The sequence below is a fragment of the Olavius algarvensis spirochete endosymbiont genome, assembly GCA_900608495.1.
Classification (GTDB): domain Bacteria; phylum Spirochaetota; class Spirochaetia; order DSM-2461; family DSM-2461; genus UBA2779.
The window spans coordinates 1-96931 of sequence record UWYT01000178.1; the positions used below are offsets into that span (position 1 = coordinate 1).

Annotated in this window: 90 protein-coding genes and 1 tRNA gene; 27 read left to right on the plus strand and 64 right to left on the minus strand. The window is 46.1% G+C overall.

Translation table 11 applies throughout. From position 1 onward, the window contains the following. The 5 genes from S1OALGB6SA_RS04235 to S1OALGB6SA_RS04255 all read right to left on the minus strand — a co-directional run. Positions 1-196 (minus strand): hypothetical protein (locus tag S1OALGB6SA_RS04235; protein WP_148084025.1); only part of this gene is annotated, 196 nt, incomplete at its 3' end. Positions 197-460: 264 nt separating this feature from the next. After that, positions 461-1483 (minus strand): AEC family transporter, encoded by a 1023-nt coding sequence (locus tag S1OALGB6SA_RS04240; protein ID WP_124032668.1) that lies wholly within the window; start codon positions 1481-1483, stop codon positions 461-463. Positions 1484-1525: 42 nt separating this feature from the next. Then, on the minus strand, positions 1526-2059 hold the full coding sequence (cmk, locus tag S1OALGB6SA_RS04245) for a (d)CMP kinase (protein ID WP_124032669.1): 534 nt from the start codon (positions 2057-2059) through the stop codon (positions 1526-1528). Then, on the minus strand, positions 2049-2915 hold the full coding sequence (locus S1OALGB6SA_RS04250; protein ID WP_124032670.1) for a YicC/YloC family endoribonuclease: 867 nt from the start codon (positions 2913-2915) through the stop codon (positions 2049-2051). Before S1OALGB6SA_RS04250 ends, cmk begins: the two co-directional genes overlap by 11 nt. Before the next feature lie 149 nt (positions 2916-3064). Continuing rightward, a complete protein-coding gene (locus S1OALGB6SA_RS04255) occupies positions 3065-4726 on the minus strand; it encodes a UDP-N-acetylmuramate--L-alanine ligase (RefSeq protein ID WP_230204416.1) in 1662 nt (553 codons plus the stop codon). 158 nt (positions 4727-4884) lie between these two features. Between S1OALGB6SA_RS04255 and S1OALGB6SA_RS04260 the strand changes: the two genes are divergently transcribed. Continuing rightward, a complete protein-coding gene (locus S1OALGB6SA_RS04260; protein ID WP_037560458.1) occupies positions 4885-6258 on the plus strand; it encodes an MATE family efflux transporter in 1374 nt (457 codons plus the stop codon). Between the two features lie 195 nt (positions 6259-6453). Here the strand turns inward: S1OALGB6SA_RS04260 and mtaB are convergent, their stop codons facing one another. Further along, the gene (gene mtaB, locus S1OALGB6SA_RS04265) at positions 6454-7920 is read right to left on the minus strand and encodes a tRNA (N(6)-L-threonylcarbamoyladenosine(37)-C(2))-methylthiotransferase MtaB (protein WP_052079638.1); all 1467 of its coding nucleotides are present in this window, start codon (positions 7918-7920) and stop codon (positions 6454-6456) included. After that, positions 7917-9302 (minus strand): MiaB/RimO family radical SAM methylthiotransferase, encoded by a 1386-nt coding sequence (locus S1OALGB6SA_RS04270; protein ID WP_124032672.1) that lies wholly within the window; start codon positions 9300-9302, stop codon positions 7917-7919. The genes mtaB and S1OALGB6SA_RS04270 overlap by 4 nt, the downstream gene beginning before the upstream one ends. An 87-nt stretch (positions 9303-9389) precedes the next feature. Here S1OALGB6SA_RS04270 and lipA point away from each other — a divergent pair, with 87 nt between their 5' ends. Together lipA and S1OALGB6SA_RS04280 are read left to right on the plus strand one after the other, a co-directional pair. Then, on the plus strand, positions 9390-10298 hold the full coding sequence (gene lipA, locus S1OALGB6SA_RS04275; protein ID WP_037560459.1) for a lipoyl synthase: 909 nt from the start codon (positions 9390-9392) through the stop codon (positions 10296-10298). Between the two features lie 160 nt (positions 10299-10458). After that, positions 10459-11727, plus strand: coding sequence for an arginine deiminase (locus tag S1OALGB6SA_RS04280; protein ID WP_037560461.1), 1269 nt, complete (start codon positions 10459-10461; stop codon positions 11725-11727). Between the two features lie 55 nt (positions 11728-11782). Here S1OALGB6SA_RS04280 and S1OALGB6SA_RS04285 read toward each other — a convergent pair whose 3' ends face one another. Both S1OALGB6SA_RS04285 and S1OALGB6SA_RS04290 read right to left on the minus strand, forming a co-directional pair. Then, positions 11783-12463, minus strand: a complete 681-nt coding sequence (locus S1OALGB6SA_RS04285; protein ID WP_037560463.1) for a metal-dependent transcriptional regulator — start codon at positions 12461-12463, stop codon at positions 11783-11785. Positions 12464-12520: 57 nt separating this feature from the next. Then, entirely contained in the window at positions 12521-14356 is a 1836-nt protein-coding gene (locus S1OALGB6SA_RS04290; RefSeq protein ID WP_037560464.1) for an NAD(P)/FAD-dependent oxidoreductase, read from the minus strand. Between the two features lie 45 nt (positions 14357-14401). Between S1OALGB6SA_RS04290 and S1OALGB6SA_RS04295 the strand changes: the two genes are divergently transcribed. Then, on the plus strand, positions 14402-15478 hold the full coding sequence (locus tag S1OALGB6SA_RS04295; RefSeq protein ID WP_037560466.1) for an FAD:protein FMN transferase: 1077 nt from the start codon (positions 14402-14404) through the stop codon (positions 15476-15478). A 169-nt stretch (positions 15479-15647) separates the two neighbouring features. Here S1OALGB6SA_RS04295 and S1OALGB6SA_RS04300 read toward each other — a convergent pair whose 3' ends face one another. From S1OALGB6SA_RS04300 to S1OALGB6SA_RS04315, 4 genes are read right to left on the minus strand one after another with little or no spacing between them, the layout of a single operon-like run. Then, positions 15648-16670 carry a hypothetical protein gene (locus S1OALGB6SA_RS04300; RefSeq protein WP_037560467.1) on the minus strand — a complete coding sequence of 341 codons (1023 nt, stop codon included), beginning with the start codon at positions 16668-16670 and terminating at the stop codon, positions 15648-15650. Next, a complete protein-coding gene (aat, locus tag S1OALGB6SA_RS04305; RefSeq protein ID WP_230204409.1) occupies positions 16657-17442 on the minus strand; it encodes a leucyl/phenylalanyl-tRNA--protein transferase in 786 nt (261 codons plus the stop codon). The genes S1OALGB6SA_RS04300 and aat overlap by 14 nt, the downstream gene beginning before the upstream one ends. After that, the gene (gene clpA, locus S1OALGB6SA_RS04310; protein WP_124032673.1) at positions 17375-19828 is read right to left on the minus strand and encodes an ATP-dependent Clp protease ATP-binding subunit ClpA; all 2454 of its coding nucleotides are present in this window, start codon (positions 19826-19828) and stop codon (positions 17375-17377) included. Before clpA ends, aat begins: the two co-directional genes overlap by 68 nt. A 1-nt stretch (position 19829) precedes the next feature. After that, complete coding sequence (locus tag S1OALGB6SA_RS04315; RefSeq protein ID WP_230204410.1) at positions 19830-20168, minus strand: ATP-dependent Clp protease adaptor ClpS; 339 nt, start codon at positions 20166-20168, stop codon at positions 19830-19832. Between the two features lie 80 nt (positions 20169-20248). Between S1OALGB6SA_RS04315 and S1OALGB6SA_RS04320 the strand changes: the two genes are divergently transcribed. After that, complete coding sequence (locus S1OALGB6SA_RS04320) at positions 20249-20920, plus strand: hypothetical protein (protein ID WP_037562387.1); 672 nt, start codon at positions 20249-20251, stop codon at positions 20918-20920. Positions 20921-20969: 49 nt separating this feature from the next. On the opposite strand, the gene S1OALGB6SA_RS04325 is transcribed toward S1OALGB6SA_RS04320, so the two are convergent. The 14 genes from S1OALGB6SA_RS04325 to S1OALGB6SA_RS04390 form a co-directional block, all read right to left on the minus strand. Next, entirely contained in the window at positions 20970-23042 is a 2073-nt protein-coding gene (locus S1OALGB6SA_RS04325; RefSeq protein ID WP_037562385.1) for a hypothetical protein, read from the minus strand. Beyond that, entirely contained in the window at positions 23020-23706 is a 687-nt protein-coding gene (locus tag S1OALGB6SA_RS04330; RefSeq protein WP_037562384.1) for a tetratricopeptide repeat protein, read from the minus strand. Before S1OALGB6SA_RS04330 ends, S1OALGB6SA_RS04325 begins: the two co-directional genes overlap by 23 nt. A 152-nt stretch (positions 23707-23858) precedes the next feature. Then, positions 23859-24065, minus strand: coding sequence for a 50S ribosomal protein L31 (gene rpmE, locus S1OALGB6SA_RS04335; protein WP_077067572.1), 207 nt, complete (start codon positions 24063-24065; stop codon positions 23859-23861). Positions 24066-24086: 21 nt separating this feature from the next. Next, positions 24087-25808: a transcription termination factor Rho gene (rho, locus tag S1OALGB6SA_RS04340; protein WP_077067571.1), complete on the minus strand. Its 1722-nt coding sequence runs from the start codon at positions 25806-25808 to the stop codon at positions 24087-24089. Between the two features lie 178 nt (positions 25809-25986). Beyond that, positions 25987-26469, minus strand: coding sequence for a CinA family protein (locus S1OALGB6SA_RS04345; RefSeq protein WP_306766985.1), 483 nt, complete (start codon positions 26467-26469; stop codon positions 25987-25989). Beyond that, positions 26459-26866 carry a bactofilin family protein gene (locus tag S1OALGB6SA_RS04350; RefSeq protein WP_037562382.1) on the minus strand — a complete coding sequence of 136 codons (408 nt, stop codon included), beginning with the start codon at positions 26864-26866 and terminating at the stop codon, positions 26459-26461. Before S1OALGB6SA_RS04350 ends, S1OALGB6SA_RS04345 begins: the two co-directional genes overlap by 11 nt. Positions 26867-26869: 3 nt before the next feature. Beyond that, positions 26870-27091, minus strand: a complete 222-nt coding sequence (locus tag S1OALGB6SA_RS04355; protein ID WP_124032674.1) for a hypothetical protein — start codon at positions 27089-27091, stop codon at positions 26870-26872. Beyond that, positions 27088-27819: a response regulator transcription factor gene (locus S1OALGB6SA_RS04360; protein ID WP_037562380.1), complete on the minus strand. Its 732-nt coding sequence runs from the start codon at positions 27817-27819 to the stop codon at positions 27088-27090. Before S1OALGB6SA_RS04360 ends, S1OALGB6SA_RS04355 begins: the two co-directional genes overlap by 4 nt. Positions 27820-27886: 67 nt before the next feature. Further along, positions 27887-28210 (minus strand): HU family DNA-binding protein, encoded by a 324-nt coding sequence (locus tag S1OALGB6SA_RS04365; protein WP_037562379.1) that lies wholly within the window; start codon positions 28208-28210, stop codon positions 27887-27889. Positions 28211-28235: 25 nt separating this feature from the next. After that, entirely contained in the window at positions 28236-28547 is a 312-nt protein-coding gene (gene rpsT, locus S1OALGB6SA_RS04370; RefSeq protein ID WP_230204412.1) for a 30S ribosomal protein S20, read from the minus strand. 361 nt (positions 28548-28908) lie between these two features. Beyond that, positions 28909-29850: a PSP1 domain-containing protein gene (locus S1OALGB6SA_RS04375; protein WP_124032675.1), complete on the minus strand. Its 942-nt coding sequence runs from the start codon at positions 29848-29850 to the stop codon at positions 28909-28911. Next, entirely contained in the window at positions 29847-30296 is a 450-nt protein-coding gene (locus S1OALGB6SA_RS04380; RefSeq protein WP_052080058.1) for a YaaR family protein, read from the minus strand. The genes S1OALGB6SA_RS04375 and S1OALGB6SA_RS04380 overlap by 4 nt, the downstream gene beginning before the upstream one ends. A 50-nt stretch (positions 30297-30346) precedes the next feature. After that, a complete protein-coding gene (locus tag S1OALGB6SA_RS04385) occupies positions 30347-30793 on the minus strand; it encodes a bactofilin family protein (protein ID WP_052080057.1) in 447 nt (148 codons plus the stop codon). Between the two features lie 4 nt (positions 30794-30797). Continuing rightward, positions 30798-31823, minus strand: a complete 1026-nt coding sequence (locus S1OALGB6SA_RS04390) for a M23 family metallopeptidase (protein ID WP_052080056.1) — start codon at positions 31821-31823, stop codon at positions 30798-30800. A 227-nt stretch (positions 31824-32050) separates the two neighbouring features. On the opposite strand from S1OALGB6SA_RS04390, the gene S1OALGB6SA_RS04395 reads away from it, so the two are divergent. Next, positions 32051-32839 (plus strand): TatD family hydrolase, encoded by a 789-nt coding sequence (locus tag S1OALGB6SA_RS04395; RefSeq protein ID WP_037562378.1) that lies wholly within the window; start codon positions 32051-32053, stop codon positions 32837-32839. A 116-nt stretch (positions 32840-32955) separates the two neighbouring features. Here S1OALGB6SA_RS04395 and rlmB read toward each other — a convergent pair whose 3' ends face one another. Next, the gene (rlmB, locus tag S1OALGB6SA_RS04400) at positions 32956-33693 is read right to left on the minus strand and encodes a 23S rRNA (guanosine(2251)-2'-O)-methyltransferase RlmB (RefSeq protein ID WP_037562377.1); all 738 of its coding nucleotides are present in this window, start codon (positions 33691-33693) and stop codon (positions 32956-32958) included. Positions 33694-33786: 93 nt separating this feature from the next. Between rlmB and dtd the strand changes: the two genes are divergently transcribed. Then, positions 33787-34233 (plus strand): D-aminoacyl-tRNA deacylase, encoded by a 447-nt coding sequence (dtd, locus tag S1OALGB6SA_RS04405; protein WP_037562376.1) that lies wholly within the window; start codon positions 33787-33789, stop codon positions 34231-34233. A gap of 63 nt (positions 34234-34296) precedes the next feature. On the opposite strand, the gene gdhA is transcribed toward dtd, so the two are convergent. The 5 genes from gdhA to S1OALGB6SA_RS04430 all read right to left on the minus strand — a co-directional run bounded on the left by gdhA (position 34297) and on the right by S1OALGB6SA_RS04430 (position 42959). Then, on the minus strand, positions 34297-35640 hold the full coding sequence (gene gdhA, locus S1OALGB6SA_RS04410; RefSeq protein WP_052080055.1) for an NADP-specific glutamate dehydrogenase: 1344 nt from the start codon (positions 35638-35640) through the stop codon (positions 34297-34299). Positions 35641-35735: 95 nt separating this feature from the next. After that, complete coding sequence (locus S1OALGB6SA_RS04415) at positions 35736-38756, minus strand: PEP/pyruvate-binding domain-containing protein (RefSeq protein ID WP_052080054.1); 3021 nt, start codon at positions 38754-38756, stop codon at positions 35736-35738. Positions 38757-39247: 491 nt separating this feature from the next. Continuing rightward, positions 39248-40348, minus strand: coding sequence for a molecular chaperone DnaJ (gene dnaJ, locus S1OALGB6SA_RS04420; protein WP_037562375.1), 1101 nt, complete (start codon positions 40346-40348; stop codon positions 39248-39250). 6 nt (positions 40349-40354) lie between these two features. Beyond that, complete coding sequence (dnaK, locus tag S1OALGB6SA_RS04425; protein ID WP_037562374.1) at positions 40355-42283, minus strand: molecular chaperone DnaK; 1929 nt, start codon at positions 42281-42283, stop codon at positions 40355-40357. 64 nt (positions 42284-42347) lie between these two features. Then, complete coding sequence (locus tag S1OALGB6SA_RS04430; protein ID WP_052080053.1) at positions 42348-42959, minus strand: nucleotide exchange factor GrpE; 612 nt, start codon at positions 42957-42959, stop codon at positions 42348-42350. 149 nt (positions 42960-43108) lie between these two features. On the opposite strand from S1OALGB6SA_RS04430, the gene S1OALGB6SA_RS04435 reads away from it, so the two are divergent. From S1OALGB6SA_RS04435 to S1OALGB6SA_RS04450, 4 genes are all read left to right on the plus strand, one after another. After that, positions 43109-43396: a hypothetical protein gene (locus tag S1OALGB6SA_RS04435; RefSeq protein ID WP_124032676.1), complete on the plus strand. Its 288-nt coding sequence runs from the start codon at positions 43109-43111 to the stop codon at positions 43394-43396. Positions 43397-43884: 488 nt separating this feature from the next. Next, on the plus strand, positions 43885-44214 hold the full coding sequence (locus S1OALGB6SA_RS04440; RefSeq protein ID WP_124032677.1) for a YciI family protein: 330 nt from the start codon (positions 43885-43887) through the stop codon (positions 44212-44214). Positions 44215-44258: 44 nt separating this feature from the next. Next, positions 44259-44588 carry a YciI family protein gene (locus S1OALGB6SA_RS04445; protein WP_124032678.1) on the plus strand — a complete coding sequence of 110 codons (330 nt, stop codon included), beginning with the start codon at positions 44259-44261 and terminating at the stop codon, positions 44586-44588. A 20-nt stretch (positions 44589-44608) separates the two neighbouring features. Then, on the plus strand, positions 44609-44908 hold the full coding sequence (locus tag S1OALGB6SA_RS04450) for a hypothetical protein (protein ID WP_037562397.1): 300 nt from the start codon (positions 44609-44611) through the stop codon (positions 44906-44908). A gap of 89 nt (positions 44909-44997) precedes the next feature. On the opposite strand, the gene S1OALGB6SA_RS04455 is transcribed toward S1OALGB6SA_RS04450, so the two are convergent. The 4 genes from S1OALGB6SA_RS04455 to S1OALGB6SA_RS04470 all read right to left on the minus strand — a co-directional run bounded on the left by S1OALGB6SA_RS04455 (position 44998) and on the right by S1OALGB6SA_RS04470 (position 49754). Then, positions 44998-46056, minus strand: coding sequence for a 6-phosphofructokinase (locus S1OALGB6SA_RS04455; protein ID WP_230204413.1), 1059 nt, complete (start codon positions 46054-46056; stop codon positions 44998-45000). Positions 46057-46210: 154 nt separating this feature from the next. After that, complete coding sequence (locus S1OALGB6SA_RS04460) at positions 46211-47623, minus strand: Do family serine endopeptidase (RefSeq protein ID WP_052080052.1); 1413 nt, start codon at positions 47621-47623, stop codon at positions 46211-46213. A 66-nt stretch (positions 47624-47689) separates the two neighbouring features. After that, the gene (locus S1OALGB6SA_RS04465; protein WP_037562370.1) at positions 47690-49093 is read right to left on the minus strand and encodes a sensor histidine kinase; all 1404 of its coding nucleotides are present in this window, start codon (positions 49091-49093) and stop codon (positions 47690-47692) included. After that, positions 49077-49754 (minus strand): winged helix-turn-helix domain-containing protein, encoded by a 678-nt coding sequence (locus tag S1OALGB6SA_RS04470; protein WP_037562369.1) that lies wholly within the window; start codon positions 49752-49754, stop codon positions 49077-49079. The genes S1OALGB6SA_RS04465 and S1OALGB6SA_RS04470 overlap by 17 nt, the downstream gene beginning before the upstream one ends. Positions 49755-49841: 87 nt before the next feature. Here S1OALGB6SA_RS04470 and S1OALGB6SA_RS04475 point away from each other — a divergent pair, with 87 nt between their 5' ends. The 4 genes from S1OALGB6SA_RS04475 to ptsP all read left to right on the plus strand — a co-directional run bounded on the left by S1OALGB6SA_RS04475 (position 49842) and on the right by ptsP (position 54596). Next, a complete protein-coding gene (locus S1OALGB6SA_RS04475) occupies positions 49842-51146 on the plus strand; it encodes an MFS transporter (protein ID WP_124032679.1) in 1305 nt (434 codons plus the stop codon). Between the two features lie 93 nt (positions 51147-51239). Next, positions 51240-51473, plus strand: a complete 234-nt coding sequence (locus S1OALGB6SA_RS04480) for a hypothetical protein (protein ID WP_037562368.1) — start codon at positions 51240-51242, stop codon at positions 51471-51473. A 14-nt stretch (positions 51474-51487) separates the two neighbouring features. After that, complete coding sequence (gene proC / locus S1OALGB6SA_RS04485; RefSeq protein ID WP_037562391.1) at positions 51488-52303, plus strand: pyrroline-5-carboxylate reductase; 816 nt, start codon at positions 51488-51490, stop codon at positions 52301-52303. Next, entirely contained in the window at positions 52296-54596 is a 2301-nt protein-coding gene (ptsP, locus tag S1OALGB6SA_RS04490; protein WP_052080050.1) for a phosphoenolpyruvate--protein phosphotransferase, read from the plus strand. The genes proC and ptsP overlap by 8 nt, the downstream gene beginning before the upstream one ends. 228 nt (positions 54597-54824) lie before the next feature. Here the strand turns inward: ptsP and htpG are convergent, their stop codons facing one another. Then, positions 54825-56663: a molecular chaperone HtpG gene (htpG, locus tag S1OALGB6SA_RS04495; protein ID WP_037562367.1), complete on the minus strand. Its 1839-nt coding sequence runs from the start codon at positions 56661-56663 to the stop codon at positions 54825-54827. A 204-nt stretch (positions 56664-56867) separates the two neighbouring features. On the opposite strand from htpG, the gene S1OALGB6SA_RS04500 reads away from it, so the two are divergent. Further along, positions 56868-58112, plus strand: a complete 1245-nt coding sequence (locus S1OALGB6SA_RS04500; RefSeq protein WP_037562366.1) for a hemolysin family protein — start codon at positions 56868-56870, stop codon at positions 58110-58112. A 141-nt stretch (positions 58113-58253) separates the two neighbouring features. Beyond that, a complete protein-coding gene (locus S1OALGB6SA_RS04505) occupies positions 58254-59123 on the plus strand; it encodes a DUF2156 domain-containing protein (protein WP_037562365.1) in 870 nt (289 codons plus the stop codon). Between the two features lie 179 nt (positions 59124-59302). On the opposite strand, the gene S1OALGB6SA_RS04510 is transcribed toward S1OALGB6SA_RS04505, so the two are convergent. Then, entirely contained in the window at positions 59303-61117 is a 1815-nt protein-coding gene (locus S1OALGB6SA_RS04510) for a heavy metal translocating P-type ATPase (RefSeq protein ID WP_195910300.1), read from the minus strand. 154 nt (positions 61118-61271) lie between these two features. Next, entirely contained in the window at positions 61272-61616 is a 345-nt protein-coding gene (locus S1OALGB6SA_RS04515; RefSeq protein WP_230204414.1) for an ArsR/SmtB family transcription factor, read from the minus strand. A gap of 201 nt (positions 61617-61817) precedes the next feature. On the opposite strand from S1OALGB6SA_RS04515, the gene S1OALGB6SA_RS04520 reads away from it, so the two are divergent. The 3 genes from S1OALGB6SA_RS04520 (at position 61818) to aspS (ending at position 66180) form a co-directional block, all read left to right on the plus strand. Next, a complete protein-coding gene (locus tag S1OALGB6SA_RS04520) occupies positions 61818-62060 on the plus strand; it encodes a FeoA family protein (RefSeq protein WP_037564419.1) in 243 nt (80 codons plus the stop codon). Then, entirely contained in the window at positions 62057-64333 is a 2277-nt protein-coding gene (feoB, locus tag S1OALGB6SA_RS04525) for a Fe(2+) transporter permease subunit FeoB (protein ID WP_037564422.1), read from the plus strand. The genes S1OALGB6SA_RS04520 and feoB overlap by 4 nt, the downstream gene beginning before the upstream one ends. Positions 64334-64410: 77 nt before the next feature. Beyond that, a complete protein-coding gene (gene aspS, locus S1OALGB6SA_RS04530; protein WP_037564425.1) occupies positions 64411-66180 on the plus strand; it encodes an aspartate--tRNA ligase in 1770 nt (589 codons plus the stop codon). On the opposite strand, the gene S1OALGB6SA_RS04535 is transcribed toward aspS, so the two are convergent. Beyond that, positions 66163-67473 (minus strand): cyclic nucleotide-binding domain-containing protein, encoded by a 1311-nt coding sequence (locus S1OALGB6SA_RS04535; RefSeq protein ID WP_124032680.1) that lies wholly within the window; start codon positions 67471-67473, stop codon positions 66163-66165. The genes aspS and S1OALGB6SA_RS04535 overlap by 18 nt on opposite strands. Before the next feature lie 121 nt (positions 67474-67594). Here S1OALGB6SA_RS04535 and S1OALGB6SA_RS04540 point away from each other — a divergent pair, with 121 nt between their 5' ends. The 4 genes from S1OALGB6SA_RS04540 to S1OALGB6SA_RS04555 all read left to right on the plus strand — a co-directional run bounded on the left by S1OALGB6SA_RS04540 (position 67595) and on the right by S1OALGB6SA_RS04555 (position 71727). After that, on the plus strand, positions 67595-68776 hold the full coding sequence (locus tag S1OALGB6SA_RS04540) for a 3-phosphoglycerate dehydrogenase family protein (protein WP_037564430.1): 1182 nt from the start codon (positions 67595-67597) through the stop codon (positions 68774-68776). 55 nt (positions 68777-68831) lie between these two features. After that, positions 68832-69554, plus strand: a complete 723-nt coding sequence (deoD, locus tag S1OALGB6SA_RS04545; protein WP_037564432.1) for a purine-nucleoside phosphorylase — start codon at positions 68832-68834, stop codon at positions 69552-69554. A gap of 117 nt (positions 69555-69671) precedes the next feature. Further along, on the plus strand, positions 69672-70703 hold the full coding sequence (locus S1OALGB6SA_RS10790; protein WP_037564438.1) for a peptidylprolyl isomerase: 1032 nt from the start codon (positions 69672-69674) through the stop codon (positions 70701-70703). A 13-nt stretch (positions 70704-70716) separates the two neighbouring features. Beyond that, the gene (locus tag S1OALGB6SA_RS04555; RefSeq protein ID WP_052080295.1) at positions 70717-71727 is read left to right on the plus strand and encodes a peptidylprolyl isomerase; all 1011 of its coding nucleotides are present in this window, start codon (positions 70717-70719) and stop codon (positions 71725-71727) included. Between the two features lie 17 nt (positions 71728-71744). On the opposite strand, the gene S1OALGB6SA_RS04560 is transcribed toward S1OALGB6SA_RS04555, so the two are convergent. Together S1OALGB6SA_RS04560 and S1OALGB6SA_RS04565 are read right to left on the minus strand one after the other, a co-directional pair. Next, positions 71745-72947: a TraB/GumN family protein gene (locus S1OALGB6SA_RS04560; RefSeq protein ID WP_037564441.1), complete on the minus strand. Its 1203-nt coding sequence runs from the start codon at positions 72945-72947 to the stop codon at positions 71745-71747. Positions 72948-72952: 5 nt separating this feature from the next. Then, entirely contained in the window at positions 72953-74161 is a 1209-nt protein-coding gene (locus S1OALGB6SA_RS04565) for a tetratricopeptide repeat protein (RefSeq protein ID WP_230204415.1), read from the minus strand. A gap of 64 nt (positions 74162-74225) precedes the next feature. On the opposite strand from S1OALGB6SA_RS04565, the gene S1OALGB6SA_RS04570 reads away from it, so the two are divergent. Then, positions 74226-74969, plus strand: coding sequence for a hypothetical protein (locus S1OALGB6SA_RS04570; protein ID WP_195910301.1), 744 nt, complete (start codon positions 74226-74228; stop codon positions 74967-74969). Between the two features lie 294 nt (positions 74970-75263). Here S1OALGB6SA_RS04570 and S1OALGB6SA_RS10180 read toward each other — a convergent pair whose 3' ends face one another. The 12 genes from S1OALGB6SA_RS10180 to lptC form a co-directional block, all read right to left on the minus strand. After that, a complete protein-coding gene (locus tag S1OALGB6SA_RS10180) occupies positions 75264-75413 on the minus strand; it encodes a hypothetical protein (RefSeq protein ID WP_195910302.1) in 150 nt (49 codons plus the stop codon). A gap of 436 nt (positions 75414-75849) precedes the next feature. Then, positions 75850-76818 carry a DNA polymerase III subunit delta gene (holA, locus tag S1OALGB6SA_RS04575; RefSeq protein WP_195910303.1) on the minus strand — a complete coding sequence of 323 codons (969 nt, stop codon included), beginning with the start codon at positions 76816-76818 and terminating at the stop codon, positions 75850-75852. Positions 76819-76976: 158 nt separating this feature from the next. Next, positions 76977-77402 (minus strand): LexA family protein, encoded by a 426-nt coding sequence (locus S1OALGB6SA_RS04580; protein WP_124032683.1) that lies wholly within the window; start codon positions 77400-77402, stop codon positions 76977-76979. Continuing rightward, on the minus strand, positions 77399-78766 hold the full coding sequence (locus S1OALGB6SA_RS04585) for a sigma-54-dependent transcriptional regulator (RefSeq protein ID WP_124032684.1): 1368 nt from the start codon (positions 78764-78766) through the stop codon (positions 77399-77401). Before S1OALGB6SA_RS04585 ends, S1OALGB6SA_RS04580 begins: the two co-directional genes overlap by 4 nt. Then, positions 78763-80511, minus strand: coding sequence for a sensor histidine kinase (locus tag S1OALGB6SA_RS04590; protein WP_124032685.1), 1749 nt, complete (start codon positions 80509-80511; stop codon positions 78763-78765). The genes S1OALGB6SA_RS04585 and S1OALGB6SA_RS04590 overlap by 4 nt, the downstream gene beginning before the upstream one ends. A 47-nt stretch (positions 80512-80558) precedes the next feature. Continuing rightward, a complete protein-coding gene (locus S1OALGB6SA_RS04595) occupies positions 80559-80825 on the minus strand; it encodes an HPr family phosphocarrier protein (RefSeq protein ID WP_124032686.1) in 267 nt (88 codons plus the stop codon). Positions 80826-80827: 2 nt separating this feature from the next. Then, on the minus strand, positions 80828-81820 hold the full coding sequence (gene hprK, locus S1OALGB6SA_RS04600) for an HPr(Ser) kinase/phosphatase (protein ID WP_124032687.1): 993 nt from the start codon (positions 81818-81820) through the stop codon (positions 80828-80830). 44 nt (positions 81821-81864) lie between these two features. After that, positions 81865-82161: a ribosome hibernation-promoting factor, HPF/YfiA family gene (gene hpf / locus S1OALGB6SA_RS04605; RefSeq protein WP_124032688.1), complete on the minus strand. Its 297-nt coding sequence runs from the start codon at positions 82159-82161 to the stop codon at positions 81865-81867. Between the two features lie 26 nt (positions 82162-82187). Next, complete coding sequence (rpoN, locus tag S1OALGB6SA_RS04610; protein WP_195910304.1) at positions 82188-83579, minus strand: RNA polymerase factor sigma-54; 1392 nt, start codon at positions 83577-83579, stop codon at positions 82188-82190. A gap of 66 nt (positions 83580-83645) precedes the next feature. Further along, on the minus strand, positions 83646-84413 hold the full coding sequence (gene lptB / locus S1OALGB6SA_RS04615; RefSeq protein ID WP_124032690.1) for an LPS export ABC transporter ATP-binding protein: 768 nt from the start codon (positions 84411-84413) through the stop codon (positions 83646-83648). Further along, the gene (locus tag S1OALGB6SA_RS04620) at positions 84400-85068 is read right to left on the minus strand and encodes a hypothetical protein (RefSeq protein ID WP_037564621.1); all 669 of its coding nucleotides are present in this window, start codon (positions 85066-85068) and stop codon (positions 84400-84402) included. The genes lptB and S1OALGB6SA_RS04620 overlap by 14 nt, the downstream gene beginning before the upstream one ends. A gap of 23 nt (positions 85069-85091) precedes the next feature. Then, on the minus strand, positions 85092-85625 hold the full coding sequence (gene lptC / locus S1OALGB6SA_RS04625) for an LPS export ABC transporter periplasmic protein LptC (protein WP_124032691.1): 534 nt from the start codon (positions 85623-85625) through the stop codon (positions 85092-85094). 69 nt (positions 85626-85694) lie between these two features. Between lptC and S1OALGB6SA_RS04630 the strand changes: the two genes are divergently transcribed. Continuing rightward, positions 85695-86768, plus strand: a complete 1074-nt coding sequence (locus tag S1OALGB6SA_RS04630; RefSeq protein WP_037564618.1) for a VOC family protein — start codon at positions 85695-85697, stop codon at positions 86766-86768. Here S1OALGB6SA_RS04630 and S1OALGB6SA_RS04635 read toward each other — a convergent pair. The 7 genes from S1OALGB6SA_RS04635 to S1OALGB6SA_RS04665 form a co-directional block, all read right to left on the minus strand. Beyond that, the gene (locus S1OALGB6SA_RS04635) at positions 86765-86959 is read right to left on the minus strand and encodes a hypothetical protein (RefSeq protein WP_037564616.1); all 195 of its coding nucleotides are present in this window, start codon (positions 86957-86959) and stop codon (positions 86765-86767) included. The two genes, S1OALGB6SA_RS04630 and S1OALGB6SA_RS04635, sit on opposite strands and share 4 nt — an antisense overlap. A gap of 21 nt (positions 86960-86980) precedes the next feature. Then, the gene (locus S1OALGB6SA_RS04640; RefSeq protein WP_052080315.1) at positions 86981-88261 is read right to left on the minus strand and encodes an aminotransferase class I/II-fold pyridoxal phosphate-dependent enzyme; all 1281 of its coding nucleotides are present in this window, start codon (positions 88259-88261) and stop codon (positions 86981-86983) included. An 18-nt stretch (positions 88262-88279) separates the two neighbouring features. Next, on the minus strand, positions 88280-89587 hold the full coding sequence (locus tag S1OALGB6SA_RS04645) for a cysteate synthase (RefSeq protein ID WP_306766986.1): 1308 nt from the start codon (positions 89585-89587) through the stop codon (positions 88280-88282). Next, entirely contained in the window at positions 89569-91353 is a 1785-nt protein-coding gene (locus S1OALGB6SA_RS04650; RefSeq protein WP_161786831.1) for a GTP-binding protein, read from the minus strand. Before S1OALGB6SA_RS04650 ends, S1OALGB6SA_RS04645 begins: the two co-directional genes overlap by 19 nt. A gap of 15 nt (positions 91354-91368) precedes the next feature. After that, positions 91369-92250, minus strand: coding sequence for a sulfate adenylyltransferase subunit CysD (cysD, locus tag S1OALGB6SA_RS04655; RefSeq protein ID WP_037564612.1), 882 nt, complete (start codon positions 92248-92250; stop codon positions 91369-91371). A 283-nt stretch (positions 92251-92533) separates the two neighbouring features. Then, on the minus strand, positions 92534-93340 hold the full coding sequence (locus tag S1OALGB6SA_RS04660; protein WP_124032692.1) for an SDR family NAD(P)-dependent oxidoreductase: 807 nt from the start codon (positions 93338-93340) through the stop codon (positions 92534-92536). A gap of 149 nt (positions 93341-93489) precedes the next feature. After that, positions 93490-93948 carry a SoxR reducing system RseC family protein gene (locus S1OALGB6SA_RS04665; RefSeq protein ID WP_037564605.1) on the minus strand — a complete coding sequence of 153 codons (459 nt, stop codon included), beginning with the start codon at positions 93946-93948 and terminating at the stop codon, positions 93490-93492. Between the two features lie 187 nt (positions 93949-94135). On the opposite strand from S1OALGB6SA_RS04665, the gene S1OALGB6SA_RS04670 reads away from it, so the two are divergent. Continuing rightward, positions 94136-94219 (plus strand) — tRNA-Leu (locus tag S1OALGB6SA_RS04670). 340 nt (positions 94220-94559) lie between these two features. Here S1OALGB6SA_RS04670 and S1OALGB6SA_RS04675 read toward each other — a convergent pair. Together S1OALGB6SA_RS04675 and S1OALGB6SA_RS04680 are read right to left on the minus strand one after the other, a co-directional pair. Further along, complete coding sequence (locus S1OALGB6SA_RS04675; RefSeq protein ID WP_124032693.1) at positions 94560-95468, minus strand: dihydrodipicolinate synthase family protein; 909 nt, start codon at positions 95466-95468, stop codon at positions 94560-94562. Between the two features lie 301 nt (positions 95469-95769). Beyond that, positions 95770-96931, minus strand: a 1162-nt coding sequence (locus S1OALGB6SA_RS04680; protein WP_148084026.1) for a TRAP transporter large permease, incomplete at its 5' end; no start/stop codon positions are given.

The window sequence follows — 96931 nt, forward strand, 5'->3', positions numbered from 1 at the left end:
CTTCGGAATCTGTCGGAACAGTTGCACCGCTCCCCCCATTTAAATCGTAGGTAACTGGATATTCTGTACCTTTATTCAGATTTGCGCCTGTATCCAAATCTGTACCTGTATTCAAAGACGGATTTTTGCAAGCGATAATGATAGCCACTGTCGCTAAACCGAAGAGCAGTTTTATAAAAGTTCTCTTAATCTCCATTGCTTCTCCTCAAGGACAACGAATTGCTTGTCAATCAACTTGTTCACAAGAACAAGCTCATAGGCAACAAGGGCAATGTATCAGCTAATGAGTAAGCAAGCGATCACTTTTTCTTTGCACTGGCCACTTTTTTGCATCGAAACGCTTGATGCTAACTGGCAGGTGTTCTCGATTACAGAATTTCGCTATTGGTTTTGGGCAGCGAATTGATACCTGTTTGGATTAGTACTTACAGGATTGCACACGCGAACATATTTCAGGCGTTTAAGCGTATCCCCACAATTTTAACAGTGTCGCTATTATGCCAGCACTGAAGGCAGACCCCACTGTGCTTGCCGTTATAATAGCGGCAGCACGAGATGCTTCGTGCCCAAGAGAGCGCGAAATAACAAAAAAAGATATTGCTGTCGGACATGAAAACCCGATGACTATGGAAGCGGTCCAAGCTCTTTCTAACTGCATGACTCGCGCAATCAAAAAGGCTGCGGCAGGCATTACTATCAACTTGATTACAGCCGCAAACAGGGACTCGCCCCAATTAGCTATTCTGAATTGGAGGCTGCCGCCAATTGCTATTAGGGAAAGTGGAAGGCTCATTTCCCCAAGTATATCAAGTAGGGTTAACGCTAAGTCGGGAATTTTGAACTGTAAAAGATTCAGCAGTATTCCCAGTGCTATTGACATAGTTACCGGATTCGCAATGAAGCTTAACTTACTGGCAAAATACTTAATTCTACTTACCGTAAGCATTCCCCTTGCACTGTTAGAACCATTAACAGATTGTTGTGTCTGGGTGTGTTCGGAACCGGAGTTTGACACAAACCGTAAGGAAGCGTAACTATTCATCGATAGATAGCCAATGAATATATGCACCGGCATCACTAAAGCCGAAAAAATTGCCGCTCTGGCGAGTCCTTCCAGTCCATATAGGGCTTCCCCCAAGGCGTAACCCATAATCGCGACATTGCCCCAGATTGCCCCGGAGACAAAAAACCCCCGCGACTGCCTCCGAGAAACGACAAGGCAGGAAAAACCCCGGGAAATGAAAAAACAGGCAAACAAGGTGCCCCAAACTGTCAGTATCATTCTAAAAGACTGTGTCTTCTGAAAATCAACAAGTATAAGTGATTTTAGAAGCAATGCCGGAAGAAAGATGTTGAATACCAGACGAGTAATCTTCTCCGAGAAAATTTTATCAATCAGGCCCACTTTTCGCAGAATTGTTCCAATTGCAATGATTAGGAAAATCGGACTAACGCTCTTAACACTGTAAACGATATATTCCATGATAAATGGGGCATCATCCGAAAAGGATGCGAGAGGAATCCGCTATTTAAGCTTCCTCACTGCCTCTTCGATTCTATCGACTACTTGAGGTGCATCCAAACCATCGGTGTCGACAATCAAATCGGCCTTTGAGTAGTCGTAATTATCGATGCCATAAAGCCTCCAATACCTTTCGTGATCTCGTTTATCCCTTAGCGCGGTTGTGTTAAGCAAGTCTTCCATCGATCCTCCCTCCCGCTGTTGAATGCGCCTGGCCCGAATTTCCAACGATCCTTTTAGAAACACCTTGATATCGGCCTCGTCCAATAGCCAAATCGCAAGACGTGAACTCAAAACAGATGGCGATTTCCTTGCGAGGATTACCTGGGTTTGATCGACTCGTAAATCGTACTTATCTTCTATTTCAGCGCGTCTGCAAACCTCTTCAAAACTAATGCCATCCTCCGCCGCGATACTTCGAAAAGTGTAGTTGACTAAATACAGGTTCAGGCGTTCTGCAAGAATTCGGCTCACGGTAGAGTTGCCACATCCGCTGCAACCTGAAATCGCGATTTGCAGCCTGTTCTTATACGACATTGCGTAACTGCTCTCGGAGTTTCTCGAGGGCATCCTTCATGTTCACAACTTCCATGGCAATATTGGCTTGCGAGCATTTTGAGCCTATTGTATTTATTTCTCTTCCCATTTCTTGAGCGAGGAAGTCCAATTTCTTACCCTTTGCTCCAGCCAGGCTGATTTCCTTCCTAAACGCAGAGATATGTGCAGTTAAGCGAACTAGTTCCTCATTGATATTCGTTCTTGCAATCCAAGCTGCAACTTCCAGTAAAACACGCTGTTCATCGATGTAGTCTCCCAATATCTTGACAAAACCACGTCTTAATCTTTCTTCAACTTCGCTACGAATTGCAGGCGCTTGAGCGGAAGTATTCTCAATGGACCCTTCGATGGCAAGTAGCTGTTCTTTGATATCCTCGAGGAGCTGCTCACCTTCTTGTTCACGCATATCCGTAACCTGAATGGCGGCCGTGTGAAGCAGTGATTCAAGCATAGTCCAGTAAATTTCCATATCCCGTTCACGTTCCACTTTGAACACCCCATCCTGATTAGCTAGCAAAGCTAGGGGTATCTGCCGGGTATCGCCCAGGAGTCCTGCAAGCTCCTTCAGGGAACTTCTCCATGCAGCCGCAGCAGCCCGATCAACACTAATTGAAAGTTTGTTCTCAGTGTCCTTCATTCGAACGTTTATTTCCAGCTTACCACGTTCAAAGAATTTTAGCTTCTCCCGAATCCTCCCTTCCAGAACGGAGATAGATGAGGGCAGTAAGATTACAATATCAAGATAGCGGGTATTAAAAGACTTGATTTCAACTGCAATCCATACGCCAGAATCCTCTTTTTCGGCGTAGCCAAATCCCGTCATACTGTTTATCATTAATATAGACTCCCTATAGGACTCTTTGAAGATGCTCCGGTTTATGGTTGACAAAACGCTCGCGTTAGCAGTTCATTGCTCCTCAATCCAATGGCGTATCCTGTTTCTGACAGCCTGCCGGCAGATAGCTTAAGACGCACACTGCGGATTTAAGGGGTCAATCCTCCATATTCTCTTGAAACCCGCAAGCCGAGCGAACGGTTATTTCCTGCGCCCAGAGTGACAAACAAATCGCCGGCACGAAGAATAAGTCCTAAAGTGTGAGCAGCTTGGTCTAGGGTTTCGCAGTAGAAAGTTTCACGCTGCTCGTACTTTCCTCCCTTAAGTTTCCCACGCCTGGCGGAAACTCTCTTCCACAGTTCAAAACCGTCGATTGTACCATCGTATTTTTCTCTGGCCGAAGAGTAAACCGGGTGAAGAAGAAGTACATCAACACAATCGAAACAACTAGCAAATTCCTCAATCAACGCTACCGTGCGGCTATAAGTATGTGGCATAAAATCAACTATCAAGCGCCAATCTGGATAGAAGTCTCGCAGTCCATGGAGGAAGCACACAATGGATGTCGGATGATGTGCATAGTCGTCCATCACCAGCAGTCCATTCGTTTTGCTGATAATTTCGCTACGCCGCCTGCTACCTCGAAATTCAACCAGAGCTTTCTTCGCCGCCGCCCAGTCAAAATTCCTCTCAGACTCATCCACACAGAGCGAATGCACAAGCGCCAAAGCAGCAGCAGCATCCAAAATCGAATGTCTGCCGGGGAGTTTGAGTTGAAAATCACAATCAAATGCATCAAGTCGAAACAAATTGCTACCGCTGTCCTTCCCCGCAGTATTCCCAATCTCGACTCGCCACTTTCCCACGGCCTGCGTTCCATAAGGAATCATTCGTATATCGGATCGCTTCAAAGCAATTTGAGTAGCCACATCTCGCGCTCCATCATTGTCAAAGCAGTAGATTAGCCTTCCACCCTCGGGTAAACGACTACAAAACTCCACAAAGGCCAGGCTAATCGAAGCATAATCCGGGAAATAATCCTGGTGATCCGACTCCACACTGCTCAGCACAATCGTATTCGGAAAGAAATGTAAAAAATGACGTCGATACTCACAAGTCTCCGCCACCAGGAAACGATCCCCTCCCCTCCAAACCGAACGATAGGCATTGACATTCGCGTGCGCTTCACAAGTATCAACCTCGTCATCATCGCAGGGAACAGCATCTTGGGATCCGGAAATCACATCCGGGAAATTGCGCAAATTCCTTTCATCTCTCTCCCCAAAGCCTCTAACCGCACTCCCAACCACAACCGTAGCCGGCAATTCGAGCGCCCGAATCAGAATTCCAGCCATTGCTGCAGTGGTAGTCTTGCCGTGCACCCCTGCAACCGCTACCGCTTCATATCTACATGACAGCTCGCCAAGCGCCTCCGGATAACTCAGAATCGGTAAACCACGCCTATATGCTTCCGCCACAACTGCATTGGATTCATCATAAGCAGCCGACCGTATCACAAACTCAACATCGTCCCCCAGCAGGCTCTGTCCGTCAGTCCCAACAGCTGCTGCCCTGCCAGAGCACTTTGTTACGGTGACGTCGTTCGAAGTCTCATCTAAACTTGCATTGAAAACACCAACACTCACCCCTATGTCCGCCAAAATAGCATCTGTGTAAAACTCCTCTTCAACATCCGACCCCGAAACTCGCGCCCCAAGCGCCACAAGCAGTTCTGCGAGTGCGCACATACCCGTTCCCTTCACCCCAACAAAGTGAACATTGAACCCATCGAAGTTTTCCGGCAGCAGCATCACTTAAACATATCCCAATTCCCCTCTCACTAACAAGTTACCTTATCAAATTCCAGTCCAGCCAAATTCTTTCCGGTTGATTTCTTGAGATAAGACTGACGAGTCACTCCTGCTTCATCGCCTACACATCGGTATGAAACTAGGATATAGTCAATTCAATGACTAGTGACGGCGCTGTTTTTCGGCGCCCCAGAATTCAAGACATAATTGCGATTGCGCTTCCAATGGTACTAAGCCAGACTTCGGAAACAGTCAATCTCTTTGTCGATCGACTCTTCTTATCGAAGTTAGGAAAACTGCACATCGCCGGGGCAATGAGCGGCGGGCTTACAGCATTCAATATTATGTCCTTTTTCATCGGAATAATTGGATATGTTAACGCCGTTGTCGCCCAAAACGACGGAGCCGGCATTAGAAGAAACTGCTCGCGTGCAACGGCTCAGTCCATCCGTCTTGCCTTCGTTGGATGGCCGATTCTCATGTTTATGATTCCGCTAGTGAGACTGTTTTTCAACGCTATGGGGCATCTTCCCGAACAAATAATCCTGGAAATGTCTTATTTCCGCATACTTGTATTCGGCTCGATATTCGGTCTTATCAGGCATTCTCTAGCAGGTTTTTTCATAGGTTTAGGACGCACTCGCATGGTAATGATAGCGAATGCACTAGGCATGTTGGTGAATATTCCTGCCAATTGGATACTCATATTTGGGAAATTTGGAATGCCTGCGCTTGGCATTGTCGGTGCGGCATACGGGACTCTACTTGGCTCAATGACAATCATGCTCATCCTGCTGGGAATCTACTTTTCTCCGTTCTATAGAAAGGAATATGGAACCGCAATCGAGTTAGGCTTCGATCGATCACTCATGACGATTCTACTCCGATACGGAATTCCAGCTGGACTCGAAGCCTTCTTCAATATCACAGCGTTCAATTTTTTTGTCCAGTTGTTGCATTCATACAACCCGAACACGGCAGCGGCCGTAACAATAGTGTTTAATTATGACATGTTGGCATTCATTCCAATGCTGGGCCTCGGTTTCGCGGCTACCACCCTGGCGGGGAGATACGTGGGCGCAAGAGATATTGGCGGAGCTGAGCATTCCACACGGCTCACATTGTTAATCACTTGGATATATGCCGCTACCATGATGCTTATATTTATTTTCGGGGCAAAATTACTTGTCGGAGTATTCACCTCGGGTTTGGAAGGAGGAAAAACCGATGTTGCGCCCCTAGCTGTCACGATGCTCCGCCTGGCCGCACTGTACACCCTGGGAGATGCCACACAACTAATCTATGCTGGCGCACTAAGAGGTGCTGGAGATACTAAATTTGTAATGTGGATATCCGTTGGCACTCATTGGGTTTTTGCCGCAATCGCTTGGTTCTCTATCAAGGTATTGCACATATCGGTTATTGTGGTATGGGTGTTTTTTATCTGTTTCGTTTTGATTCTCGGCATAGGAATGCTGTTACGCTACCGCCTTGGGAACTGGAGAAAAATGAGCCTGGTAGTGAGAAGCTGATTTGCTTACAGCACATACACGGAATTAAATTGCGTTTCCACTAAATACAGAAAATGCTTGTGCCGTGAAACTTATCATCCGCAAATTGTTTAAAAACTGTCTTTCATTAAACGGCTTGCAATCGATTGTCCAGCCCCGCGAAACCCTCGCTATATGCTGAAACTACTGCCGCAAAATTTCATATAAGTGTAAATTCTATACCAACTTTCCCAGCAGCGCCGGATTCTCTCCAGTCTCGATATCCACTATTCCAACAGAAAAAAAGCAATTTCTTATTCCTTCACCAGCCCGGGTCCAACGCGCATCGAATTCGGTGTCTCTACCAGCGTTCGAACCGCCCATGCATCGGACGCTTGTATCCACATCGCATTCACACTTGCTTTGCGTCACCCATCTAATCCCAGCCTCATTCTCTGAAACCGCAAAACAAACCGGTACATAGGAACTCGAAAGCCCAGAGGCAATAATTGCGCCGTCAGCTCTCCGCGAAGCTTTTTCCACAAGCACTCTCTGCCTACTACCAATCAGGGAACTCCTGAAAAAACGTTTTGTGTCCACCGAAACTTCTCGAATTCGAGCTGCCCGACGCGCCTTCTCATTTTCCGGAATTTGTCCCTCCATTGATGCCGCAAGAGTGTCATCCCTCACTGAGTATGGAAAAACATGAATATGTCCAAACCTTAAGCGCTCACAGAAATCAAACACATCTTCAAAATCCACCTCAGTTTCACCGGGGAATCCAACGATTACATCAGTCGTGATATTGATGCCCGGTACCTGCCTGCGAAGCAACTCAACAATTCGCTCAAATTCACTCGCCGCATAGCGCCGTCCCATCAATCGAAGAATTCTTTCCGAGCCAGATTGCAAGCACAAATGCAAATGATTCGCCATCTTCGGGTGTGTCATCAGCTCTATGAATCTATCGTCAATTCCATCAGGCTCAATAGAACTCAATCGGAGACGGAAATCCCCTGAACAAGCAAGAGCGGCATCCAATAAATCTGTAAAGGTTTGATTACTCTGCTCCCAACGGCCCATATTTACGCCTGTAAGCACCATTTCCCGAAAACCAGCTTTCACTGCCTCTTCAATAGCAGCGACACAGTCATCAAGCCCTCTGCTAAATCCCGGACCACGCACAAATGGGACAATGCAGAAGCTGCAAAAATTGTCACAACCATCTTGAATTTTAATCAAAGCCCTTGTTCGAGTTGCCCGCTTTGCAACTATCGGTTTGGCATCGATAAACTTGCCTCGAAAATGCGCATCCACAAGCCCCGGAATACGAGCCTTGTTCATATTACCAACTAGGAAGACGTTGCCATCGTTCTGAAAATGCACATCCTCTAGCTTCCGATTCTCAATCGGCTCGGATTTTCTAAAATTGGCATCAATATGGCAGCCAGTGAAAACCAGCAGTGGATGTGGGCGATTATTCGTGGCTATTCGCATTGCTTTGTTCATCTCCGAACGACTTTTTCTGTCGGCATTTCTTGTAACGGTGCAGCTGTTAAACACAATTGCATCAGCTCTCTCGCCAAAATCAACCAAATCCCAACCTCTTGTCAAAAAATCCGCTGCCATTGATTCGGTTTCTGACTGATTCAATTTACAACCTAGGGTTTTAAAAGCTACCTTGCGATTTTGTAGCACACTCATAACACTCTACCTTCAACACTCAAAGATCCGGTTGAAATGATTTGTACCATGGCAAATTCTCCCACTTTTGTTCTATTCCCGATATCTTTGCCAGGTGATTTTGCGGTATCCGTATTCAGACTAAGACGTACTGGAATCCTGCCCTCCGTATAACCAAAAGAATAATCTTTCCGCTCATCCTCACCGCAAAGCAGAACTCTCTGCTTCTTTGCCAGCAATTTTCTGTTCTTACGAGAGGCTGTTTCCCGTAAAACTTCGCTTGCCTCAGTAAAACGCCTCTCCTTTACCTCTCTCCTGATATCATCTCTCCAACGCTCGCTCGTCGCTCCCGGCCTTGGACTGTACTTCGCAATATATGCCATATCGAATCGGAATTCTTTCATTGCCTCCAGGGTTCTTTCAAACTGTGTTTCAGTCTCGCCACAGAATCCCACGATGATATCTGTAAACAGAGTTGCCTCGGGCAAAGTGTGCCGTATTGCATACACCATCCGTCGATAATCCGCCAAGGAATAGTTACGATTCATTCTATAAAGCACCTCATCATCGCCTGATTGAAGAGGAAGATGTATTTGCTTTGCCAGCACATCATATTCTGCTATTACTTCAAGCAATTCCCCACTCATATCTCGCGGATGGGGCGATGTGAAATAGGTCCAAAAATTCTTACCTGTCTCACGGCCAATTTTTCCAATCGATTTCATCAGTTCCACAAAGTTCAGTTCCAAATCCCCCTTGTCAAGACCGTAGGAATTAACATTTTGTCCCAGGAGAGTAATCGAACGATAGTTCTTCCCAATCAGAGAGCGCAGCTCGTCCAGTATACCCGTCGAAAGCCGAGAAACCTCACGGCCTCTTGTGTAAGGAACCGCACAGAAGGTGCAAAATTTGTTACAACCGTTCTGTATCGGGATGAATGCCTCCGCTTTCGATGAATAGACAGGCCGAAGTTCCCAGAAGTTCTCAAGTCTCTCCTTAGTCATCAAATCGCCGCTTGCAGATTTGCCCGAAGGCTTATCAGATAAAACAGCATTCGACATGTCACCAGTTTTTGCACGTATCATTTCAGGTAAGCTTGAAACCATATCTATGGGGAACACCAAGTCAAACAGTTCCTCAAACTTCTCTCCGTCGGCGGGCAGAAAGCAACCTGAAAGGAAGGTTAGAATTTTCCCCTTGGATGCATTCCAATTGCGTATTTTCCCGTATACTCTATCTACTGCCTTTTGCCTTATGGAACAGGCAATTATCCCCTTAATTGCTAAGTCTGGATCGTCCTCGAACTCGCTTTCCTCGAAACCCATAGAGTTCAAAATCGTGCGGATTCTTCCGGTATCAGAACGATTCATCTGGCAGCCGAAAGGCAATACCATATATTTCATCGCCCGATTTTCCTTCTTTCAAGAAATTAAGGCAAGCACCGTGATTTCGCTTGTCAAAGCAAGCAGTCTGAGCTAACTTGAACCAGAGTGATAGAAACACTCAGAAAGCCCGAGTGGTTGAAGATACAACTCAATACCGCAGAGAACACAGGCACAATTAAGCGAAAGCTGCGTGTGAGGAATTTGAACACGGTGTGCAAGGAAGCTCGGTGTCCAAACCTCCACGAATGCTGGAGTGAGTTCCGAACCGCTACTTTTATGATACTCGGATCTATTTGCACTCGAAGCTGCCGATTTTGTGCAGTGGAGGGAGGGAAGTCTCCGGAAGCCCTGGATGAGGACGAGCCGCGACGAGTAGCTTTGACTATAAAAGAACTCGGTATCGAACATGCGGTGATTACCATGGTATCTAGGGACGACTTGGAAGATGGGGGTGCTAATCATCTGGCAGCCACTCGGATGGCCATAGGAGCTATGAATCCTGCGATTACAGTGGAATACCTCTCTTCGGATATGAATAGCCGCAGAGAAAGCATAGCGACACTCGTTGAATCGGCTCCGGATGTAATCGGCCATAATCTTGAAACTGTACGACGCCTCACCCCCCTTGTTCGATCCAACAGTAATTACGACCGTTCCCTGGATTTTTTAGAGACCGCCAAAGAAATGGCCCCCAACATTTTGATTAAAAGCAGCATCATGTTAGGACTCGGCGAAGAAAAATACGAAGTTCTGGAAACCATGTCGGATATCAAAAAAACGGGGTGTGACGCTCTCTACATAGGACAGTATTTGCAACCAACCAGGAACAGGAGACATCTGCCGGTAATGCGCTATTGGGATCCCGATGATTTCCTCAAACTTAAGGAAAATGCTCTCAACATGGGATTTATCTATGTTGAAGCGGGTCCGATGGTTAGATCCAGTTATCACGCCGGAAACCATAAGGAACTGTTCCGGAAATATCGCGCAAAAAGATTGGCTTACACTCGATGAATTCGTTTTCCTCGAGATTCGAACAATGAACCGGGTATCGGGGACGGATTCCGACAGGGTTGCTGTGGCAGGCTCTGGAGTTTAGTCGGGTTTGTATGATTGTTGTATTGCTTAGTCGAAATGTATACAACCGGACGTCGAACTCGATCCAGGACTGTCTGTGAAACCTGGATTGGTTGTATCTTCGGAAGTGGGAGCTCTGCGAAAGGTGCTACTGCACAGACCAGGGAAGGAGGTGGAAACCCTAACTCCCGAGATGCTGGAAAATCTTCTCTTCGAAGACATTCCGTGGTTAAAAAAGCTGCGTGAAGAGCACGATGGATTTGCGGATCTACTCAGAAAACAGGGCTGCGAAGTCTATTACTACTCCGATTTGTTAAGGGAAGTGCTTCATGATACCAATCTTGCAAGGGAAGTCGCCGAGTATTTGGTTCCGACTGGGAGACTTCCGCAGTCGAGTCTGCGAAATGAGGTTCTGGAATTTTTACTGGCTATGAGCGCAGATGCCTTAGTCGAAGTTATGATTGCTGGCCTGAGAAAAGACGAAATTTCGCACGGCAGAAGGAATAGAAGTCTATCATGGTGGATTCAGGAAGACTTCCCTTTTTACATAGACCCACTACCCAATCTCTACTTCACGCGGGATCCTGGGATGATTATCGGAACCGGTATGGTATTGGGTTTGATGCAAACTCAGGCTAGGAGCAGAGAAGTTTACTTACTCAATCTAATTCGCTGCCATCATGAGCTATTCGCTCCTGTTCGAGACAGGCTGTGGTACGGACCGAATAACGATAAGGATTGGCAAAACTACGCGACGCAGTGGCATGGGCCGGGAAATTCTTTGGAGGGGGGAGATATTCTGGTGCTTTCAGATACGGCGGTTGTGATGGGGGTGAGTATGCGCAGTAGTGTCAACGCGGTTGAGACACTGGCGGAACATCTTTTTCGCAGTGATTCTGGTATTCGTGAAATCCTGGTTGTAAAGATACCGGTAGCTCGAGCCTGCATGCATCTGGATACGGTGCTCACCATGGTGGATTGGGATAGCTTCATTCTATTCCCAGGAATAGCCGATTCGATTCAAGTATTTAAGCTAAGCCCAGGGCGTGCTGGTACGCTCAAAATCAAAGAAGCACGTAGTTTGGAGAAGGGGCTGGCCGACGTACTTGGAGTGCATCGGGTGCGACTCATTGCCAGTGGAATCAGAGATGGGAACATCGCGGCAAGAGAGCAGTGGAACAACAGCGCGAATACACTGGCCATCGCACCGGGCAAAATCATCACCTACAATCGTAACAACTCAGCAAATGAGCTGTTCGAAAAGGCTGGCATCGAGGTTTTGGAAATCGATGGCTCGGAACTAACCAGGGGAAGGGGAGGACCCCGCTGTATGAGCATGCCCATCCTCCGTGACAACTCTCCTTAAGAGTCGGGGAATCCCCGCCTCCGAAGCAGTGCCAGTGCACAGCCGCTACTGCAACTCAATCACAGGCCTGCCACCTGATACAGGTTGAAAACCCAATCGGAATCTCCAGATTGCCAGTCCTGGCGATGCAAGCAGTTTCCGTTTCGGATTGCGATACTATCTCAACCTCCATGCCCGGCTCAAGCCCGTTCTCCTGACAGAAAGAAAGCATACCGTCAAGCAGTTCGCCCTCCTCAGTAATTCTGATAATCCTTACCCTCGTCCCCCTCTTAGCCTCTATCAGAGTTGGCGCAGTCAGATATTCTTGCTCTACGCTGGAACCAGGTAGCGGATTTCCATGCGGGCAGGTGCTTGGATAGTCAAACCGCTTCAACAGATAAGCAGTTAACTCATCAGAAAGGGAAGCCTGTAGATTCACTGCCTCAGCGTCCGACTTATCCCAAGGATAACCCAGTGCTCGAACCAACAGATGCTCAAGCAAGAAATGGCGCTTTACGGCTTTCTCTGCCAAAGCACGCCCTTTGGTGGTTAGTTCAATCGTACCATAGCGTTTCTGAGCCACTAAGCCCAATCTTTTCAAACGTCCAACAGCCTGTGACACTGCCGGACGGGATACTCTGAGTCTGGCTGCCAAATCTGAATTCGGGACAACGCCATTATCGCGCTCAATGAAGAAAATCTGAACAAGATATTCGGGCGCAACCGGGAACTGACTTTTTAGCGACTCAAGAGTCAAATCTTATCTCCATGCCTCATCGACATCCCCCCTTATTGACTCCAGAAACAAGCTGTACTATCTCCGCACTTTTTTAATCGTGGGCTCACCGACATAGAGGAAAGTTCTCCGTGCCAGGTATGTGCCGTTCCACCATCTTTTCACGAAGGGAACAATCCAATAATCCAAACCAACTATCCGGCCAGAGCCTCCCATTAAGGCCAATGCAGCAAAAATATACCAAAGAATCGAGGAATCCGCCATCGCTCCCACTATAAGCATTATACCAAAAAGGATGGATGCTGCGGCAGAAAGCCAGGTAAATGCACCTCCAATCAACATCAACCCTATGAGTATTTCGAAAAAAACAATGCCCGTCTGAAAAAAGAAAGGCGCCCGGTTTACAGTCCAATGAGCAATCCAGACATAGAGCTCCCATGGCTTGGCAAGCAATGCTGATCCATACTCAGCAGTTTCGACAGCGTTAGTAGCCGCCGTCACAGCATCCGTCCCGACATTCACCACCGATACAAAATCGTTCGATCTATCCAACCAACCCCCCAGAGCTTTCTCTAACCCTTGAATCAACCACTGTATTCCAACAAACACTCGGAGAGGAAGAAGCCAATATGCGGGAACCTTCCATGCGAAGAAAGATCCAATCAAAGAGCGTCCGTAACGGATATCCAATATCTCATGTTTCAAATACGCCCAGGAGGCATTAAATCCTGCAATAGTAAATAAATAATACAAATTCACCACATGCTTCATAGCCATCGCGAAAAAGCCGGCCATTGTAATTCCACCTGTGTGGGAAACCGCGAATTTACTGCCAATAGAAACCATATATCCATGATACTTGCCGCGGTATCGCCGATAAACGCCCGCTTTTTCACCAAGCATTCTATCGATATCAACAGAGATATTGTAAGCTGCGGTCTTTGCTGTTTGTTCTGCCGCTTCAACTATCTGTGGAACAGGCACTCCATCCTCAAGGAACCAAATACCATCGCCAGCCATATAGGCATTCTCATGGCCGCTACAGCGCATAAAGACATCGACTTCCTTTCGTCCCGCCTTGCCTTCCTTCAAAACAGGATTATCAGTGAAACAATTCCCCTTCACACCGCAAGTCCATACCTTTGTGCCGGCCTTGATAACTTCACCACTCTTCAAATGAAAGGCCGTTGGAGTAGCCTTCGTTACAAGGGAATTAACTCGAATCTCCACACCCTTCTTCTCCATATATGCTTTTGCCTCAGCTCTCAATTTGCCGGGAAGCATCTGAAGTATATCCCCCAGGGCCTCAAGATTTATCAATCTCACATCTTTCGGGGACAGCGCATACTTTTCACATAGAACCGGCAAATATTCCACCAATTCACCGACTAACTCCACTCCCGTAAAACCCCCGCCGGCTACGACTACAGTCATAAGCTCACGGCGTCTTTCCTCATCGCTCTCAAGAGCAGCCTTACGATAAATCGTCTCAAGATGTCTCCGAATCCGCAGCGCATCGTCAATGGACCAGAGTGAAAGTGTATTGTCCTTCACACCCGCGATATTGAAGTCCGTCGGTATTCCGCCGTAGGCAAATAAAATTCTATCCCATTTGTACTCAGCGGTTTTACCAATCGCCCTTTTCCCATCAAAATCCACATCCACAATTTCATCAAAAACTACATCCACATTGGTTCCTGAAAGTATTCTACCGTAGCTCACTTTTACAGACGCCTGCGGCACCCGATCGCCCGCGACTTCGTGGAGTTCCGTCATCAAAGTGTGAAAACGATTTCGATCAACAAGAATAATCTTGACTGTTTTGCGCCTCTTATACTTCCTACTTAGAAACCTGGCCGCGCTCAAACCCGCATAACCGCCGCCAACTATCAGAATCCGCTTCGTTTCGCTCATCAAGAGAACCCTCCATATCTGACCACATTACAATATACTTGCTCTATGACAAAAATTAAATCGCCTGGAAGCAAGATAATTCTTCTTACGCTCGCGCTAGGCCTCACAATCGGATTAACCTTGCGTTCCATAGGCAGAGAAAATAGTAAAACTGATATAATCGAAAATAGCAGGTTTCTTCTCGATACGCTTGTCTCAATCCGAATATACCAGAGCGATAGTCAAGAAATTCCTGACGGCGCTTTTGAGCTTATTGAAGAACTGGAAAATCAGCTGAGCCATTATGAAGCTTCAAGTGAAATCTCACGGATAAATTCCACTCCTGTCGGTACCGCGATTCCAGTTTCGGAGTCTACAAGAAAGTTAATATCGGTTGGTCTGCACTATGCCCGTCTCTCGGGTGGAGCCTTCGATCCCACAATTGGAGCCCTGGTTAACCTGTGGAACATTGGCACCGAGAATGCTCGGCTTCCCACTCTCCATGAAATACAGGCCACGCTACCCTTTGTGGACTATCGGGCCGTCTTAATAGCATCAGAAACCGTAACCCTCAAGCACCAACCGCCAACCTTAACTTCCACCCGAATGACGCTAGATCTTGGCGGAATCGCGAAAGGCTGGATAGCCGATCGCGTTGCGGAATTCCTACACAATAGCGGTGAACAGAACTTCCTCATCAACCTGGGCGGGAACATACTTGTCTCAGGTTCAAAACCAAACGGTGAAGCCTATAGGATAGGCATTCAAGACCCCTTCGACGACCGAGGGAAATATCTAGGCATCATCACTTTGGAAGTCGGGTCTGTGGTAACCTCAGGCATATACGAACGCTTTTTTGAATTAGACGGCAAACGCTATCACCATATCCTGAGTACCAGCAACGGATATCCAATCGACAACGGACTTGCAGGGGTGACCATCTTATCCGAACACTCAGTTGACGGCGACGCCCTATCAACCGCAATCTTTGCACTGGGAATCGAAGAGGGTCTGAAACTTGTACACAGTCTCGAGGGTATTGAAGCCGTGTTAATTGATACAAAGGGCAACATACTGATCACACCCGGCGCGGAAGCGAATTTCGAACCTACCACCCCAAGTTTACAGGTTGAAGTACGGTAGTGGCATTCGCATCGAATTCAAAATTCAAGTTCAACAGTCTACCTCACGCACTAAAAACCCATCCCGAAGGCTTACGCTCCCTGCTCCGAAACTTCCATAGCTTTGTAGCTACTTCGCGGCTACCCCATACTCGAGCAACCTGGTATGGCTGACATCTAAATCAACACTTTCAATATCTAATCCCTCCGAAGAGAGAAGAGGAAAGCATATCCGTCCGCCCACGCGCTACAGCAAGATTCCACCACTCGAAGCGGACGCCAATATACGCATGGTTGAAATACCATGAACCCTCAACTCTGTAATCAATCAAGTCGATTACTTCCCCCCCTGTTGCAGATGAATAGATACGCAATTCTCCCTTAAATACCAGGCGCTCCAGAGAGTCGGCATTGAATAGATGATACAACACCGGATCCTGTACCCAGAAGCCAAAAAAGAAAGCTGAATTATACTCTGTATCAACTTCCTTTACCGTATGAAGTGAAATTCCGAAATCAATTCCAATTTCCAGCCTTGACGAAGAGCTTTCGAGTACAAATCCCCTAAAATTGATTCCTAAGTCCAATGAATTAAACAAATCGCTCGGCTTACCCGGTGGCCAGGAGTATCCACTGCTCCGAAGGTTAAAACCTCCAGCTTTGCCAAGAAATGGCATCCAGTATCTGGCATCTAAACCAAGAGCCGCGAAAACAAACTCATTCCCAGTTAGCCATATATTCTTCAATTCCGATGACTGGGGATCTAGTGCAAACAGCTTCAATGAAATATCTGTCCGAAGGTTGTCCCGAAAATCAGCCGGATCCTTTTCGTTATCCCTTTCCCCTCTATCGATTGTGAATTTAGGATTAGGAGGCGATTCGCCATCGGTTTCGTCATTGGGTAACTCCACCTCAGCCACCTCTCCAGATGCCCAGTGTCTTTGCGCTTCATCTATTGCGGATAGTTCTTGAAAGGAAATTCTATAAGAATGAATCCTGGAATCCGTAGGATCAAGCTTTTCCGCTTCGTCAAGAGCCAGAAATGCCTCCGCCCATAGTCCCTTTCCCGCAAAATCAAGGGCTGCAATGAGTAACTCGTCTAGTTCGGACTCAGGAACCTCCACCGCATAGTCTTCCTGAACTTCACTTTGAGCAAAAACTCGCCCCATCGAACTAAGTAAGTATATGAAAACAAAAAGTCTAATTGACTTCAAAGGAATTCCATAAGGCCGATTTCGGAAATTCCGGAAAGAATTTCTTCCAATTCCCTTTGAATGTCGGCTTCTTCAGCTCTAGAGCAAGCATGCCAAGAAATCTCTTTCGGGGAATATCAACAGCCCCAAATGAAGAAAGGAGTTGAGTGTGTTGCTGACAGTCAATCAATCCAAAATCGGCATCGATCAAGGCACCAACAAGGGCTGCAAACGCCAGCTTCGAAGCTTCAGGCTGCAGGGTGAACATGGACTCGCCATAGAAGCATCCACCCAGAGCCACCCCGTAAAGTCCCCCCGCAAGTTCTTCACCTTTCCACGTCTCCACCGAATGCGCATATCCCAATTCATTGAGCTTCGTATAGGCTTTCACCATATCATTTGTAATCCAAGTGCCCTTCTGAGCTGGTCGCTTAACTTCACGACAATGCCCAATCACCAATGGGAATGCTGCATCCAAAGTGAACCTGTAAGCACTTCTTCTGATATGCCTGCGCAGTTTCTTTGAGAGACGAATTTGTTTGGGGTGAAGTATGAAACGTGGGTTTAAGCTCCACCAGAGTATCGGTTCCCCGTCGGTGAACCAGGGGAATATACCCCTGCGATATGCCGATAGAAGAATCTCTGGGGAAAGTTCGCCGCCAACAGCCACAATCTCCCCATCAGTTTCCGACGGATCTGGTAACATCACACTAACTTCGGGAGAATCACGTGTATCGTTGTCGATTGTCAGCCTCCGTCCTGATATGGATATCGTCTCCCTCGATATCAGCAATCGCAAGACCACCTCTGGAGAGCGATCCAAAAAGAACCTCGTCTACAAAGAAGCTCTTTATTTTATCCTCAACAACGCGAGCCACATTGCGCGCTCCAAACTCGGAAGAATATCCCCTCTTGGCAATCCAGATAATTGCAGCATCGGAAACTTTCAGGCTCACTCCTTTGGGGTTAAGCATGTTTCTAAACTCATCTAGTTCCTTTCTCACAATTTTCATCACAATCTCAATATCCAATCGTTCGAATTTCACAACCTTATCCAGACGATTCCTAAATTCCGGAGAGAAAATTCTCTCGACCGCACTATCAAGAGCGCCGTAGTTGTGCTCACCCGCACCGAAGCCGATTTTCTGTTTCCCAATTTCTCGAGCGCCTGCATTAGACGTCATAATTATTACAACATTTCTAAAATCTGCCTTGCGCCCCATGTTATCCGTTATGGTAGCATAGTCCATCATCTGAAGAAGTACGTTATAGATATCCGGATGTGCCTTTTCTATCTCATCAAGAAGCAACACTGCGCGAGGTGTTTTCCGTATCGCATCGGTTAGAATTCCGCCTTCTTCATAACCCACATAACCCGGAGGTGAACCAATCAAGCGGCTTACCGTATGCTTCTCCTGGTATTCACTCATATCAAAACGGTGTAGTGGAACTCCCAATTCCTTGGCCAGGCTTCGGGCAAGTTCGGTTTTTCCAACCCCAGTTGGGCCAGCAAAGAGAAAACTGGCAACCGGTTTATCGGAATTGCGAAAGCCGGCCCTGGAACGCTTGATTGCCGTTGCCACATCATCAACAGCCCGATCTTGACCAAAAATCATCATTTTAAGTCGATCAGCAAGACTCATAAGCTGATCGGTTTCACTTGTGGAGACAGTTTTTTCTGGAATTCTGGCAATTTTAGCAAGTACCTTTTCTATGTCCGATACTGCAATTCGAGGAAGCAATCCTCCACTTGTCTCGTCGAGCTCCCTGGTTTGCCGCACGAGCTTTTTATTCATGTCCGGAAGTTCGATTTGTCCCGACAATCCTGGCCGAGCTCTCAGCGTTTCAGTTTCCACACCCGCGGCAATCTTCTCATATGACTCATCGTCTTTAGACGGCTCTTCTGGTTTGGGAGAATCCCCCTCCTCGTGCAGTCTTTTCCAGGCTCCTGCCTCATCAATAAGATCAATTGCCTTATCGGGCAGTTTCTTCTCGTTGATAAACTGATCCGATAGTTCTACCGCCGCTTTAAGGGCTTCATTCTCGTAAACCACGCCATGGTGTGATTCATACGCAGCTTTGAGTCCAAGCAATATCTGATATGTCTCGTCCTTCGACGGTTCAAGCACATCGATTCTCTGGAACCGCCTTGCCAAGGCACGATCTTTCTCAAAAAATTTCTTGAAGTCTTCATGAGTGGTGGAGCCAATGCAGCGGAGCCTTCCGGACATTAGCGCCGGCTTCAGTAAATTTGATGCGTCCATACTGCCACCCGAAGTAGCGCCAGCTCCTATGATAGTGTGAATTTCATCGATAAACAGGATAACATTGTCCTTTTTTTCAAGTTCGCTTAACACTCTTTTTATTCGCTCTTCAAAGTCGCCTCGATAACGTGTACCAGCGAGAAGCGATCCCATGTCCAGGGTCCAAATTCTGAATCCCCTGAGAAAACTTGGTACTTCCTCATCTATGATAAGATGGGCCAAACCTTCGGTAATTGCTGTCTTTCCCACTCCGGGATCGCCAACATGTATGGGGTTGTTTTTGAGCCGTCGGCTAAGCACTTGCAAGGTTCGTTCAACAATATCCTCACGTCCAATTAGCGGTTCCAGTTCACCTTTTTCCGCTCTGCTTGTTAAATCGGTTGCAAATTGCTCTAAAGCGCTGTTTTTTCTCTGTTTGACACCGCTTTTTTCCTCCTTATAATTGTCATCTGCACTGTCACTTTTCGCCTCATTTGCCTCATCATCCAAATTAGGCAACATGCCATGAGAAATTATCTCTAGCAGTCTTAGACGTTCAACTCCCGCTTTTCGCAGGTAATATGAAGCAAAAGACTCTCTCAAGTCAAAAAGCGCCATTAAAAGATCTGATGAGGCTATTTCGTCTTTTCCAGCACTAGTCATACGAATCATTGTTTGTTCAATTACATCCTGCCAACCTTCAGTTAAAATTGGCTCCGCATTATCATTCTTCTTTATGTACTTCGCAAAATACGATTCCAGATCTTTGCGCACTTCATCGGGATCGGCATCGCACTTTTCCAGAATCTCACGCGGAGTATCGAACGCCAATGCCGTGTACAATATGTGCTCCGGAGTGATAAATTCATGTCCTGATGCTTTGGCTTCATTGTACGCAACGTTCAATATTCCCTGTACTTCTTCTGTCGGTCTCATATCATGCCTTTTCCAAAATACTTTTTAGGGGGAATTCACGTTGGCGAGCTAAATGAGTCACCTGGGCAATTTTTGTGCGGCCTATATCATAAGGATAGATTCCTACCATCCCCTGTCCTCTATTATGAACATCAAGCATTATTTTCGTAGCTTCAATCGGCGCTTTATGAAACACCGAAACCAACACTTCCACCACAAAATCTCTCGGGGTATAATCGTCGTTGAGAAAAATTACTTTCCACATATCAGGCTCTTTTAAGTTTTCCCTGATATCCTCAAGTAATTCGCCGTCGTTAATCTCTTTAGGATCCATAGACATATGAGAATTTACGACTTTCACACAATACTATCAACGATAAAGTGTATTTGGGAGTTTTACAAAAATAACATTCTAAGATATCATGCGTCTGGAGGCTCGCTATGAAATATATCGTTTCCCTCGTGCTTATTTTCCTGATCGCCGCAATTGCGGCCAGTGCACAGACGAAATTCTATGAGAATATGTCCGATGCGCAACGCTACGATCTTGCCGACGCATACGATCAGGTGGCCGATCGCTTTGAAGAATTGGATGATGCTCCGCGTGCTGAGAAATTGCGAGCCATGGTTAAGCTCATTTTCCCTGATTTCTATCAGACAGAGCGTCCTGCTGAAGTGGTGGATACAGTGGTGCCGACTCCAACCCAGGAGAGTTTGGAGGATAGAGTTGGACGAGAGGCTTCGGAGTATCAGTTCAGCAAACTGCTGCGCGGGATTTTTGACGAGGATACAGCTCTCTCGCTTTCAGTGATCGCGGAGACATTGTACCTTCCTCTCTACGATGAAGGTATCAGGAAGCCCGATTTGGAAACGGAAATGGAACGGTTCTTCTCGAAGTACAATGTTGATTCCTACGAGGCTGAGGATATTTTCCAACTGGAACACATAGAGGTTATCTCGCTTGAGAATGGTTACTGGCGTCTGGATGTTAAAACTTGGCCTCAATTTGCTGGAGCGCTCGAGGAAATGACTTTTTGGTCTGAAAAGATGGGTTTTTACTTCCGTAAATTCCCGCAGGGATGGAGGCTGGCTGCCATCGGGCCGGTGGCCTAAGAGCCATCATCCGACTGAACCGGTGATGGCTGTGAAAAAATCAAGGGGTCTAGCTGAGTGGGGCAAATGTGCCGGATTCATCTCTTCCACTCTTTTTGATGTAGATAACTTCCACCGACACTGGCAGGAATTTTCTGCCGTAAGCAGATGAACTTCTGGTAGACCATGTGATAGTATATCTTCCAACTCCCGTGTTCCTAAGTTCTCCAACTAGGGCGCCACTCCCCTCTGCCTGGAAAATTAATGATGCATGCCCGCCAGTCTGCGTAGCTATGTAATCCAGCTCACTGCTTGTAACGCTTGAATCTCGATAAACTGGGTAGAAGATGATTCCATTGTTTACCATTAATCGGGCGGTTTCGTACAAACCATGGCGATCAAATGCGTTCATCCCGGGAGGGCGGTTTACAAAAGCGATAATCGCTTTGCCGCGCCTTTCGGGGATAAGACGCGCCGCCGCAAGTCTTAGGGATTCGTCCCAGGATATCGGCCTATTTCCAATCGCGGTTCCTACCAGATTGCTAAACGATGGCCTTTCCGGATCGATTTCATGAAGCACCGCATTTTGGCCAGTCCCCACTAAAGAGAATGTATCCCCTTCTCTGAGGGGTCTTGCCAGGTCTTCTACTCCTTCAAGCATTATCTCAACATCTTTGTTTGTTCCCGAGAGATCCGTTATACCCACAATGGATACGGAATTGTCTTCGGAGGAAGCCCAATCGAGATTCGGTGTATCAATGGGGTTTTCTCCATCGAATACACGAAAATTTGAAGCTTTGAGGCCGGAAATAGGTTGTCCCAATCTATCGCGAACTGTCAAATCCACAGCCATTTCAGGGTAGGCATCTCCCCGAACTCTATCCAGGGTAACTTCAAGTCCCCCGTAGAGAGTTGACAAGGGTGTTAACAGTGTTATCCTGTCCGCGTCAAAATCACAAATTGCAAGATTGCCATTGTCATCGGGAATCACTGATGTAATTCGATGTTCACCAGCACCTAGATACGCTTCTTCAACCATTTCGCCCGATAGGAGATTCACTCTGAAAATTCTATTCACATCCGCAATTAGAAGATCGCCTTTGTATATGCAGAGGCCTTCAGGCGCGGTCAGTCCTCGATTAATCAGAACACCAAGGTAATTCCCAGAGGGATCGAAAACCTCCACTGTGCCCTTGAGCGAGTCGGCAACGTACACTCGCCCTTCAAAACCGGCAATGCCCGATGGGCCTTCAAAACCGTCGAAACCGTTTCCGCGTTCCAGGGACAGTATGTGCTGACCATTGAGATTCCATTTCGATACGCGCCGATTCCCCCAGTCGCTTACGTACACAAATTTTTTATCTTGGGAAAGAGCCATGTACTGCGGCCCCAAGAACTGACCCCTATCTCTGCCGCTTTCGCCCCAAATCTCGATTCGACTCCCTCGGTTGTATCCGGTAAGCGAGAGCACTGATATCCTGTCTGATTGAAATTCGCTGACTATGAGGCGATCATCGGGAATGGGAAGTACGTCGAATGGTCTGTCGAAGCCCTCCAGTCCACCTGTGAATCGCTCCACTAAGCTGCCATTCGCATCGATTCTGAGCAAAGTGCCGTCTGCGTAAGAAGTTACAAGAAGCGATCCCGAACCATCGCCGCTTTTTCGTGCAACCGATGGCCGCTCGAAAAAACGTATATCGTCATCGAGTCCGTGAAACGATGTGAGAGATATCCATTCGTCATCCGAAACTTCCAAATTTCCCGACATGCGATGTTGTAGTTGTTCCATCTTATTCTGTAGTGCAATCGAAGCTTGGTTTTCATTCATCAACTGATTCCACAAATCGAGAGCCTCGCGCTCCATCCCCGATCGCCAATATGATTTGCCAAGCCATTCCCGCATATCAGGATCGGTTGGATTCAGTGAGATTGCCCTTTCAAAGGCTAGAAGCGCCTTTCCAAGCTTTCCGTCGTTGTATGAAAGCACCCCCCAACGCCATTCATCCAGTGCACGAGCGGCCTCAAAATTCTGCGCACTACCCGTCTGTGCAACAAGTACTAGCATAAACGACACAAACAGCAGCGATGCAATATTTGCGATTTCTAACGAGTTCTCTCTCCTAGCTTCGTTCCGAGTTTGCATGAGTTTTAACGGTCTCCAGATGTCTTCTTATCGTGCTATCTTCCGGGCAACTTGAATATGCCTCAGTAAGATGGGAAACGGCTTCAGAAGTTTTTCCGGCGCAGAATAACGCCCAGCCCAGCGAATCCCTATATGCCACATTCTTGGGATCGCTCTCTACCGCCTTGCGACATAGTTCAATTGCCCTGTTGGCATCCTTCCCGCTATCTGCCAATATGTAACCAAGCCCATTGACAGCATTTGGATTCTCTTCATCAAGCTTAAGTGCCTCTTTGTAACTTCTCAGGGCTAGTTCGATTTTATCCTGTCTCCATTGGCAGTATGCGAGAATGGACCACGCCTGTGGCGATTCAAAGCCGGCTTCCAAAACCTCCTTCAGCTGCTTCTCAGCCTCCTCTATGCTATCCGTCTCAACCAACAGCCATGAAAGAAGCATGCGAGACTGATATAGCCGAACCAAATCTTTTTCCTCGCTTGAAACTTGTCTCAGCAGTTTTTGTGCCTCGTCGATTTTGCCCATCCGTGCGTAGCAGAGGCTCATTAAATATGCAAGTTCCAAATCCTCAGAGGGCTCTATCTCCGCAGCAGAGAAGGTCTCCAAGGCAGCCAAATAACGCCCTTCTCTATAGAGAAGCTTACCATCCTCTCTAAGATGTGTGTTCATATCACCCTCCCCATCTCATCATATCACAAAGCGACATATTTAACAGCGAGATGGTCGCGATTGGAGAACAGTCCGTGTGCGGAACGAGGTTTTCCGGAGCCTGAACTTGAGACACTTGAAGAATCGGATAGAGTTGATTATATACTGACTCGCTATGTGGAGCTGATGCCGTATTTCCTGTTGAAACGCTCAACCCGCCCAGTGGTATCCACCAACTTCTGTTTGCCGGTGAAGAACGGATGACAACTAGAGCATATCTCGATTTGCATATCGCCGGCAGTCGAAAAAGTTTCAAACGAATTACCACAGGCACAAAAAACAGTCGAGGCAGTATATTCAGGGTGTATATTTTTCTTCACTTACCCATCCCACTTGCAAGATTAAAAGTCCCGTGCCATTCCCGAGGTATTCATTCCCTTGAGAAATGCTTCATTATTCTTGGTTTTGCGCATCTTGTCAACAATCATCTCTGCCGATTCCATGTCATCCATTGGACTTAAAACCTTTCTAAGAATCCACATTTTATTGAGTTCCATATCCGTTAAAAGCAAATCTTCCTTCCTGGTGCTTGATTTTTTAATATTGAATGCGGGATAGACTCTCTTATCCGCTAAACGGCGGTCTAATACCAGCTCCATATTTCCGGTTCCCTTGAATTCCTCGAAAATAACCTCATCCATTCGGCTGCCGGTTTCAATTAGAGCGGTGGCGACGATGGTAAGACTTCCGCCATGCTCAATGTTGCGAGCAGCGCCGAAAAAGCGCTTAGGCTTGTGAAGAGCATTGGAATCTACTCCTCCAGAAAGTATTTTTCCGCTTGTAGGAACTGTCTGATTGTACGCTCGTGCCAATCGCGTTATGGAATCAAGTAAAATGACAACATCTTTCTTGTGTTCAACAAGACGCCTTGCTTTTTCTAGAACCATTTCGGCAACCTGAACATGCCGAGTCGCCGGCTCATCGAAGGTGGAGGATATCACTTCGCCTTGAACACCACGCTGCATATCGGTTACTTCCTCAGGGCGTTCATCAATCAGAAGAACTATCAAATAAACATCGGAATGATTTTCGGTTATGGCATTTGCAATTTTCTGGAGGATTATTGTTTTACCCGATTTCGGCGGTGAAACGATAAGGCCTCTTTGCCCCTTGCCTATTGGACAAAAGAGATTGATGATTCGCGTCGATGGATCTCCAACCCTAGTTTCCGTGTTGAGTCGCATAGTGGGGAAAAGTGGCGTAAGGTTTTCGAAAGACACTCGCGCCTGTGCAATTTCAGGATCGTCGAAATTAACATTGACAACGCGCAGCATCGCGAAAAACCGCTCACCCTCCTTGGGTGATCTAATCTGGCCATACACGGTATCGCCAGTTTTCAAGTTGAACAGCCTTACCTGACTGGGAGAAATATATATGTCATCTGTGCCGGGGAGATAGGAATTTTCGGGCGAGCGAAGAAACCCATATCCATCTGGCAAAATCTCAAGAGAACCGTAAGCATAGATTACTCCGCCGTTGTTGATATGCGCAGTTAATACTTGAAAAATCAACTCCTGTTTTTTCAAAAGCATTAGGTTCTCTTTCTTAAGGCTCAAATCCACGGCCATTTCCCTCAAATCAGGCATCGAAGATTTGGATAAATCGTTAATTAGCAGTTTTGGCGCATCGGGGCTGTGCTGAGGGCCTTTCAACTGCCGATTTTGTCCTTTTTTCCCTCTGCGACGAGCTCTTGATGTATCTAAACTTGCTGCCCCTTCTTCTTCGCGTTCACCCGGTGATTTTGCGCCTTCCTCTGTCTCTTTGTCGCCCTCTCTAGAGCCTGGTTCCGGAATAGTGTCGTTTTTAATATGTCCTTCTCTGTTTTCAGTGCTGCCTCTTCGAACCCTGATTTTTACTGGAGTTGTTCCATTTCCACTTCTGTCAGCCAATTCTTCCATTGCATTAAGCTCCCGACTTCCAAAGTCCGAAAAAGATGTCCCTGACTCATCGTTACCGGCTTTTATAACGATCGTCTTCCTACGAGATGACTTATCAGCTTGATCTCTGTGATTGCCAGGCTGCTCTGAATTCGGCTCGTTTTGCCCCTTGAGCTTATCGGACACTAGTTAATCCCTCACTCGTCAACGGTATCTACGTCCCACACACGATAATCTGTTTTGAATTCTAAACCTGCTTCTGATATGCACACAGGCCTCATATGCTAAGGCAAGCGTGATTCTTCACGAATCATCATGAAAAGGATATAACGACAACTAGAATAGTTGTCAAGAGAAGTACACCCTAGGCATTATCAACCATTTCCAAAAGCACTTTCAAGGTTTCCTCCGTGGCCCACTTCTGCACCAGACTCCTGTCTCCATCGAAATGTTGAAGCCGAACCGAATTATTTCCGCTGGAATCGCAGCATCCCACCCAAATCGTGCCCACCGGTTTTTCGATGCTACCTCCACTGGGGCCGGCAATTCCAGTAACAGCAACTGCCCAATCCGTCTTGCTCCTTCTTTGAATACCGCGAGCCATTGCTATTGCCACTTCAGGTGAAACAGCGCCATTCTTCCCAATTAAGTCTGTCTCAACACCTAAAAGAGTAACCTTGGATTCGTTGGAATAGGAAACAACTCCGCCCCAGAGAACCGCAGAACTCCCTGGCACTGCTGTCAATTGGGCTAGCACCCTGCCACCGGTGCAGGATTCCGCAATTGCCACCCTCTCTCCTCTTTTCAGCAATAAATCTATCAGTTCATATGCACAACTATTCGACACGACTGATCGTTCTTTTTAACATTTCTTTGGACATTGAAAAAACATCTATCCCAATTGGATTTGCCAGCATTTCACAACGCCCCCGGTAGCTGCTGCCTCCAAGCATAACTAAATTGGTGCACCTTATATCGCCTATGATTTCTCCGCCATCGAGAATCTCCAATCTTTCCCCGGCAATCACATCACCTTTAATGAGTCCTCTCACCACTAAAGTGCCGACATTGATATTCGCAACTATTTCGGCACCTTCCTCAACCAGCAAAAATCCCGTAGACTCAATGGTTCCCTTGAATTTGCCATCAATCTCCAGTGAATGCTGAAATCTCAATACACCGTTGAAATCAGTTTCCTCGCCCAGAACTGTCAGCGTTTCCAGTGTTTCGGTTTCATACGGCATCTGTTATTTATTCGTCATCTGGAAAACACCATCCCAACCGTCACCGGGTGGATTCTCCATATAGGCCTTACACCTTGCCCCAAATATCTTCGAGGGTTCATCCTTTGGGTCTAAATCATACGCTGCCTTGAATTTCACCAGTGCCGCCTCAAAATTCCTCTTTCTGTACTGTTCTCTACCCTCGGCAAACAGGCGTAACACTTCCCTCTTCGTGTCGCTAATCATACAGATTCTCCTATATGGTTGTGCAACTCCTTGAAGTGTTCTCGAAATCTTTCCTCAAGCTCTCTTAACGACAATTCAGCTTTCCTCATACTTCCTTCACTTTCCTGAAGCTTCCTCACCGTATCCTCGAGACCGCCGAGGGCCGCAAGTGTCTGTTCCGCTTCAACAACCACCTGTTCCTTAAAGGTTTCCACCGCCTTGGAATCGGATACATCTAGTGCCTTGGATGCCTCAACAAGTCCAAGCACTGGTATCTTCAGATGTTCAGTAAGATATATCAATGATTTGTTCAAAGAATCCGCTAAAGCCAATCGCTTCTCTCTGAGAACTATTTGTCTTGAAAGCTCATGATTGCGCAAGACTGCCCTTATTCGGGCTAGAACTTCCGAGAAATTGAACGGTTTAATTATGTAATCATCAATGCCAAGCTCAAAACCTTCTATTTTGTCCTTAACAGTGTCCATCGCTGAGAACATAATAATTGGAATATCTCTATACTTCAGAAATTCATCTTCCTGCTTGAGCATTTTTGTAAGTTCCCAACCGGACAACTGAGGCATTATATTGTCTAGAATAATAAGATCTGGGGAATTTGCCTTGATTTTCTCAAGTCCCTCACTCCCATCCGAGGCCATAATAACTTCAAAACCAAGGCGGGTTAACATTACATCGAAGAAATCGAGATTGATTTGCTCATCATCAATAATCAGAATCTTCTTTTTATTCATTCCCAAGCTCATTTTCGCATGCCTTTCAAGTTCAATCAAGAATCAGTTCCAGATTGGACACTGCTGATTAGCTTTGACTGCGCAGGTTCCAAGCTATTTCTCTCAACTCTTTGCCTGGCCGGAAAACTGTAACTCCATGGGTTTTCACCGGAACAAGTTCACCGGTTTTGGGGTTGCGCGCCTTCTCACGACCCTTGCGTGTACGTATTTCGAAGGTTCCAAAACCGCGTAGCTCCACAACCCTATCGTCACTCAGTGCGTTTTTAACCTCTTCAAAAAAGGAATCTATTACACAATGAATAGTTCCACGAGTGGCTCCGGATTCCCCGTCATGGATATGCTCTATAATCTCGCCCTTGGTCATTTTCACTTGATAACTGTTCTTGTTCATCGTCTTCTCGTCAAACTTATTTCTTTCACACCTGGGTCAATACAGCAAGTTTCTTGTGGAGTCGAGATTTTTTTCGTGCGGCAGTGTTGCGATGATAAAGGCCATTACCAGCAGCTGTATCAATCAATTTAACAAATTCGGAGAATCGGGCCTCAGCAACAAGTTTCTCCTTTTTGGCAACAGCAGTTTCAAAGGCTTTGATACTCGTTCTAACACGGCTTCTGGTTGAACGATTACGTATGCGTTGTTTTAGATTCTGACGATGCCTCTTTATGGCTGTTTTGGAATTGGGCAATACTACAAACCTCATCTTAAGACTAAGAATACCGTGTGCCATTATAAGCAGATAAATTTTCCATGGTCAAGAACTGCTGGCAATCTCACAGACAATTTAGCACTCGACTTGCAAAATAGATGATTTGCATTCACTGGAAGACAGTTTTCAACTTCTTAATTGAAATCTTTCGGACGTCTCTCTTCACGCTTACATTTTTCACAGTAAGCTAAATGCTTTATGCGTCCATTCGAAAAAATTGAACGCATCTTCACCTCACCACCACATGTACAAGCAAACTTATGCGTCCCCGATATTACTCGAGCGTTTTTACTGGTCCACGCCATTCATGCTCCTTCACCTCAATAGATACTTGCAGTTTGACACTAGCAAAACTGCTATGTCAACATTGAACGGTTTACACTCATTTATTTTCGGCAGTATTCAACCTATCGTTTCGTATTTCCCATCCACCCTCAGGGTTTTGAACAATGTCAGATAAATTTACGTACATGAGGCGTCCTCCAGATGCGGAAAGCTGAATGGTTCGCGAAAGCATATTTATCTCTGCCACCTCGTATATAACTCCCTCATGAGCAATCCTGGTGTCTCTTCTAGGTAGCTGCTTTTTTTCGCCGGCATAGTTCTCAAGTTCGTATGACAAGCAACAAAGCAGCCTGTTACATGGACCCGTCGCTTTCAATAGATTAAGTGGGAGGTTTTGATCTTTGGCCATCTTAATGGAAACAGAAGCGAGCTGATCTGTAATGCTGTGACAGCAGTATAATCGACCGCAAACAGCCGCACCACCAACCATTTTTGTTTCGTCTCTGGCTCCAACATGTCGCAATTCAATACGTTTCTTAAAATGGGCTGTCAACAACTTAGCCAATTCTCGAAAATCGATCCTCTTCTCGGCTGTAAAGAAAAACAAAATCTTTCGCTCGTCCAATGTACAATGAGAGGACACTAATTTCATTGCGAGTTTAAGTTTGGAAATTTTTTCGTGACATTTCTTGAATGCTTCCTTTTCCAGCTTTTCCAAAGAGCTGCGTTTAAAAAAATCCTTTCCCGCTGCAATGCGAATAATCCGTCTAATACTTGCAGTTTCAACCGAATCCAAGCTGGAAACGGGACCCCTCATACACGCTAAATCCATTCCATATCGTGTAATCATTACAACAAAATCACCCCGAGTTATTCCCATATCCACAGGTGGCGAACAGAATTCGAAATCATTAGTCGATACTACCCTTGCCTTCCATAGATTATTGGGCATATCCCGAGAAGTGGATTTTTTGGAAATATCCTTGGCTTGCCGTCTTGGTTTTTTTCGTTTCTTCATATTGGGAGTCAAGTCCCTCATCCGCTTAGATCCACCAGCATCCCGTGTATTTCATTTATGCGTCGTAAGATTTCCAGTTGTCCCGCCTGGTTTTTGATGACATGTGATGCCAAACTTTCGAGTTTTTCGTCAACCACTCGAACAATCAGATACTTCTTCTGTTGCATAGTTTTAGAATTTCTCGAACCCGTAATTTCCTCAACTTCAAGGCTGTATTCAAGGATATATCGTAGAAATCTTCTCACCGCCTTTTTGTATTCACTAAGAGGTCCGAACACTGGATCCTTGATTAATTCATCGCCTGCCTGATGCACATCATCGAGAAGTTCTTCAATCGATTCTGTGCCATCTAGTTCAGGCAACAATCCCACGGATGTTAACCTGCTATCTCTAGTCGCCTTCTCAACAGCGGAGGAAAAGGACCCTTTAGCCGTTTTAGACCTTTCACTGCCCCTTTTCTTTTTCATTCTCGCCTCTAGCGATGAGTCAATTTGACCAAGTTTACTTATATCCACAATCAGTCCAGAGACGCGGGTGTCTTTCGCTGTCGACTTCCCCAATCAATTATGAACTTGGCCTGCTCACTTTGAGGTGCACTCGCCAGGACATCGGCCCTCTTCGAAACAGTACAGTGCCCGTGCAATAAGACGCCTTCTTCAATAATCAGCTCGGGAGTGCTTATATTGCCAATCATAGCGCAAGTGGACAAAAGAACCACCTTTCTTGTTGCTTTGATTTCTCCTTTAACAACTCCGCCAACTACAACAGTCTCAGCATTTAAGATGCACCGTGCCCTGCCTTCCTTGCCCACCAATATGCGACCATTTGTTTCAATACTGCCCTCAAAATCGCCATCTATCCGTAACAACCCCTGCAAAATCAAGTCGCCGCGGAATCTGGTGCCGTTTCCGATAATTGAATTGACGAGAGTCTGATCCTTTAAATAATCTTCTTTATTACGCACGAGTCTATTGATATCGCTGAAGTTTGGATAAAACTTGCTGTGTTGGAGAGTTTGTTTTTGCCATATTCAGAAATTTTATCGGATCCACTAGCTGAGTTCCAATCATCACTTCATAGTGCAGATGCGCTCCTGTAGACTGGCCTGAGTTTCCCATAGTCCCAATCACATCGCCCCGAAGCACAGGCTGGCCCAGTTCGACCAGCTGTCGCTGCAAATGTGCATAACGGGTTTTGAACCCATAATTATGCTGAATATCTATATAGAGACCAAAACCCTGTGGATCGTAGTCTATTTTCACTACCTTGCCGTTGGCGGTGGAAACAATCGGTGTGCCGTAAAGGAAGGCAAGATCGAGACCCCTATGCAAATACCAGTGTTTGCGGATGGGATGAATGGAAGGTCCAAAGACCTGAGTCGTCCAACCATTGACGCCCTTAAGAGGCCAACGGGTAGGTATATCTGATAACAAATCTTTTTGACCTACCAGTATTGAGCTTATATTTTCCAATGCCGAAGTGGAATTCTCCAGAGTCACCCGAAGTGCCTTGAGATCGGTAATCTCGGTAAGTGTACCCTGACCGCTCTGTTTAATTGAGAGTAGTGATGACAAATCACCGCCTTGTGTTGTCGGGTTATTTGCATTTTCATCAAATTCCAATATGCCTATCGCATTATTCACGCTTTCTTTGAACACATCTGCGGACACAACCAACTGTCCAACTTCATCTCTGACCGAATCAAGACTGGCTTCCGTCTTGGATAAATCTCTTGATCGAGAAGCCAGAAGAACCTCTTTATCTGAGAAATCAAGTGAAATCCAAAGGAACCCTGTTAGAAGTGCCAAGAGAATGATTCCAACAAAAAACACTGTGAAAAAAGTAACTTGGAAGTGAATTGTCTGCTTTTCTGAATGAGGGACAAGCATTATCGTATATTTTTGCCTGCCAATATTCCAGAGTGCTCCCAATACACCTCCCTTATTCCCAGGTCGCCAGGCCTTTTTATTCTTTCCGGATCTCAAATTGGGCACTCTATCCCCTAAAAAGTAAGTTAAATCAAAATATTTCTTAGCATTATAACTCACGACTGCAAGAAACTCAAGCTGTCGGAAATGCCAGTTAAATACGATTTATGTTGACATCCCCCCGCAAGCATTGCTAACAATAGACTTAGTCTCCGGCTTGGACTGATTATCTAGCCTTTTTGCCCAGCCAGGCTTCGGAACAACCCAGATTTCCCAAGAAAGTGAGTTTGCTCATGCGGTATTTCGACACCCACGCACATATTGGTTTAATTCACGAAGACCCGATTGAACAATTAATCATCACCCAGGAAGCAAAACAGGTCAACGTACTCAAAATAGTGAGCATAACAAACAACCTGCAGGACTTTAACGAAGTATATCACAATTTATCCACAGCTTCCAATGTGGTATTCAGTATCGGAGTATCCCCGTCAGAAGTTCAGAATCCGGGCATTGATTGGCAACAAAAAATTAGTGATGGTGTACGAAAGGATCGTGTGGTAGCTATCGGAGAAACCGGGTTGGACTATTTTCGAAAATTCGGGGATAAGAGTTCACAAGTGGAGTTGTTTATTGCGCAATTGGAGCTGGCTGAAAGCTACGGCTTGCCGGTAATTATTCACAATCGCAAGGCGGGACACGATATCAAGGAAATACTCAAATCCAATCTTCCCTCCAAAGGAGGAGTGCTTCACTGTTACTCGGAAGACTGGGAATATGCCTCGGAGATGCTTGAAAATCACGCCAATATTTACTTCTCGTTTGCGGGGAATGTAACTTACCGAAACGCTCGAAACCTGCATGAAACAGTTTGCAACCTGCCTATGGATCGCATTGTTATTGAAAGTGAGAGCCCTTTCATGGTACCTGCAGATTATCGTGGCAGACGGAATAAGCCCGTATATCTACCGTCCATATCAGCCTTTATTGCCGCAATAAAGGAGTTAGACGAAACTGAGGTTGCAGAGGCACTCTGGAATAACGCATGTAAGCTTTTTGGTTTCGAAGCCAATCCTCAGTAATCTCAGCAAATGGCGATTATACGGAAAATTCGTGCGATTTGAGATATCAAAAAACTAAACGTCCTGCTCCACGATGATTTCGATTGATGCGTTCGGGAGAAGTTACCGTGCTGGCTCTAGCTCTTTGCATACACATCCTGCTGCCGTCGCACTTCATACATCAATATACCAGCCGCAGTTGCAACATTGAGCGAGTCTAAGTTCCCGCTGACTGGTATCCTAAGTAAACCATCACAATTATCCCTTACAAGCCGGTGCAGTCCCTTACCTTCTCGGCCCATAACGAGCGCTATCCGGCCCACTAAATTGATTTCCCGGATGCTTGTACCCCTCGTGTCCGCACCCCACACCCAAAATCCCATATCCTTTAATTCGCCAAGAGTTCTCGCTATATTTGGCACCTTCAACAGTGGAATCCATTCGATGGCGCCTGCGGAAGTTCGGCTTAAAATGTCCGTATCCTCGCCAGCCGAACGTCTTTTCGGAATTATGACGGCCAAAACGCAAAACTGTTCGGCCGCCCTGATAACTGCTCCCAGATTCCGCGGATCGGTAATCCCATCCAATAATACCACCAAACTATCATTTCCGATCGTTGATTCGATATCTCCAAGCGACCTAATTGCACCGCTCTCCCTTTGCTTGCCGGTTTCTATTGCATACCCGCGGTGTCCCATATTGCGCGTTAGCTTAGTGAGAGTTTTCTCGCTAACCTGGCGTATTGAAACACCGTGTTCATTCGCCAATTTTTCCAACTCATTCGCTCGTCTCGATTTTCTCGAAATAAAAAGAGTTCCACGACCCCGCTTAATTGCTTCGGCCACTCCATTTGCGCCGGTTAAGAAAATTTTCACGAGGCTATGCTATCATCTGGGCGGTCTACAATCAAACGACGGCAATGTTCCACACCGGTGCATTGCTGTATACTTATCCTTGGTGGAGCCTTGATGGTAGCAGTGGTTCAGCTGGTTAGCGAAGCTTCAGTTGAGATTGACAGTGATGAAATTCGCAGCATTGAAACCGGGCTGGTGATATTTCTGGGAGTTGGTTGCGACGATCAACTTGATGATTCATTCTGGCTCGCCCGCAAAATTGCCAATATTCGCATTTTCAAAGATGAAGAAAACAAAATCAATCTATCGACATCAGATGTTGGAGGAGACATGTTGGTTGTGAGTCAGTTTACTTTGCTTGCGGATCTGCGAAAGGGTAATCGCCCCTCACTAAATGCGGCGGCGTCCAATGAGGTGGCAATACCGCTGTATAATGCATTTATATCGGAACTGAAAAGGGTATTTAACGGCAGAGTTCTAAGTGGTGAATTTGGCTCATCAATGAGAGTTTCTCTCGTCAACGTCGGGCCATTTACCCTTATTATCAATAGCAGAAACTAATCCATGGATAAATCCAGCAAGAGAATTCATATCTAGTGTTGCCTGTTTCAATCCGTTGGGTGACTACACCACCCCTTGGTCGATCATCGCATCGGCCACCTTCCGGAAGCCCGCAATATTGGCTCCAGTTACGTAATCATCTCCCACACCCATATCTCTTGCAGCACTAAGGCAACTAGTATGAATATCTTTCATTATGATTTGGAGACGCCTATCTACTTCTTCTCTCGTCCATGAAAGACGCATGCTGTTCTGGCTCATCTCCAAGCTGGATACCGCGACACCGCCCGCATTTGCCGCCTTCCCTGGTCCGAAAAGCACTTTGGCGTCATGAAGCATCTCAACGGCGGTGGGTTCGGTGGGCATATTGGCCCCTTCCACAACGCAGATGCACCCGTTATCAATCAAAGCTCTCGTTTCATCCCTGCCTATTTCGTTTTGAGTGGCGCATGGAATAGCTATTTCAGCCTCCGTCAAACCCCATGGTCGCTTACCTTCGTAGTATTTGGCTCCAAACTCCTTTGAATACTCGCTGATCCTACCACGAAGCTGATTTTTGAGTTCCATCACCCAGCTTAACTTCGCGCGGGTAATCCCATCCGTATCGATGATCGATCCGTTCGAATCGGAGAATGACACTGGCTTCCCACCCAAATCAAGGATTTTTTCGGCAACGAACTGAGCCACATTGCCAGATCCGGAGATAAGCACCCTCTTTCCCTCGATACTATTTTTGTGGGCAGAGAGCATAGCCGAGGCGAAATACACGGTCCCGTATCCAGTGGCCTCCGGTCGAATCAAACTACCGCCCCAACCCAAACCCTTGCCAGTAAGTGTACCTTCAAAGGTGTTTTTCAGTTTCTTATACCGGCCAAATAGATAGCCTATCTCTCTACCTCCCACACCGATATCACCGGCCGGCACATCCGTATTCGGTCCTATATGGCGGTATAACTCATCCATCAGAACTCCACAAAAACGCATCACCTCATTGTCGCTTTTCCCCTTGGGATCGAAATCACTGCCTCCCTTAGCTCCGCCTAGAGACAGGCCGGTTAGACTGTTCTTAAAAATCTGCTCGAAACCAAGGAACTTCAAGATACTCAGGTTAACCGAAGGATGAAACCTCATTCCTCCCTTGTATGGCCCTAGAGCATTATTGAATTCCACCCTGTAGCCACTATTTACCTGAATTCCCCCGTGATCGTCGATCCATGGAATTCTGAATATAATTGTACGCTCGGGTTCAACCAGGCGCTCAAGCACTCGATGCTTTCGATACCTGGGTTCACGTTCCATTAGCGGATTGAGCGATCCCAGCACCTCACTAACCGCTTGCAAGAATTCACGCTCCCACGAATATTTTCCGGACAATTTGTCATAGAGTTCTTTTACATAACCACGCATAATCTGCTTCCCCCGCTGATGCAACTATAGAACTTAAAGCTGTCTAATAGTAGTAGTCAAATCATCCTGTTAAGCTGTCATTTTCGATACTTCTATCATAATGCAGCCCATGTTAATCCGTTTTTACCATCCATTACAATTTCTATTGCTTTTTCAAAACTTGATAAGCATACGGGGCCCACTGTCTTACAGCGTTTGCGCAAGAGCTCCCAATTCACGAAATTATCGAGGTTTGAATAGTTGATGTGTGCGTAGCCCACACCGAGAGATATAAGATTGTAGAAGAAATGTGAGCCCTGGGAGGGTTCAGGATCGCCCGGACCACGATGAATTTCAACAATCAACTTCGCCTGCCGTACCTCAGTCCAATTCACCGGTATCCCCAGAAACCTGTCCTTGCTACCCCATCGACCTGGACCGATTAGTATGGCATAGCGACCTTCTCTCGCCAGTTTCTCTGTGAGCGAGGCGACGTTTATCCTCAAGGATTCGGTATCTCCGGAATCATAGAGCTCAGGGTCAACCCAAACAATGTCTTTGATATTCCCAATCAGTCCATGCCCCAAAGATCTATCCGATCTGAGAATCAACCTCTCGTCGCTTGGTCGCAAAGGCAACCGAAGTATGGTTTCTATGCTGGTAATCAAGGGCCTAACCTGCAGTAACGAAAAAACCGAGCCTTCGGGTATATCGCCATTCCAGTCGACTGAAAACTCAAGTTCCACAGGTATACCCATAGCGCTCCTAGTTATGTGCAGAAGCTGGTCCAGAAGGGGTGAGAGTGGCAACCACTCGTATTCCAGTATATCGCGGAAATCCACTACCCTCACTCCAGGAGTCTTAATCCCATCGACTATCCTGCGCCCCACCGGATCCCAAGTTGAGGCCATGTGCGATAACACCTTCAGATTTTCGGCATCTCGAATTGTAAGGCGCTCCAATGAACCACTTTCACCTCTCTTCAAATCCATCTCGCTTGTAGTTTCTTTGAGCGCCCAAAAATGAGTTTGGCCCTCGCGCCACTTATCTTCCGGTATTCCCCATGGAATCGAAGGGAACGCTGGGCAGAACAAATAGGCTTTCTCACCCTCAACCACAGAACGCCCAAGCCCTATAGCTATTCTTGCAACGCCATCTTCACGGCCCATGGGGGCAATAGGATAGTAATTAAATGATTGCGCCACACCTGAAAGTCGCGGAAACCAGTAACTGCCATGTTTGCTGCCGCTCATTCGTTGGACTACAACAGCCATTTTCTCCTCTTCGCGTCCAACTCCCAACGCATTCCGGTATACTGTGGCATCGGCAGAAAATGTGCTTGCCCATACGAGTTTCACGGCCTGCGCAATCATTTCAACACGTCGCCCTGGCGCACTTATTTCGGGTAGCATGAAAGTGTCATATACACCTGCGCATGGAATCGACTGCGAATCTTCCAGTAAGGTGGATGAACGAATTGCGAGCGGCCCAAACTCAGCAAAGGCGTTAAGAACCGCCATCAACTCTTCTCTAAGCGGTCGCTTGAGGAAGGCCTCTCGAAGCTCCCAATCGTTCAACGTCTTACCACCTTCAAACTCTGGTAACAAACCTGTTTCTTCCAAGAAGCGATCGAATTCACCGGTTGCAATAATCAGGGTACGGGGTATCTCTATGGATAACGGCGCAAAACTGTCACCCCAGGAGGAGTTGTTAAGAAGGGCGTTGAAAAAAGCGAGTCCTCGTCCCTTTCCTCCCAACGAACCACTCCCAAATCGTGCCACAGAACCACTCGCTCCCGGATCATCACAACTGAAATCCACCAAGCGGCCTTTGTGTCGGCTCTCTCTAACTTCTCGAAACGATCGAACCAAGAAATCCCGTAACAATTCCGGAGTCGGGAAATCCGTCGTTTTCACCTCTCTGATACGCCGTGCAACTTGATATTCTCCATGCGCCGCCATCCACCTCGAATAATCTTTCCTGTCAGAATGGTAAAGAAGTGTTTTAGACGGCATACTCTCAACTGCCAACGCAAATTCTCGCAATGTTTGCACTCGACTCAAATACGATCCGTCTGGATTCCGGAAAACAAAATCACCAAATCCCAACTCCTCAAGTATGAAACGCCTAATTTCTCGGTGAAGATTACCGGAGTGCTTGTTTTGAAACCGAGTCCCCTGCCTGCGGGCTTCACCGGCCATGCCTTCATCCGAGGATTGGAACAGCACCGGCACTTCCACTCCGTTTCTTCTGAAACGTTCAATCAGCGCAAAACCCGCGTACTCATCAAGTTTTCCGTCGCGTTCAAACGCGATATCCGAAACAATACCTATCAAACTCGTTCGAAATTTCTCACCCAGGTAAACCGCCTCTTCCCAATCTCTCGCCAACAAAATCTTTGGTCGTGTTCTCATTCTCCAGTACTTATCATTATCGTTCATTTCTTCTGCAATAAGTCGCTGCGTCTGAGTCATTATCTCCCCATAGAGCAACGGCAAATATGCCGAGTAAAACGCAATCGAATTCTCCACCACCAACAGAACACCAACCCGTCCATCCTTGGTATCATCTGATGCATTCCGAAGATCCTCAACATACTTAATCATTGCCAGAAACAGCCGTGAATCACCCGTCCATAGAAATTTAGCATCAAAAGTCATACCCAACGGATTTCTAATACTTCTGCCATTTTTTTGTCTTCCCCTAGCGATATCTTTGCCCATTTCGTCTGCGGTGTATTTCTCTCTCTCCACTATTGCAAGATCACTTCGCGATGAAAGAAGCATCAATATCGCCAAATCGGATTGCAACAACTTGGCTTCATGCGCCAGCTCAATCGGTGAAAGCTCTCCAACCCTTATCCCAATAATCAGCAAATCAAATGACTGCGCAGCCAGCAATTCCAAAGCCTCCCTGCAATTGGGAACTGTCACTAAACGAGGAACCGTAGTAAGATTGAGCTGATGATACTCTCCAACAATTTGGTCTGATAGCTTCGCATCATGCTCCAATATCCAAGCATCATAATGAGGCAGTATCAGCATCACTCGTCGAATTCGCCACATCATCAATTCATGAAAGGCGCTCTCACCGTGTTTAAGTCCATCAAATACAGCATTCAACTTATCTTTTTCCATAAACTCAAGTATCGCCTGAATTCCTCCTTGTCACATACCCAAATCCCACAATTTCAGTCAAAGCTAAATGATTTCCCGGCATTCGTCCTGCAATCTCGCAATCCAAGAGACAGCCGTCGCCTGGTGCACAGGAAACCACAGAATTACAGTGAATATGAATGCGCCTCAATGCTCAAATAGTTGCTTGAAAATGCTTTCTAACACCTTACATAGTGAACGATACAATCATTGAGATGGGATTCTTATACTTGCCCATACCCTTACCGCAGTTCCCATTCCTACGATTGCCCTGAATAATGAAAGATCAACCTATTCAATATAATGGAGATATCCGCTGCGCCAATCATACGCTCGGATAGCAGGAGTTAATTCGGATTATTGAACTGCATAGCAACTGTTATGCTTTATCAAAATCAGAAATACTTCAAAAATACTTAATGATTTGATACATATGGACTGCTGCCAAGCCGCTATGAGACAGGCAGCGACAGCTATAAGTTCTTCAGCGGAACCGGCGTCGGCTCCTCCGATTCCCCATGCTGTGTCGAAAATTGTCTAAGAATATCCTTTTCTTTGCCGGAAAGCCTAGTTGGAATCTCAACCTTGAGCTTCACGTATAAATTGCCTCGCCTGCCTCCAGAGTTCAAAACTGGCACCCCTTCACCTCTAATGCGCAGCAACTTCGAATCCTGTGTACCCGCTGGTACCTTCAGTTTTATTCGCTTTCCGTCCAACGCCCCTACCCAAATATCTGCGCCCAGTGCCGCTTGAGTCATCGAAATTGGAAGCGCACAGTACAAATCGTAATCATGCCGCTCGAAATACTCATGCGGATGTACATGAATGTACACATACAAGTCCCCTGGAGGCGTACCTTTTGAACTATAATTACCCTGTCCCTCAAGCCTAATTCGCCTGTCAGGGTCCATGCCTGGTGGAATACTGACTTTGAGCTTCTGATACGAACGAACCGTCCCGCTGCCCCTGCAATTCCTACAAGGATTATCTATAACAGTCCCTACCCCGGCACAGGAATCACAAGTAGTCGCAACGGAGAAGAATCCCGAACTTCTCCGAACCTGGCCTGCACCACCACAGTGTGAACAGGTTCTAACGCCTTCTCCACCCGCGCCACTACAAACCGAACAATTCTTCAACCGTTCGTATTTTATTTCAATATCCTTACCAAAAACCGCCGATTCAAAATCGCATTCCACATCGTGGCGGATATCACTTCCCCTCGAGCGCCCACGTCTATCAGTTCGAAAGCCGCTTCCAAAGAAAGAATCAAAAATCCCGGAAAAATCCCCAAAAATGTCTTCAAAGCCCCGAAAAGCGCTAGCGTTGAAGGTTGGGCCTCCCATATTCTCCACCCCAGCAAAGCCAAATTGATCGTAGGCCTGGCGTTTCTTCACATCGGAGAGCACCTCGTAAGCCTCCGTGGCTTCCTTGAATCTTCGCTCGGCTTCACGGTTGTTCTGATTACGATCAGGATGGTATTTCACCGCTAGTCTGCGATACGCCTTCTTTATATCATCGTTGGAAACGCCTTTCCCTACGCCCAAAATTTCGTAATAGTCCCGCCTAGACACGAACCCCTACTTATCCTCATCTACAACTTCGTAATCCGCATCCTCAACATCTCCTGCTTGCTTGGAACTTCCATCGGATTCACTGTCGGTGCCTGCTTTCCCCGTATCTCCAGCGTCGGTTCTCGCATCCTCAGTTTGAGTTTTATACATTTTCTCAGCAAGTTTCGCGGAAGCCTTTGTGAGCGTGTCGGTTTTCGATTCTATTTCTTCTCTGTTATCCGATTCCAATGCCTTCTTTAAATCCGCAATGGCAAGTTCAACAGACTTCTTCTCATCGGCCTTTATCTTATCGCCATAATCCTTAATGCCCTTCTCCGATTGATAAACCAGTGAATCAGCCTTATTTCTAAGCTCCGCCATTTCTTTTGTTTTTTTGTCCGCATCGGCATTGGCCTCCGCTTCCTTCACCATTCGGTTAATCTCGTCCTCAGAAAGTCCGCTAGATGATTCAATTCGAATTTTCTGTTCCTTACCAGTACCCATGTCCTTAGCCGATACATGAACAATGCCATTAGCATCGATATCGAAGGTTACCTCTATCTGAGGGACTCCACGAGGCGCTGGAGGAATACCAGTCAACTCGAATCTACCTAAAGTCCTGTTATGAGATGCCATCTCCCGCTCACCCTGAAGAACATGTATCGAAACCGCTGGTTGATTATCGGCCGCAGTGGAAAAAACCTGGCTCTTTTTAGTAGGAATGGTTGTATTCCTCTCGATTAGCTTTGTGAAAACGCCTCCAAGAGTCTCTATACCCAGCGAAAGCGGCGTAACGTCCAGAAGCAAAACATCGTTAACATCTCCACCAAGAACACCCCCCTGAATAGCCGCCCCCATGGCAACCACCTCGTCGGGATTGACACCACGATGAAGCTCCTTACTAAAGAGCTTTTTAACCACCTCTTGAACGGCGGGTATCCTGGTTGAACCGCCAACCAAAATCACTTCGTCGATATCAGAAGGGGAATATCCAGCATCCTTGAGAGCCTGCAAGCAAGGTTCCTTAGTGCGAGCAACTAAACCCGCAGTCATCTGATCGAATTTGGACCTGGTAAGCTTATATTGAAGATGCTTTGGCCCCGAAGCGTCTGCAGTTATAAACGGCAAATTGATATCCGAAGTCTGTGTACCAGAGAGTTCCTTCTTGGCCCTTTCGGCGGTTTCCTTCAGTCTCTGAAGCGCCATTCTATCCTTGGAAAGATCGATGCCCTGATCTTTTTTGAATTCATCTACCAACCAATCGATAATTCTCTTATCGAAATCGTCACCGCCAAGGTGCGTATCCCCGTTAGTGGAACGAACCTCAAAAACGCCATCACCCAAGTCCAGAATTGAGACATCGAAGGTTCCTCCACCAAGATCGTACACTGCGATTTTTTCTTCCTTGTCAGACTTGCCGATACCATATGCCAGCGCGGCTGCGGTTGGCTCATTGATAATGCGCTTAACTTCTAAGCCGGCGATTCTACCCGCGTCCTTGGTTGCCTGGCGCTGGGAATCGTTGAAATAAGCGGGAACCGTAATGATGGCCTCTGTTACCACCTCGCCGAGATAGTCCTCCGCCGTCTTTTTCATCTTCTGGAGAATGGCCGCCGAAATTTCAGGAGGAGTGTACGACTTATTCTTTATCCCAACCTGCACCATCTCTCCAGCGCCCTTGGTAACACTGTATGGCACCATCGACATCTCTTCATTAACCTCGTCAAAGCGCCTACCCATGAACCTTTTAATTGAATAGACTGTATTCTCCGGGCTGGTTACCATCTGATTCTTCGCTGTTTGGCCAACCAATCTGTCATTCTTATCGGTAAAGCCCACCACTGATGGGGTTGTTCGAGCGCCCTCCTCGTTTTGAATCACGATAGATTCACTGCCCTCCATCACTGCTACGCAGGAGTTAGTGGTTCCTAGGTCAATGCCAATAATTTTGCCCATTAGATATCTCCTCTAATTGTTATCCTCAATGTATCGTCCCAATGTATCGTCCCAATGTATCGTCTCAATGTATCGTCTCATTTTTGCCTTCTTCCTCGCTGACCGGTTTCAAAACCACAACTTTTGCAGGACGCAAGACTCGCTCATATAAGCGGTAACCAGACTGTAAAATCTGCTTTACCGTATTCTCCGGCACTTCGGAACTTTCCTCAAGCGACACAGCCTCATGAATGGCCGGATCGTAGATGTCGCCCTCTGATCCTATCCTTTCAAAACCGTAATTCTCGTTTAACAACCCCTTAAACTGCCTCTCAATCATTACAATGCCTTTGTGAAAGGCGTCAAAATCCTTGGAATCAATTGAAGTTTCGATGGCTCGCTCAAAATTGTCGATTACCAAAGCCAAATCTCGAAGTATATCCTGGTGCCGATATCGATACGCATCCTGCTGCTGTTTGACCAGCCTTTTTCGAGTGTTCTGGTTTTCAGCTGCCATTCTGAGGATTTGCTCTTTCAAATCAGTGTTTTCAGCCCTTAAAATATCAAGCTCATCTTCCGATTCATCTGGAATTTGGGTTTCTGCCGTATCTTCAGCCTGGATTTCCTGCTCCTGCTCAGCCTTCTCATTGTCTGCGGCGTCATCCTTTTCTGCATCTTGAAAGTCATCGTGACTCATAAAACCCTCATGAAGCGATCAATAATTCTGTTGTCAATAAAATACTCACGGCTAAGAAATAGGGTCAAGAAAAACCCTAATAAACCTAAATACTCCATCCAAAAAAGCGAAATTAATTGTCGCAATACCATTAACGTAGTAAGATATAGGTGATGATTCAAAAAGTTTATACGGACGGTCAAGTTAGCACGTTCCTCGTATTCGGCGATCGCAACAATGAACCGGGTTTCAATCCGATACTGGAAGCACTTAAAGAACAAGCAGAACACATAGAAAGCCTTGAGAAGCAAAATCGAGAGCTGATGAAACAGGAAAAACTGCTTACATTTCTGGTGGAAGTAACCGCCCAGACCAACGAACTCATGGCTCGTGGTCTCAAAGCCATAGAACGACTGGAAAGTAGCTTGGAGACAGATGAGATATCCAAGTACTCTTAAAAGGCGCGGAGCCGAATTTTCGAATCCTCAAGGCAGACCAGCCGCCCCCTCCCCAACTATTTTCCGCATAGATGCTTTGCCCGAAAGCCATCGTGGCCGGGGGCGGGTTGATTCAAATGCATACCAGTCGAGGGCACAGAGTTTGTGTGAAGTCCTGTTTCATAAGTTATACTCTTATTGTGGCATGTTTTGTGGCATGTTGAAGATTTCACTATCTAAAATCTCAAAGCGCAGTATTGCTTCTTCTCATGAGCAGTATCTGAAACTAGAAAGTTGTGCACGTTGCCTGTTACAATGTAAGGCAAGGGCTATATGAGATAAGAGCGTTTATACGAACCATATTTTCAATATCATACCAATAGATGTCGCATACTATCTTCTTATCCTGCACCCGCCATCACCAACAAGCTTCTCGAAATAATCCTAAGCTGTAATTGACAGTAAAATACTTTTGGTTTAGATTAAAGGATAAAAAGTAGGAGTAGAATATGGCTAAATTTGTTTTTCTATATAGTGGACCTCCTGGCGATATGTCGACTATGAGTGAAGAGGACACTAAGGCAGAGATGGAGGCTTGGGATAAGTGGATAAATGCTAATAAGGAAGTGTTTGTGGATTCCGGAGCTCCATTTGGCGAGTCGGAAGCAGTTGTCGATGATGGCAGCAGCAAAAAACCGCTTGATATTCAAGGCTACTCAATTATCGAAGCGGATGATATGAATGCGGCAAAAAGTCTATCCAGGAACTGTCCGATGCTAAGGGAGAAAACCGGTAAGTATGCGGTTGAAATATTTCAAGTTTTCCCAATGCCGTCCTAACTGGATCACTGAATCCACCTGAACAATCTACATGGAGGAGCCTGGTGGCAAGATTTATGTTTCTATATAATGGCCCGATACCTGACATGTCGAAAATGACAGAGAAAGATTCCAGAACCATGATGGAGGATTGGATGGCCTGGATGAGCAATACGGGAAAGGCTCTGGTTGACCCCGGAGGACCTCTTGGGCCTTGCAATTCCGTGGTGGATAACGGTGCTAGTAAAACGCCTCTGGAAATTGGCACATATTCCATTGTGGAAGCGCCGAATATGGAAGCTGCCAAGAAGTTCTCTGAGAATCATCCCTTTTTGAAGCGAAAAACCGGTGAGTATTCGATAGAAATCTTCAGGTTTACTCCCGTTTCCGGCTAATTAGTTTGCTGTTGGCATTCATGAATTTTGAAAAGTTTTCAGAAGCCTGCAATGGTATGCTGGCTTCTGAAAGTCCGCCGGGCGAGTGGCCGGAGTTGCTTAAATCGCTAGCATTTGATAGAATCGGTGACTGGGATGCCGCCCATCGGATAGCCCAGGATGTCCCCAGTGAACAGGGTAGCGCCGTTCATGCCTACTTACACCGCAAGGAAGGTGTCAAGTGGAACGCCGAATACTGGTATAGACAAGCCCGGCGGTCGCCGTTTAAGGGCTCGTTGGACGAGGAATGGGTTGCGCTCGCAAAGGAATTAGTCCGGTAATCGATAAGACTATTCGCTGCCCCATGCTTTCTCCCCCCCAGGGGGGCAGACCTACGGAACTTACAGAAGCTGATTGAAAAGACAGAGCTTCACAGTGAATCGCCGAAGCAGGTTCCCAACGAGCGGGCATGCAGAATCAGCGTATGCCCTCGGGGAATTGTCTTAGTCTTGCCTGCTACATCCGAGAGAGGAATTCCCACTAGTTTGTACCCCTTGTATGCGGCCATTTTGCCATATTCACCCCTGTGTATCATTTCGGCAGCATAGGCGCCGAATTCTGTCGCCACTATTCTATCCCGCGCTGTTGGACTACCGCCTCTCTGAATATAACCAAGGATTGTTCCGCGGGTTTCCAAACCTGTCCTCTTGAGAATCTGATTAGCGATATATGCACTCACGGGTACATTGCGAGGAGAACCGTTTTTTTTATTTGGCAGTGTAATCCCTTCGGCAACAACGACAATGGAATAGGGCTTGCCTTCCTCGAAGCGTCGAGTCAAATACTCGGCAATCACCTTAGTACTGTATTCTATCTCGGGAATCAGAATTATATCTCCTCCGCCCGCCAAACCCGCATGCAAGGCGAGCCACCCCGCCGTATGTCCCATAACCTCTACCACCATGATTCGCTTATGGGAATTTGCAGTGCTATGCAACCTGTCAATTGCTTCAGCGGCGATACTTACGGCAGAGTCGAATCCAAATGTCAAATCGGTACCCCAGACATCGTTATCTATCGTTTTCGGAATTCCAACTACGTTTAGCCCTAGTTTGCTAAGTCGATAGGCGGTTTTTTGAGTACCGTTTCCGCCAATACATACAAGGCCATCCAAGCTGAGCTTTCTGTAATTCTCCTGTATGATTTCCGGCTTGCTCTTTATGTAATCGTCGTATTCCGTATGCTTAAATGGCTTTTCCCTGGAACTTCCCAGTATCGTTCCTCCAACGGTCAGAATGCCGCTAAGAGCCAATTCATCCAATTGTCTGTATTCTTTTCGAATCAGTCCAAGGAAGCCCGAAGAGAAACCGATAATCTCATGTCCATATTTCAATACAGCCGTTTTACCAACACCTCGAATCGCAGCGTTAAGACCCGGGCAGTCACCCCCGGCTGTGAGAACACCTATTTTCATCCTGGCTCTGCCCATATTGAATAACTCCAACAATTGAAATCATATCATAGATTCACAGCGTCAATTTGGTCAAATAAAAAGGGGCGAACTCAACACATCCGCCCCAACAAGAGAGAAAGGGGAAACCAAAATCAGAAAAAAATAGTCACGAATTCAAACGTGCAGCTTCTTACTTGTTCAGTATAAAATCCAACTCATTTCCCATGCGATTGATTTTTATCTTAATGCGGTTCCCTGAATTCAGAAGCGAATAGAAATGCTTTAAGTTCCGCACATTTTTTCCGTTAAGAGATCTTATAACATCCCCACTGCGAAGTCCCAACGCCGAAGCAGGACTATCGTCTACTACGCCCCCTATAAGCACGTTACCGGTATTACGAGAAATTTTCATCTGTTCACGAAGCTGAGAGGTTATCGGGGCTACCGAAAAACCAGGCCATACATTGACTTCAACTCCATCTCGCTCTATAGTACGTACCGCAAGTGTCAGGTTGAGGCTTAAAATTGTTCCCTCCCTAATCAGGGTAAGCGGAACACTCTCACCAGGTGCCAAAGATGCCACAGTTCTGCTTAAATCAGCAGAGTTCTCGATAGTACGTCCGGCCAGCCTTATTATCAAATCACCAGGAAGAATATCAGCCTTCATTGCTGGAGATTTGCCATAAATGTTGTAAACAAATGCTCCTTTTTTACCTTCCAGGTCCAGCTCAGAAGCTAGAAGCTCACTCAAGTCGCCCATGTTCACACCTAGCCAGGCGTATTCAACGCTTCCCTTTTCAATGAAGTCGTCGATTGCCTTTTGAGCATTGTTAATGGGAATCGCGAAACCAAGTCCGATATTTCCACCATCGGAGGAGGCAATGAAGGTATTGATTCCAATAACCTCTCCATCAAGATTGACAAGTGCCCCTCCAGAGTTGCCCCGATTGATAGAGGCATCTGTTTGTAGATAATCGGTGAAACTCCGATCCGCACCGCTTCTACCCTTAGCACTGATAATACCCGCTGTAACGGTCGATTCAAAACCCAATGGGCTTCCAATGGCTAATACCCAATCGCCAACCCAAACTTCGTCAGAATCACCTAAAACAGCTATTGGCACCTCATCTTGAGTCTCAAAGTAAACTAAGGCTAAATCACGAAGAGGATCGCTGCCAACAAGTTTGCCCTTGAAGGTGCGGCCATCGTGTAAGTTAATCTCGATTTCATCCACACCTTCCACAACATGGTTGTTAGTCAAGACATATACTTTGTTGTCTCGCCTTTCGACAATAACGCCGGAGCCCAGGCCCTCTTGCCTAAATGGTTGCGCCCTGGGTATCTCAAATTGATCTGGTCTGCCAGGAAATCGAAAAAAGAATTCGAAAGGGTTAATCGTACGCCTGTCGATAACACTAACCGTGTTTACCTGAACCACTACTGGTCGAACATTCGAAGAAATTTCCCTAAATGCGTTCTGTAGATCTCCGGCAGTGCGCCGTGACTGAGCCGAAGCGGTCGTAGTGGAGACAAAGGCACCAATTGCTAAAAGGAAACTCAATCTGAATAGTAGGGTATAATGGTTATTTCTGAGGCTTCTCATCAATCACTCCTATTTTGTAAAACTAAAATAACACATGAACCTTGCATAAACATTGCAGGATGCTTACTAAATTGAAATGTTTGCGTTTTTTGGAAGAACAACTTTGAAACAGGCACCCCGCCTCTTAGCGTTTGTCACACTGATCGATCCACCATGCGCTTCCGCCAGAGCCTTTACCATGCTGAGTCCAAGCCCTAATCCACGCGAGGCGCGGCTTCTATCCCCTCTGTAGAACCGTTCGAAAACGCGATGTTTTTCGCCATCTGCAACACCCGGACCATCATCTATCACTTCGACCCAATAATTATCACCTTCCTCACCGCAGAATACGTCAATTTCACTTCCAAGGGGTGCATATTTAACCGCATTATCTACAAGATTCCCAAATATCTGCCTAAGCCTGACAGGATCACCTAGTAATTCCAAGGATTCGGATGCCTCAAAGTGTATGCTCATGTCCTCCTCATCCGCAATAAATTCATACATCTCGCATACCTCGGACACTAGGGCACCCAGGTTGCAAGACACTATATCCAGATGAAGCATCCCCTGCTCCGCCTCAGCAATGTCCATAATGGCGGAGAACAGTGCTACCGCCTGGTCTGTTTGCTCCACTACTACAGCAAGGGCCTCCTCGTACTCACCTGAATTGCCTTTTCTCAGTGCCATCTCCGCATGCCCTCGCAATCTAGTGAGAGGAGTGCGCAATTCGTGGGCAACTGCATCCAAAGTGTCACGCATCCCGCTTATCAACAATTCAACTCTATCAAGCAAGCGATTGTATCTGCTAATTAGTATATCGAATGAATCTCCGGTGCCCGGGCTGTTAAGACGTCTGCTCAACTCTCCGGTAACTATAATTCTATCAATTTCCTCGTTAAGTCCGGCAATAGGCATCAGTAGCCGTTTTGATGAAATAATTCCAACTACGAAACCCGCAAGAATAATAGCTGCAATGGCCCACGGATAATACCTCTGATACATCCTCACTAGGAATTGACGATTTTCGGTGCTTACTCCCACAAGTAATCGCGAACCATCATCGAACGTTGTTCCAGTTGCAAGCAGTGCATAGTGTATTCCCTCACTCCTTAGAGTTGCATACTGCCCAGGAGAGAGCTGACTTAATTCTGAATCCATAAGATCGAAATTTATCCAGGCGCCAGGGATGAGAGCTCCTAGCAATTCCCCTTCCGGACCATTCAGAGTCAATAAGAAAGGGCGCCCGCCATGTTCTTCAACATCCGCCGAGGCCTGGTTAAGTACCGCCTCTGTGCCTCCATACTGCCAGGCCGCCCAATAAGAGAGCAACCTGGAATCCAACTCGGCGCGGTCTCGCTCTCCAAAGCCAATAAAAAGAGCGCCAAGAAGTATCCCGTATACCAGCACCGACGACAGCGCTGCGCCGAGAGTAACTACTAAAGTAAGACGAACATGGATATTGCGAACTGCTTTAATTGGGATTCTCAAATATATATCCTACACCCCGAACGGTTCTTAGCAGTTTCACCGGATAATCATTGTCGATTCGACTCCTGAGTCTGGAGACCAAAACGTCCACAACATTGGTTTGAGGGTCAAAATCGTAGCCCCAAACCTTCTCCAATATCAGCGTTTTTGTTACAACCGTGCCGGCATTCCTCATCAGAAATTCCAGGAGAGCATACTCTCTCGGCTGCAGTTCTATGAGTTTTTCGCCCCTTGTTACACGTCTGGTAAGAGGATCGAGCGACAAATCTGCCACGTGCAGTCCCTGCGCCGCAGTTGCCCGGCTTCCGCGCCTAATCAAAGCTTCAATCCTCACAAGGAGTTCGGCAAAGACAAAAGGTTTCACAAGGTAGTCATCTCCCCCCATTTTCAATCCTCTCACCCTGTCATCCACGTTGCGCCGCGCACTTAGAAACAGAACAGGAGTTTGAATATCCAGGTTTCTAAGCTCAGTAACAATCGCAAACCCATCCTTGCCTGGCAGCATAAGGTCTAATATTATTATTTCATATAAACCGGAACCGGCGAGTCTCAGCCCCAAATCACCATCCATCGCGACATCGACACCGTATCCGGCCTCTTTCAAGCCCTTTGAGATAAATGATGCAATGTCTTTATCGTCTTCTACCAAAAGCACTTTCATAAAATTTCCTATCACCATTCTGCTTTGGCTCAGTTTGTTCGGTCAAGAGAAGCTCTTCAGCGTCCAATTATGCTATACTCAGCCAAAATGAAGAAACTTAGCAAACCTGAAAGATCTTGGATTATGTATGACTGGGCGAATTCAGTTCACTCCACCATTATCTCAACCGCAATTTTCCCGTTGTGGTTCGGACAAGTAGCTAAAACCGGTGGTTTATCGGATACACAAACTTCCTTCTGGCTTGGGACAGCTAATACCATATATGCGGCTTTCATCAGCGCGATTGCCATGGTAATCGGCACACTCTCTGACTTCAAAGGTTATCGGAAAAAGCTTTTTGTCAATTTCTGGCTCGTAGGAATTCTCTCAACAGGCGCGCTGATTCTGGTTGGAATCGATGACTGGAAATCTTTGCTGATACTGTACATCTTCAGCTTCATCGGATTTGGAGGTGCGAATATATTTTATGATGCATTTCTAACCGATATCACTACGCCAAACAGGCTGGATTTAATCTCCTCTTTGGGCTATGGCTATGGCTATATCGGCGGCAGTACGATTCCATTTCTTATCAGCCTGGCAATCATAGCGGTGTTGGCTAACATGGACTTCTCGCAGGGGCTCCCGGCAAGTGGAGTGAAAATCAGTTTCTTGATTACCGCTTTGTGGTGGTTTCTTTTCTCGCTCCCTTTCTTGAACAACGTGAAACAGAGACATGGAATAGACCCAGTACGCTCGCCCAACATTGAGAGTTTCAAGAGACTGGTCAAAACTTTTCTGGAAATTAAGAAGTACAAGAAAGTGTTCCTGTTTCTTATTGCATATTTTTTCTATATCGATGGGGTTAACACCATTATAAAGATGGCAACTAATTTCGCATCAAGTATTGGTGTGGGATTAATGGTATTGCTAGGTGCAATAGTCGGCATACAAATTCTAGCCTTCCCCTTCACCTTGCTCTATGGTAAACTGGCGCAGCGGTTCGGTTCACGCCCTCTTCTGTTCGTTGGGATTGGAGTGTATGCATTGATAACCGCTCTTGGCACAATGATGCCGCTACTGCCCGCAACAAAAGTAATGCCAGTTTTTGTCTTGGTTGCATTTCTAGTATCGACAAGCCAGGGCGGAATACAGGCGCTGAGCCGTTCCTACTATGCATCAATTCTCCCAGACCACAATTCCTCAGGGGAATTTTTTGGCTTCTATAATATGATGGGCAGATTTGCAGCAATACTTGGTCCCTTTCTGATGGGTGCCTTTCCGAGAATCGCCTATCTAGCAGAAGTGGTGGATGAACGAACAGCATATAGCTATGGTGTTGGGGCGGTGTTTATTCTATTTGTAATTGGCGGCAGCTTACTGATAGTGTCAAGTAAAACTGACAACAAATAGCACAAGAGTATATGCTAAACTTAAATTGATGTTTACTTGCTGAATTAGCATATGGCGGAGGACGGGTGTATAAGCGGAAAACCGAAGATTTGTATGCGGAAAGCCGAGGAACTAATCGTTGAGGTATATAGGCAGTTATTGGAAGCCCGGAGCAAAGGACTTGCGCCTAAAAAAGTGGTAATATCTCCTGTGTTTTGGGCTAGCATCGAGAGTTATAGGCGTTCCCTTGGTTCGCTAAGTGGTGCATTGCCAGACTATCTATCTAAGGATGCACTGTTTGGCCTTGAAATATGGTACGGTTATGAGTCTGAAATTCGGGTTGTATGAGGTGGAATAGCATTATGGGCAAGAATAAATCTATTGGTTTCATCGGCGCCGGCAATATGGGCAGAGCTATAATCAAGGGACTGCTTTCCGCCGGTACATATTCTCCTTCGAATTTGATCGTATCTGATTATAGCGAAAGCGTGATTCGAGATTTGAGCACAAGTTTCCCTGGCATTCAAACCAGCTCAAACAATCTGAATCCCACTGCAGCTTCTGTTGTTATACTCGCCATAAAACCCCAGGACTATGAAAATGCAGTGCGAGGTATCAAAGATAGAATTCAACCTGAAACCATTGTGGTTACTATCGCGGCCGGTCTGTCAATTGAAAAAATAGCCAATTGGCTCGATCACGATGCGAAGATAGTAAGGGCTATGCCGAATATGCCAGCATTGGTGCTGGAAGGAATGACAGCTCTTTGCCGCAATAGGCAAGTGAACAATGCGGAATTCCAAACAGTTCGAGAGATATTTGACGCAGTTGGTAAGTGTATAATTCTCTCGGAAAGCTTGATGAATTCTTATACAGCCTTGGCGGGATCCGGCCCAGCCTGGATTTTAGTTCTAATCGAAGCGCTTGCAGATGGAGCGGTGCGGGAAGGAATTTCGAGAACTGTGGCTTACGAGGTTGCCGCGCAAGTGCTTGCCGGGTCGGCAAGATTGGTATCCGAAACGGCCCTGCATCCGGCCGTGCTCAAGGATAAAATCTGCTCTCCAGGCGGCACAACAATTGAAGCGATAGCCTCTCTTGAATCCGCGGGATTCCGCTCTGCTGTTATCCAAGCCGTCTCCGCCTCTACGGCTAGGGCTAGAGAGCTAAGCAATGAGTGATATTCCGACTACTGATGTGGAAATGATATTTTCTGTCAGCGAACTGACAGAACCATTTCTTCATAGTCAAGATATACGCGGCTTCCTCTCACGAGTAGTGCACGTTGTCAGTCATCACATGCAAACCGATGTTTGTTCAATATTTCTCTATAACGAAGAAGAAAACCATCTAGTTCTAGAAGCAACGGAGGGATTAAATCCGCAGATGGTTGGAACTTTGACACTTGCTTGGGGAGAAGGACTGACAGGACTGGCGCTTAAAGAGCTGCGGCCTATAAGTGAAGGCCGAGGTGTCGACAATCCATACTTCAAATTCGTCCCGGAAAGCGGTGAGGGTAAATTCGAATCGTTTCTCGCGGTACCCATAATCCGGGGTATACGTCGTGTGGGAGTTATGGTACTGCAGGATGAGAGAGGTTCGCGATTCAGCAAATCAGATGTTCGAGCACTTCAAGCAATAGCAGCCCAGCTTGCGGCCACTATAGAGGATGCGATGCTTCTGATATCCTTGTCAGAGAAGAAAAAAACACCCAGGGTCACACCACTGCCGAGCAAGCTTATAAGAGGTACACAGGTAGTTGAGGGAGTGGTACTGGGCCGCGCATATCAAGTACAGGAATCAGATTCTGAAAACAACCAGCCTACCGATCAGAGGAATTCCTATGGCAAAACAATAGACGACTTCAACAATGCAATTGCCCAAACTGAGGAACAATTGGAACAACTGCAAAAACGGCTTGAAGAGGAATTGGCCGACGTCGCTTCCCTGATATTCAGTGCACATCTCCTGATGCTCAGAGACGAAGGCTTCTCAGGCGAAATGGCAAATCAAATCGGAAACGGGTTGGACCCAAGTCAAGCCGTGAAGCAGGTAACCGACAACTATACAAGAATTTTCGCATCAAGCAGCAATCCTCGAATGAAAGAAAAGGTTTTGGATATAAAAGATTTAAAACACAGAATACTTGAAAATCTCCTATCCGATAAAAGCGAACATGGGGGAGGGTATCATGGTCAGATAATCATCACAAACGAACTATTACCGTCGGAATTATTGAAACTCGCCACGCAAAATGCCGCAGGGTTAGTTTTATATGGAAGTGGTGTTACGGCTCACGTGAGCGTTCTGGCCAGTTCCCTGCAGATTCCACTCATATGTACCAGCGACGAGAGTGTTCTTCTAATCCCTTCGAATACCTCCCTGATTCTGGATGCGATACAGGGCACATTGATAGTTCAACCGGACAATTCCACCACCAGCCGTGTGAAACAATTCATAGAAGCTTCGAAAGGAATTGGGGAACTTGAGAAATACGTTCAACCTGAAACACAAAGCCTTGACGGTCAACGAATTCATTTAAGAGCCGCGGTGAATTTGCTTTCAGATTTAGACTTATCCAAACGCTTGAAGGCAGAGGGAATAGGGCTCTATAGAAGTGAATTCCCATTCCTGGTTCGTAGCGACTTCCCTTCGGAGGAGGAACAATACCGAATATACAAGAAGGTTGTAGAGGGATTAGACAACCCAGTGGTAACCTTGCGAACGCTAGATGTGGGCGGCGATAAGATTCTAAGCTACATCCCTGATTCCGATGAGGCCAATCCTTTTCTCGGCCTCAGATCAATCCGCTTCCTTCTGGAAAACAAGAAGGTTTTCATTGGCCAATTAAAAGCAATGATTCGGGCAAGCAGGAATAAAAGAATTCGCATTCTATTCCCTTTAATCTCATCAGTTGATGATTTTAAAAATGCGAGAAGGATGGTTTTAAAAAGCTTAAGTTTTCTGAAACGCGATGGTTTCGAAGGCTCTCTACTGCCCAAACTTGGAGCGATGATTGAGCTGCCTTCCGCCGTGGAGATGGCTCCTGAATTGGCAAGGGTAGCCGATTTTCTTTCCCTGGGTACCAACGATTTAGTGCAATACACCTTGGGAGTCGATCGAACCAATGAAAAAGTTGCCGATCTCTTTGATATCAGACATCCAGCAGTCCTTCGAGCGGTCAAACGAGTTAGCGATGCCGCGAAAGAAGCTTCTTGTCCGCTGTCGGTATGTGGCATCATGACCAAAGATCCGCGTACCGTTTATTACATGATAGGCCTTGGTATTAGAGATTTCACGATGGAACCTGCAGCAATTCCGGGCATGCAGAAATCAGTTTCCGAAATGGATACTCGAAAAGCAAGTGAAGATGCAAAAAAAATCTCCAGCCTTGGCACAATCAAAGAAATACACGAATTCACGGACAATCTAAAACTAAATCGCACCGGCCTTGCCGGAGATATCACTATTTAAGATAGGGAAGCGGAGGCAGCTTACTCATCGAAGCTTATCGATCGTGCAGTACGCGTGGTTGCATAGCACGAAATCGAGTGGGAATCGCAATGGTAAGATAGATATCACTCCAACGTTCTCCTATAAGGAAATGGCTTACTCTCGGATCAGCAACGATGAGGATAATCGCTGCATAACAGGCTTATCGGTTTGTCTAGGCAGCAGTCGTGAAACAAGCTTAGTTTTCGCTCAAAACGCCCGGGCCGTAATTCGATTCAAACGAGTGGCGAAGCCTGTTGGGTCCTTGAGAGTCGCTCCTTCAACCAGCAGGGCCTGTTCATATAGAAGACGTGCCACATCATCCACCAGGCTCTTATCGTCGGAGTCAGCTAGCCCCTTAACCACTGGGTGATCGGGGTTTATTTCCAATATGAAGGTAGCCTCGGGGATATCTTTCTGGCCCATAGCTTGTAGCATCTGCCTTAGCTGTGCCGACGGATCGCCTTCGCTCGAAACCAGACAACTCGGAGCATCGGACAGGCGTGTCGAGCCAACAACATCTTTGACAGACTCACCGAGAACCTTCTTTATTTTCTTAAGGACAGGTTCAGCAGTTTTCTCCCTTTTCTTATCATCATCAGTTTTTAAATCGTCAAGCGCTCCGGAGCGGTTTATTGCCTTCATTTCCAATTTCTTATATGGGCCAATCATTGGAGTTATGATTTCATCAATTTCATCCGACATGAAAAGGACTTCAAAACCTTTCTCCTTATATGCCGCTAACAGGGGAGATTTCCGAAGCGTTTCCTCGTTCTCCCCTATCAGGTAATAGATGGTTTTCTGATTTTCAGGCATTCTGTTTCTGTAAGCCTCAAGGCTAGTCCATCCTTCAATCGCAGTAGATTTATACCTAACGAGTTCAAGAAGATCGTCCTTGTGAGCCCAATCCGAGTAGAGCCCTTCTTTTAGAGGGCGATTATACTGCTCAATGAATTCCACGTACTTCTTCTCATTTTCAGAAAGCTTTTTGAATTCAGCCAACAATTTCTTTACCGAAGCCTCTCGAATATTCACCATAATCTTGTTCTGCTGAAGTGTTTCTCTGCTAACATTCAGCGGGAGATCTTCGGAATCAATTACACCACGCACAAATCTCAAATACACAGGGAGAAGTTCTTTATTGTCATCTGTAATGAATACTCGTTTCACATAGAGTTTCACACCGGGTTTATAATCTGCCTGAAACATGTCTATAGGCGCTTTTTGGGGAACGAAGAACAAAGTTGTATATTCCAGGGTTCCCTCTGCCTGTACATGAACGCGAAGCAAAAAATCGTCCGAATCGTGTGAAAACGTCTTGTAAAATTCATTATAGTCTTCAGTCTTCAACTCTGATTTTGGCCTCTTCCACAGTGCACTCGCCGAGTTAACACGTTCATCTTTTTTCTCTTCTTTTTTGTCGACCTTTTCCGTCCAATGGAGATGAATCGGGAAAGCAATGTGGTCTGAGTACTTTTTAATGATCGATTTTACCTTCCACTGCGAATCATACTCCTTGCCTGCTTCATTGAGTTTCAGTGTCACTGTAGTTCCCTGGGTTTCCCTCTCAGTCTCCTCGATGGTAAACCCAGATTCCCCATTACTAGTCCACTTCCATGCCTTATCATCACCGGTCTTCCTTGAAACTACCTCAACAGAGCTGGCCACCATAAAACAAGAATAGAAGCCAACACCAAATTGACCAATCAAATTGGAATCCTTTTTTGCATCGCCGGTTAGTTCTTCCATGAAATTCCTAGTTCCGGAACGAGCGATTGTACCAAGTGAATCAGCCAAATCTGATCCGTTCATGCCAATTCCATTATCTTCAATAACAAGGATTTCCTCTTTCTCACCGATTCGTATGTCAATTCGAGGTTTGAAATCCAATCCTTTCAGAGCGTCATCGGTCAATGTCAAATACTTGAGCCTGTCAAGTGCGTCGGATGAATTTGAAATTAGCTCCCTAAGAAAAATCTCATTATGAGAATAAAGGGAATGTATTAGTAAATTAAGAAGTTGACTAACCTCTGTTTTAAATTTTTTCATGCGGCTTCCTCATAAACAGAATGGGATTGCTACTCAATAAAATACTAAGCAGCTCGTGCTATCGACAAGTAATAGAGTTTCATCCTTTGTAAACAAGCGCACAGCGCTGTTCGGATAAACAGTATCACCCCTTGCCGGTTTGCTGTATTGCGATATGATGGACGATATGAAACAATCGCACTTCCAAATCAGTGATAAAAACTAATGCTACTCTGGTCTGTTTTATCCCTTCCAATACTGTTAATACTATCCGCATACTTCTCGTCGGTGGAAACAGCGTTTACCTCGCTCACCCCTGGTCAGATTAATTCTCTGGCAGAGAACCGCGGTAAACGCGGCCTATTGGTAAAGAAACTTACCGAGCGACACGACATCCTGTTAACTACACTCCTGATTGGAAATAATCTAGCTAACTTAGGTGCGTCCGCGCTGACAACTGCAATGACGATCAGGCTGTTTGGTAAAATCTATGTGGCCGCGGCTACGGGAGTACTAACCCTAACTGTTCTGGTGTTCTGTGAGGTTTCGCCGAAGCAGATTGCGCTGGTAGCCAATGAAACCCTCTGTCTAATAAGTGCTCGCTTGATAAACTTACTATCGATAGTCCTAAGACCCTTTATTTGGATAGTATCCTCCGTTAGTCGAGGCATCACCTTATTATTTGTGGGCAGCAAGCGGAGAGAGATTACACTTGAACAACTCTTGCATCATGTGAAAGTGGCAGAAGGCCAGGGGGTAGTGGAATCCTATGAAGAGGAAATGGTGAGAAACGTGTTTCGTATCAACGACACCCCCGTCAAGGCCATTATGACACACAGAACAGAGTTATTCATGATGAATGAAAACACAACCGTTCAAGATGCAGCCTACCTATTTGTTGACTCGGGACATACGAGAGCACCAGTGTTAAACGGCGATTTAGAACATGTATCCGGGATTGTAACCCTATTCGACTTAGTTAGAGCTCTGAGGAAGCGCCCCCGCGCTTCGATTAAAACGATTTCCAAATCGCCCTATCTGGTTCCTGGAACCATGAAAGCTCACGAACTATACTTTCGCCTGAGGTCTGAACCGATTCAAATGGCAATAGTGCTTGACGAATACGGCGGTCTCGACGGCATTGTAACTCGAGAAGATATCATAGAGGAAATTTTCGGAAAATTTCTTGATGAGAGGGCAAACCCAAGCGCCAATCCGATCAGCGAACAGCCAGACGGCTCCTGGATTATCCAAGGAGACACAGATTTCTACGACCTAAGCGATATACTCGGACTGGAATTGAAACACGACAGCCGGACCAACACAATTGGAGGTTATCTTCTGGAAAAGAGTGGTAACATACCTGTACAGGGTACTGTAATCGAACTTGGGGAGGGACAGTACACTATTTTGAGAACCCGAAATAAGAGAATAGTTTCAGTTCGCTTCAAGCCGATAGATAATGATTAGGCGCATGTCGAAAACCGTGTCACAGAAAGCTAGGCTGGGCAAGAATCAAGCAACACCAGCTATCAAAGTTTAGGCTAACAGCTTCCCTAAAAATTTCCACAGTTGCTTTCCGCCAAGCAAATCATTATCTTACTCCCTACAATGATACAAACACCCCTAACTCTTGAACATCAGGGAATAATCAGCAAAAAACTCGATGCTGTCGAAGTACAGCTTTCCGAATGCTCCTATTCAAACCTCTATCTCTTTCGCGACAGACACGAGTACCATACAGTGGAAACTCCTCATGGCTTCTTCATCTCCGGCGTAACCTACGACGGAAAAAAATATTTAATGCCAATGGCCAGTCCGGATAAAACTAACGAAGACTGTTTCAACGAACTGAAGAATTTACTTTGCACTCGCAACTGGGATTTCCTGTTTCCAATTCCTCAAGCTTGGCTCGAGTGCTTCGACGAAAATGAGTTCATCATAAGCAGCAATCCCGATGACACCGATTATCTTTACACTACCGAAAAATTCAAAACCTACCCGGGTAAGTCAATGCATAAAAAAAAGAATCTACTAAATCAATTTTTGAACAACAACGAATCCCAACTGATTCCCCTGAGCAGTGATATGAAATCACATGCCAAGGAAATCCTCGAACAGTGGCAGAAGGATAGTCCTCAGAAATTCTATCAAAACGACTTTTCTCAGTGCGCGGAAGCCATAGAGAAATATCAAACCCTTAATCTAACCTCTGCCCTGGCTTACGCCAACGGGAAACCCATCGGATTGATCATCGGTGAACCTTTGAACAAAGATACCTTCGTAATCCATTTTGCCAAGGCCAACACCGAAGTCAAAGGTGTCTATCAATACCTGTTCAGTCAATTCGCCCGCGATTTCTGCCCGGATTATCAATACATGAACCTTGAGCAAGACCTCGGCAATGCAAGTCTCAGGAAAACGAAAATTTCATACCGTCCCGATTTGATGGTTCAAAAATTCCGAGTCAGCATCAAATGACCTTATAGCGTCCCAAATAGCGTCCCAAATAGCGTCCCAAATGAAACCGCTCTCCATTCACAGTTTCTAAAACCCCGGGTTAAATCAATGCACTGCCTGAAGCGCGCCGGCCTCCTCACCATCCAATCCAGGCGTCTAAGCCCAGTCCGGCACCAGACTTTGTTTTTTCACAAACTCAGTCAAGTAGTTTTATCGAGCGTAGATTTCGATGCGAGTATCCGGAGCGAATTTAAAACCGCAAGTATTGTAACGCCCACATCGCCAATAACAGCCATCCACATTGGCAATTCAGCAAAGACTCCAAGCGCCATAAAAGCTGATTTCACTATCAATGCAAAGCCAATATTGGCAATCACAACGCGCCTAGTGAAACGCGCCAACTTGATTAGCCGTGGAACCCTTCTCGCATCATCATCCATCAATATCACATCGGCCGCTTTAACTGCCAAATCCGTACTTGAACTACCCATCGCCATTCCCACGTCAGCCCTAAGAATTGAAGGTGCATCGTTCAATCCGTCGCCAACAAATGCCACCTTCATTCCCCTTGGAACCGCTAAAAGCAGTTTCTCTAGAGCCGACATCTTGTCCTTTGGGCTTAGCTCAGCTCGAAAATCTTCGATTCCAACCAATTTCGCCAATCCAGCAACGTTATCCCGGCGATCGCCACTGAAAATAACCACACGTTTCATTCCCAGCCTCCATAGCTCAGCTACTGCGCCGATGCTACTCCCTTTAACCGAGTCGTACAGAATAAGATGGCCCGCATATTCTCCATCAACTGCCACATGAACAACCGTACCATCCTGAGTGGGTTCCGATGCGACAATTCCCCTGCGCTTCAAATGCTCCGCATTCCCGGCAACTATTTTTCTCCCTCCCAGAGTGGCAAGCACCCCATATCCCTTAATCTCTCTGAACGAATCACCACTCATCTCTTCGGTCATAGTCCCGAAATCACAGCCCCAACTCCTGGTATAAGCCTCGGCATTCTTGGCAACCTTCTCCCACGCCACCTTCACCGATCGTGCAATCGGATGATTGGATGCAGAGAGAGTTCTAGCCGATAAGTTCAGGAAATCTCGCTCATCCCAGGCCTTCTCAGTAATCAGCGACTGAAGTCTGAATTTACCCTCCGTCAGGGTTCCGGTCTTATCAAATACTACAGTCCCAATTTTACTAAGTGCGTCCAGCACATCCGCGCCTCGGAGCAAGGACTTATCCCGCGAGGCCCTTCCGATGCCAGCAAAGTACGCCAACGGCACCGAAACAACCAAGGCACAGGGGCAGGAGATAACTAAAAGAATCGTCGCTTTGTAAATAGAATCAGCAAAACTCCAGGTAGAAAGAAGGGGGATGACAATAGCGAGAAGCAATGCCATTCCCACAACAACAGGTGTATAAACCGCCGCGAATTTGCTAAGCAACATTTCTGTTTTCGCTTTCCGAGAGGAGGCCACCTCCAGCAATTTCTCTAACTTATAAATTGCACTCTCCGAAAAAATCCTTGAAACTCTGATTTCCAACCTGGAATCATGATTTATATAACCGGCACTCACTTCCCCACCAACTTCGATTCTGCGCAAAGTTGACTCACCAGTAAGAGTGGAACTATCCATCCAGGATTCACCGTTAATAACCACGCCATCCAGTGGGATAGCATCCCCAGGAAGCACCTCAATAACACTTCCAACCGTCACTTTACTGGGATCAATCTCCCGAATGCCTTCGTTTTCTACAAGCCTGGCAGTATTGACCCGCAAATTCAGGGCATTCTGTATGGAATTTCTGGATTTCGAAACAGCATGTTTTTGTAAGTATTCGCCAACAGAATAGAACAGCATCACCGCGGCAGCTTCCAGGAATTCGCCAATCGCGAAAGCCCCAATAGTTGCCAGAGTCATCAAGAGGAGCTCATTCACAAACTTGCCGCGTCGCATTTTTTGCACAGCTCCGAATACAATCGGATAACCCGCCAACACGTAGGACGTCACGAAAAACATCCGATACACCCAAGGAATCTCAAGTTGCAAATTCTTAGCAAGAATACCCAAAACAAAGCAAAACAAAGAGAAGATTAACCTCACCAGAATCCCACTCTTTCTCTCACCGGGTCTATTCTTGTCACAGCAGTCATTACAAACTGGTCTATTTATTGCGTCCTTCATTTATTTCCTTGCGGTGATCCACCGCCATTGTAATTAACCTCTCAACATGATGATCGTCCAAACAGTAGAAAACATGCCTGCCTTCACGCCTATATGCCACAAACTTCATCACCTTCAGCAATCTAAGATGATGACTAATCGCGGAAAGACTCATGTTTAGAAGCATTGATAACTCGTGAACACAGAGTTCAGATTTCGAAAGCAATTGAAGAATACGGACACGGGTTTCATCGGCCATAATTTTGAAAAGCTCTGATAGTCCTTCAACCTCATGCAGGCAACCACGAAGCTCTTTGAGCTCTTCTTCATGGGATATTTCGATCACAATTTTTCTCCTTAATGTTTTTTAGCACACTTAAGCAATTATTTAATTATGAATCATATTTGTCTTCATGTCAACCCAAATTTCTTTGATTAAAAAGATTGTTGACATAGCATGTATTAACTCTTAAAGTTAATTGGGATTAATTTTATTAACCGGACGAACTTTTATGAAAGTCGTCTAATCCGAATGGAAATGAGGAAAATGGAATTAACAGCAATAGACAAGGGTAAAAAGGCCGTGGTACTAAGAATCGAAGGTGGAAAGAAATACCGTGAAAAGCTGATGAATTTGGGCATCATTCCAGGCGTGCCTGTAAGGGTAATCCGCAGAGCAAGTCGGAATCCCATGCTCCTCACAGTGATGGACCGCCAAGTGATTCTCGGACACGACATTGCGGAAAAAATAATAGTTAACCAACTGCCACGTTGTGAGGTTTTTGCATGAATAGACTTTCCATCGCGTTAGTGGGCAATCCAAACAGCGGCAAAACCACCCTTTTCAACGACTTGACGGGTAGCATACAGCATGTCGGAAATTGGCCCGGGTTAACTGTCGAGAAGAAATCCGGCCTGCTACTGGGAAACAAAACGGTTGAGGTGATTGATCTTCCGGGAATTTACTCGTTAAACACACTTAGCGAAGATGCAGTAGTGGCCAGAAATTTTATCCTTTCAAATGAATCTAACTTCATAATCAATATAGTTGATTCCTCGAATCTGGAAAGAAATCTCTTCCTAACCCTTACCTTGATTGAAATAGGAAAACCTATGCTGCTGGTTCTCAATATGATAGACATTGCGATAAAACACGGGTTCAAAATCGATGTTGATGGCTTATCAGACGAGCTCGGTATTCCTGTTATCGTAGTTAATGCACTTAGAAGTACAGATACAAGAGACCTTCGTAGAGCCATCAAAAAATGCTTGTCGAATCCCAGAATTTCCAATTCGAAACCAGAGTACCCAAGGAGTATTGAAGAAATAATCGGGGAATGGTCTTCGAAACTGGGTAAGAATAGCAGATTCGACTCAATTCGCCTTCTTGAAGAGGATGATGAGACAAGGCAAAGAGTTATATCCAAGGGTTGCCTCAGTTCCGCTGAAATCGAATCAGCGATACGAAATATCAAGAAAACATGCATGGATACCCCGGATACGGTAATTACCAGAAGTAAGCATACTCAAATCTTGAAACTGATTAAGGCCAGAGTTAAGCAAAACCGATCCGGGAAGTCAGTCTCTATGATGATTGATAAATTCGTACTGAATAGCTGGCTGGGCATTCCGGTTTTTTTGGCGATCATCTACTTACTTTTTTGGGTGGTAATTCATGTAGGGGGAGCCTTTATCGATTTTTTCGATATCGTTTTCGGCGCAATATTCGTAGATAGCTCAGGCCTGCTGCTGACACGCTTAGGAGCGCCAGATTGGCTTAAGTTCATTTTGGCAGACGGACTCGGTGGTGGAATTCAAACAGTTGCAACGTTTATACCCATTATCTTTTCCATGTTCTTCATGCTCTCCATATTGGAGGAATCTGGATATATGGCTCGCGCATCTTACGTGATGGACAGATTCATGCGGTCAATCGGTTTGCCCGGGAAATCCTTTGTACCAATGCTAGTGGGATTTGGATGTACCGTGCCTGCCATACTGGCAACCAGGACACTGGAAAACAAGAAAGACCGTTATCTCACCGTATTTATGGCTCCATTCATGTCCTGCAGTGCACGCCTGCCGGTCTATGCACTCTTTGGCATCGCGTTTTTTGGCAAACAGGCTGGACTAATGATTGTAAGCATTTACCTTTTTGGCATTTTATTGGCCGTGATTACCGGTTTCATGCTGAAAAACACCTTGTTCAAGGAACCAGCGGCACCTCTTGCCATGATTTTACCACCTTATCATCTTCCAAAGATAGGAACCATTCTTCATAGAACCAAAATCAGACTGCAGGTTTTCATATTGCGAGCCGGCAAGGTAATTACAATAGCTGTGCTATTCCTTTCCTCCTTAAATTCGATGGGAACAGATGGAAGTTTTGGCAATGAGAATAGTCGTACTTCGGTGCTATCTGTCATTGGTAGGAGTATTACCCCCGTGTTTGCACCTATGGGGCTTGAACAGGAAAACTGGCCTGCCACCGTGGGGCTTTTTGCAGGAATTTTCGCGAAGGAATCCATAGTGGGCACTATAAACAGTCTCTATGAGCAAACCGCCACAGGCGAAGAGAAATCAGCAAGTCTAAGCAACACAAGGGAATTTCTCCAAACCATCGGGGAGGCCTTTAGATCAATTCCCAAGGGTTTATCCATCGCCCTCGGCGCTTTTGACAATCCCCTGGGAACCGAGATACTCAACGAAAGTGAAGAGGCAGTCGCCGAGGAAATCGGATCTTCTACTGGTACATTCTTAGTCTTGCGTCGCTCCTTCGGGAACGACTGGGTTAGAGCCTATTCGTATTTACTCTTTGTACTAATCTATTTCCCCTGTGTTGCCACAATGGGCGCGGCGATAAAGGAAATAGGTATCAAGTTTGGAGTTCTCTCAATCTGTTATCTCACCGTTTTGGCCTGGAGTGTCGCCACATTGTTTTTTCAGATAGCCCGGGGTCACAGTGTGCCAATGATAATTCTGGCACTCGCTCTTGTGCTTATTTTTGTGCCTGTTTTTAATCTAGTCAGAGACCTTCACATACCCCGCCGAAAAGGTAGCTAAGGCAATCTAAGGTATCTCAACGAGTTTGATGATTATGCAGCTTCACTGGATACCCGTCTCGTGATAAATTCCATCATATGTTTGAGTTAAAACGCACCGCAAATTGCGGACAACTTGGCATTGAAGATATGGGACGAACGGTCACCTTAAATGGCTGGGTTCATAGAATACGAAATCATGGCGGCATATATTTCATAAACCTGCGCGATCGCTACGGAAATGTACAGCTGGTTGTCGATGAACAGGCCTCAAGTGAAGTTAGAGCGATTGGCGAAAAACTGAAAATGGAATTTTGCATCGCCGTAAGAGGAACGGTGCGGCCACGACCGCAAAATATGGTGAATAAGGATATGCAAAGCGGTGCGATTGAACTGGCCCCGACAAAATTAAAGGTGCTCAACAGCTGCCCACCGTTACCCTTTGTGCTGGATGGCGAAGATGAGGCGAACGAAAATCTGCGTCTTCAATATCGTTACCTCGATCTTAGAACTCAAGGCATGCAGCAAAGACTCAAACTGCGGCATGAATGCACCTGGGCACTGAGAAAGTATCTTAACGAATGCGCGTTCTGGGAGATAGAAACACCCACTCTGATTAGATCAACTCCTGAAGGTGCCAGAGACTATCTTGTTCCCTCGCGCATCAATCCAGGTCATTTCTATGCCCTGCCCCAATCCCCCCAGCTTTACAAGCAGATATTGATGGCGGGCGGCATCGACCGCTACTATCAATTGGCACGCTGCTATCGAGATGAAGATGCCCGCGGCGATCGCCAGCCGGAATTCACTCAAGTAGACTTGGAAATGAGCTTTGTGGGACGAGATGACGTGCTTACAGTCGCAGAGGGTATGATGGCCAGAATCTTCAAGGAAATACTGGATATCAAGATTCCAATCCCATTCAAACGACTTTCTTGGCAAGAAACAATGGAAAACTATGGAACGGATAAGCCAGATCTTCGCTTCGGCCTGGAATTCACAGATTTCTCCCCCTTTGTAGCATCTTCGAACTTCAGTATGTTCAAGAAGGTTCTGCACTCAGGCGGTACAGTGAAGGCCATATTGGCGCCTGGTGCGGCGATGAGTTATTCACGAAAAAAGATTGCCGAAACTGAGGAAGTTGCCAAATCCCAAGGTGCGGAGGGGTTGGCGTGGATGAGGGTAAGCAATGAGGGTTTGGAGGGTGGGGTGTCAAAATTCTTTACCGGGCAGGCATCGAAGATAATCACAGAGCTTGAGGCTGAGGCCGGTGATCTTATTCTCATCATCGGCGCCGATCGGGAGATTACTCTTAGATCTTTATGTGAAATTCGCAATAGAGTCGGTTCCAATCTCGGATTAATTGAAGCCAATAGTTACAGCTTCTGTTGGATAATCGATTTCCCACTTTTTGAGAAAAATCCAGAGAGCGATACCTGGAAAGCAACTCATCACATTTTCTCCAAACCCCAAGATAAATTCCTCGACAGAATTGAAGATAATCCCGGAGAAGTGATAGGAGACCTATATGACTTAGTACTAAACGGTAACGAAATTGCGTCAGGTTCTGTCAGGATACACGAGGTGGAGTTACAGAAGCGCGTATTGAAATTGCTTGGTTTCCCAGAAGCTCAAGCACGGAAGCGCTTTGGTTTCCTACTTGATGCCCTCAGTTATGGCGCTCCACCACATGCGGGTATAGCCATTGGATTTGACAGATTGATGATGATAATTGCGCAGAAGAACACCATTCGAGAAGTTATCGCCTTCCCCAAAAACACACAGGGAATCAGCCCGATGGATAGAAGCCCCTCGACGATTGATGAGAACCAACTAACTGAACTCTACCTCTCATCGATGCCCCACTGACATCCCGGTAGCTATACTCTCATTGGAACGTACCAGCTTCTGCGCCAAAATCTTCAAGAGGAATACTGAATATTGGGGGTATTCCTTTATCACGTTGACAAAGTTCTTACGCGGAATTTTAATCACTTGCCCGTCGGTTCTTGCCACCACCGTGGCGCTCCTTGTGTTACCAAGAAGAAAGGACATTTCACCCATGAATATATCGGCCGGCGTAATGATTCCCACGGGATTATCCAGATAGTAGACGACATACTCACCGCTAGAGATATAGTAGATACAGTCTCCATATTCACCCGCGTACATCAAGGTGTCACCCTCTTTTACCTTAATCAACTCCTGATCTGAAAATCCAATCGGTGCTGGGTTCTCAATCTTTTCTTTCAAACCGACTTTCAGTGTAACCTGGTTGCCCTTCGTATTATAAACCAGTTTGTTCCCGCCAAGCTGCGCCATCAGAATTCCACGCCCATGCAGGCGTTCATGAGATTCTTGCTTCATTGTTCTATGATAAGCCAATACATCGAAGCCTTCACCTTCATCACTTATCGTGAACTTGCAAGACTTGTCGCCTATTTTCCAATTGAGCAAAACTTTTTTCGCCGCGATTACCGGGTCCTCGCAACGTTTCTCAATTAGCATATCTATGCTTGCGCCAGTTGCAAGCCATTCAGTTTTCTCTTGATAACTAATACCGCAGTTGCCGTGTTCGATAGCATTCAGTAATAATTCGCTTAAGGCCATCTGAACCGTGAAACGATCTTTAGATTCTAACTTGCCATATCTTACGAGGAAATTAGCAAGGATACCTCCGTATATTGGGATTAGCAGATAATCTTCGTTGTCGATTTCGAACTTCCCAACCATTCGATTGACAAGTTTATCAGCAAGAAAACCTTGAAAAATCATCCGACGATTATTATCGAGAATCTCTAGGGATTTGCCCAAATGACTTCTTATTCGACCGAAATCGACCAAGGTCAGCAAATTGATATCCCTGTTTTCGGCAATTATGGTTTCCTCCCTATCAACCTCAATGTTGTATAAGCCGATAATTCCGAAATTATGAAGCCAGGAATCCTGCATAATTGAGTCTCTGATTTTTGTGCTGTCCAGTTCTGAATCTGAAAAATTCACTATGAGCAGTTCCGGAGTTTCAAAATCCAGTATGTCAAGAATTGCCCTGTCAGTCGGTGGAAACCGAAGGGAAAACCTTCCTTTGAAATTTCTCTCTATTACATCCTGAATCTTCTTAACTATTTCTTGATTCGAGCAAGATACGACAATGCTTTCCATAGTGAAATAATGCCCTCGTTAGAAGTCTAACCCCTGATTCGATAAAAGGCAACTTGATTTCTACAACATAATAGCTATTGATAACATACAATATGTACCTATAACCTTGAGAGACGCTGCGATGTTTGATATCAAAATATACGACAACATTTCCCCGCTCGGACTTAGCCAATTTGATTCCGAAAAATACAGGCTGGGTAGAGATCTAAGCGCGCCCAATGCAATTCTCCTTAGAAGCCATAGCCTTTCTCCCATTGCAATTGAATCTAGCGTGCTGGCAATTGCCAGAGCCGGCGCCGGGGTGAATAGTATTCCAGTTGACATTTGCACCGAGCGAGGTATAACTGTTTTCAATACTCCTGGCGCCAATGCAAACAGTGTTAAAGAATTGGTTATCGCGGCCCTGCTTCTTTCTTCAAGACGTATTCATGAAGGAATCAACTGGCTTACATCCCAAATCAATGTTTCGCAGCTTACAGAAGCCATAGAGAAAAAAAAGTACTTGTTTACTGGTTCGGAGATAGCTGGAAAAAAACTTGGGGTGATTGGACTTGGATCTATCGGAGTTCTAGTAGCAAACGCCGCCGAACAACTCGGCATGAAGGTTAGCGGCTACGACCCCTTCATCTCCGTGAGCGCCGCATGGGGCCTGTCAAGCGGGGTAAGACGCTCCGAAAGCCTCAATCAACTAATGGCAAATAGCGATTATATAAGCCTCCATGTACCCTTAACGCAAGATACTGAAAACCTGATAAACGAGAACTCCCTGAAAAAAGCAAAACCTGGCCTTCGCATACTCAATTTTGCGCGTGATGGACTAGTTAATGCCGATGAAGTGAAAGCGGCGCTGAAAACTGGGACTCTATCGTGTTATGTTACGGATTTCCCCGTTCCTGAACTCCTGGGCGAGAAGGGCGTAATTCCCATTCCGCATCTTGGTGCCTCAACGACTGAGGCCGAGGAAAACTGCGCCGTTATGGCCGTGAATCAACTGAAGAATTTTCTGGAAAACGGCAATATCAGGAACTCAGTAAATTTCCCAAACTGTTCCCTGGAATCAACCGGTAGCATACGCCTGATTGTTGTAAATAAAAACGTACCAAATATCCTCAGCCAGATACTCTCGGTATTGGCGCAAGAAGGCTTGAACGTCGAGGACATGGTGAATAGGCATCAAGATCAAATTGCATACAACATAATTGAACTTTCACCTCCCCGTCTCTACCCTGATTCCATGAAACAACTGAATGCTATTGACGGCGTAATAATAACCAGACAAATATGCCGCGACATACTTGCCTAGCACAAACCTAATACTTATCCTAGTCAGATATCAAGCAATGTAAGGGAACAGAGCTATGAGTATTCACATAGAAGCCAGTAAAACCGCAGTTGCACCCAGAGTGCTCCTCCCGGGTGATCCATTGAGAGCCAAATTTATTGCGGAAAACTATCTGAGCGACACTAGACGATATAATGAAGTAAGGGGAATGTACGGGTACACCGGTATCTACAAAGGCAAGCAAATATCGGTTCAGGGCACTGGAATGGGGATGCCATCACATGCAATTTACGTACACGAACTAATCAATTTTTACGACGTAAAAACGCTGATTCGTATCGGCTCTTGTGGTTCGATGCAGCCGAACATCGGGTTAAGGGATATTATACTCGCCATAAGCGCATCAACGAATTCGGCCATAATAAACCGACGCTTCGATGGCATGAATTTCGCGCCCACAGCGAATTGGGAACTTATAACTGTCGCCACTAAGCATGCCCAGAACCTTGGTATCGATATCAAAGCAGGCAATATCTTAAGTTCGGATGTATTCTATGACGAAGATCCAGAATCCTGGAAAAACTGGGCCAAGTACGGAGTTCTCGCCGTAGAAATGGAAGCTGCCGCACTTTACACACTGGCATCACAATTCGGAGTGAGGGCGCTTTGTATTCTCACAGTAAGCGACAGCCTTGTTTCTGGAGAGAAAACCAGCGCTCAGGAAAGGGAAAAGAGCTTTACCCAGATGATGGAACTGGCCCTCGAAACTGCTGTCGAAATTGACACATCCCAGCCCTAGTTTAAATTTTGAGTTTATGCATAACGACACTAAATGCCAAAATTCGAATGCCTTGCTCGACAGTCGAGTGACATCACCTCATATACTGGCTACTTTGATTCCCATGGAGGATTACAAATGCACTTACTGGATTCCCGAGGTCTAGTGCTGTTTCCCACCCTCATCATGTTGACTACTATTGCCACTTCGTGCGCAGAGAACGATATCGAACTTGAAGACGGTCTGTATGCTGAAATTGTCAGCGAAAAAGGCATAATAGTGGTGGAGCTGTTTCCAGACAAAGCGCCCCTTACAGTTATGAACTTCGTTGGACTTGCCGAGGGCGAGCTTGATTTCGCCAACAGCAAGGGTGCTTTCTACAGTGGGCTTACTTTTCATAGAGTAATAGAGGGATTCATGATACAAGGCGGTGATCCTGAGGGTAATGGCACTGGGGGGCCTGGATATACATTTTTAGACGAGACAGATAACAATCTTGTTTTTGACAGTCCAGGAATTCTGGCCATGGCCAATGCAGGTTCTGATACAAATGGGAGCCAATTTTTCATAACACAAGTACCAACCGAGCATCTTAATGGGAGACACACCATTTTTGGAAAAGTTGTGAGGGGCCAGAATATTGTCGACTCGATTGAAGAAAACGACATCATCAAGAAACTTAGGATACGGCGTGTGGGTTCGGAGGCAAATGAATACAAAGCTAGTTCCTCCGCTTTCAGAAAAATGGAAGAGGCACTGATCGTACGACGCAATGCAGCGAGTGAAAAACAGAACAGCGTTGTGATGAACAAGATTGCCAGTCGCTGGCCGAACGCAGTGCGTGATGATAAAACCGGAATTTTTAAGGAGATTAAAACAGAGGGGTCTGGAGTCAAACCTACCGCGGGCATGAAGGTTAGCGTCCACTACATCGGAACCATGATTGACGGCACTCAGTTTGATAGTTCCAGAGATCGAAACGAGGCAATCGAATTCATTGTGGGGGTTGGTCAGATTATCCCAGGATGGGATGTGTCGATAATGAATATGAACAAAGGAGAGCGAAGTACGGTAATAATACCTCCTGAAATGGGTTATGGCTCGCAAAGCATTGGCCCCATACCCCCTAATTCCTGGCTAGTATTCGATATCGAATTACTTCATTTTTAGGATTCTTTGTCTGATGAGAAAGCACTTTGTCGCAATTCTACTAATTATTTCCACTGTCCTTTGGGCTTCCGGCTCAACGGAAAAACTGCCTCCTGGACTCTATGCCCAAATCAACACAAACCGAGGGAAGATGATTTTCATGCTCACCCTGGATGAAACACCTCTAACAGTCGCAAACTTTTGCGGTCTCGCCGAAGGAACCATATCCAATAAGTTATTTGACCCTGGGATACCATATTTTGACGACCTCTCCTTCTATCGAGAAGCTCCGAACTACGCGGTTTTTTCGGGGGATCCTCTGGAAAATGGAACAGGAGGTCCTGGATACAGCATCCCCAGAGAAACGCAAACTCAAATCAGCGCCTCTGAACCTGGAATACTGACAATGGACGGATATATAACCGAATCTGCAGGCAGTCGCTTCTTCATCACACAGCAAGGCGACCGCTTTTTAGATACTAAATACACGGCATTCGGCAAACTGGTTTCAGGGAAAGGGACGTTGATGAGAACGCGCAAGGGTGACCGCATAGAATCGATACGAATATTGAGAATAGAAATACCTGCCATTACTTTCGACGATGTCAAGTTTGCAGAGCTGTATGAGGCGGCCAGATTGGCCGAAATCGAAAATCTCAAAGAAACTAATCCGAATTTGGCGAGAGCAGTTATCGATTTGGGCGATGAGAGGGAAAAAACTCCAACAGGAATATATTTCGCCGTAAAGGAAAAGGGAAGCGGCGAGAAGCCCGTTGCTGGTTCCAGAGTATCTGTGCATTATACTGGAATCTTGCTAGACGGCACTGTTTTCGATAGCACCAGCACACGAGATCAAACCTTTGATTTCACTTTGGGCCAGGACGGAGTAATCCCGGGTTGGTTCGAAATGATAACAGATATGAATCCAGGCGAGATTAGGCAGGTGCTCATTCCGCCATATTTGGCTTACGGCGACAAAGGCTATGGACCCATAGAACCCGATAGTTGGCTACTTTTCGAGATGAAGCTGGTTAGTTTTTTTTGAGAGTAGCAGGTAAAAGGCTAACTCCCGGCAATTGAGGTTAACCAGGGAATCGCTATGAAGGTTCCCACGCTGCTACCAACCGAACTCAAAAGAAACACCATCAGAATGCGAGTAACTCGATTCCTGTACCAGCCTCTTATTCCAAGGATATCTGACTTCAAATTCTCCATATCAGAAACACGCGGCGTGTGAAACATATATTCAAGAAGTCCGGCCACCATGCCGACACCAATCGTAGGATTTAACGAAGTAAGCGGTGCTCCAAGAAAGCTTATCAGAATAGTCAAGGGATGGGCTAACGCCGCCAAAGCTCCCACTGCGGCTAAAACGCCGTTGGTAAAAAACCAGATTTTGCCCATTTCAAGCACCCTTTCGAAATCGGACCGGTAGATACCAAATGCAAAGAGTCCAATAATCAGCGAAGGCAAAATCCATGGTAGGATTTTGCCGTACCATTTTCGCGGCGGAATTATTTCCAACTCCTCTGTCTCAGGACTTCTTTCGCTAGCAACTATTTCACCCATGAGTTTCACTATGCCCGGCGCATGAGCCGCGCCAACAATGGCTAGTGTCTTTATTCCAGGAGAACTGATTATCTTCGACGCCAAATAAAAATCTCTTTCGTCTATCAACACTGTTTTGATAGCAGGAAGATATCTAGCTAATTCACTCATCATATTTTGCATCGCATCAGCTTCTTTGAGTTTCTCAATTTCTGCGGGTTTTGCTCTCTCGCTAGTTAGTACAGAGGCTATGAGGGAGGAAATTAGCTTTAATTTAGACCAAAAACTACTCAATCTCCACGCACGGCCCAAAGTCGTCTGTATCGACCTGTCACAGCAGGAAAAAGATATGTTCCTTTCTCTAGCCGCATCGACAGCTGCCTTCATTTCCATACCAGGCTGAACACCTGTATCCAATCCCATGCGCCGCTGAAAAGACGACAAGGCTAGATTAGCCAGCAACATGAAACCCTGACCCCTCTTCAGGACATTTCCAATATCCGTACCGGACCACTTACCTTCATCATCCATATTTTTCAAGCGGCCCTCGTCCATCTCCACACAGACATGGTCTGGAGTCTCGATAACTATTGATTTCTCGACTTCGGCCAGGCTCTCGGCAGAAATATGAGCGGTTCCAAGTAGAACTATTTCTCTATCGCGGATCCTTATCATTGTCATGGTTTCCGAAATCTTCTCGGTACTAAACACCTTCATTGATTTCACATTCCCTCAAGGGCCGCCCAGGCTAAATCGTACTCCATCTTCCCCGTCCGCATTTTCAAGCGTTCATAAACGGCAATGGCTGCCGAAGTGTTGTTTACAGATTCATATATTGCACCCATATAATACCACAGTCTTTCGCGGAGTGATTCGTCAGTCTCCTTGTTCAGAGTGCTTATTGCATAATAGTCCGATTTTCTTTCGGCACAAAATCTTATAACCTCGTATTCTGTCTTTCCAATCTCAAGGGTTTGCAAAATTTGCTGGAAAAGCTCATCTGCCTCGTTTGTTTTCCCCAAACGAAATTTTGACATTGCAACCATCAACTGCAGGGTGTAGTCCTCAGGGTTTTGCTCCGCTGCCTTTGCAAACCACTTCTCGGACTCCGAATACTCGCCGGCCATCCACTCCAGTTTTCCAAGAGGCATGTAGGCCCAGAAGTATTCTGGACGCTGTTCAATCACTCTAAAATAGTAGTTTCTAGCCTTTGAAAAACGACGCTGCTCATCATGAAGTCCGGCAAGATAAACCAAGGCAAAAAAATTATCCGAATCCAGTCTCTCAACATTCTCTAAATCTGCCAAAGCGCCTTCGTAATCCAAAAAATATCGAAGCCGAATTCTGGCCCTGTCCAAATAATGCCATTGGACATCCGGTTCCAGTTCTATTACCTTATCCAAATCGAGTTCGGCATTTTTGTAGTTCCTTAGAGCCAAATTTATTCTGGATCTGTCCACACGAGCATAGACATATCCAGGATCCAGCTTCACCGCCTTGTCTAGCAGCGTCAAAGCTAAATCCAGTTGTCCAGATTTTGCCTTAATCCAAGCCATTGCGCTTAGCGCTTCGACATATTCGGGGTTAATTTCCAAGGCCCGCTGTAGATATGTCGCGGCTTCTTCCCAATTTGAATTTTCGATAGCCAATGTTCCGCGAAACGTCAATATCTCTACCTTACTATCGTCCAACTCAATCGCCACTTCAATAGCGAAATCTCTCATCTCAGTATTCCCCACGGCGTGTTCCAATAAAGCGAGATTGTACCATGCCATGGAATTCGATCGATTGTTCTCGATTAGCTTATTCAGCTGAATTCTGGACTCGTCATATTGTCCTGCATTGTAAAGGAGTACTGAATAAATCAAACGGGATTCGTCGTCAAGGATATCAATGCCTCTTGCCTCAAAATCAGAGATAAGTGTATCCAAATTATAGGTCCGCTCGGCTGCAGAAGTATCTCGTTCCATTGAAAAACACGAGTAGATGAAGAGCGTGAAGAGACTGGCTGAGAATGATGGGAGTATTGAAGAGAGACGAAACATAGAATCCCCTTGTTCGGAGCCAATGATAGCCGACCTGCGAATATACAAGCAAGCTTGCCGAATAAACTCATCGTTGTTAACATTGGAACCGATGAGTCGGCTACCTCTTGGGAGGATATATTTCCCCTTAGCCTATATATTGCTGGCAATTGGGTTTCTAACAATTCACTATACTAGGGAAAAGCATTTCAGTGCCCTGGTTGACGGAATTGAGATTAGGGGGAAATCCACTGTCGGTACTATATTTTCGTCACCCAAAATTAGAAAACTGACAGTGAATGCTGCCGGTTTGGAATTGTTGTTTAGTAAGTTGAATACAGCCGCCCTTACAACCGAAGACGAAATCCGTCATCGCTTAGTGATAAACGGATGGAGCAAGGATGAAAACTCCGTCAATATAATCCTCAGCGACGACGTAGGCATCAAAATCAGTTCGAACGCGTATGATAGAGCTCTTAATCTAAGTACTATAATCCCCGCAACAATTCCGCCGGTTAAATTTGCCGAATTCCCATTACAGCCTGCCAACAGTGCAGATGTAAAGTTTCTTCAGAACAATACCCTTGCAATTAAACTAGATGACATCGAATATGTGGTAACTCTTCCACCAAATTCTCTTTGGGATCCGAAGCTGCGGCGATTGATTGTAAACGCCGAAATAAATCCCACTCTCGAACTTCCCGATATTCAGTAAGAAGCCAGAATAAGTGCCATCGAGTGATTAAATCAGAACAGCTCTCCTTCGGGAACAATTCTGTAATACTGCCGCCAGCAGGTGAAGCGCCGATGCCCGCAGAAGGTGGAATACTCGCATAATTTCAGGTTCTTGGAACGATGAATTGACGGCTGTCATATTAATCAATGCGCTGCAAACAAGACAACTGCAATCTCAAATTTCGAGTATCGGATTTGTAGTCACGCTGGGGGCCGTTGGACGACACTCGAGTTTCATTATGGGAAGCAACCGTTAGGATAGGAAGAAGCATGTTCAGGCCTTGGAAACAGTCACAAGAAGTATTTCTACCGAATCAAAAGGTAACCAACCCAGTTTCTCATAAATGGATTTATCGCTTAGTTCACTATGCGAACTAAGATTCACATCTGAAGCGCGACTCGCTTCTTGAGCTTGATTAGACAAAATCCCCTCATACATAACTCCAACAAAGAAATCCTAAGGTAGATTAGCTCCAGGAAGCCGTGGACCTATCGCTAGACGACGATAAAAGTAATCCTGAGCTTAGAGGCAGATATTGAAAGAATGTCCCGGATTGACGAAGGTTTGTAGCTATTCAATACAAGATGACCAAGTGAACATAGAGTCGTCTATTTCTGCAACTCGATTACTACTAACCGAATCCGGGTTAAACCAAAGGAATAGACAGTTTCAGTTCGGTATATCCGAACGAAATCAAGTAAATAAACGATCAAGTTTTTGAACGCGGGACTGCGCGGATGTATCATGATGAGCAGCGAAAGATACCCTAAGTTCAGCCACAATGCAGAATGAGAAAGCATCCGGATACTTCACCGTATCCCGCAAAATTCAAATTTCTTAACTCGTGAGGGGAGCTGGACTAATGATGCCCACCGACTACTCTGCAGAGCAAGATTTCCGTCTTGGATTTGCGCAATTCCCTAGGGGCATTACGCAACCAGGATTCAAGGTCGACTAAGCTTCGTATTGCGGAATCCAATTCGGACTTTCGGTAATTGCGGACACCATCCATATAAGTGTTAAGAACCCTTTTCCCACGCCCCAGTCCCAATTCAGTGGCCACATTTTCTGGTGTCAGTCCCCCTGATAGCAATGATGCAAAATCACTCAAGCGGACTATAGAACCAATCAGCATCGAGAAAATTCTATCTCCAGCATTTGAATCCGAACAGTTGTTAAGGGCGTCCAGAACACCGTTCAAGTCTCTTCGGCAAAATCGCTCAAAGAGGCTAAAACCTGTTTCCTTCCTACTGTGTTCCAGAATTTCATCAACATCGGATTCCAGAATAGTTTTTTTGGAATCCATCGAGAATGCCAGCAGTTCACAAGCCTCACGAAGGAAGTCGCTGATACCTTCAGTTATATCAAGTAAAAGATCAATGGCTGCCTCTTCGGCCTTCAAACCCTTTTCATTCAGAAATCTCCTCACCCAACCTCTTTTATCTCGTTCAAACATTTCCCAAAAAACTTCTATTGCTTTTTTGGGCAACACATTCGCTAAGGTTCTGGGGTACCCCCGAGATCCGGGAATCTCATCGCAGGTGAATATAAGAATTACTTCCGGAGACGGGGTATCTATATACTGCTTGAAAGTGCGTACATCATTTTCTCCAAGAGCCTGAGCTTCTGCAACAATCACCAGGCGCCCCATGGAGAAAAGAGAACCGTTTAAGAGATCCGATACAATATCCGAGGCCTGACTATCATACGGGAAATACTCATAAATCTCCGGCGCTTCTCTGTTCCTATCATGAAGAGCCTGTTTAATAGACAGAATTCTATTACGTTTATGTCCAATTTCTGGTCCCGGGAAAAAGTATACAGGCAAAAGTGTCATCATCTAGAGCTGGATTAATATTAACGAATCAGAGTCACCAAAGGCTTCGGTGCACGTGCAGTGTAACAGATAAGCTGGATTTTTGCCCTGAAGAGGCATACATTTTTTCATTCTGTAAAACCGGATGACAGTTTCATCAACCATTATTGTTATCCATTCTCCATTTGAGTCTGATAGTTGGATATCGCAATATCTCTATCCGTAATTCCAGCGTCAGTCATGCTGTCATTCTCATTAACATGCAGGGTAAATATTCGATCCCTATCGACAACCGGATTGGGAAGATGATGAAGCCGTTGTTGTTTTCTTACAGTGGAAAGAGGAACACCGGTCGCAATACTGCTGAATAATAGTATCAACACCTGTTGATCTCGTCGGTTTCGCGCGGTGTTATGAGATTGATTGCTGCCGCAGGATATAAATTCTTCCAACTGCTTTATGTGGCAGTAGACACCTTTGACAGAGATACTGATATCATCGGTAATCTCTTCGGAAGTTAGAGAGTACTCATTGTTTCTGAAAAAAGACTTAATGATATTGAAGGCTTCTGCCTGTCTTCCAGTGGGTGCCTTCATTTCTTAATCTCAATTCTATATTTTTTTATTTTACCATGCAGGTTGCTGGGATATACTCCCATTGCTTGCGCGGTCTTTGCGATGTTGAACCTGTTTTCCTCTAAGCACCGCTCCACCATTCGCTTCTCGAATAGATTCTTCGCCTCACTAAGTTTCATCCCCTCATACTCTTGATACAACGAAGCCTTGGAAGGCTTCGATCTTGCTTCGCCAAGGTAAAAACGGGCCGTTTCCTCTGTCACCTCAGCCTCATCAACCAATATAGTAACCCTTTCAATAAAATTCTTCAGCTCACGGATGTTTCCTGGCCAAGAATACTCCATAAGCAACCTCATCGCTTCATCGGTAAATCTCAGTTTTGGAACATCATTTCCACTCCTCATTTTTTTATGGAAATAATCAATCAAAATGGGTAAATCGTCTTGTCTTTCCCTTAAGGAAGGCACGGAGAGGGGTATCACATTCAATCGAAAGTAGAGATCTTCCCGAAAATTCCCCCCTTCAATCTCACGGATGATATTCTTGTTAGTAGCGCTAATAATCCTAACATCAACATGCAGCTGCTCTTCTCCGCCGACTCTTTCGAAAGTCATTTCCTGAATTGTTCTAAGCATTTTCGCCTGTGCTTCAAGAGTCATATCCGCAACTTCATCAAGAAAAAGAGTACCACCGTCAGCAAGCTCAAATTTCCCTCGCCGCCTAGCAACCGCATTTGTGAATGCACCCTTCTCATGCCCAAAGAGTTCACTTTCTATGAGATTTTCGGGAATTGCTGCGCAATTAACCTCGACAAACGAACGAGATGATCGATTGCTTTTCGAGTGAATCATCCGCGCAACCAATTCTTTTCCCGTTCCATTCTCGCCAAGTATCATTACTCTCGAATCTGAGGGAGCGCTCTGCGCGATAATCTCACGAATTTTCTGCATCTTCTCGGTATTGCCAATCATCTCATCTTCGAGAAATTGATTCTTGCGCAGAGTCGCGTTTTCCCGTTTAAGGAGTTCCAGCTGAATGCTATGTCGGGCAAGTGTAACCACCCGTCCTAAATCCAAGGGTTTTTCGAGATAGTCGTAAGCTCCAAGCTTAATCGCCTTTACCGCTGTTTCCACTGTGGCATGTCCGGATATTATTATCACCTCTACTTCAGGCCGGGTGGACTTGATTTCCATAAGAACATCGATTCCCCCCTTGCCAGGAAGCCAGACATCAAGGAATACGATGTCAATTGGATGCCTTTGAAGCAATTTCAAGCCCTCTATTCCATCACTTGCTACATATACTTGGTAACCTTCGTCCCTCAAGATATCTTCAAGCACGTTCTGAATAGCACTCTCGTCGTCTATAATGAGTATGCTGCTCATAATTCCTCCCTTGCCGGCAGTGCTACATAGAATGCTGTGCCCTTGCCAATCTCAGATTCAAACCAGATTTGACCATGATGATCGTTGACAATTCTTTGCGCCACAGCCAAACCCAACCCGATGCTCCGCTCACGGGTAGAATTATAAGGTTGAAATATCGATTTTGCCCGCTCAAGGAGAATTCCTTCGCCATTGTCCAACACAACGAGATGGATAAAGGGAACGGTTTCGCTATGAATCATATCCAGCTTAATCGTAATCTCCGTGGAATTTGCTTCCAATGCGTTCATTATTAAATTTGATATCACTCTCCCAATTTGTCGTGCATCGGCCATTATTATCGGCAATATCACCTCCCTGGGTACTAGCAACCACTCTATCTCTGGATGTATGGCTCTAAATTTCTCGAAGATGTCGGTTGTCAGGTGCTCAATATCCAATCTCGAACGTTTGAGTGGACCGCCTCCAGCAAAATCTCTGAGATCTTGTAACAACTTATCCAGGTTATTAACCTCACGGAGTATAAGTCGAGAGGCTTTTTGCACAAGGCCTATGTCCAGTAATCCATCTTTAGCCTTTCCCAAAATTCGTTGGGCAGAAAGTTTAATGGGCGTTAGGGGATTTCTTAGTTCATGAGCCAGGCGTTGAGAAATAACCTGCCAGGCCGCAAGTCGTTCGCTATGAACAATCTTAGCTCGATTCTCTGAAAGTCCGTTAATCATCTGATTAAAGGGCTTTGTCAGGAAATCAAGTTCCTTTCCCTCTGAATCGGGAATTTTGAAACTGTAATTCCCTTCAGAGATTTTTTTTGTTGCTTCGCCAAGAACAGTTAAGGAACTCACGAGCATATCGTTTAGTGCAATGCCGGCAAATATGGCAATTAGAATCAACGGGCCTGTTATGAGAAGTACAAAAAACCCTAATAAACTCTTGATAGTTCCCCGAATTCCATCGCGACGTTGCCATCCATCATGAGCCGTGATTATCCGACTTACATTTGTTTCGAAATCTCTAGCCAGTGCTGAGGTGAGAATTATTCTGCGATTATCCCTGAAGCTTTGCCAAGAAAGGACAGTTTGACCATCCACGTTTCGCACAGGCAGAGCCCCTTCCTCGTTGTACTTCCCAAAATCTCCCGGAGGGAAGAATAGTTCAAAATTCCCCATCATACGCCCCCTCCCACCTCCTGTAATCTGAATGGCGTCTAAGTAAGGCGCCACATCCCGAAGCTCACGCCAGACTTGGCCGGCATCACGGCTTACATCATTTAAAAGGAGGCTCAGGTAATCGCTTTCGACTAGATTCTCAAGACGGCTAAAAGCATCTTTTTGGTATTCTGACGATAGATGCTCGCCGGCTTCCAGCGCCAAACCGTTTTCCGGAGCGAGCCACAAATCAATTGAGGCATTAAGAAGAAAGATGGGAAATAACCCCGCTAGAAGAATTGCGCTGAACATAACCAAGGCGAAAAGTCCTGTCAGCTTAAGCTTCAATCTATAACCCGGAACACCATGTCTCTTCCGTCGGAAAAACTTGGCCCAAATAATTGCGGAAATGCTTAGGAGTATCGGGGAGATGAGAGTCGATGAAATTAAAATCGCTGTAGAGTCCCCAAGTGCCGCACCTCTGATAACCGTGTTAAACACCTGAGCCGCCCAGAAAAGAATCAAAATAGTGACGGCAGTATAAACTACGATGATAAGACTTACATACCGGGAAGTGGTAGGAGAGGGATTACTTCTCATATGCAAATAATTCCCAAATCAATCTTAGGTTGAGAAATCTCGGCAAGCTACTCTTCCTTGAATTTATTCTCGAACAAACGGGAAATCTCTATAACAGCGTCATCTTCATCAGGTCCTTCAGCACTTAGCGCCAATTTGGTTTGATAGGTGGCCCCCAGAGTTAGTAAATTCATGATTGATTTCGCGTTAATTTTGACATCATCCTTCTCAATCCAAATTGAACTTTCGAATGCTTGAGCGGTTTGTACAATTAACGACGCGGGTCTAGCATGAATGCCCGCCCTATTTAGTATTGTCACAGTACGCGTAGTCATTGCTAACCCCACTTGACTGCGGTGTCTTGAAACCACTGATTCTTTGCATTCTTATTCTCCATCCACCGATTCAAACTCTTGTTGAAATCCTTTGCCATATTCACACCTTGTGATTTCAATCTGTGATTCAGTACTGCGGCTTCTATTATAATGGGGATGTTGCGACCAGGTTTCACCGGTAGTGTGATTAGGGGAATATCCACACCTAACAGGTTTATTGCTGCATCTGATGTTCCAAGACGATCGTATTTCTTATTCTTATTCCAAGCTTCGAGTTGGAATACCATTTCCACGGTTTGCCGATCTCTTATTGAATTAAGTCCGTACAACTTGACCGCGTCGATAATCCCCAACCCTCTAATTTCCATGTGATGCACCATCACCTTGGAAGCACAATAACCCCAGAGTGTATTGCCATTTAAGCACTTCAAGAGTACCGCATCGTCGGCAATCAGACTATGCCCCCTATCCAGGAGTTCCAACGCAGTTTCACTTTTCCCGATTCCGCTCTCGCCCTGAATCAACACACCCGTTCCTTCCACTTCAACAAATACCGCGTGAATCGTCCGCGTAGGAGCGAACACATAGTCGAGTGTCCGTATCAACCTTATCGAGAGCAATGAGGACGCTAAGGGGGTTACTAAAATCGGAATCCCCGCTTCCTCTGCGGCTTTTTTGAAATACTCCTGAGGTTCGAGATTGTAACTAAAAATGAAGCAAGGAATATCATACTTGAACAGCTTGGCAAGCTGGGGGGCAAGCACCTTTTCGCCCATACATTCAATGTAGGCGAATTCACCTCTTCCAACAATCTGAATTCGCTCCCCGACAAATTTTTCGAAAAAGCCGGTTAGAGCCATACCAGGACGATTAGTATCGGTGGAATAAATCTCTCTTGATAAGCCTCTGCGTCCACATATACAGCGCAAATTAAGTGTATTTGGCGGCTTAGGCTCCAAGCTAAGCAAATCCAGAACTGTGAACCTATCCATCATCCTTTATTATAGCACGGCGGAATAAAAAATATGGGTGGATTCTTCTAATGTTCTTGTATCTTATCTTTCTCTTTTGTTGCCTTGACTTCAATTTTGTCGAACAGAGAATCAAGAGCCTTGAAAAGGTCTCTATCTGCAACTCTGATATGCCCCATAGCTCCCCAACGGAAGTGGAAATTTGCCTCGGTTCTGAATTCACCGTTTTTTTCTCTATTCAGAGTTAGGTGTAAATCCGCCATATGGGACTCGACATGATTCAGACGTTTTAGTTTCTTGTCAATGTATTCTCTGGTGCTTCCGCCCGGACTATAGCCGTGGGTTCCCTTGATTTCCAAGTTCATCGCATCCTCCTGTTGCTAATTAGGAATTATTGTCGGTGAGATGAGGGTAGATCAAGTTCATTTCGGTATTTGGCAACAGTTCTTCGCGCCAGGTTTATACCCTTACCTGCAAGCAATTCGCTAAGTGCCTGATCAGAGATGCGTTCATTTGCATCAAGTCCCGCCATCACTTCTTTTATAGCCTCTTTTGCCGCCACCTTGGAAATCCTCGATTTTGCATCTCCAGATCCCGAGATGGAATTTGTGAAGAAAAATTTCAGTCGAAACAATCCCCAATCGGTTTGTGCATATTTATTCGTTGTAATTCTGGAAACGGTTGTCTCGTGAACCCCTATTGTATCGGCAACTTCCTTGAGTGTAAGCGGTCTCAAGAATCTCGGACCGCCGGAGAAAAAATCTCTTTGAAATTCTACAATGGACCGCGCGGTTTTCAGCAATGTGTTGTCCCGCTGCGCAAGACTGTTGATGAAGTACCGGGCTTCTCTGGAATGATCGCTAACAAAGCGTCTGGCATCTCTATTGATACCAGATTCTTCACCTATCTTTTCAAAATCTGGATTGATTCGTAGAACCGGAAGTATCTCATCATTGAGAATCAGTGTCAGTTCGCCCTCCTCCTTCCGGATAATCAGGTCCGGGACAATATATTGCGGTGTATCGACCGAGTACAGCCGGCCCGGGAATGGTGAAAGCGTTCGAACGTACGCTTCGCAAAGTTTCCAGTCGTCCAGAGATATCCGTAACTTCGCTCGCACATCTTCGGGACGCCTTTTCTTCAATAGACCGAGCCCCTCTCTTACAAAGCGCTCGAAATTTGGTGGACTGTCTCCCTTGATTTCAGCCTGAACCAAAAGAGACTCTTGCCAATCCCTGCATGCGCACCCCACGGGTTCCATGGATCTAACTAGCCTAAGGGCCGATTCCAGTAACTCTGGGTTATCACTGGTGAGTAGCATATCGGGTGGTTCATTATGAAAGCCATCCCCATTGAGATTCCATATAATATTTTCTGTTAAATCCGCAAGTTCCGGCAGAGTATTCATAAGATGCAACTGGTCTATCAAAATTTCGTGCAATGTTTTTTCACGGGTAACAGCCCCTTCAAGAAATAATCGCTTACTGTCGGAGTCGCCAGGAGACACAGGCTGATAGCCTGGATCGGAAATATCACTAAAGAAATCCTGTTCGACTACACTATTTTCCCTATTCACATTCTCGTTCCGGTCGGGACTGTCTACCTCACCTGCTTCTCGAATGATTTCCAACGCCGGATTTTTCTCCACTTCTTCTCGAATTGTCTCCTGTAATTCAGTCAACGGCATCGCCATCAAACTAATCGATTGAATCAGTTTTTGAGTTATTGTTTGCTTCTGCGTAAGTTTCTGGCTGGCAGTTAGCTGTTGTCTTTGTTCGGGCAAACCAACTCCCCCATTCCCATGCTCTATTAATCGACTTTTTGAGTCAAGAAAACTTATTATAGGCTCTTACAGGGAGAAATCTCTACCTAAATAAATCTCCCTTGCCCGTTCGTCTTCCAATAATTCCCTGGCAGTTCCGCCAGTGAGTATTTCGCCGTGATTGATTATGTAGGCATGTCCGGTAATTGAAAGTGTATCGCGCACATTGTGATCGGTTATCAGTACTCCTATCTGACGATCAGCCAATCTACTGATGATGTCTCTAAGATCGCCGACAGCAATTGGATCGATCCCGCTAAAAGGCTCGTCGAGCAACAGAAACTTTGGATCGGTGGCTAGTGCCCGACAAACTTCGGTTCGTCTTCGTTCGCCACCAGATAAGGTATCTGCCTTCTGGTTTGCCAATTCACTTATGCCAAGATCTTCCATGAGTTTATTCAGAATCAACTCGCGCTTCGTTTTATCCAACTCCCTCCTTACTTCCAGAACCGCCCGGATGTTTTCGGCTACGCTTAGTTTACGAAAAACTGAAGGTTCCTGAGGCAGATAATTGATGCCAAGCCGAGCGCGTTGATACATCGGCTCGTTGGTGATGTCCCTTTCATCGAGCCATATCTTGCCCGAAGTCACCTTTACAAAACCGGCAATCATATAGAAGGTGGTAGTTTTTCCTGCCCCATTTGGTCCAAGAAGTCCTACAACCTCGCCCTGTTTCATGCTAAATGAGACATCGGATACTGCCAGCTTCGTACGGTATAGTTTGCGCAAACCTTCAGCGTGAAGCACAGAAACCCGATTTACCCAAGAGGCTGACTTTACACTATTCTTTTCCATCTTCGGTTGTAATCAGAGTTCCTTCAACCGCCCCTTCCAGCTCAATCTCATCAGTATCTAGATTTATTCGTATTCGATCGGCGCGGTAAAAATCGTCGCCTCGCCATATCGCCGGGTGTCCCGAAATCTCTAACATGTTTTCGTTGATCCAAAGCGTTGCGAATTCACCTCGGCATATTGTATCATCTTTGATGAGTCTAACTAGGATTTGCATGATGATTAAATCTTCTTTCTGTTGAAAGTCCAAAGACTCACAGTGGACAATAACATTGTTCTTTTCGTCGATTAGTATAACCCTTTCTCGAAAGCCGACAACTCCGGTTACTCGGTTGTACTCTAGATGCTCCGAATTTACTTTGATCTTTTTCTCGTTGTTGATGAAGGCTATTTTGTCGCTACCGCTTATGTATTCATGGTCCTTCCCACTAAGCTCCAACTGGCGGGCATTGATACTCATTGTATCAGACTCTGCATGGGCGTTCCCACTGAGAACCGTGCGTGATTCATCCTCCTTATCCACCTTTCTGAGTTCATTGGCTGAGAATCGCCAGCTTTCGGCTTCAAGGCCCAATATCGCAGGACCCAGAAAAATCCAAATCCAGAATATGTGAACAGGGAATTTCGTTTTTAGATTCTGAATTTTCATTAGCAGCATACCTAATCCAAAATTCATAGGAATTATTGGTTATTATCAGTTTCGAACGTGCCTTTGGCTCCCAGCTTAAACTCATAAACTTTGCGAGCAACATCTGCAACAAATCCTTCGCCACTGATTTCAACCTCATTTCTGAATTCGATACTCACCACACCCTCTCCGCTTAGAAGTCGTTCTCTGTTTTCCCAAGTCAGTTTCTCGGCTTCAAGGCTGGTTTCATCAATGGAATTGCGCACATAAATATCTCCATGCGCCACCGCATCGTTATTCCCATCCAACTCAATTTTTTTTGCCCTGCCTTCCATAAGAATCTTCCCATCCGAATCATACTCCGTTAATTCAGCTTCAAAGAAAATGGTTTTATCTTCCTCCTGAAAAGCCTCAACCTTGCTCGCTATGATTTCTACCCTGCCCAGTGATGACACGGTGATCTGCTCGAAATTTTCCGCAACATAGTATGGAATCTCATCTAATGGCCTCAATGTGGACGATTCACTGTCGCAGGAAACAATAAGTAAAAGGGAAAGGCTAACGAATATTAGACTTTGACGCAACATCAGTTTATTATCAAAGGCTCCTGTAATCTCAGTCAAGCAGAATAAAAATCGAACGATAAGGATTAAACGATGGCTTACATAATAAGTGGTATCCAGCAAATTGGGGTTGGTATTCCAAACCTGGAGGCGGCCTGGCTCTGGTATCGATGCAGGTTTGGGCTGGACATTCCCATCTTCCGAGAGGCCGCCGAAGCACCTTTTATGATCGCCTATACTGCTAATGAGATTCAATCTCGCGATGCCTTGCTGGCCATAAATTTGCGAGGCGGGGGCGGACTTGAAATCTGGCAGTACACTAGCAGGCCGACAACTTTTCCTAAGAAGCTCCCAATACTTGGAGATTTGGGCATATTCGCGGCCCGGATAAAAACGAGCAATCTTGTCGCCGCTCATCGTTTCCTGGTGGATTCTGGAGTAACGGTTCTTGGTAGTCCGGAGATTGCTCCAGATGGCCGCACAACGTTTTTTGTACGTGACTCCTGGGGAAATCTCTTTCAGATTGTGCATTCGGATTCCTGGTTTAAAAGCAAAGGTCATCCAACCGGGGGGGTGGCGGGAGCGCTTATCGGTGTAAGCGACATAGATGCAGCATTTCCATTGTACAGAGACCTGCTAGGTTACGATAGAATTGAATTTGATGAAATTGGTGTCTTTCCTGATTGGAGTCCCCTTAACGGGGGCGGTGGTGAATTCCGCCGGGTTTTGCTTAGTTCCCACAAAAAACAAGCTGGCCCATTTGGTGCGCTTCTTGGTTCCAGTAGCATTGAGCTAGTTCAGTCTTTGAAGCGAAAACCGAAGAAAATTTTTGCAGATCGCCTCTGGGGCGATGCGGGTTTCATTCATCTCTGTTTCGACATCCAGGGTATGGATGCCTTGGGCACCGAGCTGAATTCTAAGGGTTTTGATTTCACCGTGGACTCATGCACGTCGTTTGATATGGGCGATGCGGCAGGCCGATTTACGTATATCGAGGATCCTGACGGCACTTTAATAGAATTCGTGGAAACATATCGAATTCCCATCGTTAAAAAGCTGGGCTGGTTTGTAAACCTCACTACGCGTCGGAGAGGGGCAGGGCTCCCAGCGTATATGATTAAGGCCCTGGCCCTAAATCGGGTTAGAAGCAACTGCGACTCGCTCTAGTACTGATTTCGAAATTTCAACGTCGAAGTTGAGAAAATTTTTCTCCGAACGTCCATCGCTTTGGCGTGAAGATGACGTTTGGCGGTGGGGCGGGATTTCCTGATTGATGACTCTTTTAAGCTATTATAGCCTGCCGGGCGAATATCAGGATATCCCAGCACCTCATCTTGCTCCACGATAATTCCTGCCATTCCATCTACCACATCCCTGGCCTACTGGTTCCGATAGATTGTGGCAATTTTGGCTAACTCAGCTTTCCCGAGGGACCGTATTTTGAGACTATCACGCATATTTCTGAAGACTTCGATGGTTTTTTCGACGTCTCCCGGCGTGTGATCAGAGGTGGGTATCATACGGAACATCATAAGACCAGGAGGGATTACGGGCCACATTATGCCTGTGCAGAATACACCATTTTTACGAAGATAGCTGAGCATTTCCATGGCAACGGATTCAACTCGCTCGCCTATTGGCACAAAAATCGAGCAAATTGGTGAATCTCCAGTTCCGATATGATAGCCAAGTTTGCGCAGTCCAACTTTCAATTCGTCCGATCTCTGCCACATTGCTTTGCGGCGGTCGTTTCCTTCGATTACTTTCCGGAGCGCCACTTTGAGAGACAGCACATAGGACATTGGCAAGGCTTTGGCGAAAACCTGGGTGCGTGCATTGTAGGCTATGTAATCACGAACCAGGCTGGTTGTGGCAGAGTAGCCGCCGATGGATGCAAATGCCTTGGCGAAGGTGCCAAAGTATATGTCTATACTCTCCTGGACACCTAGGTGGCAGGCAGTCCCCCGGCCTTTTTCGCCAAGCACGCCAACACCATGGGCATCGTCTATGAAAATTCGAGCATCGTAACGTCGGGCGAGATTCGTAATACCGGTTAAATCAGCTAGATCGCCTGTCATGCCGTATACCCCTTCGGTGAGTATCATCAAACCACCCTTGCGGGTTTTGTTCACATCTTTCAAAACGGATTCCAGATTATCCATGTTGTTGTGACGAAAAAACCTGACAGGAGTTCTGCCGGAATTTTTACTTTTGGAGGAAAGAGCAGCGTCCACTATGCAGGCATGAGCAAGTTTATCCACAATCAACGTATCGCCGGGTCCGGTGAGCGCCGTGATTGTTCCAAGCACCCCCATGTAGCCGTAATTGAAAAGAAAGGAATCCTCTTTCTGAGCATGTTCGGCCAGTAATTTTTCTAAGTTTATGTGTTCGGAAGTGGATCCACTCATCATTCGCGAGCCCATAGGAGAGCTGACAGACCAGTTTTCTGTGGCTGCCATGGCCGCAGCCTTGATATCCGGATCGTTAGCCAGGCCTATATAATTGTTTATGGACCACATTATGGTATCCTGACCTTGAAATTTCATATGAGGACCCGGAATGTCGTCGATTACGGGTAGAGTAAAGAACCGATCCCTGGCTCTTCGCAATTGTCCGAAATAGCCTCCATCTGTGCTGCATTTATCAAAAATATCTGACATTCTCTCTCCTATTCTCATCTAGACAAAAAGCGAGGTGACGGCATCTTTTATGTCCCGGGCATCTGAATTTGGGGGCAGAATAACAGATGGCTCAAGTTTGTACAGTGGGTGGTTTTGTTTTAGCCGGTCAATACCGCCGCCGGTGATATTTAAGGCTATAGTCTGACTTTCTGTTACGATTCCGCGTTGAACGGCTTGGATAAGGCTTGATACAGCGACGGCGGCTGCGGGCGAAATGCTTACACCTTCCAACCGTTGAAACCGAGACGCGGCTTGACCGGCCTCGTCGTTCGATACTCCCAATATGGTGCCCGCGGTAGTTCTCACCGCATCATAAAGTCCACCGGCAATGGCCCAAGGCGGGTTTCGATTCGTGAGCACCTTGGCCGTCACCTGGCTAATCTGACGGCGAGCCGTATCATCATCGACGACTATGAACACACGACTATCGGCAGCCAGGCTCTCAACCATTGGAATGAAGGGAGCATTTTGGCTCAGTATTAGTCGCATATTGTTTGGACCCCACCTCCCATCGGACTCAAGTCTCATAGCGGCTTCCCATGCAGCGATAGCACCGGTGCCGGAACCAACGGCCTGGAAATACACATCCGGGATGTTGCCAATTTCAGCCGCGGCGCTAAGAAGGGTTGTTCCCATTCCATCGCGTCGCGCGATATTCTTCGCACCACCTTCCGGGATAAATCTCTTCGACGCAGCGATAGCCGCGGTACTCATCAGTATGGAATCATAATAGTCTCCACCTGGAGCCACACAGATGAGTTTTACACATGATGCCACCGGGGTGTCAAACCACAACGCATCCAGATTATCGTGTGGTACGAACAGCAACAATGAAATGTCATTATCTGAACAAACCTTGACAAAGGCACGGGCCGTATTGCCAGCCGAGGCCACAACCAGACTTCCATCAAAATTTTCCGGAAGTCTAGCACATACACTGTAGGCCTCACACTCCTTAAAGGTGCCAGTACTCATAGCAGCCCCTTTTTCCGGCCACCAGCCATTGAAAATTATATAGAGTTTTTTAAGGCCCAAATCATTCGCCAGGCCCTCACTTCTGTAACAGATAGGAACTGAAGGATTTTTGAGCATTCTTCGGATGGGCAGCCAATCGGCAAAGCGGTATAGTCCCTCAAGTTCGTTTCTGAGTCTAATCTCCTTCCTCTCATAGATCGCCCGAATTAGGGATGGCTCCTTCTCCGACATATCCAGAGTCCACCCTCCAACATCCTTCCCGATACGCCCACTCCCCACCGAGACTAGCCGATACTCCGTAGGAACAAACTTCAGACTCCAACCCCCAATCGATCCAGATGACTAATCACCTTCGTCAAATGGTTATTTGCCTCAGCGGCTTCTTCAATAACATAGTCTGCCCTACTATCGGATTCTTCAGGAGCTCCCACCCAAATAGTGTGAACCTCCACCGGGGAAACCGAAGTTCGAAAGGTTTCCCTCTCGTCGTAACTCAAATCAGACACTGTTGCGATAACTATGATACCCGCATCCACCAATATGTTGGCTAATTCCGCAAGGCGACGAATCATCTCTTCCCTGTCCTCCGGATATAGATTATGTCGCTTAATCCGCATATCGGAATCCAGCCCGGCAAGCACATTGCGTACACCAAGATAGTAAACCTTCTTACCTAAATCAAAAAAACTCTTCTCCAGCGCCTTGGCAAATTCGGACTTGCGTGGATCTTCGGGTCCACTCACCATCAACAGCGACGGACCATGTCCATAAATTTCCCTCCTGCGCTCTCGTGTAATGCTTCCTATATCCCATCTCAAGTTCCGGTCTATCACCTTGTCTCGATACTTAGCCTGATTGTCCCGAATTACCTCCCTGATAATCCCACCACCAGCAATTTCATATCCATCGACTATTACAAAGCGGCTTGTAATAGGGAAATCATCTACAATATCAAAGGCAACTGGACGCTGGGTAGTTAAAACACAATCAGCGACATCGTGTCTCTCAATCATCTTTTTCATTCCATCAGAATGCAGACTTGATGCGTCGATAACTTTCAAGGTGTCAAACAGTTTAACTCTAACCTTCTCAGTACCATTTTTAAGTACGTACTCCTTATCCCTTTCAAATGGTTCGCGGCCCAGCCAAAACAAATTGACCCTCATAACATTGCCGGTTTGTGGTTGTTTTTCATTGGTGCGAACGGCTAGTTGACCCCTTCTAACATAAATCTGCTCGGTTACAGTGAATCCAACGGCCATTCCCGCCTTCACTTTCGCGGGTTTGTTCTCACCAAAATGCTCAATGCTAGATACCTTGCTCTTCTTAGCCGATGGATAAAAAACTAGCTCATCCCCTTCTGCAAGGCTGCCAGTCGATACTGTGCCGGAAATGATTCTCCGCTTATCACTCATCGCAGTGAATTTGAATACATCCTGAACAAACATGCGGAAGGGCAAGTTGTCTGGTGGGTTTTCTTCCTTGAACTTATCGATAAGTGTTAGAACCGTACCACCCTTCCACCAAGACATTCTTCCACTGGGGGACGTGATATTGTCTCCTTCTATCCCCGACACCGGAATAAAGGGTACATTGTACACATTGATGTTTCTCAGAAATCTGGAATATTTCCGGACCACTGATTTGAACACTCTTTTCTCGTAACCAACCAAATCCATCTTGTTAACCAGCACGCACATCTGTCTGACACCGAGCATTGAGAGCAAGTAGCCATGGCGACGTGAGTTCTCCTGCACTCCCTCGTGTGCATCTATACATAGAAATGCGGCATCTGCCCGCGCAGCGCCGGTAACCATATTTTTCAAAAACTCGATATGACCAGGTGCATCAATAATTATGTAATGCCTTTTCTTTGATTTGAAAAAAATCCTGGCCGAATCTATAGTAATTCCCTGGCTCTGTTCATCCTTCAGGGCATCTAGGAGGAAGGCATATTCGAAGGGCTTGGAATTACGGGCGCAACTGGCTTTTACTTGCTCGAGCTTCCCATTCGGAAGACTGCCGGTATCAGCCATTAAGCGTCCAATCACCGTACTCTTCCCATGATCCACATGCCCAGTTATCACGACGTTCATATTGCTATGCATTTATTACATATACCCCTCTCGACGCAGAGTCTCCAAACCTCCACCATCATCCTTATCCTGTGCGCGTCCGGAACGTTCTGCAATATGTGCAAACTTACCGGACTTCAGCTCTTCAATGATTTCAGGAATACTTCTCGCAGTGGATTTAACAGGATGGGTACAAGGGCCACAACCCAGCGAGCGATACCGTTTTCCCTCACCCTGGTCGTAATAAAGCGACACTGTCGGAATTTTTTCACGATCGATATATTCCCAAATATTTGTTTCAGTCCAGTCGAGGAGTGGATGGATTCGAACGTGAGTACCAGGCGCAAAATCTGTTTTGAATTGATTCCAGAATTCCGGAGGCTGGTCGCCCACATCCCAGGTATTTTCCTTATCCCGTGGTGAGAAATAGCGTTCCTTTGAACGAGAGCCCTCCTCATCGGAGCGTACGCCAACTATCATTCCGGTATATGCCTCGGTATCCTTATCCAATTGATATTCATCCGCCTCGTGATTGAATCTGTAACGCGGCCAGGTGCCATTGAGCGTATGCTTCAGTGCCTCCGACTTAAGAAGCCTACAACAATTAATTCGATCGATGTTTCCATCGGGAAAGGTTTGCTTTGCCTCCAGGGCGGCTTTATTCTCCCCATAAACCATCGGGAGTTTCCACTTCCTAGTAAGACTATCCCTATACTCAATCATCTCGGGAATTTTGAAGTGTGTATCTATATGCACCAACGGAAAAGGAACATGACCAAAAAATGCCTTTCGTGTCAGCCATAGAAGTACTGTTGAGTCCTTCCCAATCGACCACAGCATTCCTAAATTCCTGAAATTGGCATATGCCTCACGCAAAATATGGATACTGATGTTCTCTAACTTTGTAATCTGATCCATGTAAGTTTATTCCATGTGTAAATCAATTCTGTATCAACTAAAACCGTGTGTAGCATCTCTCTAGCCGTATAAGTCTACCCTACCAGAGTTCCTGATGGAAGTACGAATCCAAAACCGAGAAATTCACTTCCGATGCAAAATCCACTGTGGGCTGAATGTCCATTTTGTCCACCGACAATTATTCAACTCCCCAAAAACTCTGCTATGCAAAGACGATTAACCTCTTGACTTTGCAGGCCCGCAGTACAGAGGCGTATTCTTTTTTCAACCCTGTCAAAGATTGCTATTTTGAATTTACCTTTCGGGCGATTAGTCTGAACAACGCTGGAATATAGCGATGGAAAAAAATCATCAACACTTCGATGCCTCCCATCACCTTAACCCGTCGTCCTCTCAAAATGGCCCTCCAATACTTGGCTGCACAGCGACGGGGGTCCATACCCTTCTTCAAAGCAGGATCCTGGATTCCATAGCTGGTTCCATCCCCTTTAAGCGCCCTAAGCGCAATTTCAGTTCTAATACGCCCCAAAATCGCTAGCGTGACACGAATCCCCAAAGCGCCGTATTCTAAATCGAGACTCTCGAAATATCCATGAAGTGCATGCTTACTCGCCGCATAAGAAGACCTCAAGGGGAAACCAAATACGCCAGTCAAACTACTGGTAACCGCAATTTTCCCACCTCCATTTTCAACCATAGAAGGTAAAACGACTCGCGTCATTCCAACCGCCCCAAGGAAGTTCAGATTCATTATTTTTGAAGTCACAGCCAATTCTGTATCAACAGCGAAAGACCGTTGCGAAACCCCCGCATTCAAAATCAATATCTGAGGCGGCCCATTTAACTGAAGCAATTTTTTCGCAACTTCCTCCGCCGCATTGTAGTCGGAAAGGTCAACAGCCTCAAAATGAACTGCCAGCGCACCTCGGGTCGCACACAAAGCCACGGCTTTCTTCAAAAGTTCCGCCCGTGAAGAGAAAAGAAACAGCTTTGCCTCGGCCCGCGCGGCTAAAAGAGCCATCTCCAAACCAATTCCAGACGAAGCCCCTGTAATCCATACCGACCTGCCACGAAGTGCCACATAATTCATATGAAATCCTTATGTCAACTGGTCTAAATTATTCTACTAATTTAGATTCTCCTAACTACCTGCCAACCTAACTTCGAATTGAATAATTGCTCGCTGTGGTTCACCGACAAGTACACTCGCGACTAATCTGACACTCAATTTCCAGCCACTTACTTATGACAATCGAAATCCACACATGCACTACACCCTGAAAAGCCATCGGGCTTAGATACATTCTCATCAGCCAACACCTTCGAAATAGTCGGAACCGGCTTACCCACAATGCGACACAGAAAGAAGCCAAGAAGGAATCCCAACAGCAGGGCTCCGAAACCCACTAAGAATAAAAGCTCATCTCCAGTCCCGGGAAAAAACGCAGCGGCCATCCCATAAGCCATCGGAAACAACATCAAAGGCAACAAAAAGATAAGCATCGTCTGTAACACCGTTTTCCCAGTCGGCAAAAAAATCTCAACAAGGTTCCCCTTTTTCAATTCCAGAGCCTTAGTGTTTGCCACTAGAAAATTCCGCCTCTTAACTCTCCAAAAAGTTGTATTTTCTCTAATTCGTCTCACATCTGATACCAGTATCTTCTCACCTACACGCTCAACTACCACAGCTTTCGTCATCCATTTCCCCTTCAAGGTTAATAGTAATTGACGATTGTTACCGCCTCAAGCACTCTTACACATCTCAATTCTTCAAAAGAAAACTTCATCTCGCATCCTCAAAGTCCATCATCCCTATCTTCCGCTAACCAATCTTCCATCATATTGACATAGCACCTTGCAATCGATATTTTCAAACACCTATCTCGCCTGGATGGTGAAATTGGTAGACACGCTAGTTTCAGGGACTAGTGATCGCAAGGTCGTGGAGGTTCGAGTCCTCTTCCAGGCAATCCCTTCGGGGCAAGCCATTAGAGAGCACTCAGCAGACGGATGCTCTTCTTTGTTTGGGCTGTTTTAGCTGCTGAAGCCAGTATTGACGTTTTTTAGTTTCCGGGGGGTTAACTATTGGGTATTGAATGAGGGGAGCTTTCTACTTTCGGGAAATCTTTGGATAACCTCTGGCGCAGTTCGGATCATCCATAACTCAGACTGGAAGACTGAAATCCGAACCGCATAAGAACCTGCTCAGTAAGTCTCATAATACTCATCATGAAGTGCAGTTCCCAGTATCGGTTATTCTGTCCGCTCGTCGCCCATTCCAAGTTCAGCAGTTTCGAGGACCACTCGAGTCAGTTTAGTCTCCGGGCCAAGCGGTGTAGCTGCTCAAGTTCAAGGCGGTGAAACGACAGAAAGTCATCAGGATCCATGGAACGGGTTGTAAGTCCGAAAGGCACCTCGTCCAGGCTCAGATGATATTTCGCACTAGTTGGATAAGACCGGCATTCGATCACGGAAGCCGGCCCGAGAAAATCCATCAGTCGGCCGGCACCCTCGGGATCCCGGCTCCAATCACGGCACAAACGAACATAGAGGGCCGGGTGAAAATTAGCCATTACTCCGCTGTATCCTGCCGCGCCGTCTCGGAGAGAAACCAGCAAGGTTGCCGCATTCGCATTGAAAAGTTTTAGCCCGGTGCCTCTCAGAACATCGAGCTTTGCGCGAATCTGCAACGCGTTACAACAGGTATCCTTCAGAAAACCGAATCGACCGAGTGCGGCACAGCGGATAAGGAGTTCCGGGCTCAAGAGCCTCTTATAGGGATAAGGACATTCGTAGAATCCCAAGAGCATATCCTCCGGCAGGTGGTCAATGAGTCGCCTGAGGTTCTCAAACCAAACATTGTCGCTTTCGTCGGTTGCAGCCAATCGGTTTGTGACGAGGACAACAGCCTTTGGTCCCAAGGAGGCCATTGCCTTGAGTTCGTCGGCTTGGGAGGCTGGATTATCGCTAACATGTCCCGAAAGGATTACAGGCAACTTGCCATCAGCAGCTCTCATGGTTTCCTGAGCAAGGTACTCTCGTTCGTTCCGATTGAGATAGAACATTTCGCTGGATTGGCAAACGCCGAAAATCCCGGCCACACCGGCGTCGTAATAGAAATTCACCAATGAGTTCAATGCCTGGACATCAATCCTGTTATCTGCATCGAAGGGAGTAACGGCCGTAGGCCATACACCGTTGGCCAATGTATTGTTCATTGTTCGCTCCTTCCTTTTAAGGAATTTTCATCTGCCAGCGGTTCCTGGTTTCGGCAGTGTTTCAAAAAAGATGAATCTTTTCGTTCAGTGTGCATGCAAAATCGGGATCGTCGTAGATATCCAGGAATATGTCTTGTTCCCGAAGCTTCATTGCTACGTTCAGGACGCCTTGGTAGTCAATGTATCCAGATATGATTCCATACACACCGCTGATGGTGGCGCACGCCGGACCCGGATCTCCGCCGGGTACGAAGTATGGATGCTGGGTTGGCCGCTAGACCCCGTAATACTCATAGCTACCCTAATGTCCGATCAATCGGGGAAGAAAGAGAACGATATCCGGCACATAGGTGATCAGGACCAAAACGACGATCATGGCGATGAGCATGGGGAAAATCTCCTTGATAATCCCTCGTATGGGTGCGCCGGATATGCCCGATACGATGAACAGCAACATCCCGAATGGTGGTGTGGATAGACCGATCATCATATTCAATGTGACGACGACACCGAAATGTACGAGATCGATTCCCAAGGCCTGGACCAATGGCAAAACCATGGGAATGAACACCACCGTAATCGTGGATGTATCGATAAACATTCCCAGTACAAGGAATACGATGTTGATCAGAAGTAACAAAAACGCCTTGCTTGAGGTAACGGATAAGAGGAAGTTCGCTGCCAATTGTGGAATCTGCTCTCGAGCGACTATAAATGAGAAGGTAAAGGCGCATCCCACAATGAGAGAAAGGATTCCGGTGGTTTTTGCCGTGTCCTTGACGGCTTCCCACAACGCTTTCGGACCGAGTGCACGATAGACAAGGGCCGCGATGATAATGGCGTAGAGAGAAGCGAGAGCACCGGCTTCTGTAGGCGTCACAATACCGGTGTAGATACCGCCCAGGAGCACGACAACGGAAAACAATGCCGGAAATGCTTTGAGGGCAATTGTCAGCATATCGCGGAGAATCATTTTCTCTCCCCGAGGATAACCTCGGCGATTCGCTACCCACGCGATGTAAACCATAAGAGCGAGTCCGATGAGAAGTCCGGGAATCATCCCGCCGAGAAAGAGATTTCCGATGGATGCTCCGGAAAGCATCGCGTAAAAAATCATCGGTATACTCGGTGGGAATATGGGACCGATGGTGGCGCTGGCCGCGGTAACCGCGCAGGAAAAACCCTCTTCATACCCATGTTCTTTCATCGCCTTGATTTCCATCATGCCTAATCCGGAGGCATCGGCAACAGCCGATCCTGTCATTCCAGAAAAAATGATGGAAGCAACAACGTTCACATGACCGAGTCCGCCCCTCCGGCGACCAACTAATACGTTGGCAAAGCGAAATATCATGTCCGTTATCTTGCCGGAATTCATAACTTGGGCCATGAACACGAACAGGGGAACGGCGATGATAATGTACTTCGCTTCGAGGTTGGTCAGAACCTTTTCGGCAAACATA

What these genes read in the sequence shown, in the direction of transcription:
- S1OALGB6SA_RS04240 (WP_124032668.1), bottom strand. Translation starts at nt 1,483, where the DNA reads ATGGAATATATCGTTTACAGTGTTAAGAGCGTTAGTCCGATTTTCCTA.
- cmk (WP_124032669.1), bottom strand. Translation starts at nt 2,059, where the DNA reads ATGTCGTATAAGAACAGGCTGCAAATCGCGATTTCAGGTTGCAGCGGA.
- S1OALGB6SA_RS04250 (WP_124032670.1), bottom strand. Translation starts at nt 2,915, where the DNA reads ATGATAAACAGTATGACGGGATTTGGCTACGCCGAAAAAGAGGATTCT.
- S1OALGB6SA_RS04255 (WP_230204416.1), bottom strand. Translation starts at nt 4,726, where the DNA reads ATGCTGCTGCCGGAAAACTTCGATGGGTTCAATGTTCACTTTGTTGGG.
- S1OALGB6SA_RS04260 (WP_037560458.1), top strand. Translation starts at nt 4,885, where the DNA reads ATGACTAGTGACGGCGCTGTTTTTCGGCGCCCCAGAATTCAAGACATA.
- mtaB (WP_052079638.1), bottom strand. Translation starts at nt 7,920, where the DNA reads ATGAGTGTGCTACAAAATCGCAAGGTAGCTTTTAAAACCCTAGGTTGT.
- S1OALGB6SA_RS04270 (WP_124032672.1), bottom strand. Translation starts at nt 9,302, where the DNA reads ATGAAATATATGGTATTGCCTTTCGGCTGCCAGATGAATCGTTCTGAT.
- S1OALGB6SA_RS04290 (WP_037560464.1), bottom strand. Translation starts at nt 14,356, where the DNA reads ATGAGCGAAACGAAGCGGATTCTGATAGTTGGCGGCGGTTATGCGGGT.
- S1OALGB6SA_RS04295 (WP_037560466.1), top strand. Translation starts at nt 14,402, where the DNA reads ATGACAAAAATTAAATCGCCTGGAAGCAAGATAATTCTTCTTACGCTC.
- clpA (WP_124032673.1), bottom strand. Translation starts at nt 19,828, where the DNA reads ATGAGACCGACAGAAGAAGTACAGGGAATATTGAACGTTGCGTACAAT.
- S1OALGB6SA_RS04320 (WP_037562387.1), top strand. Translation starts at nt 20,249, where the DNA reads ATGAAATATATCGTTTCCCTCGTGCTTATTTTCCTGATCGCCGCAATT.
- S1OALGB6SA_RS04325 (WP_037562385.1), bottom strand. Translation starts at nt 23,042, where the DNA reads ATGCAAACTCGGAACGAAGCTAGGAGAGAGAACTCGTTAGAAATCGCA.
- S1OALGB6SA_RS04330 (WP_037562384.1), bottom strand. Translation starts at nt 23,706, where the DNA reads ATGAACACACATCTTAGAGAGGATGGTAAGCTTCTCTATAGAGAAGGG.
- S1OALGB6SA_RS04350 (WP_037562382.1), bottom strand. Translation starts at nt 26,866, where the DNA reads ATGCCGTATGAAACCGAAACACTGGAAACGCTGACAGTTCTGGGCGAG.
- S1OALGB6SA_RS04355 (WP_124032674.1), bottom strand. Translation starts at nt 27,091, where the DNA reads ATGATTAGCGACACGAAGAGGGAAGTGTTACGCCTGTTTGCCGAGGGT.
- S1OALGB6SA_RS04360 (WP_037562380.1), bottom strand. Translation starts at nt 27,819, where the DNA reads ATGAATAAAAAGAAGATTCTGATTATTGATGATGAGCAAATCAATCTC.
- S1OALGB6SA_RS04365 (WP_037562379.1), bottom strand. Translation starts at nt 28,210, where the DNA reads ATGAACAAGAACAGTTATCAAGTGAAAATGACCAAGGGCGAGATTATA.
- rpsT (WP_230204412.1), bottom strand. Translation starts at nt 28,547, where the DNA reads ATGGCACACGGTATTCTTAGTCTTAAGATGAGGTTTGTAGTATTGCCC.
- S1OALGB6SA_RS04375 (WP_124032675.1), bottom strand. Translation starts at nt 29,850, where the DNA reads ATGAGGGACTTGACTCCCAATATGAAGAAACGAAAAAAACCAAGACGG.
- S1OALGB6SA_RS04380 (WP_052080058.1), bottom strand. Translation starts at nt 30,296, where the DNA reads ATGAAAAAGAAAAGGGGCAGTGAAAGGTCTAAAACGGCTAAAGGGTCC.
- S1OALGB6SA_RS04395 (WP_037562378.1), top strand. Translation starts at nt 32,051, where the DNA reads ATGCGGTATTTCGACACCCACGCACATATTGGTTTAATTCACGAAGAC.
- dtd (WP_037562376.1), top strand. Translation starts at nt 33,787, where the DNA reads ATGGTAGCAGTGGTTCAGCTGGTTAGCGAAGCTTCAGTTGAGATTGAC.
- gdhA (WP_052080055.1), bottom strand. Translation starts at nt 35,640, where the DNA reads ATGCGTGGTTATGTAAAAGAACTCTATGACAAATTGTCCGGAAAATAT.
- S1OALGB6SA_RS04415 (WP_052080054.1), bottom strand. Translation starts at nt 38,756, where the DNA reads ATGGAAAAAGATAAGTTGAATGCTGTATTTGATGGACTTAAACACGGT.
- dnaK (WP_037562374.1), bottom strand. Translation starts at nt 42,283, where the DNA reads ATGGGCAAAATTATTGGCATTGACCTAGGAACCACTAACTCCTGCGTA.
- S1OALGB6SA_RS04430 (WP_052080053.1), bottom strand. Translation starts at nt 42,959, where the DNA reads ATGAGTCACGATGACTTTCAAGATGCAGAAAAGGATGACGCCGCAGAC.
- S1OALGB6SA_RS04440 (WP_124032677.1), top strand. Translation starts at nt 43,885, where the DNA reads ATGGCTAAATTTGTTTTTCTATATAGTGGACCTCCTGGCGATATGTCG.
- S1OALGB6SA_RS04450 (WP_037562397.1), top strand. Translation starts at nt 44,609, where the DNA reads ATGAATTTTGAAAAGTTTTCAGAAGCCTGCAATGGTATGCTGGCTTCT.
- S1OALGB6SA_RS04455 (WP_230204413.1), bottom strand. Translation starts at nt 46,056, where the DNA reads ATGGGCAGAGCCAGGATGAAAATAGGTGTTCTCACAGCCGGGGGTGAC.
- S1OALGB6SA_RS04460 (WP_052080052.1), bottom strand. Translation starts at nt 47,623, where the DNA reads ATGAGAAGCCTCAGAAATAACCATTATACCCTACTATTCAGATTGAGT.
- S1OALGB6SA_RS04470 (WP_037562369.1), bottom strand. Translation starts at nt 49,754, where the DNA reads ATGAAAGTGCTTTTGGTAGAAGACGATAAAGACATTGCATCATTTATC.
- S1OALGB6SA_RS04475 (WP_124032679.1), top strand. Translation starts at nt 49,842, where the DNA reads ATGAAGAAACTTAGCAAACCTGAAAGATCTTGGATTATGTATGACTGG.
- S1OALGB6SA_RS04480 (WP_037562368.1), top strand. Translation starts at nt 51,240, where the DNA reads ATGCGGAAAGCCGAGGAACTAATCGTTGAGGTATATAGGCAGTTATTG.
- proC (WP_037562391.1), top strand. Translation starts at nt 51,488, where the DNA reads ATGGGCAAGAATAAATCTATTGGTTTCATCGGCGCCGGCAATATGGGC.
- ptsP (WP_052080050.1), top strand. Translation starts at nt 52,296, where the DNA reads ATGAGTGATATTCCGACTACTGATGTGGAAATGATATTTTCTGTCAGC.
- htpG (WP_037562367.1), bottom strand. Translation starts at nt 56,663, where the DNA reads ATGAAAAAATTTAAAACAGAGGTTAGTCAACTTCTTAATTTACTAATA.
- S1OALGB6SA_RS04500 (WP_037562366.1), top strand. Translation starts at nt 56,868, where the DNA reads ATGCTACTCTGGTCTGTTTTATCCCTTCCAATACTGTTAATACTATCC.
- S1OALGB6SA_RS04505 (WP_037562365.1), top strand. Translation starts at nt 58,254, where the DNA reads ATGATACAAACACCCCTAACTCTTGAACATCAGGGAATAATCAGCAAA.
- S1OALGB6SA_RS04520 (WP_037564419.1), top strand. Translation starts at nt 61,818, where the DNA reads ATGGAATTAACAGCAATAGACAAGGGTAAAAAGGCCGTGGTACTAAGA.
- feoB (WP_037564422.1), top strand. Translation starts at nt 62,057, where the DNA reads ATGAATAGACTTTCCATCGCGTTAGTGGGCAATCCAAACAGCGGCAAA.
- aspS (WP_037564425.1), top strand. Translation starts at nt 64,411, where the DNA reads ATGTTTGAGTTAAAACGCACCGCAAATTGCGGACAACTTGGCATTGAA.
- S1OALGB6SA_RS04535 (WP_124032680.1), bottom strand. Translation starts at nt 67,473, where the DNA reads ATGGAAAGCATTGTCGTATCTTGCTCGAATCAAGAAATAGTTAAGAAG.
- S1OALGB6SA_RS04540 (WP_037564430.1), top strand. Translation starts at nt 67,595, where the DNA reads ATGTTTGATATCAAAATATACGACAACATTTCCCCGCTCGGACTTAGC.
- deoD (WP_037564432.1), top strand. Translation starts at nt 68,832, where the DNA reads ATGAGTATTCACATAGAAGCCAGTAAAACCGCAGTTGCACCCAGAGTG.
- S1OALGB6SA_RS10790 (WP_037564438.1), top strand. Translation starts at nt 69,672, where the DNA reads ATGCACTTACTGGATTCCCGAGGTCTAGTGCTGTTTCCCACCCTCATC.
- S1OALGB6SA_RS04555 (WP_052080295.1), top strand. Translation starts at nt 70,717, where the DNA reads ATGAGAAAGCACTTTGTCGCAATTCTACTAATTATTTCCACTGTCCTT.
- S1OALGB6SA_RS04560 (WP_037564441.1), bottom strand. Translation starts at nt 72,947, where the DNA reads ATGAAGGTGTTTAGTACCGAGAAGATTTCGGAAACCATGACAATGATA.
- S1OALGB6SA_RS04580 (WP_124032683.1), bottom strand. Translation starts at nt 77,402, where the DNA reads ATGAAGGCACCCACTGGAAGACAGGCAGAAGCCTTCAATATCATTAAG.
- S1OALGB6SA_RS04585 (WP_124032684.1), bottom strand. Translation starts at nt 78,766, where the DNA reads ATGAGCAGCATACTCATTATAGACGACGAGAGTGCTATTCAGAACGTG.
- S1OALGB6SA_RS04590 (WP_124032685.1), bottom strand. Translation starts at nt 80,511, where the DNA reads ATGAGAAGTAATCCCTCTCCTACCACTTCCCGGTATGTAAGTCTTATC.
- S1OALGB6SA_RS04595 (WP_124032686.1), bottom strand. Translation starts at nt 80,825, where the DNA reads ATGACTACGCGTACTGTGACAATACTAAATAGGGCGGGCATTCATGCT.
- hprK (WP_124032687.1), bottom strand. Translation starts at nt 81,820, where the DNA reads ATGATGGATAGGTTCACAGTTCTGGATTTGCTTAGCTTGGAGCCTAAG.
- hpf (WP_124032688.1), bottom strand. Translation starts at nt 82,161, where the DNA reads ATGAACTTGGAAATCAAGGGAACCCACGGCTATAGTCCGGGCGGAAGC.
- lptB (WP_124032690.1), bottom strand. Translation starts at nt 84,413, where the DNA reads ATGGAAAAGAATAGTGTAAAGTCAGCCTCTTGGGTAAATCGGGTTTCT.
- S1OALGB6SA_RS04620 (WP_037564621.1), bottom strand. Translation starts at nt 85,068, where the DNA reads ATGCTGCTAATGAAAATTCAGAATCTAAAAACGAAATTCCCTGTTCAC.
- lptC (WP_124032691.1), bottom strand. Translation starts at nt 85,625, where the DNA reads ATGTTGCGTCAAAGTCTAATATTCGTTAGCCTTTCCCTTTTACTTATT.
- S1OALGB6SA_RS04630 (WP_037564618.1), top strand. Translation starts at nt 85,695, where the DNA reads ATGGCTTACATAATAAGTGGTATCCAGCAAATTGGGGTTGGTATTCCA.
- S1OALGB6SA_RS04635 (WP_037564616.1), bottom strand. Translation starts at nt 86,959, where the DNA reads ATGGCAGGAATTATCGTGGAGCAAGATGAGGTGCTGGGATATCCTGAT.
- S1OALGB6SA_RS04640 (WP_052080315.1), bottom strand. Translation starts at nt 88,261, where the DNA reads ATGTCAGATATTTTTGATAAATGCAGCACAGATGGAGGCTATTTCGGA.
- S1OALGB6SA_RS04650 (WP_161786831.1), bottom strand. Translation starts at nt 91,353, where the DNA reads ATGAACGTCGTGATAACTGGGCATGTGGATCATGGGAAGAGTACGGTG.
- cysD (WP_037564612.1), bottom strand. Translation starts at nt 92,250, where the DNA reads ATGGATCAGATTACAAAGTTAGAGAACATCAGTATCCATATTTTGCGT.
- S1OALGB6SA_RS04660 (WP_124032692.1), bottom strand. Translation starts at nt 93,340, where the DNA reads ATGAATTATGTGGCACTTCGTGGCAGGTCGGTATGGATTACAGGGGCT.
- S1OALGB6SA_RS04665 (WP_037564605.1), bottom strand. Translation starts at nt 93,948, where the DNA reads ATGACGAAAGCTGTGGTAGTTGAGCGTGTAGGTGAGAAGATACTGGTA.
- S1OALGB6SA_RS04675 (WP_124032693.1), bottom strand. Translation starts at nt 95,468, where the DNA reads ATGAACAATACATTGGCCAACGGTGTATGGCCTACGGCCGTTACTCCC.